This is a genomic window from Variovorax sp. GW821-FHT06D12, from assembly GCF_059419205.1.
In genome coordinates, this window is record NZ_JBWKRI010000012.1 from 53,981 (window position 1) to 145,898 (window position 91,918).

The window sequence follows — 91,918 nt, forward strand, 5'->3', positions numbered from 1 at the left end:
AGTTGTTCACCTGGAACGCGTTGGGCGCCTTGAAGCCCGAGGCGTAGTTGCCGTACACGCTGAACTGCGGCGTGGCGCGGAACAGCACGCCCAGCTTGGGCGACACGGCCGAGCCCGACAGCGACACGGCCTGCGCGTTGAAGCCCGCCTGCTTCGCGTCGAGCGAGAAGCGGTCGAAACGGATGCCGGGCGTGATGCTCCAGCGGTCGTGAATGAACTCGTCCTGCACATAAAAGGCGGTCGAGGTTTCGCGCGTGTCGGGAAAGCGCTTGAGCGGGTAGCTCTCGCCGGCCGGCGGCACAAGGCCGGTCTGCAGGTTCTCGACGTTGGTGCGCGTGTAGTCCAGGCCGTAGGTGATCTTCTGGGCCCAGCTGCCCATGCGGATCGTCTTGTCGGCCTGCAGGCCGAACTGCCAGGTGTTCTCGTCGTAGGTGACGTCGCGCGTGCGGTCGGCCGCGGTGAAGCGGTCTTCGTAGATGTATTCGCGCGAGCCGGCCTTCTGGTAGCTCACGACAGCGAGCAGGTTGTCGGCCACGACGCTGTTCAGGCGCAGCCGGCCTTCGTAGGTCAGGCGATCGCGGTCGAGGTCGGTCTTGGCGTTGAGGCCGATCACCGAGGTGGACGCATACGGCGGCTTGGCGACGCCCGACAGCAGGTTGTAGCGGCTGCTCTTCTCGACGTGCTCGAAAGTGAAGGCATGGCGCTGGTCGGCGTTGGGCGTGAGGATGGCCTTGGCCAGCAGCGAACGGGTCTGGTCGCGCTGCGGGTTGGGCGTGGTGCGGTCGAGGTTGGGCACATTGAGCGAGCCCCGGTTCTCGAGTTCGCTGGCGTGCCCGAGGTTGGCGGACACGAGCCACTCGAGCACGTCGTTCGCCTTGCCCGCGAGCGTGACGCCGCCGCGCACGCCGTTGTCTTCACCGCTGTAGCCGATGTTCGCGCTGCCGCCGAAGGTCTTGCCCTCGCGCAGGAAGGACGAGGGCTCGCGGGTGATGAAGTTGACCAGCCCGGCCAGGCCGTCCGAACCGTAGAGCGCCGAGGCCGGGCCCTTGATGATCTCGATGCGCTCGATGAGGCTGATGTCGAAGTAGTCACGCCCGAACGCATTGGCGCTGAACACGTAGCTGCGCGGCGTGCGGATGCCGTCGGTCAGCAGCAGCACGCGGTTGCCGTCCAGGCCGCGGATGTTGAAGCCCGCGTTGCTGTCGCGGCCGGTATTGCCCTGCGCCAACCCGAAGCGCGCAGGCGAACGCTTGACCGACACGTTGGGCAGGTCGCGCACGGCATCGCGGATGTCGTGGATCTGCTTGCTCTCGATGTCCTGGCGGTTGATGACCTCGATGCTCAGCGGCAGGTCGTCCCTGGCCTGCTCCGAGCGCGATCCGCTCACCACCACTTCGCCGAGCGCCGCGAGCTGCTGGGACCACGCAGGCGCGGCGGCCATGCCGAAGGCAGAGGCGATCAGCCAGGGCAGCAGCGCGGGTCGATGGGAAGACGGTCGAGGGAAATGAGCGGCCACGAAAAAGGTCCAGAAAACAGTTGAAGAACTGCTTGCTGGACCTTGAGGCGCAAAGGCTTGCGCGAGTGACCTGGCTGGCAATGAGGGGCAGCGGTGTGCCCGTGTTTTTATTGTATGAGAATAATTCTCATCTTCACAACTTCAGGCACTTAAGACTTACTCACGCAGGGGCCGTCGTGCGGATCAGGTGGTCGAACGCACCGAGCGCCGCCTTCGCGCCGTCGCCGGCCGCGATGATGATCTGCTTGAACGGCACCGTGGTGACGTCACCCGCCGCGAACACGCCGGGCACCGAGGTCTGGCCGCGCGCGTCGACAACAATCTCGCCGTGCTTCGTCAGCTCGACCGTGCCCTTGAGCCAGTCGGTGTTGGGCACCAGGCCGATCTGGATGAACACGCCTTCGAGCTCGACCTTCTTCAGCTCGCCCGATGCGCGGTCCTTGTAGACCAGCCCGTTGACCTTCTGGTCGCCGGTGATCTCGGTGGTCTGCGCGTTGGTGAAGATGTCGACGTTCTTCAGGCTCTTGAGCTTGCGCTGCAGCACGGCATCGGCGCGCAGTTGCGTGTCGAATTCGATCAGCGTCACGTGGCCGACGATGCCGGCCAGATCGATGGCCGCCTCGACGCCCGAGTTGCCGCCGCCGATCACCGCCACGCGCTTGCCCTTGAACAGCGGGCCGTCGCAGTGCGGGCAGTAGGCCACGCCCTTGTTCTTGAACTCGTGCTCGCCGGGCACGTTGATGTTGCGCCAGCGGGCACCGGTCGAGATGATGACGGTCTTGCTCTTGAGCGACGCACCGCTTTCGAGCTGCACCTCGATGAGGTCCTTGCCCGGCACCAGTGCCTTGGCGCGCTGCAGGTTCATGATGTCGACGTCGTAGTCGCGCACGTGCTCTTCGAGCGCATGGGCGAACTTCGGTCCTTCGGTTTCCTTGATCGAGATGAAGTTCTCGATGCCCAGCGTGTCGAGCACCTGGCCGCCGAAGCGCTCCGAAGCGACGCCCGTACGAATGCCCTTGCGCGCGGCGTACACGGCGGCTGCGGCACCGGCGGGGCCACCGCCGACGATCAGCACGTCGAACGCGTCCTTGGCGGCGATATTGGCGGCTTCGCGCTCCACGCCGCTGGTGTCGATCTTGGCGAGGATTTCTTCCAGGCTCATGCGGCCCTGGCCGAACTCGGTGCCGTTCAGGAACACGGTCGGCACGGCCATGATCTGGCGTTCCTTCACTTCGTCCTGGAAGGTGCCGCCCTCGATCATCGTGGTGCGGATGCGCGGGTTCTGGATGGCCATCAGGTTCAGCGCCTGGACCACGTCGGGGCAGTTGTGGCAGGTGAGCGAGACGTAGATCTCGAACTCGAAATCACCGTCGAGCGCCTTGATCTGGTCGAGCACGGCCTGCTCGACCTTCGGGGGGTAGCCGCCGATCTGCAGCAGCGCAAGGATCAGCGACGTGAATTCATGGCCCATCGGCAGGCCGGCAAAGCGCGGCCCGTGGTTTTCGCTCGGGCGGTTGACCGAGAACGAGGGCTTGCGGTGGCTGTCGTCGCGGCTTTCGGTCAGCGTGACCAGCGGCGAGACTTCGGCAACGTCCTTCAGCAGCGACAGCATTTCGCCCGAAGCCTTGCTGTCGTCGAGCGAGGCAACGATCTCGATCGGCTGCGTGGCGCGTTCGAGGTAACTCTTCAATTGGGCTTTGGTGCTGGCGTCAAGCATGGCGGACTCTCTTTCGATAACTGGAAACTATCAACTGGGGACAAAAAAGCCCGGGGCCTCATGAGCGCCCGGGCTTTGCGCGGGGCGCTTAGATCTTGCCGACGAGGTCGAACGACGGAGCGATGGTCTTGTCGCCGTCATTCCACTTGGCCGGGCAGACTTCGTTCGGGTGCTCGGCGGTGTAGACCGCTGCCTTGAGCTTGCGCAGGGTTTCCTTGACGTCGCGGGCGATTTCGTTGGAGTGCACTTCGGCGGTCTTGATGATGCCGTCGGGGTTGATCACGAAGGTGCCGCGCAGTGCCAGGCCTTCTTCGGGGATGTGCACGCCGAACGCGTTGGTCAGCGTGTGGGTCGGGTCGCCCACCAGGGGGAACTTGGCCTTGCCGACGGCCGGCGACGTGTCGTGCCAGACCTTGTGCGAGAAGTGCGTGTCGGTGGTCACGATGTAGACCTCAGCACCCAGCTTCTGGAACTCGGGGTAGTGGTCGGCCGCGTCTTCGACTTCGGTCGGGCAGTTGAAGGTGAAGGCCGCCGGCATGAAGATCAGCACAGACCACTTGCCCTTGAGCGTCTCGTCGGACACATCGATGAACTTGCCGTTGAGGTAAGCCTGGGTCTTGAAAGGTTGGACTGCGGTGTTGATCAGGGACATGTGATTCCTTGGATGCTGCGGTTGGAAAAATAAGCGTGAGCCATGAGTATAACTACCAATATATCATTTTTGATAGATATCAACTATTGAAAGTATTGGAACCCGCTATGTTTGCCATCGCCTCGCGCATCGCCTTGCGTCAGGTCAATACGAACGTGTATCACCATCACACGCATGCAGACCGGCGCAGCATGGGTTTGCTTGCAAGCGTGTGTTCGCCCCTCCGACAATCACCGCTTTCAGAACAAGGAAAATAATCATGAAGGGCGACCCCAAAGTCATCGAACACCTGCAGGCGCAGCTCAAGAACGAGCTGACTGCCATCAACCAGTACTTCCTCCACTACCGCATGCTCAAGCACTGGGGCCTGGACAAGCTGGCAAAGAAGGAATACGAGGAATCCATCGGCGAGATGAAGCACGCCGACAAGCTCATGGACCGCATCTTCATGCTCGACGGCCTGCCCAACCTGCAGGACCTGGGCAAGCTGAACATCGGCGAAGACGTGCCCGAGCTGCTGCGCTGCGACCTCGGCGCCGAAACCGGCGCGCAAGCCACCATCAAGGACGGCATCGCGCATTGCGAATCGGTGCGCGACTATGTCTCGCGCGACCTGCTGCAAGAGATCCTGGACGACACCGAGGAGCACATCGACTTCCTGGAGACGCAGATCGACCTGATCGACCGCGTCGGCCTGCAGAACTACCTGCAGTTGCAAGTGGGCGAGCTCGAGTAAGCACAACGCAACGCTGTCACGGCATTGCAAACAAACGGGGCTTCGGCCCCGTTTTTTATTGCTCTTTACTTAACTTCATAACCACTGAATAGCAGTCATTCTCATTCGCGCGACTACAATTCGCGCTTTCGATGACTGCCCCCGCCCGTTCCGACAACCGCCGCCGCGCCTATTGGCTCAAGACCCTCCACGAGTGGCATTGGGTCAGTTCCGCCATCTGTCTCGTCGGGATGATCCTGTTCAGCGTCACGGGCTTCACGCTCAACCACGCGGGCCAGATCGAGGCCAAGCCGGTCGTCACCACGCACAACGGCACCGTCGACGACGCGCTGCGCGCCCGCCTCGAACAGCAGCTGCCGGCCGCCAAGGCCCAGCAGGGCAAGGCGCCGCTGCCCGCCGAACTGCAAGCCTGGCTGCGCAAGCAATGGGACATCGACACCGCCGGCCGCGAGGCCGAGTGGTCCGACGACGAAATCTACCTCTCGCTCCCCCGCCCCGGCGGCGACGCCTGGCTGCGCCTGAGCCTGCCCGAGGGCGAGGTCGAATACGAGCGCACCGACCGCGGCTGGCTCTCCTACTTCAACGACCTGCACAAGGGCCGCAACACCGGCACGGCCTGGAGCTGGTTCATCGACATCTTCGCGGCCGCCACGCTGGTCTTCTCGGTCACCGGGCTGTTCATTCTCAAGATGCATGCGGGCAACCGCCCCTTCACCTGGCCCATGGTGGGCATGGGGCTGGTGGTGCCGGTGCTGCTCGCGTTGCTGTTCATTCACTGACCGATCCGATCGACGGATCGGCCGGTGCGTTGTCTTTGCTGATTCAGGAAGAAAGAGGTTTTCCCGTGCACCTTCGCTACTCGCTCGCACCGATCGCCATGTCGGCGCTGTTCGCGGCCCCGGCCATCGCTGCCGGCCTGTCGGTCAACATCGAGATTCCCCGGCTCAACGTGTCGGAGTACCACCGCCCCTACGTGGCGACATGGATCGAGCGCGCCGACAGCACGATGGCCGGCACGCTGGCCGTCTGGTACGACGTGCGCACCAAGACCAACAACCCCGAGGGCGAAGGCACCAAGTGGCTCAAGGACATGCGCCAGTGGTGGCGCCGCGGCGGCCGTGAACTGGCGGTACCGGTCGATGGCGTCACCGGCGCCTCCAAGCCCGCGGGCAAGCACCAGCTGAGCTTCACCGAAGGCTCGGGCGCGATGCCCAAGCTCGCGCCCGGCGCCTACAAGCTGGTGGTGGAAGCCGCCCGTGAAGTCGGCGGCCGCGAGGTCGTGACCATCCCGTTCCAGTGGCCGCCTACCGCCGCTGCGCAACCGGTCGCTACCGGCAAGGAAGAGCTCGGCGAGATCAAGCTCGAGCTCAAGCCCTGAACGCCGCCGCCACCCACTCCGCCCACCCGCTCATTCCAAGGACCACCATGACCCGCTTCACCCTGCGCGCCGCCGGCCTCGCCCTCGCCCTTTCGGCCGTTGCCTCCGTGACCCAGGCGCACAACGCCTGGCTGCTGCCCTCGACCACCGTGCTGTCGAAGGCCGACACCGTGAGCGTCGATGCCGCCGTGTCGAACGACCTGTTCGTTGCCAACCACGCGCCGCTGCGCCTGGACGGCCTGCAGATCACCGCGCCCGACGGCAGCACGGTCAAACCGGAATCCGAAGCCAAGCTCAAGCTGCGCAACGTGTTCGACGTGAACGTCGCGCAGCCGGGCACCTACCGCATCGCGGTGGTCAACAACGGCGCGTTCGCGGCCTGGAAGGACAAGGCCACGGGCCAGAACAAGCGCGCCCGCGGCACGGCCGAAACCATCGCCAAGGAAATCCCGGCCGATGCGCAGGAAGTGACCATCACCCAATCGGCCGGCCGCATCGAGACCTTCGTGACCGTCGGCAAGCCCTCTGCGCTCAAGCCCATCGGCCAGGGCCTGGAACTGATCTCGGCCGGCAGCCCGACCGACCTCGCCAAGGGCGAGAAGGCCACCTTCACGCTGCACCTGGACGGCAAGCCCGCCAAGGACCTCGAAGTGACCGTGACCGCCGGCAACACCCAGTACCGCGACAAGCTCGACGAGCTCAAGCTCAAGACCGACGACAAGGGCCAGTTCAGCGTGACCTGGCCGGCCGCCGGCATGTACTGGCTCGACGCCAGCACCAAGGACAGCAAGACCACCGTGCCGCAAGCCAAGGAACGCCGCCTGAGCTACGCGGCCACCCTGGAAGTGATGCCCTGACCCTGCGTTTTTCCTTGGGCCTTTCCTTCAGCACCTGGCGCGCGGGCGGCTACGCCAACGCGGCCGTTCCCCGTCCCGCCGATCCCGCCAGCCTTCAGCAGCTCGGCGGGCAGACGATGGGCACGACCTGGTCGCTGCGCTTCGACAACCCGCGGATGCTGCCGCTCGCGCAAGTGCGCGAGGCGGTCGAGGCGGCGCTCGCGCGTGTGATCGCGCAAATGAGCCACTGGGAGCCAGGCTCCCTCATCAGCCGCTTCAACACCGCACCCGCCGGTTCGCGCCATGCGCTGCCGGCGGAGTTCGCACAGGTGATGCAGTGCGCCCTCGCGTGGGCGCAGGCCAGCGGCGGCGCGATCGATCCGACGGTCGGTGCGCTGGTGGCGCGCTGGGGCTTCGGCCCCGCAGCGTCACAGGACAACGCCCTGCCCTCACGCGACGCGCTGGCCGCGATCCACTCGAACGTCGGCTGGCAACGGCTGACCTTCGGTGAGGTCAACCACACGCTGATGCAACCCGGCGGCGTGCAGCTCGACCTGTCGGGCATCGCCAAGGGCTTCGCGGTGGACCACGGCGTCGACGCGCTGCGCGCGCTCGGCCTCACCGACCTGCTGTTCGAGGTCGGCGGCGAGCTGCGCGGCATCGGCCGGCGACCCGGCGGCGCGCCGTGGCAGGTGCAGGTCGACACCGAGATGCCGACCCCGCAACGCATCGCCCTGGCCGACATGGCCGTGGCCACCTCGGGCGACCGCTGGCACCGGCGTGCGGTCGAAGGCCGCAGCTGGTCGCACACCATCGATCCGCGTGACGGCGAGCCGGTGGCGCATGCGCTGGCCAGCGTCACCGTGCTGCACCCGCAGTGCATGCAGGCGGACGCGCTCGCCACCGTGCTGACCGTGCTCGGCCCCGACGAGGGCCTGGCCTTCGCGCAGCAGCGCGACATCGCGGCCCTGTTCATCGCCCGCGCCGACGACGGGTCGCTCACCGAGCGAGCCACGCGCGCGTGGCTCGCCCAGGCGGGCGCATGACCGAGACCCTGTGGCGCGCGCTGGCCGCCAGCGCGACGGTCGCGGCCTATGCCGCGCTGTGCCTGCGCATCTACGCACGCCAGCGGCAGCTGCACGCCACGGCCGCCCGCGAAGCCGCGGCGCTGTCGGCCGGTGACGGCGCGCAGGCGTCGCCCACCCTCGTGCTGTTCGCCAGCCAGACCGGCCAGGCGGAAACCATCGCGTGGCAGACCGCGCGGCGGCTGCGCGCAGCGGGCACCGCCGTGCGCGTGATGGCCCTCAACGCCCTCGACAGCGCCACGCTGGCCTCGGCCCGACGCGCCCTCTTCGTGGCCAGCACCTACGGTGAAGGCGATGCGCCCGACGGCGCCAGCGTGTTCGCCGAGCGCGTGATGGGCGCGCCGCTCGCACTGCCATCGCTGCGCTACGCCGTGCTGGCGCTGGGCGATCGCCAGTACGCCCACTTCTGCGGCTTCGGCCGCGCGCTCGACGCGTGGCTCCACACGGCCGGCGCCGTGCGCGACTTCGCTCCCATCGAGGTCGACAACAGCGACCCCGCCGCGCTCGCCGATTGGCACGCCCGCTGGGGCGATGCGCCGGAGGGCGGCGACGACGCCCCGGCAAGCTTCGCGCCCTGGCGGCTCACGCGGCGCGAACTGCTCAACGCCGGCAGCACGGGCGGCCCCGTCTTTCATCTCGGCCTCACGCCGCAAGCCGGCGCCCTGCCGCACTGGGCGTCGGGCGACCTGGTGCAGGTCGCCATCGCAAGCGACCCGGCGCGGCCACGCGACTACTCGATCGCCTCCCTGCCCGCCGACGGCGAACTGCAGCTGCTCGTGCGGCAGGAACAGCATCCCGACGGCTCGATGGGCGCCGCATCGGGCCTGCTCACCTCGACGCTCTCGGTCGGCGACTCCGTGGCGCTGCGCCTGCGGCCGCACCGCGGCTTCCGGCTGGAGGGCAACGAGAACCGTCCGCTGATCCTGATCGGCAACGGCACCGGTCTGGCCGGCCTGCGCGCCCACCTGCGCGCACGCGCCGCTGCCGGCCGCAAGGACAACTGGCTGGTGTTCGGCGAGCGCCAGTCCGCCCACGACTTCCTCTGCCGCGAGGAAATCGAAAGCTGGCAGGCCGACGGCACGCTCGCCCGGCTCGATATGGTCTTCTCGCGCGACCAGGCCGAGCGCTTCTACGTGCAGCACCGCCTGCTGCAGGTGGCCGACACGCTGCAAGCCTGGCTGCGCGATGGCGCCGCCGTCTATGTCTGCGGCAGCCTCCAGGGCATGGCATCGGGCGTCGACGCGGCGCTGCGCCAGATCGCCGGCGACGACCTCTGGGCCGAGCTGTCGGCCGACGGGCGCTACCGCCGCGACGTCTACTGAACGGCCCGCGCGGCCTCGTCAGTTGCGCGCCGGCAACGGAGCGAGCGAAACTTTCTGGTTAAAAGCGGCCAGTTGAGCACCTTGGTATTGAGAAGCAATATCATTTGCATCGATTTGCAAAAACCCTTCGCAAATCAGCTCACCCAGCCAGTCTTGCCGCCCTTTTTCTCCCCGAGAGTGCGTCGCCCGGACCCAGCCAGTCGAGCTCTGCCCGCCCGCCCTTTCTGGAGAAAACAACATGGCCTATATCAAGAGCCGCAAACACGCCGTCGCACGCGCCGTTCCTCACCTTTCGGGTGCCGCCGCAGCCACGCTGCTGGCCATCGCAGCCCCCGCCGCCTTTGCCCAGACCGGGCGGGCCCTGCCTGAAGTCCGCGTGCAGGATTCGAGCGCCGCCGACTACAAGACCGACACCTCGGCCAACCCGAAGTTCACGGCCCCGCTGGTGAACACGCCGCAGACGATCCAGGTGATCAAGGAACAGATCATTCGCGAACAAGGCGCGACCACGCTCACCGAAGCGCTGCGCAACACCGCCGGCGTCGGCACCTTCTTCCTGGGCGAGAACGGCAACACGAACACCGGCGACGCCGTGTTCATGCGCGGCTTCGACAGCTCCAGCAGCATCTTCGTGGACGGCATCCGCGACCTGGGCTCGGTCTCGCGCGACATGTTCAACATCGAGCAGGTCGAAGTCGTGAAGGGCCCGTCGGGCACCGACGTGGGCCGCACCTCGCCCACCGGCTACATCAACCTCGTCACCAAGAAGCCGAAGCTCGAAGACAGCTTCCTGGGCTCGCTCGGTTTCGGCAGCGCCGACTACAAGCGCGGCAGCATCGACTGGAACAAGTCGCTCAGCAGCGCCAATGGCATCGGCGCCGCCTTCCGCCTGAATGCGGCAATGGAAGACTCGGGCGTGCCCGGCCGCGACTTCGTCAAGAACAAGCGCACGGCCATCGCACCGTCGATCGCGCTCGGCCTGAATTCACCCACGCGCTTCTACTTCGACTATCTGCACGTCGACCAAGACAACGTGCCCGATGGCGGCGTGCCGACCATCGGCCTGCCCAGCTATTCGAACCCCGATCCGGTCGCTCTCGGCGCACGTCGCCGCAGCTTCCTGAACTACGCAGCACCGGTCGATCCGAAGAACTTCTACGGCACCGCCTACGACTTCAACAAGGTGACGGCCGACATGTTCACCGCACGCGTGGAGCACGACTTCACGCCCGACATCACGCTGCGCAACACGACCCGCTACGGCAAGACGAAGCAGGACTACATGCTGACGGCGTTCATGCTCGGCGGCCTGGGCACCAACGGCAACCCGCCGCCCTCGGGCAACACCGCGTTCCTCAGCACGCCGATCCCGGGCCTGCCGTCAACCTGGACAACCACGCGCAACCTGCCGACCAACAAGAACCAGGAAAACACGATCTTCGTCAACCAGACGAACGTGACCGCCAAGTTCAACACCGGCAGCCTGAGCCACTCGCTCAGCGCCGGCGTCGAGCTGATCCGTGAAGAGCAGTCGAGCCTGGGCTACTTCAGCCCCGGCGCCACGTTCAACGGCAAGGTCGTGCAGAACGGCGCTTGGCCGGTGGCCAACCTGTACGCGCCGAACCCGTACGTGAACGGCTACAACCGCATGCTCAGCGGCGCCGACAGCAAGGGCGTGACCAACACGGTCGGCCTCTACGCCTTCGACACCATCAAGCTGAACGAGCAATGGCAGATCACCGGCGGCCTGCGCTTCGACCACTACAGCACCTCGTTCCAGAGCGCGGCGCTGTCGACCGCAACGACCAACCCCGGCCTGCCGGTCGGCACGCTGGTACCCTCGTCGCTCAAGCTCTCCGACAACCTGTTCACCGGCAAGATCGGCGTGGTCTACAAGCCCGCGAAGAACGGCAGCATCTATGCGGCCTACGGCACCTCGGCCCAGCCCCCGGGCGGCGCGAACTTCTCGCTGTCGGCCGCCGGCACGGGCAGCAGCGCGGCGCGCACCGACTTCCTGCCGCAGAAGGCCAAGACCTTCGAAGTGGGCACGAAGTGGGATGTGCTGGACGACAAGCTGTCTCTGACCGGCGCGGTCTATCGCACCGACGTGACCAACGAAGTCGTGCAGGACCCGACCAACACCGCGCTGTACTACCAGAGCGGCAAGAAGCGCGTGCAGGGCATCGAGCTGGGCGTGGCGGGCACCATCACCGAACGCTGGGGCATGAGCGCCGGCTTCACGACGATGGACACCAAGGTGCAAAGCGGCCCCAACGTCACGGCCGACGGCACCAACGTGCTGACCTACACGCCGAAGAACTCGTTCACGGCCTGGACCACCTACCAGTTCCCGTTCGGCCTGACGGTCGGCGGTGGCGCGCGCTACAACGGCAAGCTGCACCGCGGCACCGACGGCGCGGTGGGCACGCCGGCGTACATCGACTCCTACTGGGTGTTCGATGCCATGGCGTCGTACCGCATCAACAAGAACGTCGACATCCAGCTGAACATCGCCAATGTGTTCGACAAGCAGTACGCGGCTGCCATCAACAAGAGCGGCTACCGCTACACGCCGGGCATCCCTCGCTCGGCCAAGATCACCGCGAACTTCGCGTTCTGATCCCGACGACCGCGTCGCCTCCGTGCCGGCCCCCGCGGCAGGCGCGGTGCGACACTCGAGCCCCGGCCTGCGCCGGGGCTTTTTTCTTGTGGAGTTCACCGAAATGATGCTGCATGTGCCCGACGTGCTGAGCCCGGACCAGGTGCGCGAGATGCGCGCCGCACTCGATGCCACCCACTGGGTCGACGGCCGCGAAACCGTGGGAGACCAAGGCGCGCAGGTGAAGCGCAATCGCCAGTTGCCGGAGTCTTCGCCCGTCTCGCGCGAACTCGGCGCGACCATCCTGGCGGCGCTCTCGCGCCACGCGCTGTTCTTCTCGGCGGCGCTGCCCGCGCGTTTCGTGCCGCCGCTGTTCAACCGCTACGAGGGCGGCGAGCACTACGGCGTGCATGTCGACGGCTCGGTGCGTGCGGTGCCGGGCAGCAGCCAGCAGCTGCGCACCGACCTGTCGTGCACCCTTTTCCTGAGCGATCCAGAGGATTACGACGGCGGCGAGCTGGAAGTGATCGACACCTACGGCTCGCACGAGGTCAAGCTGCCGGCCGGCGACCTCATTCTTTATCCGGCGAGCAGCCTGCATCGCGTGCACCCGGTCACGCGCGGGGCGCGGGTGTGCTCCTTCTTCTGGCTGCAGAGCATGGTGCGCAGCGACGCCCAGCGCGGCATGCTGTTCGAACTCGACCAGACGGTCCAGAAACTGCGCGCCCGCCTGGGCGAATGCGAGGAAACCGTGGCGCTCACCGGCCACTATCACAACCTCTTGCGGCTCTGGGCCGAGGTGTAACACCGGCTTGCAAAGTCCGGTGGCATGTCAGTCATAGTGATTGCAAATGCGATGGATTCTTATTTATAATGAGTCACATCCAACAGCCAGCCAACTGCCGCTTTCACCGCCATGATCGTTTGCGTCTGCCGCCGAGTCTCTGACCGTGAAATCGCACGTCATGTGCGCGCGGGCATGACTTTCGACGAAGTCCAGTTCGAACTCGGCGTGGCCACCCAGTGTGGCCAGTGTGAAGGTTGTGCCCGCGACATCGTGGCGCAGTGCAGTGTCTCTCACCCGGTCGCCGCCCTGAACTGCGAATCGGCGCCGAGAGCGATCCAGCTTGCCAACTCCATCAAGGAAAGCAAAGCATGGAACTCGTCTCGGCTCTCGGCGGCAGCCTGATCCTCGTCGCCGGCTCTGTCTGGTGGATTTTTCGCAAGTAGCGTCTCTGTAGCGGTTTTGCTGCAATCGGGGCACGATTTGTAGTGCCCGCATTCGAATGGTTGATCGTGTCTGACCGCTTTGCCCCCCCTCCCTCCTTTCTTGGCCTGTCGCGCACTGTCGTCATTGCCGGCGGCGTGATCCTGTTTCACGGCGCCGCGCTGTGGGCGCTGCAAAGCGGCCTGCTGCGTCGGGCCGCCGAAGTGGTGATTCCCGTCGAGATCCTGAGCCAGTTCGTCGAACCGCCGAAACCCAAGGCCGATCCGCCGCCCCCGCCTCCTCCGCCGCCGCAACCCAAGGTGAGCAAGGCGCCGCCGCCGCCGCGTCCGCAGGCCATCCGCGAACCCAAGCCGACGCCCGCGCCGAACGCGACCTCGGGCACCACCGAGCCGCCGCCTCCACCCGCGCCCCCGGCACCGCCCGCGCCGCCGGCCCCTCCCGCACCGCCGCCGTCGCCCCCAGCGCCGCCCGCTGTGCAACTGCCGTCGAGCAATGCCGACTACCTGCAGAACCCGAAGGCGGTCTATCCCGCCATGAGCAAGCGGCTCGGCGAGCAGGGCAAGGTGATCGTGCGCGTGCTCGTGGGCGCCGACGGCCTGCCCAAGAGCGCCGAGGTCAAGAAGTCCAGCGGCTTCGACCGCCTCGACGAGGCCGCCGTCGAATACATCATGAAATGCCGGTTCGTGCCCGGCAAGGTCAACGGCGTGGTGCAGGCCATGTCTTACGACGCCCCCGTCAACTACGTCCTGAACTAATTTTTCTCTGGAGCAACTTCGTATGGATTCCCAATTTGGCTTGATGAACGTCTGGAATCAGGGCGACTTCGTCACCAAGGCTGTCGCGGTTCTGTTGATCGGCATGTCCCTCGCATCGTGGATCGTGATCATCGTGAAGGCGCTCGACGTCATCAAATACAAGCGCCTGGCCAAGCACTCACAGGACTTCTGGCACAGCGAAGACTTCGCCACCGCCCTGAACAAGCTGGGCACCGACGACAGCAACCCCTTCCGCGCCCTGGCACTCGAAGGCCGCGAAGCCGCCGCCCACCACCGCAACACCAAGGCGCACCTGCATGACGCGCTCGACGTGAGCGACTGGATCACGCGCGCCCTGCGCAACGGCATCGACGCCTTCACGGCGCGCCTGCAGACCGGCCTGGCCATCCTCGCTTCGGTGGGTTCGACGGCACCCTTCATCGGCCTGTTCGGCACCGTCTGGGGCATCTACCACGCGCTGATGAGCATCGGCTCGGCCGGCCAGGCAACCATCGACAAGGTGGCCGGCCCGATCGGCGAAGCGCTGATCATGACGGCCCTGGGCCTGGCGGTCGCCATCCCCGCCGTGCTGGGCTACAACGCCCTGGTGCGCGGCAACAAGTTCGTGCTGACCAAGCTCAACAGCTTCGCCCACGACCTGCACGCCTACTTCGTGACCGGCGCCCGCGTGCAAAGCGGCAGCGGTGAAGCCGTCGTGGTTCCGCTCAAGAAGGGCTGAGCAGCATCATGGCCTTCGGAACGCAAGACGAACCCGATGAGGTGATGAACGAGATCAACATGACGCCGCTGGTCGACGTCATGCTGGTGCTCCTGATCATCTTCATCATCACCGTGCCGGTCATGAAGCACGCGGTCAACATCGACCTGCCCCGCGCCAGCAGCGAACCCGAGCAGCCCAAGCCGCAGAACATCCTGTTCAGCGTCACGGCCGACGGCGCCTACTACTGGAACGAACAGAAGATCGACGACAGCGAGCTGCCGAACCGCTTGGCCGCCGAAGCCGCCAAGGAACCGCAGCCCGAGCTGCACATCCGCGGCGACAAGGCCGTGCGCTACGAGCGCGTGGCCAAGGCCATGGCCGAGGCGCGCGAAGCCGGCGTGCGCAAGATCGGCTTCATCACCGAGCCCGACACGAAGTGATCTGAACGGGTGAATGACGGATCGAAAAAAAGTTGATCGCGACGATTGACTTTATATTGAGAATCATTATCATTCACTCATCGCTTCCATAAAAGGGAACTCCAGATGCCAGCCACCCCGAATGCCTTTTCTGTCCTGAACCACCCTTCGCTCGACCAATCGGGTGGCGGTCATGCATCGATCCAGGCAGCGCGTCCGGCGCCGATGGTCGAAAGCACGGAGCTTCTGAAGGGAAGCAAGACCGTGGGCATCATGCACAACGGCTCGCTCTACCGGCTTCAGGCCACCAAACTCGGCAAGCTGATCCTGACCAAGTAGGTCGTTCAGCCCGCCCCTCGCGCAAGTTTCATCGTGGGGCGACTCGAGGAGATTCATCTCCGAAGGGTCGTTTTTTGCTAGCCAACGGTTCGCCGACTAGCCAAGCTTTTTTTCACGCTGAAGCCCCGAAAAAGAAAACGCCGACCATCAGGTCGGCGTTTTGCTTTGGGGAAGCGAAAAAGCTTACAGGCCGAGCGCGGCGATGCCGGCCTTGGCGATCTGCGCATCTTCGTTCGACTTCACGCCACTCACGCCCACGGCGCCGATGACGTGGCCGTCCTTCACGATCGGCACGCCGCCTTCGAGCAGGCCTTCCACCAGGGGCGCCGTCAGGAACGCGGTGCGGCCGCCGTTGATGATGTCTTCATAGACCTTGCTCTCGCGACGGCCCATGGCGGCGGTGTGCGCCTTGGCGGGAGCGATGTGCGAGGACAGCGCGGCGGCACCGTCCAGGCGCTGCAGCCAGAGCAGGTTGCCGGCGTCGTCGGAGATGGCGATGGTCACGGCCCAGTTGTTCTTCAGGGCCTCGGCTTCCGCTGCAGCGGCGATGGCCTTGACGTCGGCGAGTTCGAGGAATGATTTGGTCTTCATGGATAGGCTCAGGTTGCGTCGAAACCCGACAGCATAACGGCGGGGCGCCGCAGCGTCCCACCGGGGCTTAAGAACAACGGGCATACGGTCTTTGCAAGGCCCCCTCTTGCAGCCCCCTAGAATGCGCCCAACTGCGTGTCATTGCATGCAGCAACCTCAGGAGCTTCGGCCATGAACGACCGTGTGACCACCCTCGACACTTCCACCGGCTACGGCCAGACACTGCCGCAGGCCGAACGCCAGCGCGTGCTGCGCAATACCTACTGGCTGCTGGCGCTGAGCCTGCTGCCCACCGTGCTGGGCGCCTGGATCGGCGTGAGCACCGGCATCACCCGCTCGCTCACCGGCGGACTCGGCCTGATCGTCTTCTTGGGCGGCGCCTTCGGCTTCATGTTCGCGATCGAGAAGACCAAGAACTCCGCCGCCGGCGTGCCGGTGCTGCTGGGCTTCACCTTCTTCATGGGCCTGATGCTGTCGCGCCTGCTCGCGATGGTGCTGGGCTTCAAGAACGGCCCCGAACTGATCATGACGGCCTTCGGCGGCACCGCCGGCGTGTTCTTCGTGATGGCCTCGCTGGCCACGGTCATCAAGCGCGACCTGTCGGGCATGGGCAAGTTCCTGTTCGTCGGCGCGCTGGTGCTGATGCTCGGCGCCGTCATCAACGTCTTCGTGGGCTCGAGCACCGGCATGCTGGTGATCTCGGTGGCAGCCATCGGCATCTTCTCGGCCTACATGCTCTATGACCTGAAACAGATCATGGACGGCGGCGAAACCAACTACATCAGCGCCACGCTGGCCCTGTACCTGGACATGTTCAACGTGTTCCAGAGCCTGCTGGCCCTGCTGGGCATCTTCGGCGGCGAGCGCGACTGAGCGGCTTCCTCCACCCCCAAGAAAAAAGGCCCCGAGGGGCCTTTTTTCATTCCAGCTCGAAGACCGCGATCGACTCGACGTGCGCCGTGTGCGGGAACATGTTCACCACCCCCGCGAAGGTGCAGCGGTAGCCCGCCTGGTGCACCAGCAGGCCGGCATCGCGCGCCAGCGTCGACGGGTTGCAGCTCACGTAGACGATGCGCTTGGGCGGCGTCCAGCCACCGGTGCGCAATTCAGGCTGCTGATGCAGGTCGGCCATGGCCTTGGCCAGCGCGAAGGCACCTTCGCGCGGCGGATCGACCAGCCACTTGTCGGCGCTGCCGTCGGCCACCAGCATCTCGGGCGTCATGTCGAACAGGTTGCGCGCCACGAACCGGGTGGCCGACAGCGCGCGCCGCTCGGGCGTTGCAGGCTGGTTTCTCTGGAAGTTGTCGGTGGCGCGTGCCACCAGCGTGTCGCTGCCCTCGATGCCGAGCACCTCGCGCGCCTGGCTCGCCAGCGGCAGCGTGAAGTTGCCCAGGCCGCAGAACCAGTCGATCACGCGCTCCTCGGGCTGCACGTCGAGCAGGCGCAGCGCCTTGCCGACCAGCGCACGGTTGATGTGCGGGTTGACCTGGGTGAAATCGGTGGGCTTGAACGGCATCGTCACACCGAACGCGGGCAGGCGGTAGGCCAGCGGCGTGCCGCCCTCTTCCAGCAGCTTCACGGTGTCCGGGCCCTTGGCCTGCAGCCACCATTGAACGCCCTCGTTCTCGGCCGCGAACGCCTTGAGCCGCCCGATGTCGGCGCCCGACAGCGGCTCCAGGTGCCGCAGCACCAGGGCGATGGTGCCCAGCGCGGTCGAATCCGGCGCGTCGCCGCAGGCCAGCTCGATCTGCGGGCAGGTGTCACGCGCGTCCATGGAACCGATCAGCGCGCGCAGCGGCATCAGCATGGCGCTGACCTGCTTGGGCAGCACGGGGCAGACCTGCATGTCGGCCAGGTAGCGGCTCTTGCGCTCGTGGAAGCCGATCAGCACCGTGCCCTTCTTGACCACGTGGCGCACCGACAGGCGCGCGCGGTAGCGGTAGTGCCAGGCCGGGCCTTCGAGCGGGCGCAGCAGGTTCTCGGGCTTGACCTTGCCCAGGTGCCAGAGGTTGTCTTCCAGCGCACGCTGCTTCACCGCCACCTGGGCGGCGGCGTCCAGATGCTGCATCTTGCAGCCGCCACACGCGCCCGTGTGCAGGCCGAAGTGCGGGCAACCCGGGCGCACGCGCTGCGAGGATTCGCGGCGGATCTGCGTGACCGTGCCCTGCTCCCAGTTGTTCTTGCGGCGGTGGACGTTGAACTGCACCTCCTCGAAGGGCAATGCGCCTTCGATGAACACGACCATGCCGTCGGACTTGTGGGAGACGCCTTGCGCGTCCAGGTCGAGCGACTCGACCTGGAGCCATTCATCGGCGGGGCTCGCGGGGACTTTCTTTTCTTCGATGGATTCCGTCATCCCCCGATTGTCTCAGCGTGGCCGGGGTGGTCCCGGCGCGACGGGTTACCTTCTTTTCTTCACACCGCTAGAACAGCGCGTCGCGGCCGACGCCGGAGCGCGCCAGCTGCTTGCGCATCTTGGCCAGGGCCTCGTTCTGGATCTGCCGCACGCGCTCACGTGTCAGGCCCAGCCGCACGCTCAGCACCTCGAGCGTCTCGGGCTCCCGGTCGTGCAGGCCGTAGCGGCCTTCGAGCACCTCGCGCTCCCGCGCGTTGAGGGCCTGCACCCACTGGTCGAGCAGGCGTTCCACCTCGTGCGTGTGCGTCACGCCAGCAGGGTTGCCCTGCTCGTCGTCGGAGGCCACGGTGTCGGCCAGCGTGAAGCCTTCTTCGCCGCGCGCGTCGCCCGCATCGAGCGAACGTGGCGCCTCGGCCAGCGCCAGCAGGTCGGCCACCGCCTGCACCTCGCGACCGAGCAGCGCGGCCACGTCCTCGACGCGCACGCCATCCGGCCGGCTCGCGAGGAACTCCGCATCGCCCTCGAGCGTGCGGCGTGCCCGCAGAACCTGCTGCAGTTCGCGCACGACATGCACCGGCAGGCGGATCGCCCGCGACTGCGTGATGACGGCGCGCTCGACCGACTGGCGGATCCACCAGGTCGCATACGTGGAGAAGCGAAACCCGCGCTCAGGCTCGAACTTGGTGATGGCATGCATCAGCCCGAGGTTGCCTTCCTCGATGAGGTCGGACAGCGGCATGCCGCGCCCCAGGTAGTTCTTGGCGATGTTGACCACGAGCCGCAGGTTGTGCTCGATCATCGATTGCCGCGCCGCGAAGTCGCCGGCACGTGCGGCGCAGGCGGTGGTGTATTCCTCGGCGGGAGTGAAGAGCCCGGTGCGCCGGACTTGGCGCAGGTAGATGGTCAGCGCATCGGCGCCCTCGCCGCCCATGACCTCGGCGGCGGTGCCGTGGGGCGGCGCCGATGCTGCTGAGGGAGTCGACGGGTCCGCTGCGGAGTCGTCGGGAAGAGAGTCCGTGCTCAGCGGCTCGTCGCCGCCGTCCTGATGGCCATTGCGGCCACCGTTGCTTCGAGGTGAAGGGCTGCCCTGCCCCGCCAGCCCACGCACGGGCAGTGTGCGAAGAGGGCGGGAGGCAGCCATGGCATCACCGGTTGGGCAGGTAGCGCGACGGGTCGACGGGCTTGCCCTGGCGGCGGATCTCGAAATGCAGCTTCACGCGATCGGCGTCGCTGTTGCCCATTTCGGCGATCTTCTGGCCCTTCTGAACCGACTGGTCTTCCTTCACGAGCAGCGTCTGGTTGTGCGCATACGCCGTGAGGTAGGTGTTGTTGTGCTTCAGGATGATCAGGTTGCCGTAGCCGCGCAGGCCTGCACCGGCGTAGACCACACGGCCGTCGGCCGCGGCCAGCACGGGGTCGCCGGCCTTGCCGCTGATGTCATAGCCCTTGTTCTTGGCTTCGTCGAAACCGGCGATCAGCGAACCGCTGGCGGGCCAGATCCAGCCCAGGTCGTCGTCACCCGAGCTGCTCGGGCCCGAAGGCGAGGCCGTGACCGGCGGCTTGGTGGTGCCGCTCGCGCCGCTGGCCGGCACCGCCGGCGTGACAGACGCCTGCGGGGCCACAGGTTTGGTCGTCGCCTCGGTGGGCGCAGCAGGCGCAGAGGTGGACGGTGCCGTGGCGACCGCGGTGCTGCCACCGGTCGGCGGAATCACGCGCAACACCTGGCCGACTTCGATCAGGTCGGGGTTGTCGAGGTTGTTCCAGCGCACGATGTCCTGCCAGCGCTGGCCCGTTTCGCTGCCGATGCGGCGGATGGAGTCACCGGGGCGCACGGCGTAGTAGCCGGGCTTGCCGTAGTTCTCGATACCGGGGAGCGGTTTGCCGGACGCGTCGGTCGTGATGGGAGGACCGCCGGGCGTCGTTGCCCCGGGAGCGCGCGTCATGGTGCCCCGGTCTTCGACCGGTGCGGGACCGCGCGGTGCGGAGCAGCCCGCGATCACGAGCACAACAGCCAACGTGATGCCTGCGAACAAACTCCGATTGCCAAAACCCTGCATTTGTTATTCCTTCAAGCGATGCCCGATTTTAGGGGGACAAAGTGAACCGCCTCAAGAATGCGCCGCTCGAGCCCACGGGGGGTCTTGTCGATCACGACGAGGGCCTGTCCACCCGTGGCGGAATGGGTCGGCGCGACGATGCGCCCGCCCACCGCGAGCTGCGCGATCCAGGGCTCGGGCACAGCCTCGCCGCCGGCCGCGGCGATGATGCCCGCGTACGGCGCGCCCTTCGCGTAGCCGATCATGCCGTCGCCCAACATCAGGTGGACGGTGGCCAGGCGGAAGTGCCGCAGATTGGTGCGCGCGCGCTCGTGCAGTCCGCGCAGGCGTTCGATGCTGTAGACCTCGGTGGCCACTTCGTTCAGCACCGCGGCCTGGTAGCCGCAGCCGGTGCCGATCTCGAGCACGCGACCCAGCCGCTCCTGCGGCTTGCCGGCCAGCGCCGGCGCGCCCAGCAGCAGCTCGATCATGCGGGCCACCACATTGGGCTTGGAAATGGTCTGCCCCAGCCCGATCGGCAGGCTGGTGTCTTCATAGGCCTGGTTGACCAGCGCACTATCGACGAAGCGATGCCGCTCGACAGTGCCCATGGCGCGCAGCACGCGCGCATCGGTGATGCCCTGCGCCGCGAGCTTTTGCACCATGCGCGTCCGCACGGCATCGGACGCCATCGAAGGCGTGGACGGGACCATCGGCTTGACCGGCACGGCGGGCATGCGCCCGCGCGTGGCGGCCGAAGCGGTGGGGGTCAGTCGAACCGGGAAACTGGGCCGCGGAGGGGTCGCCATGTCGTCAATTGCCGAGACGGGCAACCGTCTCGCGCCATTGGCCCAGGTTGGCATGGTCGGTCAGGTCGATCTGCAAGGGCGTCAGCGCGATGTGGCCGGCCGCGGTCGCGTGGAAATCGGTGCCCTCCCCGCTGTCCTTGGCGCTGCCTGCACCGGCGATCCAGTACATGGTTTCGCCGCGCGGGCTGTCCTGCGTGATCACCTTTTCGGCCGCATGGCGGCGGCCGAGCCGGCACACCTTGACCGGCTTCAGTTCGTCGAACGGGCGGTTCGGCACGTTCACGTTGAGCAGGAAGGCGGGGCCGCCGAGCATCTTCTCGCGCTCGATCTGCTGCACCAGCCGGCGCGCCACCTGGGCCGCCGCATCCACGTGCGCCCAGCCTTTTTCAATCTGCGAGAAGGCGATGGCCGGGATGCCGAACAGGTAGGCCTCCATCGCCGCGCCCACGGTGCCTGAATAGATGGTGTCGTCGCCCATGTTGGCGCCGTTATTGATACCCGAGACCACCAGGTCGGGCCGGTAGTCGAGCAGGCCCTTGAGCGCGATGTGCACGCAATCGGCCGGCGTGCCTGTCACGTAGCGGAAACCGTTGTGCGCCTTGTGCACATACAGCGGTGCGGCCAGCGTGAGGGCGTTCGACTTGGCGCTGTTGTTGTGCTCGGGTGCCACCACCTCGACGTCGGCGATGTCCTTGAGTGCGTCGTGCAACGCGACGATGCCCGGCGCCTGAAAGCCATCGTCATTGGAAATAAGTATCTTCATGGTGCTTCTGGGTGCAGCGGATTGTAGGTGCGGGGTGCGTCGCAGCAGGGACAACGCCGCACCACAGCGCCGCCTATCATCGCCCCGAATTCATTGCCCACACGACTCATTCGAAGGAGACCCCGAGCATGCACGCATGGCTTTGCGAAAACCCCACCGGCGTCGACGCGCTGACCTGGAAAGAACTGCCCACCCCCACGCCGGGCACGGGCCAGGTGCTGATCGAGATCAAGGCCGCCAGCCTGAATTTCCCCGATCTGCTGATCGTGCAGAACAAGTACCAGATGAAGCCGCCGCTGCCCTTCGTTCCCGGATCGGAATATGCGGGCGTGATCCAGGCGGTGGGCGAAGGCGTGACGCACCTCAAGGTCGGCCAGAACGTGGCGTGCCTGTCGGGCACGGGCGGCTTCGGCACCCACACGCTGGCACCCGCTGCGCTGTGCATGCCGCTGCCCGAAGGTTTCGGCCATGTGGATGCGGCCGCTTTCATCATGATCTACGCCACCTCGTGGCACGCACTGATGGACCGCGCGCAGCTCAAGGCCGGAGAAACCGTGCTGGTGCTCGGCGCGGCCGGCGGCGTGGGCACCGCAGCCATCCAGATCGCCAAGGCGGCGGGCGCCAAGGTGATCGCCGCGGCATCGACCGACGAAAAGTGCGAACTGTGCCGCTCGATCGGCGCCGACGCGACGATCAATTACACGACGCACGCACTGCCCAATGGTTTCCGCGATGCCATCAAAGCCGCAACCGACGGCAAAGGCCCGGATGTGATTTACGACCCCGTGGGCGGCGATTTCGCAGAACCCGCATTCCGCTCGATTGGCTGGCGCGGTCGCTATTTGGTGGTCGGTTTTGCATCGGGCCCGATCCCGTCGCTGCCATTGAATCTGACGCTGCTCAAAGGCGCGTCGCTGGTAGGCGTGTTCTGGGGTGATTTCGCCAAGCGCGAACCCAAGGCCAATGCGCAGATGATGGCCGAATTGGCCCAGTGGTACGGCCAGGGAAAAATCAAGCCGGTGATCGACAGCACGATGCCGATGGCCGAATTGAAGGCCGCCTATGCGCACATGGGATCGCGCGGCGTCAAGGGAAAACTGGTGATGGTGAACTGATCGGACGAGCGCGCATCACCCTGTGCGCTTCCCAATAAAAAAGCCCGCCGAAGCGGGCTTTTTTATTGGGCGAATGTCCAACTGATTCTGCAGGCAATCACTTGATCTCGTAATCGGAGAGCGACTTGCCGGCTGCCAGGGCTTCCGTGACCCAGCGCGGCTTGCGGCCACGGCCACCGGACCAGGTTTCGCCCGTCGGGCCGCGGTATTTGGCGGCGGCCTTGGCGGCTGCAGGACCTGCGCTGCGCTTGGTTGCGGCGGCACGGCCACCACCCAGCTTCAGATCGGAAGCGGTCAAACCGTATTCCGCAATCTTCCTGCGCACTTCTTCGATCACGCCGGCCCGTTCCTGGTTACGCAGGTCTTCGGCCTGCTTGCGCAATTGCGCAATCTGCTCGTCGTGCTTCTGGATCTGGGAATTGATATCGGCGAGTGACGAAGCCATTGTTGGACTCCTGTTGTGAATTGAAAACGGCTGAATTCTAATTCAAACCACTTTTGCCACAAGCGCCTTTTCAGCAGAAAAATGCAGGCGCATTGGCGGAATGCAACAACCCGCAACACACGCGCACCATTTTGGGTACTTTCAAAATCGGGGGCGGTGGGGGAAAGAATGCGGCGTGCAACCAGGCGCTTGAAGCGACGGCGACGCCAGAAATGACAACGCCGGGCAAGCCCGGCGTTGGAATCCCTTGGGTGCTATTGAGAAATAGCGCTGGGACTGAATTTTTTGGGGTGGCTGATGGGACTCGAACCCACGACGACCAGAATCACAATCTGGGACTCTACCAACTGAGCTACAGCCACCGTAGAGCCTCTGATTGTAGCGTTAAAAATCGCGGCTTTCGCTTCCGCGATCATCAAAGACGCTGAAATGCCACATCGACATGCGGCCCAACGCCTTCAGAGGCCGTCCGCGATGGCCTGCCGCCACACATGCGTCCTGCCCCATGGGCATAACTTCGCAGTCGCCCGTTGGATGTGCCTGGACGACGCTGAGCCGCGAATGGCTCCGCTATCATGAATGCGAGCGGCCCGACCGGGCCCGGCTTTCGCCACTTCACTTCATCAAAGGAACTTCTTCATGAGCATCGTCTGGACTATCCTGATCGGGTTCGTCGTGGGTCTCGTGGCGCGGGCCGTCAAGCCGGGCAACGATTCCGCCGGCTTCATCGTGACCACGCTGATCGGCATCGCAGGTTCGCTGGGCGTGACCTACCTCGGCCAGGCAATGGGCTGGTACACCGCCGGCCAGGGCGCCGGCTTCATCGCCTCCGTGCTGGGCGCGATCGTGCTGCTGATTCTCTACGGCCTCATCAAGCGCAAGAGCTGATGCCCCTGGCGCCGTGCCGCGCAACGCGGCCGGCGGTTCTTCCGGCTGCCTGGCCCCACACTTCTTCAGCCAGCCTCGCGTGGCCTTCCCGCCAATGCCCCGCAAACCACGCGCCCGTCACCACGTCTATGTGGTCGAACTCGACGACCGCGTCTGGAACAACGGCCGCTTCCGGCGCGCCAACCCCGACTACCAGCTCGGCAAGCCCTTCGTCTATGTCGGCATGACCGGCTTGGACCCCGACATCCGTTTCGACAAGCACAAGGCCGGCATCCAGGCCAACCGCTTCGTGCAGGAATTCGGCCTGCGGCTGTTGCCCGCGCTCTACGAACGCTACAACCCGATGCCGTACGACGATGCGCGGCTGATGGAGGTCGACCTGGGCATCGCCCTGCGCAGCGCCGGCTACGGCGTCTGGCAGGCCTGACACTGTTCAGGAGTAGGTGACCCAGTCCGCATACGCCGGGCCGTCGAGGTGCGGCAAGGTGTTGTAGGTCACGAGCATGTGCCGCTTCGGCGTGAAGGCGAACTCGGTCACCGAGCTGTTGCGGATGCGCAGGTTGAGTTCGATGGTCGTCTCGGCGCTCGTGCCCAGCACATGGCCGACCGCGGTGCTGATCGGCCCGCCACTCGACACCACCAGCACCTTTGCGCCGTGGTGTCGTTCGCGCACATGGTCGAGCGCCGTGGTCACACCGGCCAGGAAGTCGACATAGCTCGGCATGCCGACTGGCGCGGTGCGCCCCTGCATCCATGCGCCGAGCCCGTCGCGCAGCAGACGGAAGTGATGGCGGTACATCTCGGGCGAGTCGGGCTTTTCGAGCTTGCCCTCGTGCACCGTGGCAATGACGGCTTCGCTGTCGTACTCGTTGAGTCCCGGCCATGGGAGCACGTCGTCACGCGACAGCCCGAGCCCCTGCGCGATGCCCTCCCAGGTCTGCTTGTGGCGCTTCAGCGTGCCGGTGATGACCGCATCGAAACGCATGCCGCGCTCGCGCCAGTATTCACCCAGGCGCACGGACTGCCGGTGTCCGAGTTCGCTCAGGTTGTCATAGTCGGCAGCACCGAAACTGGCCTGCCCGTGGCGCACGAGGTAAAGGGTTCCCATGCGCCGGATTCTGGCAAGAAGCGCGACACGCGCTTGTCCCTCGTGCGACCAAAAAAAAGCCCGGGTCGTCGAACCCGGGCTTGTTGCGAGCAGCGGTTGCCCGTCTGTCTCAGCGCGCCGCGGCAGCGGTCGGCAGCGTGTCGGCCGGCTTCGGCACAAGGATCTCCACCTTGAAGCGTTGCTTCAGCAGCTCGTAGTAGGCAGCGGCTTCGGCGGCGGTCACCGACTGGGCGATCTGCATGCTTTCCTGCTGCGCCTGCTCGGCCGTCGGCGGCGTGCGCGGCACGACCTTGGTCACGCGGACCACGTCATAGCCTTGCGTGCCGAGGTCCACGCCGAGCAGCGCGGGCAGCTTGGCGCCGTCGGCACGCAGTGCGGCGTCGATCACCGGTGCGGGCTGCGACTGCGCATCGATGCGCGACACCGTGACCGGCGCGCCGAAGCTGGCGCCGTCGGCCTTCACCATCCAGGCGGCGAGCTTGGCTTCACCCTCGGTCTTGGCCAGTGCTGCGGCGCGCTCGGTGATGAGCTGTGCGCGGATCTTGTCCTTCACCTCGGCCAGCGGAATCGGATGCGCGGCCGTGTACTGCGTCACGCGGCCCGATGCGAGCTGGTTCGGACCGACTTCGATGGCTTCAGTATTCTGCTTGCGGTCCAGCGAGTCGGAGGCATACAGCGCCTGCAGGAAGTTGCGGCTGGCGAGCGGGCCGGTGGCGCCCGGTGCGGGCGTGCGCGGCACGTTGGTGGCGGTCTGGATCGTGAGCTTCAGCTTCTCGGCGGCCGGCTTCAGGCTTTCGGGTTGCTGATACACGGTGTCCGTGAAAATTTCCGCAGCCTTCGCGAATTCCTGCGTGGCCTGTTGGGCGCGCACGTCGTTCTCGATGGTCGCGCGCACCTTCTCGAACGGCGGCACCACGGCCGGCTTGATGTCGGTCAGCTGGATGATGTGATAGCCGAACTCGGTCTCGACGAGGTCGCTGATGTCGCCCTTCTTGAGCGCGAACATCGCGTCTTCGAAAGGCTTGACCATCGCGCCGCGCGTGACGAAGTCGAGGTCGCCGCCCTTCTCGGCCGAGCCGGGGTCCTGCGAGTTCTTGCGTGCCACGTCGGCGAAGGTGTTCGGCGCCTTCTTCACGTCGGCCAGCAACTGCTCAGCCTTGGCCTTCGCCTTGGCGCGGTCGCCGCTGGACATGCTGGCCGGCGCCGTGATCAGGATGTGGCTCGCACGGCGTTCTTCCTTGGTGCCGAAGCGCGCGGTGTTCTGCTCGTAGTAGGTCTTGAGGTCGGCTTCGTTCGCGACGATGTTCTTCTTCGCGGCTTCGAGATCGAGCACGAGGTACTCGATGCTGGCCTGCTCCGGCGCCTGGAACTGCGACGTGTGGTCCTTGTAGTAGGCCTCGATGTCGGCGTCGCTCACCGTGACCTTCGACGCGAAGCTCTCGGGCGCGAAACGCGCCACCTGGATTTCACGGCGGTCGTAGAACGCATTGACGGTGGCCGCGGTCAGCGCCGCCGGTGCGAAGCTCGTGCCCGTCACGCCCAGCAGCACCTGCTGCGAGGCCATGTCGGCGCGCACCGAAGCTTCGTACTGCTCGGGCGTGCGGCCGGTGGCGCGCAGGAAGGCTTCGCGGTCGAACTTGCCGTCGGCTGTGCGGAACGCAGCCAGGCCGGCGTCCTGCGCGAACATGCGCGTAAGGCGGTCTTCGGACACCGACATGTTGGTCTTGACCGCCGCAGCCGCCAGCACGCGATCGCGCACCATGCGTTCCAGCGTGGCGTAGCGCAGCGCGTCGGAGTCGAGCAGTGTCGGATCGACGTTGGGCGACTGCTGGCGGATGCGGTCGGTCTCGACGCGGTGCTGCTGGTCCCACTCGGGCTTGGTGATGTCATGGCCCTGGATGCGGGCCACCTTCTCGTCGCCGCCCATGCCCTGGTAGCGCTCGACACCAAAGAAGACGAACGAGGGAATGATCAGCAAGAACAAGAAAATCATCACGACTTTGTTGTACTTGCGGAAGGTATCAAACATGCTTGAACACTCTTTTTCGACGGGCGCCGGACGGCAATAAAAAAGGCGAACCGGTGTTCGCCTTTGCATCGGGTGGTGGTGGGTGCTGAGGGGCTCGAACCCCCGACCTACGCCTTGTAAGGGCGCCGCTCTACCAACTGAGCTAAGCACCCCACCTGGAATACTCTCCGAGTCTACAGCCTCAGTTCAGCGCGTCTTTGAGCGCCTTGCCGGGACGGAACTTCGGGATCTTGGCTGCCTTGATTTTAATCGCGTCGCCGGTGCGGGGATTCCGGCCGGTGCGGGCTGCGCGTTTGCCGACTGCGAAAGTGCCGAAACCGACGAGCGACACGGAACCGCCCTTCTTGAGCGTGGTACGAATGGCGCCAATGGTGGATTCGAGCGCACGGGTCGCTGCGGCTTTGGAAATATCGGCGTTCTTTGCGATGTGCTCAATCAGTTCGGTCTTGTTCACAAGGGCCCCTTGTCGAAAAAAAGTTGGTCGGCTTTCGTCAGCTGCGACCTGGCCGCGACGGGAGCGACTCAAGAACATGGCAGGCCTGACGCCTCGGCAGCGCACTGCCAGCGAGGATTACAACCACTGGTCTGCGGGGTGTCAATAAGACACAACGCACTGCAGCCCAGCGGAGCGCGCGATTTTAGGGGCGTTTCGCGACGTACTTTTCAAAGGGCCTCGGCAATTGCCTTTCCGAGGTCGGCCGTGCCCGCCCGACCGCCGATGTCCGGCGTGCGCGGTGCGCCGCTTTGGGGCGCGAGCACCTTCTCGATGGTCGCCAGGATCGCGTCGTGCGCGTCCTTGTGGCCGAGAAACTCCAGCATCATCGCGCCGCACCAGATCTGGCCGATCGGGTTGGCGATGCCCTGGCCGGCGATGTCCGGCGCCGAGCCGTGCACCGGCTCGAACAGCGAGGGCGTGGTGCGCTCGGGGTTGAGGTTGGCGCTGGGCGCGATGCCGATGGTGCCGGTGCAGGCAGGGCCGAGGTCGGACAGGATGTCGCCGAACAGGTTGCTCGCCACCACCACGTCGAAGAAGTCGGGCCGCTGCACGAAGTGCGCCGTGAGGATGTCGATGTGGAACTTGTCCAGCGTGATGCCCGGGTAGCCCTTGGCCATTTCCACCACGCGCTCGTCCCAGTACGGCATGGTGATCGAGATGCCGTTCGACTTGGTCGCGCTGGTCAGGTGCTTCTTCGGCCGCGATTGTGCGAGTTCGAAGGCGAACTTCAGCACGCGGTCGACGCCCACGCGCGACATCACAGTTTCCTGCACCACGATCTCGCGCGGCGTGCCCTGGTACATGCGCCCACCGATGCTCGAGTATTCGCCCTCGGTGTTCTCGCGCACGATGTACATGTCGATCTCGCCGGGTTCGCGCGGCGTGCCGTCGCGGCGCACCACGGGCGCGACGATGCCGGGCATCAGGCGCGCGGGACGCAGGTTGATGTACTGGTCGAACTCACGGCGGAACATGAGCAGCGAGCCCCACAGCGACACGTGGTCGGGAATCTTCTCGGGCCAGCCGACCGCGCCGAAGAAGATGGCGTCGTGGCCGCCGATCTGGTCCTTCCAGTTGTCGGGCAGCATCTGGCCGTGCTTCTCGTAATAGTCCCAACTCGAGAAGTCGAAGTGGTCGAACTTCAGGTCGATGCCGAATTTGCGCGCCGCCGCATCGAGCACGCGCAGCCCCTCGGGCATGACTTCCTTGCCGATGCCGTCGCCGGCGATGACTGCGATTCTGTGGGTGCTCATGGATGGGCTCCTGGGTGTTCGGGGGAAACGAAAAAATTCAGCGCCTCGGCCAGCAAGGCATCGGGCGCCTCTTCGGGGATGTAGTGGCCGCAGGGCAGCGCGCGGCCCGACACGTCGTCGGCGCGCTCGCGCCACAGCGAGAGCACATCGAACGCGCGCCCTACCGCCCCGTGCTCGCCCCACAGCACGCGCAGCGGCTGCGCGAGGCGGCGGCCGGCGGCGATGTCGGCGCGATCGTGCACGAGGTCGATGGTGGCGGAGGCGCGGTAGTCCTCGCAGATGGATTCGGCCGTGCCCGGGATGGCGATGCAGCGTTCGTACTCGGCCAGCACCTCGGGTGCGAACGGCGCGAGCCCCGCGTGCCGCCCGCCCATCACGCTGCGCACGTAGCGCACCGGGTCGGACGCAATCAGCGCCTCGGGCAGCGGCGGCGGCTGGATCAGGAAGAACCAGTGCCAATAAGCTTTGGCAAAAGCTTCGGAGGTGCCTTCGTACATGGCCAGCGTCGGCGCGATATCGAGCAGCAGCATGCGCTCGACCGCGCCGGGATGGTCGGCCGCGAGCCGGTGGGCCACGCGCGCGCCGCGGTCGTGCGCGAGGACGGCGAAGCGTTCAAAGCCATGGTGATGCATGGCGGCCAGCGCGTCGCGCGCCATCTCCCGCTTGCTGTAGGCCGCGTGTTCGTCGTCGCCCGCCGGTCGGCCCGAGTCGCCGTAGCCGCGCAGGTCCACGGCCACCACCGTGAAGCGCTCGGCCAGTGCGGGGGCCACGCGGTGCCAGATCGCATGCGTCTGCGGATGGCCGTGCAACAGCAGCAAGGGAGCGCCCTGCCCGCCGATGCGACCGTGGATGCGCACGCCATCGCGGGCGATGTCGAAGCGGGGAAAGTCGAGGAAGGAAGCCGTCACGCCGCGATTGTGCGTTGCACCCCGGCGGCCATCAAGCAACAATCAGCCAATTCATACTTTCCACTTTGGCATGAATCCTCACGCGATGGAACGCGGCGATCTCGAACTGGTGCTGGCCATCCGCGACCAGGGCAGCCTGGCCGGCGCGGCCGCCACGCTCGACGTGGTGCCCTCGGTCATCACCAAGCGGCTCGGCGCGCTGGAGGCCCGGCTCGGGCAGCGGCTGTTCGACCGCACGACGCGGCGGCTCAGCGTCACGGCCGAAGGCGAGGCCGTGTGCCTGCATGCGCGCACGCTGCTCGAAGGCTTCGCGGCGCTCGAAAGCGAACTCGGCGAGCGGCAGAACGCGCTGATCGGCACGGTCCGCCTCGCGGCCACCTTCGGCTTTGGCCGGCACTGGCTCGGCCCGGCACTCGCGGACTTCCAGGCGCAGCACCCCGGCCTGCAGGTCGAGCTGCTGCTGACCGAGCAACTGCCCGACCTCGGCGCCGAAGGCTACGACGGTGCGGTCTGGCTGTGGGCGGTGCAGCAGCACCGCGCCGCCGACTGGACCACGCGCCGCATCGCGCGCAACCAGCGCGTGCTGGCCGCATCGCCCGATTACCTGGCACGCCGCGGCACGCCGGCCACGGTGGAAGCGCTGGCCACCCACGACTGCCTGATCGCGCGCGAGAACGGCGACGCCGCGCAGTCGCGCCAGTTCGCGCCCTGGACGCTGCGCCACGCGCGCGACGGCAGCACGGCGCGCGTGCGAGTGCAAGGTCCGCTCACGAGCAATTCAGGAGAGATGGTGCGCGACTGGTGCCTCGCGGGCCACGGCGTCATGCTGCGCAGCCTCTGGGACATCGCACCGCAGCTCGCGAGTGGCGAGCTGGTGCGCGTGCTGCCGCTGTACAGCATGCCCGACGCCGATATCCACTGGGTCGCGCCGTGGCGGCCGAAGACGCCGCGCCGTGTGCGCCTGCTGGTCGATCACCTCGTCGAGCAGTTCCGCTCGGAGCCCTGGAAGCCGGCCAAGCCGGCCGGGCGCTGAAGGCAGAGTCGGTCAGCGCTCCGCGCGCACCACGAGGCTCACGCCGACGGCCGTCAGCCCGATGCCCAGCACCGTGGTCCAGGTGATCGGTTCGGCGAACAGCAGCCAGGCCATCAGCGCCGTGCACGGCGGCACGAGGTACAGCAGGCTGGTGACGGCGGTGGCCGTGCCACGCTGGATCAATAGATAGAGCAGCGAACTGCCGCCCAGCGACAGTGCCAGCACCGACCACGCCATGGCGCCGATCGAATGCGTGTTCCATTCGATGGCCTGCGCCTCGAGCGCGGCGAAAGGCAGGGTCACGAGCAGCGCGGCGGCCATCTGCACCGCGCTGGCGCTGCGCACGTCGCAAGGCGCGACGAAGCGCTTCTGGTACAGCGTGCCCGCCGTGATCGACAGCAGCGCCATCACGGCCAGCCCCATCGTCAGCGCGTTGACCTCGGTGCCCTGCCCCAGCTTGCGCGACACCACCAAGACCAGCCCGGCGAAACCCAGGGCCAGCCCGGTCCACTGCCGTCCCGAGATGCGACCACCATTGAAAGACAGCCACACCGCCGTGAGCACCGGCTGGATGCCGACCAGCAGCGCCACCAGCCCCGCGCCCATGCCCGCATGCACCGCCGCCCAGACGCCACCGAGGTAGCCGGCCTGCATCAGCACGCCAGTAACCGCCAGGTGCCCCCATTGCGCGCGCTTCGCCGGCCACGCGACGCGTGCGAGCATGACCCACACGCCGAAGCAGGCGAGCGACAGCGCATAGCGCACGGCGAGGAACTTGAGGGGCGGCGCATAGGGCATGCCATAGCGCGCAACGATGAAACCCGTGCTCCAGATCAGCACGAAGACCGCCGGCATCGCCCGCAGCCAGCCTGCGTTGCGGACCGAGACGGCCGCGGTCATTTGGAGTGGGCCCGGATCTCGGGAATGGCCTTTTGCAGGTAATAGACCATCGACCAGACGGTGAGCACCGCCGAGATCCAGATCAGCCACTGGCCCCACAGGCCGGTGTCGATCACCTTGAAGAGGTGCCCGTCATAGAGCAGGAAAGGAATCGCGACCATCTGCACGGTCGTCTTGACCTTGCCGATCATGTGGACCGCCACACTCTTGCCGGCGCCGATGCGCGCCATCCATTCACGCAGCGCCGAGATGGCGATCTCGCGGCCGATGATGATGAGCGCCACGAACACGTCGGCGCGCTGCAGATGCACCAGCACCAGCAGCGCGGCGCAGACGAGAAACTTGTCGGCCACCGGATCGAGAAAGGCGCCGAAGGAAGAGGTCTGGTTGAGCTTGCGCGCCAGGTAGCCGTCGAGCCAGTCGGTGGCGGCGAACACGATGAACATGACCGTGGCGATCAGGTTGCGCGTCGGTTCGCTGATCGGCAGGTAGAAAACGCCGACGATCAACGGAATCGCGACGATGCGCGTCCAGGTCATGATGGTCGGTAGGGTCCAGAACATGCGGGCGATTGTGTCATGCACGCGTGAAGCGCCGGAAGGACGGGGGCAATCCCGGCTTCAACGCAGCGCGCGATAGATTTCCTCGGCCAGTTCGGTGGCGATGCCTTCGACCGAGGCGAGGTCTTCGACGCTCGCCGCCGCCACGCCGCGGATGCCACCGAAACGCTGCAGCAGACGCGCCCGGCGCTTCGGGCCGATGCCCGGAATGTCTTCGAGCTGGCTGCCGCCCACGCGAACCTTGGCGCGCTTGGCCCGCATGCCGGTGATGGCGAAGCGGTGCGCCTCGTCGCGGATCTGGGCCACGAGCATCAGGGCGGCCGAATCCTTGCCGAGGTAGACCTTCTCGCGGCCGTCGGCGAACACCAGTTCTTCGAGCCCGACCTTGCGGCCCTCGCCCTTCTCGACGCCGACGATCAGCGACAGCGGCAGGCCCAGCTCGCTGAACACCTCGCGCGCCATCGACACCTGGCCCTTGCCGCCGTCGACCAGCACCAGGTCGGGCATGCGCGCGGCCGGCGTCCTGGGCGGCGGCGCCTCGACGCCCTCGGCCCCTTCGCTCTCGGCATCGCCCGGCGCCAGCGCCTGCGTCTCGGCCGCCATCGCCTCGGCCAGCTTGCCGTAGCGGCGGTGCAGCACCTGGCGCATGGCCGCGTAGTCGTCGCCGGGCGTGATGCCCTCGATGTTGTAGCGGCGGTACTCGCGGTTCTGCATCGTGTGGTGCGCGAACACCACGCACGAGGCCTGCGTGGCCTCGCCCGCCGTGTGCGAGATGTCGAAGCATTCGACGCGGAAGTTGTCCAGGTCGTCCGACGCCAGCTCGAGCGCGTCGGCCAGCGCGCGGGTGCGCGCCTGCTGCGAGCCCTCTTCGGCCAGCAGCCGCGCCAGCTGCAGGCCGGCATTCGTCTCGGCCATTTCGAGCCAGTGGCGGCGCTGTTCGTGCGGCTGGAACACGGCCGTGACGCGCGCGCCGGCCTGCTGCGAAATGGCCTCGATGAGCGCGCGGCTCACCTGCCGGCCCAGCACCAGCGTGGCGGGCACCGGCACGTCGATGTAGTGCTGGGCGATGAAAGCCTCGAGCACCTGCACTTCGATCGGGTCGGCGACCACCGGGTCGGCGCCCTCTTCGGCATCGAGCTCGCCGTGGTGGATCTGCGCCGCGTCGTCCACGTGCACCGGAAAGTACGCGCGGTCGCCCAGGTGGCGCCCGCCGCGCACCATCGCGAGGTTGACACAGGCCTTGCCACCCTGCACCTTGACCGCGAGGATGTCCACATCCTTGTCGGACACCACCTCGATCGACTGCTGATGCAGCACGCGCGAGATCGCCGACATCTGGTTGCGCAGCTCGGCCGCCTGCTCGAACTCGAGCTTCTCGGCGTGCGCCGTCATGCGTTGCTCCAGCGTGGAGAGCACGCCCTGCGTGTCGCCGAGCAGGAAGGCCTCGGCGCTGGCCACGTCCTGCGCGTAGGCCTCGGGCGAGATGAGGCCCACGCAGGGGCCGCTGCAGCGCTTGATCTGGTACAGCAGGCAGGGCCGCGTGCGGTTGGCGTACACCGTGTCCTCGCAGGTGCGCAGGCGGAACACCTTCTGCAGCAGCTGGATCGATTCCTTCACCGCCCACGCGCTCGGGTACGGCCCGAAGTAGCGGTGCTTCTTGTCGACCGCGCCACGGTAGTAGGCCAGCCGCGGAAACCCGTGCGAGGCGATCTTCAGGTAGGGGTAGCTCTTGTCGTCGCGAAACAAGATGTTGTAGCGCGGCTTGAGCGTCTTGATCAGGTTGTTCTCGAGCAGCAGCGCCTCGGCCTCGGAGCGCACCACGGTGGTCTCCATGCGCACGATCTTCGAGATCATGTGGCCGATGCGGGTGCCCCCGTGGCTCTTCTGGAAGTAGTTGGCGACCCGCTTCTTGAGGTTGCGCGCCTTGCCCACATACAGCACGGCGCCGGCCGCGTCGAAATAGCGGTAGACACCCGGCAACTGCGGCAGGGCCGCGACTTCGCTGAGCAATTGATCGGAATGCACGTCGGACATGGCGGCTATTGTGGCGCGCGGCGTGAGGGCCGGCTGGGCCCGACGCAAAGGCGACACGGACAGGAACGGAATGTGCTCAAGATCGCAGCGGGCGCCGGGGGGCGCCCATTGTCTTTTTTGGCATTCAAATTAACAGCAAAGGGAAATATTCATGAAGAAGAACTCCGTGCGCGCATGGTGGGCGTTGACGCCCCTCGCGCTCTCGCTGGCCGTGGCCGGCTGCGGCGGCAACAGCAACAACAACGCGCAGAACAACGCCGCACTGGTCGCGGCCATCGCCGCGATCAACGCAGCCAACCAGCCCGCGCCCACGGCCCCGCCCGCCGCCGACAACGGCTGCCAGATCCCGAGCAGCGGCACCTCCGTGGTCGTCGGCTCGGGCGACCCGGGCGATCCGGCCGCGCCGGAGCCGGCGTCGGGCTACGTGCCCGGCCACAAGCTGGTGTACGCCAAGAACTACATGGTGGTCGCGAACCACCCGCTGGCCACGCGCGCTGGCTGCGACGTGCTCAAGGCCGGCGGCAGCGCGGTCGATGCGGCGGTGGCGGTGCAGGCGGTGCTCGGCCTGGTCGAGCCGCAGTCGAGCGGGCTGGGCGGCGGTGCCTTCATGCTCCACTACGACGCGGCGACGAAGAAGGTGCAGGCCTATGACGGTCGCGAGACGGCGCCTGCGGCTGCCACCGAGAACTACCTGCGCTATGTGGACGATGCCACCGATACCAGCGCGCCCGTGCCCAGCGCCCGCTGGAGCGGCCGTTCCATCGGTACGCCCGGTGCCGTACGCATGCTCGACATGGCTTATCAAGACCACGGCAAACTGCCCTGGAAAGACCTGTTCGGCTACGGCATCACGCTCGCGTCCGACGGCTTCCTGATCGGCGGACGCATGGCGACCGCCATCGCGGGCTCCGCGACACACCTGAAGCGCGACGCCGACGCCACGGCCTACTTCTTCAACGCCGACGGCACGCCGAAGGCGCTGGGCACCAAGCTCACGAACCCGGCCTACGCCAAGACGCTGAACGCCATCGCCACGCAAGGCGCCAACGCCTTCTACGCGGGCGACATCGCCAAGGGCATCGTCGACAAGATCGGGGTCAGCGCCGCCGTCGATGGCTCGGCCATCACGCCCGGCAAGACCACGCTGGCCGACCTGGCCAGCTACAAGGCCAAGCGCCGCGACCCGGTCTGCGGCACCTACCGCGATTACTACGTGTGCGGCATGTCGCCACCGTCCTCGGGCGGCATTGCGGTGATGCAGACGCTCGGCATCCTTGAGACCTTCAATCTCGGCCTGCATAAGCCGACCGCCATCGACCTCGAAGGCGGCAAGCCGAGCGTGATGGGCGTGCACCTGGTGAGTGAGGCCGAACGCCTGGCGTACGCCGACCGCGAAAAGTACGTGGCCGACACCGACTTCGTCCCGCTGCCGTACGGCTCGATCGATTCCCTGATCAATAAGCCCTACCTGCAGGGCCGTGCCAGCCTCATCAGTCTGGCGAAGAGCATGGGCACCGCCCAGCCCGGCGATCTTGGCGACGTTCCGCTCGGCATCGACAAGACCGAAGAGCACGGCACCACGCATTTCACCATCGTCGACAAGCAGGGCAACGTGGTCGTGATGACCACCACGGTGGAAGGCGGCATGGGGTCGGCCCACATGACGCAGGGCTTCCTGCTGAACAATCAGCTGACCGATTTCTCGGACGAGCCGTACGGCAAGCCCACACAGACCTACAAGGTTGCCAACCGCGTCGCTCCGGGCAAGCGTCCGCGCAGCTCGATGGCGCCAACGCTGGTGTTCAAAAAGAACGCCGACGGCAGCATGGGTGAGTTCGTGATGGGCACCGGCTCGCCCGGCGGCAGCAACATCATCCAGTACGTGGTGAAGACGCTGGTCGGCGCGCTCGACTGGGGGCTGGATGCGCAACAAGCCACGTCGCTGGTCGACTTCGGGGCGCCCAACTCCGTGACCACCAACGTCGGCGGCGAGCACCCGAATGTCGACGAGACCAACTCGGGCCTCAACGACCCGCTGGTCGCCGGATTGATCGGGCTGGGTCACAAGGTGTCGGTGACACCGCAGTCCAGCGGCGTGAGCACCATCATCCGCACGAACGTCGGCGGCAAGCCCGCGCTGACCGGCGGCGCAGACCCGCGCCGCGAAGGCATCGTGCTGGGCGACACCTTCACGCCCTGAACGACAAAGGGGCTGGCGCCGCCTTCGCTGCGCCAGCCCCCTTGCCTGATCACCCGCCTGTTTACTTCGCGACTTCCGACACCAGCCGATACAGGAACTCGCGCCCGTCGTACAGGCGCTGGATCTCGATGCGCTCGTCCAGCCCGTGCGCACGCGCATCGGCCGGCTCCAGGAACATGCCGGTCACGCCGTACATCGGGATGCCGGCGTTGCGCAGGAAGCGGCTGTCGGTGGCGCCGGTGCTCATGGCGGGCACCACGGGCACGCCGGGCCACATCTGCTGCGTGAGCGTCTCGACCGTCTTCACGAGATCGCCGTTCAGCGGCGAGGCCGGGCTGCGCAGCGGCTTGGCCATGTTGCGCACCACGATCTTGTCGTTGCCCACGGCCTGGGTCAGCAGGCGCTCGACCTCCTCCGGATCGTCGTGCGGCAGGATGCGGCAGTTGACCGTGGCCTTGGCCGATTGCGGCAGCGCGTTCTCGGCATGGCCGGCCTGCACCATCGTCGCCACGCAGGTGGTGCGCAGCTGCGCGTTGTAGGCCGGGTTGGCCGTCATGCGCTCGAGCACGCCGGCGTCGGGGTTGCCGCTGCCGATGGCGCGCATGTCGTCGGCCAGCTGGCCGGTGGCAAACGGGGCGCTGCGCGCGAAGTAGGTCTTGGTGACGTCCGCGAGCTTGATCGGGAAGGCGTAGTTGCCCAGGCGCTCCAGGCCGGCCGAGAGCGCGTAGATCGGGTTGGTCTTGGTCGGCACCGAGCTGTGCCCGCCGACGTCGCGGGCCTCGAGCATGTAGGTGGTGTACATCTTCTCGGCCACCTGCATGCGGTGCAGGTTCGGCTTGCCGCCGCGCAGCTCGCCGCCGCCGCCCTCGTTGATGCCGAACTCGGCCTGCAGCAGCTCGGGCTTGTTGTTGATGAGCCAGAAGGCGCCGTTGCTCAGCGCGTCGCCGCGCTCCTCGTCAGCGGTGAGCGCCAGGATGATGTCGCGTTTGGGCTTGAAGCCTTCCTGCTTGAGCTGCCCCAGCACGGAGACCAGCGCCGCGGCCATGGCCTTGTCGTCGATGGCGCCGCGCGCCGTGAAGTAGCCGCCGGTTTCCTGCAGCTTGAAGGGGTCGGTCTTCCAGTCTTCGCGGCGGGCCTCGACCACGTCGATGTGGGCCAGCAGCAGCAGCGGCTTCTTGCTGCCGTCGCCCTTGAAACGCAGCACCAGGTTCCCCTTCTTCGGGAAGGGCTCGAAGATCTGGATGTCGCCGGGCGCGAAGCCCGCGTCGACCAGCCGTTTTTCCATGGCCCGCGCCGCGACCGTGTTGTCGCCCACCGAGTGGGTGGTGTTGATCTCGATCAGTTCCTTGTAGATCTCGCGAAAGCGCTGCTGCTGCGCGGTGAGCGGCGCGGTCTGGGCCTGGGCGCCGGCGATGCCGGCCAGGGCCAGCGAGAGCGCGAGCACGCCGCGTTTGGCACTGCTCAAGGGCGAAGAAGAAAACGACGAACGGCGACGGGTCTGCATCCTCATGGTCTGGCTCTCTCCGATGGTTGTTGTGGCGAGGGCAGCATAGCAAGCGGGCCGCGTTTTCGCCCGCGCCTGAGCGACCGCGAAGACAGGCACACTCGCGACCATGGGCACGCGCATGCAATGGGACATCTTCTGCAAGGTCATCGACAACCACGGCGACCTGGGCGTCTGCTGGCGCCTGGCCTGCCAGTTGGCGGCGGCGGGCGAGCGCGCGCGGCTGTGGGTCGACGACCCGACGGCACTGAACTGGATGGCGCCGGCCGGCTGCGACGGCGTGCAGGTGATCGACTGGTCCGACGCCGAAGCCGTGCGCCGCGCCGTCGCCGACCCAGCGCCTGAGGTGCTGGTCGAGGCCTTCGGTTGCGACCCGGAGCCGGAACTCATCGCGCTCTTCGCGCAGGCCCCGGGCCACGCACAGGCCTGGATCAACCTCGAGTACCTGTCGGCCGAGCCCTATGTCGAGAAACTGCACCGGCTACCCTCACCCGTGTTCAAGGGCCCAGGCGCCGGGCTGACGAAACGTTTCTTCTACCCGGGCTTCACGCCCGCGACCGGCGGCCTGCTGCGCGAGCCCGACCTGATGGCGCGCCAGGCGCGCTTCGACCGCGCCCGCTGGCTGCAGGCGCAGCAGATTCCCTGGCAGGAAGGCGAGCGCCTGGTGTCGCTCTTCTGTTATGAGCCGCCCGCGCTGGCCGCACTGCTCGCCCAGCTGGCCGCCGACCCCGTGCCCACGCGCTTGCTGGTCACCGCAGGCCGGGCCGCGCATGCGGTGCAGGCCTACCTTGCGAACACCGACGCGCCCGATCGCCCACCGGGCGGCCGGAGTTCGCTATCAATTTCATATCTCCCCTACCTCAGCCAGGCGGATTTCGACCACTTGCTGTGGGCCTGCGACCTCAATTTCGTGCGCGGCGAAGACTCGCTGGTGCGCGCCCTCTGGGCCGGCGCGCCACTGGTCTGGCAGATCTACCCGCAGGACGACGACGCGCACCACGTCAAGCTCAACGCCTGGCTCGACTGGCTCGACGCCCCGCCCGCGCTGCGGCTTTTTCACCACGCCTGGAACGGCTTCGGCGACGCGCCCCTGCCCGCGCCCGGCCCGCTGGACGCCTGGCGCGAAACCGCCCATGCGGCGCGCGGCAGGCTGCTCGCGCAGGACGATCTGCTGGCCCAGTTGCGGCAGCTGGTCGCCGGAAAAAGCTAAAATAGCGGGCTTTGCGGAATTCAGCCCTGGCCGCCACGGTCGGGGAGGCCTTTCGCCAAACCTGCCGCGGGACATGTACGGCGGGGCCAGATACGACGGCATGCAGCGCCGAGGGCCCCGCGCACCGAGCGGCCAACATCCAGAGAACCTGATATGAAAATCGCTCAAGAAATCCGCGCCGGCAACGTCATCATGCACGGCAAGGACCCGATGGTCGTCCTCAAGACCGAATACAGCCGCGGCGGCCGCAACAGCGCCACCGTGCGCATGAAGATGAAGAGCCTGATCGCCAACTTCAACACCGAAGTGGTCTTCAAGGCCGACGACAAGATCGACCAGATCGTGCTGGACAAGAAGGAGTGCACCTACTCCTACTTCGCCGACCCGATGTACGTCTGTATGGACGCCGAGTACAACCAGTACGAAGTCGAAGCCGAGAACATGGGCGACGCCCTGAACTACCTCGAAGACGGCATGGCCGTCGAAGTGGTGTTCTACGACGGCAAGGCCATCTCGGTCGAACTGCCCACCAGCGTCGAGCGCGAAATCACCTGGACCGAGCCGGCCGTCAAGGGCGACACCTCGGGCAAGGTCATGAAGCCCGCCAAGATCGCCACCGGCTTCGAAGTCGGCGTGCCGCTGTTCGTGTCGCAAGGCGACAAGATCGAAATCGACACCCGCACCGGCGAATACCGCAAGCGCGTCTGAGCGCGTCTGCACCCGGCTGACCACCACCACGACGAAGGCTCCGCAAGGAGCCTTTTTCGTTGGCGGGCACGCGGGTTGCATCGGCGCACAATGCCAAGCCAATTCCGTTCGACGACCGTTTCATGAACAACACGCACAACATTCACGACAAGCGCCTGGCCGATGCCTGGGCCACGCTGCAGTCCCATTCCGACCGGGGCCTGCCCCTCGATCCCGATCCCTCGCGCCTGGCCTTTGCCGACCCCGAATTCCTGCTGCGCCGCGAAACGCGCGGCATCCGCATGCAGCTCGAGCTGATGAAGCCCGACCTCGAGCAGCGCGCCCACGGCATCGAGAACACGGTGGTGGTCTTCGGCAGCGCGCGTTTCCGCAGCGAAGACGAAGCCGCCGCGCTGGTCGCGCAGGCCGAGGCGGCCGGCGACACGGCCCTGGCCGAGCGCTGGCGCCGGCTCTCGCGCAACTCGCACTACTACGAGAAGGCGCGCACCTTCGGCAAGCTGGTCGCGCAGTACAGCGAGAAGAAGGAACCGCAGGACAAGCTCTTCGTGTGCACTGGCGGCGGCCCCGGCATCATGCAGGCGGCCAACCGCGGCGCGCACGAAGCCGGCGGCCTCTCGGTCGGCCTGGCCATCGCGCTGCCGATGGAAGAAGAAGCCAACCCCTACGTCACGCCGGCGCTGAGCTTCAAGTTCCACTACTTCGCGATCCGCAAGATGCATTTCATGATGCGTGCGAAGGCGCTGGTGGCGTTCCCGGGCGGCTTCGGCACGCTCGACGAGCTGTTCGAGGTGATCACGCTGGTGCAGACCAAGAAGTCGAAGCCGGTGCCGATCGTGCTCTTCGGCTCGGACTACTGGAAGAAGCTGATCGACTTCGACTTCCTGGTCGACGAAGGCGTGATCTCGCCCGGCGACGTGAAGCTCTTCGAATACGTCGACGCGCCCGAAGACGCCTGGGAAGCGATCAAGCGTTTCTACAAGCTCTGACCACCCCAGTCAGGCGTCGTCGCTGTCGTCGGGCCGCAGGGCCTGCTCGAAGAAGCGCGTGAGCGCGCGGGCGCGGCGGCGGCGGTCGGCCACGGGGTTCGCGTGCGGCCCCATGGCCACGGCATCGTCGGCCACGCCGTGCAGCGCATTGAAGAGGATCACGGCCGTCAGCGTCGCGTCCTCGACCTCCCACACGCCCGCGGCGTCGCCCTGCTTCAGCAGGGTGACCAGCTGCGTGATGACGACGTTGTCGTTGCGCATGCGCCGGTCCTCGGGCCGGTACTCGTGGAACACCACGTCGTGCAGCGCGACGTTGTCCAGGTAGGTCTCCAGCCCCGCTTCCACCCAGGCCTTGAGCCGCGCCCGGTACTTGCCCGGCGCGTGGCGGTCCATCGCCTCCTGCAGGCGGGCGCAGAAGGTGTCGACGAAGCGCTGCTGCAGCGCGCCGAGCAGCGCCTCCTTCGACGGAAAGTACAGGTAGAAAGTGCCCTTGGCCACCTGCGCGCCGGCGGCGATGTCGTCGATGCTGGTGGCGGGGATGCCCTTGGCGATGAACAGCTGCTCGGCGGCGTCCATCAGTGCGACGGCGCGGGTCTGCGGCGCCTTGGTGCGGCGGCGTGCGGCGGTGGCGGGAACGTCGTCGGGGCTGCTGCTTGTCATGCTCAAGAACCGGCCATGGCACCGGCGCGTGCCGTGTCGATGGCGGCGTGCACCGCCGCGGCATCGAGACGCAGGCCGCGCGGGGCCAGCACGCGCTCGCGCAGCCAGGCCAGGGCCTCGTCGGTGCGGGCGAAGGTGCTGGCGGGAATGCCGAAGAGTTTTTCGACGTTCATCTTGCTGATCTTCTCGAACTGGTCGGCGGGCACCACGCTCGCCATGCCCATCATATGGCGGCGGATGTCGGCGCCGCGCGCCTGCAGCCACTGCTTCGCACTCTGGGCGCTGCCCTCGGGATGCACCAGCGCGTCGGCGTCCGCGAACACGCGCAGCGAGACAAAGGGCTCGCCGCGGTCGAGCCAGCGGTTCCAGTCCTCGGTGAAGGCCTGCAGGCTTTCCAGCGTCTGCAGGCCTGCGGACACGCTGATGACCAGCGGCCATTGACTGAGTTCGTGACGGATCATGAAAGACTCCTTGTAGATAACCGGAAGGCGCCGGGCACTGCGGCGCAGGAAGGGAATGCGGACTGCGGGCATGGTGAACGGCTCAGGCGCGCGTGGCGGCTGCAAGCGCGGCGGCCCGCGGCCTGACGCGCAGCAGCAGCCCCGCCGCCACCAGGCCGGCCACGCCGGCACAAGCCATCGCGGCATGGAAGCCGCCCGCGAGCGCATCGCTCAGGAGCCGCTGCGCCATGCCGGGGTCGAGCGCGGCCAGCGCGCCGAGGTCGTGGCGGGACACCGCCGCCACGGCCGCCTGCGGTGCGTCGGGCACGCCGGCACGCGCGAGCGATTCGGCCATCAGCGCGGTGGCGCGCGTGCGCATCAGCGTGCCGAGCAGCGCGATGCCGATCAGCATGCCTCCCTGGCGCAGCGCGTTCATAGTGGCCGAGGCCATGCCCGAGCGCTGCGCGGGCACCGAGGCCATCACCGCCGTGCTCGTGGCCGGTACGGCCAGGCCCGCGCCCGCCCCCAGCGCCACGAAGAGCAGCGCCAGCGGCAGGTAGGGCGTGTCGGCCGAGAAGAACGTCAGCAGCAGCATCGCCACGCCGATCAGCCCGTAACCCGCGACCATCAGCGTGTGCACCTCGAAGCGGCGCGCCAGCCGGCCGAACTGCGAGGCCACGAGGCCGGTCGCCACGAACTGCGGCACCAGCCGCCAGCCGGTCTCGCTGGCCGACCAGCCCTGCACCTGCTGCAGGAACAGCGAGAAGAAAAACAGGCTGGCGTAGGTCGAGAAGCCCAGCACGAACGAAGCGAAGTTGGTGACCGAAAAGCGCGCGTCGCGGAACAGCGCGAGCGGGAGCAGCGGCCGTTCCACGCGCGCCTCCACCGCCAGGAACAGCGCCAGCCCGACACCCGCCGCGACGAGCGCGACCACCGCGTGGCGCGAGCCCCAGCCGTGTTCGCCCGCGGCAATGAGCCCGTAGGTCAGCGCGCCCAACCAGAGCACGCTGAGCACCTGCCCGGCCGGATCGAGCGCCGCGTGCTCGGGGTGCGAGGACTCGCGCAGGCCCCACATGCCCAGCGCCACGGTCAGTACGCCGATCGGCAGGTTGATGAGGAAGATGCTCTGCCAGCCCGCGTGGTCCACCAGCAACCCGCCGAGCATCGGCCCGAGGATCAACGACAGCGCCGTGAACGACGACCAGCCGCCGATCACCCGCGCGCGGCTCGCCGGCTCGGGGAAGGCATGCGCCAGCAGCGACAGCGCGCCCGGAATCATCAGCGCGCCAGCCACGCCCTGCACCGCGCGACCCGCGAGCAGCATCGGCAGCCCCGACGCCATCGCGCACATCGCCGAGCCCACGGTGAAGACCACCACGCCGGCCAGCCAGGCGCGCTTGCGGCCGTAGCGGTCGCCGATCGGGCCGGCCGACAGCATGAAGGCCGACAGGCACAGCGCATAGATGTCGATCACCCACTGCAGCCCGGCCAGGTCGGTGGCGAGCGCGCGCTGCAGCGTGGGCAGCGCCACGTTGACGATGCTCACATCGAGCGTGGCAATGAAGCTGCCGAGGTAGACCGCCGCCACCAGGGCTAGGCGGCGGCGCGGATCGGCAGCCGCCGACGGGGAATGGGAGTCCATGGACGCCTTCGGGTCAGGAACGAAGAAGGCGTCGATACTGACTTTGAGTCAGTATTTTGTCAATCAAATGAGAATTACTGTTATTTGCAACGTGGGATTCAAACCGCTGTCTGAAGCGACCGCGATAAATGCGGTCGGGATACTGCGATAAATCAGGCCCCAGGCAGTTGCGGTATGAGCAAAAGAATTACGAAGCGGGAGGCCTCTCTTCAGCTTAGGCCGTCTTCGCGCGACGGCCATCGCGAAGCGCCCTTAACTCTTCTCGTCTCTTCAACGCGCTGGGGACATTGGTGCTCAAGCTCTCCATGTATAGGCAGTCCGTTTCCTCCCAGAACGAAGCGACCGCGGTCACCAGCCTCCGAAGTAGAGCGCGGTCGATTGCCGGGCTGCCGCGCACCGGATTGGATTGCTGATCGCCCGGCAGCCTAGGCAGCAACTCCGATGGATGAGGAGGCTCCCAAAGCTCAGGGTGCGACTTCCACAGCCGCTCCAATGAGGGCCCCTCGCCGTGGCGGCACACGTTGCCCAGCAGATGAAGCATTGAGAGATCCGAGTACTCTGCGAAAGCAGTAAGCGGAACGCCGCGAAGTTCTTCAAACAACGCCTCCACATTGCCCCATGTCGGCACTTTCGCTCGCTCGGCTGCGCCGCGCACTCTCAACACGGTCGCACACTCCTTCAAGTAGGTCCGGAGTTGCCTTTCCCATAGAGACTGGATCGCAAGGCAGTAGCCCTGCGATGTGGCGTGATACAGCAGATCATGATCCTGCATGGCAAACACGGCGAGAAACTGATCCTCAGATTCGTTCAATGCTGCAACCCGAGCCTCCAGGACGTCGAACCCGGGCTCAATGACCTCGTCGAGCAAGCACTGCGCAGTCGCGCCGAACTTGGCGGCGATGATGTCGCCGTAGCAGTTTTTCCAGCGGATCGACTGTGTCATTGAACTTCCTTGATGAGCCGTCACAGCTTCAATCCCCAGGTCGCCTTGGCGCCCAGCGCCAGCACGCCGCCCACCACCCAGAACACGCCGGCAATGCCGATCAGCGCGCCGAGCGAGCCGAACAGCATCGGCATCGCGACGCTCGATGCGTTGATGGTCATGAGCCGCAATCCGAGTGCTTCACCGTGCCGCGCATGCGGCGTGATCTGGTGCAGCATGCTCATCACCATCGGTTGCACTGCGCCGAGCGCGAAGCCGAGGATCACGGAGCAGATGCCCATGGTCCACGGCGAATTCAGCAGCGGGTAGATGGCGAACACGGCCGCAGTGACGACGGTCGAGCTCAGGATCACGCTGCGCTCCGACGCACGCGACGCGATCAGCGGCAACACGATGCGGATGACTGCCGCGGCGATCGCGAAGGCGCCGAGGATGGAGCCGATCACCGAGGCGCTGATGCCCCTGTCGTGGCCCAGCACCGGCAGCACGAAGGCGTGCACGTCCCAGCTCGACGACTGCAGCCAGTTCACGAACAGCAGGCGGCGGAACATCGGCTCGCGCAGCAGGTCCCAGGCGCGCGTGGGCGCGGCGCCCGGCACCGGCGCCACCCGCGGCGGCTCGTGCGCGCCGCGCGCCAGCAGCCAGCACAGCAGCGGCAGGAAGGCCATCACGGCGAAGCAAATGCGAAAGGCCAGCAGGTCGGCCGGCGCACGGCCGGCGTGGTCGATCAGCATCCCGGCCAGGAAGGGCCCGACGAAATTCGCCGCCGCCGGCGCGATGGCCAGCCAGCTGAACACGCGCTTGAGTTGCGTCGGGTCGGTGGCCGAGCGACCCACGTGCCGCTGCAGCGCGATGACGGTCGCGCCGGTGGCACCGCCAGTCAGCAGCGCGGCGATGCACATGACGGGGAACACCGGAAAAATCAGCGCCAGCCCTGCCCCGCCCGAGGCCGCAATCACCGACAGCCACAGCGGCCGCTTGAGCCCGTGCCGGTCGGCGAAGCGCCCGGCCGGCAATGCAAGAAACACCTGGGTCAGCGCGAACAGCGCGATCAGCAGGCCGACGGCCGCTGCGCTGTAGCCTTGCTGCAGCGCGAGCAGCGGGGTGGCGAGCCGCATGCCCGCCATCGTGGCGTGCAAACAGACCTGCGCCACGATGACGCGCAGCAGTTCAGAACCTTTCACGGGGTGTCGTCGCCCTCGCTGTCAGTGTCGGCCGTGGGCGGCAGCAGCGCCTGCGACTGCGCCTCGGGCAAGGCCTCGACCTTGCGCAGCGCCAGGCGCATCTGCTTGGCACGCGTGTCGGCCTTGTCGATGGTGTCGGAAGCCTTGGCCACCTGTTCCTTGATGCGCGCCACCCATTCGCCGTAGCGCTCGAACTCGGTCTTGACCGCGCCCAGCACCTTCCAGACCTCGGAGGCCTGGCGCTCCAGCGCCAGCGTGCGAAAGCCCATGTGCAGGCTGTTGAGCATGGCGAGCAAGGTGGTCGGGCCGGCCAGCGTCACGCGGTGCTGGCGCTGGATCGCATCCATCAGTCCGGGGCGGCGCAGCACCTCGGCGTAGAGGCTTTCGACCGGCAGGAACAGGATCGCGAAATCGGTGGTGTGCGGCGCCGCGAGGTAGTTCTCGGCGATCGACTTGGCCTCGACGCGGATGCGTGTCTCGAGCGCCTTGGCCGCGGCCTCGGCGCCGGCGGCATCGGCGCGCTCGTGGGCGTCGATGAGGCGTTCGTAGTCGTCGCGCGGGAACTTGGCGTCGATCGGCAGCCACACCGGCGCGCCGTCGTCGCCGCGCCCCGGAAAGCGGATCGCGAAGTCGACGCGCTGGCCGCTGCGCGGCTTGGTCTCGACCTGGCGCGCGTACTGCTCGGGCGTGAGCACCTGCTCGAGCAGCGCCTCGAGCTGCACCTCGCCGAACACGCCGCGCGTCTTCACGTTGGTCAGCACGCGCTGCAGGCTGCCCACGCCGACGGCCAGCGTCTGCATCTCGCCCAGGCCCTTGTGCACCTGCTCGAGCCGGTCGGCCACCTGCTTGAAGCTTTCGCCCAGGCGCGCTTCGAGCGTGCTCTGCAGTTTTTCGTCGACGGTCTTGCGCATCTCGTCGAGCTTGGCGGTGTTGCTCTGCTGCAGCTGGGCGAGCTGGGTTTCCATGGTCGTGCGCACCTCGGAAAGGCGCCGCGCGTTCGATTCGCTCAGGCCCTGCAGCTGGGTGTTCAGCGTGTCGGCCAGGGTCTTCTGCAGCGACGCGAGCTGCAGCGCGAAGGCGTCGAGCTGCGCGTTCTGCGTGCGCGTGGCCTCGGCGCCCTGCTGCACCAGCGACTGCTGGAAGGTGGCGAAGGCCTGCGCGGTTTCCTGGCGTGCACCGCGCGAGCCCTCGCCGATCTCGTGGCGCAGCTCGCGCTCGGTGCGTTCGTTGGCGCGGCCCATGGCGGCGAGCACGCCCAGCATTTCGCTGTGGTCAGGTGGGGGTGGCCGGCGGGCCAGCAGCCAGATGACCAGCACCAGCTGCACCACGGCGAATGCGGTCAGTGCGAGAAGAATCAGATCCGTCAGTTCCAAGGTGGGGGCGTGTCGCGCTCGCGGTCAGGTTTCGGGTTACTTCGTGGCCGCCGGCACCGGCGTGACAGGGGTCAAGGGCCCCTTGCCGCTGCCCCAGGCGATGAGGTTGTCGGCCGCCAGGTCGGCCATGGCGCGGCGCGTGGGCACGGTGGCGCTGGCGATGTGCGGCGTGAGCACCACGTTGGGCACGGTGAGCAGGTCGGGATGGACCTTGGGCTCGCCCTCGAACACGTCGAGGCCGGCGGCGGCGATGCGCTTCTCGCGCAGCGCCACGGCCAGTGCCGCGTCGTCGACGATGCCGCCGCGCGCGATGTTGACCAGCGTGGCGGTCGGCTTCATGAGCGCGATCTCGGCCGCGCCGATGGTGTGGTGCGAGGCTGGCGAGTACGGCACGACCAGCACGACGTGGTCGGCGGTCTTGAGCAGCTCTTCCTTGCCGACATAGCGGGCCTTGCATTCGGCTTCGAGCGCGGCGTCGAGGCGCGAGCGGTTGTGATAAATCACGTTCATGCCGAAGCCGTGCGCGCCGCGCCTGGCGATGCCCTGCCCGATGCGGCCCATGCCGATGATGCCGAGCGTCGAGCCGTGGATGTCGGAGCCGGCGAACATGTCGTAGCTCCACTTTTCCCATTTGCCCGCGCGCAGGAAGTGTTCGCTCTCGGTGATGCGGCGCGCGGTGGCCATGAGCAGCGCGAAGCCGAAGTCGGCCGTGGTCTCGGTCAGCACGTCGGGCGCGTTGGTGCCCAGCACGCCGCGCGCGGCCATGGCGTCGACGTCGAAGTTGTTGTAGCCCACGGCCATGTTGGCGCAGATCTTCAGCTCGGGGCAGGCGTCGAGCACGGCGGCATCGATGCGCTCGCTGCCGGTGGTGAAGGCGCCCTGCTTGCCTTGCAGCTTCGCGATCAGCTGGTCCTTGCCCCAGGTCTCGTCGGCCTGGTTCGACTCGACCTCGAAATGCTGCGCGAGGCGCGCGAGGGTTTCGGGGAACACCGCGCGCGCGACCAGGATCTTGGGCTTGCTGCTGCTCATGGAACGTGTCTCTTTCTTTGAAGGGCTGGAAGGATCAACGGAAGAAGATGAAGGTGCACAGGACGAACAGCGGGACCAGGATCGCCCCCGACCACGCCATGTAGCCGAAGAAGCTGGGCATGCGCACGCCGCGGCTTTCGGCGATGGCCTTGACCATCAGGTTCGGCGCGTTGCCGATGTAGGTGTTGGCGCCCATGAACACGGCGCCCGCCGAGATGGCGGCCAGCGTGCTGGCATAGGTGGTCATGAGCGCCGCCGGGTCGCCGCCCGCCGTGTTGAAGAACACGAGGTAGGTCGGCGCGTTGTCCAGGAACGAGCTCAGGATGCCGGTGGCCCAGAAGTACATGGCCGGGTCGGGCTGGCCGTCGGCGCGCGTCACGGCCGCCACGATGGCGCCGAACGGGCCCTGCGTGCCGGCCTTGAGCATGGCGATCACCGGGATGATGGTCAGGAAGATGCCGGCGAAGAGCTTGGCCACCTCGGCCATCGGGCCCCACTCGAACTGGTTGTCGGCGTGCACCTTGGGCGCCGTGAGCTTGTACGAGACGACGGCGATCAGCGCCAGTCCTACGTCGCGCACCAGGCCCGGCAGGCCGACCTCGGTGCCGAACACGTCGAACACCACGGGCGATTTCCAGAAGCCGCTCAGCAGCACCAGCGCGACGATGCCGCCCAAGAGCCAGAAATTGGCCGCACCGTCGAAGCCCAGGCGCGGGGTGTCGGGCGTCGGGTCGACGGGCAGCACGCCGTCCTTGCGGTAGAAGTGGCGGTCGATGGCATAGAACAGCGCCAGCAGCACGGCCAGGATGAAGATGGTCTCGGGCAGGATGTGCTGCGCGGTCCAGAAGAAGCCCACGCCCTTGAGGAAGCCGAGGAACAGCGGCGGATCGCCCAGCGGCGTGAGCGAGCCGCCCGCGTTCGACACGATGAAGATGAAGAACACGATCACGTGCACCTTGCGCTGCCGGTTGTCGTTGGCCCGGATCAGCGGCCGGATCAGCAGCATCGAGGCGCCCGTCGTCCCCATGAAGCTCGCGAGCACCGCGCCGATGGCCAGGATCGCCGTGTTGAGCCCGGGCGTGCCGTGCAGGTTGCCGCGGATGTGGATGCCCCCCGCCACGGTGAACAGCGCCGTGAGCAGGATGATGAACGGGATGTACTCGGCCACCAGCGCATGCACCAGCTGCACGCCCGCCAGCCCCGCGCCGTAGGTCGCGGCAAAAGGCAGCAGGAAGGCCAGCGCCCAGGCGGCGGAAATCTTGCCGTAGTGGTGGTGCCAGAACGCGGGCGTGGCCAGCGGCAGCAACGCGATGGACAGCAGGATGCCGGCGAACGGCACGCCCCACAACGGCGAGAGCGCCGCACCGTCGAAATCGGCGGCGAAGGCCAGGGCGGGAAAGAGCATCGGCAGCGCCGCGGCTGCCGTCAGTCGGATCGTTTTCTTCATGGGGGCTGTACCGTACCAGACAGGTCAGTACAGCCTTCAAACGGGGGGTTGTTCGATCTCGAACACCTGGCGCAGGTAGGCCAGGTATTTCTCGTCCTCGCACATGTTCTTGGACGGCGTGTCCGACAGCTTGGCCACCGGCTGGTCGTTGCACTGGATCATCTTGATGACGATCTGCAGCGGCTCGTAGCCCAGGTCGTTGGTGAGGTTGGTGCCAATGCCGAAGGCCAGCAGGCAGCGGCCGCGGAACTGCTGGTACAGCTCGATGGTGCGCGGCACCGTGAGGCCGTCGCTGAAGATCAGCGTCTTGGTGAGCGGATCGACCCGGTTCGCGTGGTAGTGCGCCAGCATGCGCTCGCCCCACTGGAACGGGTCGCCGCTGTCGTGGCGGGCGCCGTCGAAGAGCTTGCAGAAGTACAGGTCGAAGTCGCGCAGGAACGCGCTCATGCCGTAGACGTCGGACAGCGCAATGCCCAGGTCGCCGCGGTATTCACGGGCCCAGCTCTCGAAACCGAAGATCTGGCTGTCGCGCAGCCGCGGGCCCAGCGCCTGGCAGGCCTGCAGGTACTCGTGCGCCATGGTGCCCAGAGGGATGAGCCCGAGCTTCATGGCGTACAGCACGTTGCTGGTGCCCGCCAGCTGCGGCAGCCGCTCGCCCGCGGGCGACTTGGCCGGCGGCGAGGCCACGGCGCCGAGCCGCTGGGTCAGGGTGCGCAGCACTTCCTCGTGCCAGTCCTTCGAGAAGCGGCGGCGCGTGCCGTAGTCGGCGATCTTGAGGTCGCCCAGGCCGGCTTCCTGCAGCTGGCTGATCTTGAGGTCGAGGCGGCGGCGGCCTTCCTCGAAGTCGGGGTTCTTCTGCGTGTTGCGAAAGTAGACCTCGTTCACGATGGCCAGCACCGGGATCTCGAACAGGATGGTGTGCAGCCACGGCCCCTTGATGCGGATCTCGAGCTCGCCCGAGGGCTGGGGGATGACGTTGATGTACTTCTCGTTGAGCCTGAACAGGCCCAGGAAGTCGACGAAGTCGCTCTTGATGAAGCGCATCGAGCGCAGGTAGGCGAGTTCGGCGTCGCGGAACTGCAGCGAGCACAGGCTGCGGATCTCGTCGCGGATCTGTCCCGCGAACTGCGCGAGGTTGACGCCCGGGTTGCGGCACTTGAAGCGGTACTCGACCCGCGCCCCCGGAAAGTGGTGCAGGACCACCTGCATCATCGTGAACTTGTAGAGGTCGGTGTCGAGCAGGCTGTGAATGATCATGGTGCGGTGCGCGGTGTCTCGGGTCTCTGTCGTCGGCGTCCGTTCCATTATCACGGCCTGCGTCGGCCTGTGCCTACGAGTGCCGGCCTGCACGTCCTACCGGCAGGGTGAATCACCCACGCGACATTGATTTCACGGCGGCGGCATGTTCCGCCGGGTCATCACTCTTTCTCAAGGAGATTCGCATGAACAAGGACACCATCGAAGGCAACTGGAAGCAGCTCAAGGGCAAGATCAAGGAGCAGTGGGGCAAGCTGACCGACGACGACTTCGACGTCATCGCCGGCAAGCGCGACCAGTTGCTGGGCCGCATCCAGGAGCGCCACGGCATCAGCCGCGACGAGGCCGAAAAGCAGGTGAAGGACTGGGAATCGCGCGACGGCCGCTCGCCGGACGCACTCTGGTTCGAGAAGAACTGAGAAAGAAGCAGGCGCCCTGCGCCCTTCCCTTCTCTTTCCCTGTCATTCACCGCAAAGGACACACACCATGAAAAAACAACACCTCGTCATGCTCGCCCTCGCCTCCACCTTCTTCGTCGCCGGCCAGGCCGGTGCAATGACCAAGGACGAGTACAAGGTCGCCAAGGAAAAGGTCGAGGCCGACTACAAGGTCGCCAAGGCCCAGTGCGACACGATGAAGGACAACGCCAAGGACGTCTGCCAGAAGGAAGCCAAGGGCAAGGAAGAAGTGGCCAAGGCCGAGCTGGAACAGCAGTACCAGCCGAGCGACAGCCATGCCCGCAAGGTGGCCGAAGAAAAGGTGAAGGCGGCCTATGAAGTCGCGAAGGAAAAGTGCGACGACCAGAATGGCGCGGCCAAGGACGCTTGCGTGAAGCAGGCCAAGGCTGATGAAGCCCAGGGCAAGGCCGACATCAAGGCCATGAAGAAGACGATGTAAGCGGGGTCACACCCCACTCACCCACGAACGGCGCCTGCGGGCGCCGTTTTTCATGCGCGGGCGCTCAGGCGCGCAGCGAATCGACCACCTGCTGCAGCGCCTCGGGCAACGGCACCGGCCGCTGCGTCGCGCGGTCGACGTACACATGCACGAAGTGCCCCTGCGCGGCCGCGGTGTCGGAACCCTCGGCGAACAGCGCGATCTCGTAGCGCACGCTCGAGCGGCCCGCCTGCGCCACGCGGATGCCCGCCTCCACCGTCTGCGGGAAGGCCACCGGCGCGAAGTAGTTGCACTGCGTCTCGACCACGAAGCCGATGGTCTGGCCGCCGTAGATATCGAGCGCGCCGCGCTCGATGAGCAGCGCGTTCACCGCGGTGTCGAACCAGCTGTAGTAGACGACGTTGTTGACGTGGCCGTACATGTCGTTGTCGGCCCACCGCGTCGGGATGCTGCGAAACGCCCGGTAGGCGCTGCGGGTGTGGGGCGTGGGCTTGGGGGTGGAGGTCGGGGCGCTCATCGCGCGGCATTTTGCCAGCGGCGCCAGTAATCGAGCGCCACCCGGAAGGTGCCCAGCTGCACCTGCACCGTCTCGGCGATGTCGCTGGCGTAGCCGCCGGCCATCGCGAAGGCCGTGGGGATGCGGCGCTGCCAGGTCCAGTCGAACACGCGGCGGTCGCGCGCCTCCAGGCCGTCGAAGCTCAGCTTGAGGCGGCCGAGCCGGTCGCGCTCGAAGGGGTCGGCGCCGGCCAGGTAGATCACGAGGCCGGGCGAGAAGCGGCGGTCGAGCTCGTCGAGCGCGTGCTCCAGCGCCGCCAGGTAGTCGGTGTCGCCGCAGCCGTCGGGCAGCTCCACGTCGAGGTCGCTCGCCTCCTTGCGGAACGGAAAGTTCTTCTGGCCGTGCACCGACAGCGTGAACACGCTCGGGTCGCCCTGGAAGATGCGGGCGGTGCCGTTGCCCTGGTGCACGTCGAGGTCGATCATGGCCACCCTGAGCAGCCGGCCGGAGCGGGCCTGCTCGACCTGCATCAGCCGCGCGGCCACCGCCGCATCGTTGAAGACGCAGAAGCCGCTGCCCTTGTCGGCGTAGGCGTGGTGCGTGCCGCCCGCCATGTTGGCCGCTACGCCACCCGCGAAGGCGGCCCGGCAGGCGGCGATGGTGGCGCCGGTGGAGCGGCGCGAGCGCTCGACCATCGCCTCGCTCCACGGAAAGCCGATCTCGCGCATGGCCTGCGGGCTCACGCGGCCTTCGCTGACGGCGGCGATCCATTCGGGGGTGTGGGCCAGCGCCAGCTCGTCGTCGGTGGCGCGCGGGGCCGGGTCCATCTCGACGGCCGGCAACTGCTCCTGCAGGCGATCGCGCAGCATCGCGTAGCGCGACATGGGAAAGCGGTGGCCCGGCGGCAGGGGCAGGACGAACTGCCCGGAATAGAAAGCACGCATGGCCGCATTCTGGCCGCGCAGGCCGGATTTAGAAGGCCGCTTCTAAATTGCTGCAGAGCAGCAAAAACCACTTGATCGCCTCGTTCAGCTGCCTATACTTGAGGCCATGCTGCACCGCAACATAGACGACGAGGCGCAGCGCAACGTGAATCGACCACCCCATCATCCTTTCTGGAGATCTCAAATGGCCCTGACCGCTGACCAAATCCTCGCCGCCCAAAAAGCCAACCTCGAAACCCTGTTCGGCCTGACCACCAAGGCCTTCGAAGGCGTCGAAAAGCTGGTCGAACTGAACGTGACCGCTTCCAAGGCCGCCCTGACCGAAGCCCAGAGCACCGCCCAGGCTGCCCTGAGCGTCAAGGACGCCCAAGAGCTGCTGACGCTGCAAGCCAGCCTGCTCCAGCCCCTGGCCGAAAAGACCGCTGCCTACAGCCGTCACCTGTACGACATCGCCCAAGGCACCAGCGCCGAATTCTCGAAGGCTTTCGAAGCCAAGGCCGCTGAAGCCCAGCAAGCCTTCGTCGGCCTCGTCGACAGCGCTTCCAAGAACGCCCCCGCCGGTTCGGAAACCGCCGTTGCCGTGCTGAAGAGCGCCGTGGCTGCCGCCAACAACGCTTTCGAGTCGGTCCAGAAGGCCGTCAAGCAAGCGTCGGACGTCGCCGAAGCCAACTTCAACGCCGTGTCGACGCAAGCCGTCGCCGCCGCCAAGACGGCCACCGCTTCGCGCAAGCGCTAAGCACCGACCACCACCAGTTGTCTCCTTGGGTCCTCACGGATCCAATTCAGGGCCTCATCTTCGGATGAGGCCTTTTTTTTGGGGTATTTGTTGCTCGCCCCCAGGCTGCGCGCACTTCGTGTCGCTTCGCCAACCCCCTACCGGGGGCAACACCTGAGGCACGGCAAAGCCGGTTCCTCGGTGTTCCTGGCACTTGCGGGCTCATTCGATAATGCCGGTCTCATTTCAGGAGACTCTCAATGCAGATCGACGGCAAAGTTTTTATCGTGACCGGTGGCGCTTCGGGCCTCGGCGAAGGCACGGCGCGCATGCTGGCCGCCAACGGCGCCAAGGTGGTGATCGCCGACATGCAGGCTGACAAGGGCGAAGCCGTCGCCCGCGAGATCGGTGGCGTGTTCGTCAAGTGCGACGTGAGCCAGGAAGCCGACGGCCAGGCCGCCGTGGCCGCCGCGCTCAAGCTCGGCAAGCTGGTCGGCCTCGTGAACTGCGCCGGCATCGCACCGGCCGAGAAGACCGTGGGCAAGAACGGCCCGCACGCGCTGGCCGTGTTCAGCAAGACCGTCACGGTCAACCTGATCGGCAGCTTCAACATGATCCGCCTGGCGGCCGACGCCATGGGCAAGAACGAGCCCGAAGCCACCGGCGAGCGCGGCGTACTGATCTCGACCGCCTCGGTCGCGGCCTACGACGGCCAGATCGGTCAGGCCGCCTACAGCGCCTCGAAGGGCGGCGTGGTCGGCATGACCCTGCCCATCGCCCGCGACCTCGCGCGCAGCGGCATCCGCAACATGACCATCGCCCCCGGCATCTTCGGCACGCCCATGCTGTTCGGCATGCCGCAGGAAGTGCAGGACGCGCTGGCCGCCAGCGTGCCCTTCCCCTCGCGCCTGGGCACGCCCGAGGACTACGCCAAGCTGGCCAAGCACATCATCGAGAACGACATGCTCAACGGCGAGGTGATTCGTCTGGACGGAGCGATTCGATTGGCCCCTCGCTGATCTCGGACGCCGGCGGCTTCGTGCTGCCGGTGCGGTCCAGGCGTTCGTAATTCGCGATCACCTGGGCCCCGAGCAGCACCAGCATGGCGGCGATTTCCAGGCTCAGCAGCACCACGATCGCCGTGGTGAGCGAGCCGTAGACGATGTTCACCTGCGACAGCGTCGAGAAGTACCAGATCAGCACGCGCCGCGTGGCCTCCCACAGCAGCGCGGCGGTCACGCCGCCCAGCAGCGCATGGCGCAGCGACATGCGCCCCGCCGGCATCACGAGGTAGAGCGAGGTCAGCATGAAGATCTCGCCGCCCAGCCCCAGCAGGTACAGCAGCAGGCCCGAAATGCCCGACAGCGACCAGCTGCGCCCCAGCAGGTCGACGCTTTCCTGCCCCACCAGCTGCAGCGCCCCCGACACCAGCGTGACCAGCAGCAGCCCCGCGCACAGGCTCAGGATGTAGAGGTACGGCATCGCCACCGACACGAGGAAGTGGCGCTTGTGATCGTCCTTGCGGTGGTGAAAGATCACCGCCATCGCGCTCTCGAGCACGCTGAACGCCAGCGAACTGAAGAAGATCATCGTCACCAGCAGCACCGGCCCGAGCACCGAGCGGTGGTCCAGGAAGCTCGACAGCTCGGCCACGATCGCTTTCGACTGCCCCGGCAGCAGCCATTCGAGGTAGCGCCCGATGGTGCGCAGCAGCTCGGCCTGGTCGATCACGTGCGACAGCGCCATCACGCTCACGATCAGCAGCGGCACGATGGACAGCAGCGCGTAGTACGCCACCGCCCCCGCCAGCAGCAGGCCCTGGTTGGCGCGAAAGTCCTTGAGCGCGCCCCAGACGAAGCGCAGCGGATGGCGCAGCAGCGGCGCGGCGTGTTGCAAAGGCAGTGGCGTCTTCATGCGTGATGTGGATTTGCGGCGGGGTTCAGTATGCCGCCCGTGCGCTTGCGTATGATTTGCCGCTCCCCGCAGCCATGACCATCCCCGCTTCATTCATCCAGGAACTCATCGCGCGCGCCGATGTGGTCGAAATCGTCGGCCGCTACGTCCAGCTCAAGAAGGCCGGCGCCAATTTCATGGGGCTGTGCCCCTTCCACGGCGAGAAGTCGCCCTCGTTCTCGGTCAGCCCGGCCAAGCAGTTCTATCACTGCTTCGGTTGCGGCGTGCACGGCAACGCCATCGGCTTCCTCATGGAACATGCGGGCATGGGCTTCGTCGAGGCGGTGCACGACCTCGCCGGCCAGTACGGCCTGCAGGTGCCCGAGGACGACGTCTCGCCCGCCGAACGCGCCCGCGCCGCCAGCCAGCGCCAGAAGCAGGCCACGCTGACCGACGTGCTAGAGAAAGCCGGCGACGCCTACCGCAAGGCGCTGCGCCAGGCGCCCGGCGCCATCGACTACCTCAAGGGCCGCGGCGTGTCGGGCGAGATCGCCAAGCAGTTCGGCATCGGCTACGCGCCGGCCGGCTGGCGCGCGCTGGCCAGCGTGTTTCCCGACTACGACGACCCGCTGCTCGCCGAGAGCGGGCTGGTGATCGTCAACAACGAGGAAGGCAAGCTCAGCGACGAGGAGGCCAAGCGCTACGACCGTTTCCGCGACCGCGTGATGTTCCCGATCCGCAACGTCAAGGGCGAGTGCATCGGCTTCGGCGGGCGCGTGCTCGGCGACGAAAAGCCCAAGTACCTGAACTCGCCCGAGACGCCCGTCTTCAGCAAGGGCCGCGAGCTCTACGGCCTGTACGAGGCGCGCGCCGCCTTCCGCGACCGCGGCTACGCGCTCGTCACCGAGGGCTACATGGACGTGGTGGCGCTGGCCCAGCTCGGTTTTCCGAACGCGGTGGCCACGCTGGGCACGGCCTGCACCACCGAGCATGTGCAAAAGCTCTTCCGCTTCACCGAATCGGTGGTGTTCAGCTTCGACGGCGACGCCGCCGGCCGCCGTGCCGCGCGCAAGGCGCTCGACGGCGCCCTGCCCTACGCCACCGACACGCGCAGCATCAAGTTCCTGTTCCTGCCGGCCGAGCACGACCCCGACAGCTACATCCGCGCGCACGGCGCCGAGGCCTTCGCGGGCTTCGTGGCCGAGGCCACGCCGCTGTCGCGCTTCATGCTCGAGGCCGCCCGCGAAGGCTGCGACCTGAGTTCCGCCGAGGGCCGCGCCCACATGACGAGCAACGTGCGCCCGCTCTGGAGTGCCATGCCCGATGGCGCGCTCAAGCGGCAGCTGCTCAGCGAGATCGCCACGCTGGTCCAGCTCGACGCCGCCGCGCTGTCCGACCTGTGGGCCACCGCCTCGCCCGGCCCACGCAAGGGCGCCGGTGCGCCATCCCAGGCGCCGCAGCGCCACAGCGAGCCCGACAGCTACGGCAACGACCCGGGCGACTACTACCCGGACCTGCCGCCGACGCAGGACTACGAGCCCCCGCGCTACGAAAGCGAGAGCAAACCCAAGTTCCAGCCGCGCAAGTTCACCAAGGGCAAGCGCTGGGGCGGCAAGTTCGAGGAACCCATCGAGCCGCTGCGCGGACGCGGCAAGCCGCCGAGCCGGCCCGACGTGGCGGTGCGGCTGGTGCTGTCGAACATGGCGCAGTGGGAGGCGCTGTCCCACGAGCTGCACGTGATGCTGTGCGACCTGCCGGGCGAGCACGGCGCCCTCTTCACCTGGCTGGACAGCCAGCTGCACGAGCATGGCGTTCAGCCCTGGGCAGCGCTGCGCGAAGGCCTGCGCGGGCTCGATTTCGCGCCGCTGGCCGAGCGCCTCATGAGCGTCTCCGAGGCCGGGCCGGTGCCCGAGGGCGAGGAAGAACAGCACCTGGCCGAGGCCGCCAAGGAGCTGGGGAGCGTGCTCGACTTCATGCTCGACGACCGGCTCAAGGCCCAGCAGAGCGAGGCCATCGCTTCGGTTGGAAAAGACCCGAAAGCCCTGGAGCGCTACAAGGCGCTGGAAGCCCGCCGGCTCGAATTGCGAGACCGCATTCGCGCCTCGGGGACAGATACTGCTTGAAATTTGCGCAACAGGCTATAATGTAGGGCTTCGCAACTGGCGAAATTAGGCAAGAGCGACAGCAGCACCTCCGGGCCGACCCCTAGCGCAACGCACTCCAACGGTAAATTCCGGCGGAAAGGGTCAATAACCGCAAGGACTGCACACCAAATGTTCGCCCGACATCTTGCCTGGTGAGGAATTAATTCCTCGTTTCCCAATTGTTTTGTCCGTGCCTGTGCACGGGCATGGTGGTGCTGTCCGCGTGGCAGCGCGCCTGTGATCCCGCTTGTCTTTTCTTGTCGTAACGAGGTCGTATGCCCAGTTCAAAGAAGCCTGCTCCTTCACTTGCCAAAAGCGCCAAGAGCGCTGCCACCAAGCCCGCAGCAGAGAAACCGCTGAAAGCCGGTGCCAAACCGGCAACCAAGACGGCTGCCGCCGCGTCCAAAACGGCAGCCGCAACGAAAGTGAAAACCGTGCCCACGAAATCGACCTCTCTCGACGATCCAAAAAAAGCCGCGGCCACTGCCACGGCTGCCCCCGCCGCCAAGAAAGTTGGCCGTCCGCCCAAGGCCGCCGGCGCTGCCGCCGCGCCCGCCACCGGCGCCAAGCGCGGGCGCAAGCCCAAGGCCGCCAAGGAAGCCGGCGAGAGCGACATCGACCTGTCGGACATCGAGGAAGACCTGGCCGGTGACGAGCCCGCGGCCGTCGCGACCACTGAAGAGAAGGTCAAGCCGCTGCGCATGAAGATCAGCAAGGCGAAGGAACGCGCCTTGATGAAGGAGTTCGGCCTCGACGAGACCGTGCTCTCCGAAGAAGACCTGGCCAAGCGCCGCTCGCGCCTGAAGACCCTGATCACGCTGGGCAAGACCCGCGGCTACCTCACGCACGGCGAAATCTCCGACCACCTGCCCGACAAGCTGGTCGACGCCGAGACCATGGAAGTCGTGGTCACCATGCTCAACGACATGGGCGTGGCGGTGTACGAGCAGACGCCCGACGCCGAAACCCTGCTGCTGAACAACACCGCGCCCACCGCCACCACGGTGGAAGAAGCCGAGGAAGAAGCCGAAGCAGCTCTCTCCACGGTGGACAGCGAATTCGGCCGCACCACCGACCCGGTCCGCATGTACATGCGCGAAATGGGCACGGTCGAGCTGCTGACGCGCGAAGGCGAAATCGAAATCGCCAAGCGCATCGAAGGCGGCCTGATGGCCATGATGGAAGCCATTTCGGCCTCCCCCGCCACCATCGCCGCGATCCTCGAAATGGCCGCGACCATCCGTGAAGGCAAGGTCGTCATCTCGACCATCGTGGACGGCTTCTCGAACCCGAACGAGGCCGACGACTACGTGGCCGAAGAAGACTTCGACGAATTCGACGAAGAAGACGACGACGACGGCAAGGGCGGCTCCAAGGCCCTGACCAAGAAGCTCGAAGAACTCAAGAACGAAGCCCTCTCGCGCTTCGACCGCATCGCCGAGATGTTCGAGAAGATCCACAAGATCTACGAGAAGGAAGGCTACGGCACGCCCGCGTACACCAAGGCCCAGCAGGCCGTGTCCGACGAGCTGATGACCATCCGCTTCACGGCCAAGACCATCGAGAAGCTGTGCGACCTGGTGCGCACGCAGGTGGACGACGTGCGCAAGAAGGAACGCGAACTGCGCCGCATCATCGTGGACAAGTGCGGCTTCCCGCAGGACGAGTTCATCCGCGACTTCAGCGGCTTCGACAAGAACGGCAACCGCATCGCCTCCAACCTGCTGAACCTCAAGTGGGTCGAGAAGCAGGCCGCGGCCGGCAAGCCCTGGAGCGCCGTGCTCGCGCGCAACATCCCGCCGGTGCAGGAACTGCAGCAGAAGCTCACCGACATCCAGTCGCGCGTGGTGGTGCCGCTGACCGAGCTCAAGGACATCAACAAGCGCATGAACGAGGGCGAATCGTCCTCGCGCGATGCCAAGAAGGAAATGATCGAGGCCAACCTGCGCCTCGTGATCTCCATCGCCAAGAAGTACACCAACCGCGGCCTGCAGTTCCTGGACCTGATCCAGGAAGGCAACATCGGCTTGATGAAGGCTGTCGACAAGTTCGAATACCGCCGCGGCTACAAGTTCTCGACCTACGCCACGTGGTGGATCCGCCAGGCCATCACCCGCTCGATCGCCGACCAGGCGCGCACCATCCGCATCCCGGTGCACATGATCGAGACGATCAACAAGATGAACCGCATCTCGCGCCAGCACTTGCAGGAGTTCGGCTTCGAGCCCGACGCCGGCATCCTGGCCGCCAAGATGGAGATCCCGGAAGACAAGATCCGCAAGATCATGAAGATCGCGAAGGAGCCGATCTCGATGGAAACCCCCATCGGCGACGACGACGATTCGCACCTGGGCGACTTCATCGAGGACAGCAGCAACACGGCCCCCATCGAGGCCGCCATGCAAGCTGGCCTGCGCGACGTGGTCAAGGACATCCTCGACTCCCTCACGCCGCGCGAAGCCAAGGTGCTGCGCATGCGCTTCGGCATCGAGATGTCCACGGACCACACGCTGGAAGAAGTCGGCAAGCAATTCGACGTGACCCGCGAACGCATCCGCCAGATCGAAGCCAAGGCGCTGCGCAAGCTGAAGCACCCGTCGCGTTCCGACAAGCTGCGCAGCTTCATCGACACCCTGTAATCCAGGTTCGCTGAAGCCCAAGCGCCCGCCTTGCCCCTCACCCGGGCGGCGGGCGTTCTCGTTTTTCCATCGACACACGACAAGTACAACGGAGCCGCCTTTCCATGAATCCCGACGCAGACAAACTCTGGCAGGCCCCGCGCTGGGCGCTTGCCGTGCTGCTCGCCGTGCTGGGCATGCTCGGGCCCTTCTCCATCGACACCTACATCCCGGCCTTCTCGGGCATCGCGAAATCGATCGGCGCCACGCCGGCCGAGATGCAGCAGACGCTGTCGGCCTACCTGTTCGGCTTCGCTTTCATGAACCTGTTCCACGGCGCGCTGTCGGACAGCTTCGGCCGCCGGCCCGTGGTGCTGTGGGGCCTGGCCGTGTTCACGCTGGCCTCGCTGGGCTGCGCGCTGTCGCAGAACATCACGCAGCTGGTGCTGTTCCGCGGCCTGCAGGGCCTGTCGACCGGCGCCGGCATCGTGGTGTCGCGCGCCGTCATCCGCGACATGTTCCCGCCGGCCGAGGCGCAGCGGGTCATGAGCCAGGTCACGATCTACTTCGGCGTGGCGCCGGCCATCGCGCCCATCGTGGGCGGCTTCCTGTTCGTGCACGCGGGCTGGCACTCGATCTTCTGGTTCCTCGTGGCCGTGGGCGTGGTGCTGTTCGTCGCCAACTACAAGCTGCTGCCCGAGACGCTGCACAAGGACCACCGCCAGCCCTTCCAGGTGCGCCACCTGATGCGCGGCTACCGCGACCTGTGCTCCGACCCGCGCTTCCTGCTGCTGGCCTTCGCGAGCGGCGTGCCCTTCAACGGCATGTTCCTCTACGTGCTGGCCGCGCCAGCGTTCCTGGGCGACCACCTCGCGCTGCAGCCACAGCAGTTCTTCTGGTTCTTCCTGCTGACCATCGGCGGCATCATGCTCGGCGCGCGCGCCAGCGGCCGCATGGCCGGCAAGGTGGCGCCCAAGCGGCAGATCCGCGACGGCTTCCTGATCATGATGGTCACCTCGGTGGTCAACGTGGTGGCCAACATCTTTTTCCAGGCGCATGTGGCCTGGGCCGTGTGGCCGCTGGCGGTGTTCGCCTTCGGCTGGGCGCTGATGGTGCCGGTGGTCACGCTGCTGGTGCTCGACCTGCACCCCGAGCGCCGCGGCATGGCCTCGTCATTGCAGGCCGTGATCGGCTCCACCGCCAACGGCGTCGTGGCCGGCGCGGTGGCGCCGCTGGTGATGCACTCCACGCTGGCACTGGCCCTCACCTCCGCGCTGATGCTCTCGATCGGGCTGGTCGCCTGGGTCTGGCTGCACCACCGTTGGCCCGACATCGGGCGTCGGGTGGCACACGAAGAAGCCTGAGGGGGACGGGGGATGCGATTCGCCGCACTGTGGACTTATCTGCGCGCCTGGCTCCCGGGCCCTTCCAACGTCAATGCGCGCGAGCGCCTGCGCGCCGTGGGCGGCGCAGGCATCGGGCTGCTGATCACCGGCCTGCTGTGCCGCTGGCTGGCCGTGCCGCTGGAACATGCGGTGTGGTTGGTCGCGCCGATGGGCGCCACCGCCGTGCTGGTGTTCGCCGTGCCCGCCAGCCCGCTGGCGCAGCCCTGGTCGGTGATCGGCGGCAACACGCTGTCGACGCTGGTGGGCATCGCCTGCGCCAGCTGGATTCCCGACACCGCCGTGGCCGCCGCCCTGGCCGTGGCGCTGGCCATCGGCCTGATGTTCTTCACGCGCTGCCTGCACCCGCCCGGCGGCGCGGCGGCGCTGCTGGCGGTGCTCACGCACACCACCGATTTCTCGGCGGCGCTGTTCCCGGTGCTCGTGAACTCGCTGCTGCTGGTGATGGCGGGCGTGGCCTACAACACGCTCACGGGGCGGCGCTATCCGCACGTGCAGGTGGCACGCCCGCCCTCGCCCGATGCACGCTTCAGCCAGGCCGACATCGACGCCGTGCTGGCGCGCTACAACCAGGTGCTCGACATCAGCCGCGACGACCTCGAGTCGCTCATCCAGCAGACCGAACTCGAGTCGTACAAGCGCCGCCTGGGCACGCTGCACTGCGCCGACATCATGTCGCGCACGCCGATCTCGGTGGAGTTCGGCACGCCGCTGCAGGAAGCCTGGACGCTGATGCACCAGCACCGCATCAAGGCATTGCCGGTGACCGACCGCACGCGCCGCGTGGTCGGCATCGTCACGCAGGCCGACTTCTTCCGCCAGCTCGACCTGCAGCACCACGACGGCATCGCCGGCCGGCTGCGCGACCTGATCCGCGCCACGCGCACGGTGATGTCGAACAAGCCCGAGGTGGTCGGCCAGATCATGACGCGCCAGGTGCGCGTGGCCAGCGCCGACCGGCCGGTGGTCGAGCTGGTGCCGCTGTTCTCCGAAGGCGGGCATCACCACATTCCGATCATCGATGAAGAGAAGCGGCTGACGGGGATGATCACGCAGTCGGATTTCGTGCGGGCGCTGTACCGCGCAGTGAGCCCGGCGTAGGGCCCGCACGTCGCCTCCCCCTTCTCGCGAAGGGGAAGGCGCAAGGCGTCACTCCAGCACCACGTTCGCCTTCTTCACCAGCGCCGCGTAGCGCGCGGCCTCGCTGCGGAAATAGCTCGCCGCCTGCTCGGGCGACGTGGGCTTGACGATGTTGCCCTGCTTGTCCATCGCCTCGCGCACCTCGGGCGCGGCGAAGGCGGCCACGATGGCCTCGTGCACGCGCTTCACGTCGGCCGGCTGCATCTTCGGCGGGCCGATCACCGCGAACCAGCCTTCGATCGCGTAGTTCGGCAGCCCCTGCTCCGCGATCGTCGCAATCTCGGGCGCGGCTGGTGAGCGCGCCGGGCCGCACAGGCCGATGGCGCGCAGTGCGCCGCTCTTGAGATGTGGCTGCACCGCCGGCAGCGCGACCACGCCCATCTCGACTTGGCCCGCGATCATGTCGGTCACCATCGGCCCGGTGCCCTTGTACGGAATGTGCCGCGCCTTCACGCCGGCCTCGTCCATGAACATCTCGCCCGCGAGGTGGATGATGGTGCCGTTGCCCGACGAGGCGTAGTTGTAGCCCTCGGGTTTCGTGCGCAGCAGCGCCACCAGCTCCTTCACGTTCTTCGCCGGCAGCTTCGGGTTCACGGCCAGCACCAGTGGCGTCGCGCCCACCACGCTGATGGGCGTGATGTCGGCGATGGCGTCGAAAGGCATCTTCTTGAACACGCTCGGGTTGATCACGTGGTTGTTCGACACCATGCCGAGCGTGAACCCGTCGGGCGGCGCCTTGATCACGGCCGAGGTGCCGGTGATGCCGCCGGCGCCCGGCAGGTTCTCGATCACCACCGGCTGGCCCAGCGCCTTGCCGAGCGCGACCGAGGCGGCGCGCGCGATGGCGTCCACGCCCGAGCCCGCGCTGATCGGCAGGATGAAGCGCACGGGCTTGTCGCCGCCCTGCGCGAACACCGGGCGGGCGACCGACAGCACGACCGCCGACGCCCCCAGGCCGAGCAGCGCGCGGCGGTTGAATGATGAAGAAGAAGCAAAAGAAATCGGGCTCATGGGTCTTGTCTCTCTTTGTCTTTGTCGGTGCTTGAAGGATCAGGCCACGGCCGCTTCGGCGTGCAGCGCCTCGACCTGTTCGTGCGCATAGCCCAACTCGGCCAGCAGCGCACGCGTGTGCTCGCCCAGCGTCGGCGGATGCAGGCGCACGCCCAGCCGCTCGCCACCGAGCGTGATCGGGAACAGCGTGGTCTGCGCCATCTCGCCGGCCCGCTCGCCGTCGGGCAGGCGGATGTCGGCAAGGCCGCCGGTGGCCTGCAGGTGCGGATCGGCATACAGGTCTTCGGGCCGCGTGATCGGCGCGAACGGCAGGCCGCGTGCCTCGAAGATCGCCGACAGCTCGGCGGCCGAACGGTCGGCCAGGCGCGTGCGCAACGCGGCCAGCAAGGTCGGGCGCAGGCGCACGCGGTCGTTGTTGGTCTGCAGCGTGGCGTCGGCCTTCAGGTCGTCGAAGCCCAGCGCGTCGCAGAAGGTCTTCCACTGCGCGTCGCTCACGGCCGCCAGGAAGATCTGCTCGCCGTCCTTCACGGTGAACACGTCGTACAGCGCCCAGGCCGAGATGCGCTCGGGCATCGGCGCCGCCGCCTGCCCCGTGATGGCGTACTGCAGCATGTGCTGGCCGACCAGGAACACGTTGTTCTCGAACAGCGCCGACTGCACCTCCTGCCCCCGGCCGGTTTCGGCGCGCTGCATCAGCGCGGCGATGGCGCCGATGGCGCCGAACATGCCGCCCATGATGTCGTTCACGCTCGTTCCCGCGCGCAGCGGATCGCCGGGGCGCCCCGTCATGTACGCGAGCCCGCCCATCATCTGCACCACCTCGTCCAGCGCGGTGCGGTGCTCGTAGGGACCGGGCAGGAAGCCCGTGTGGTTCACGTACACGAGGCGCGGATTGAGCTTGCCCAGCGCGGCGTAGCCCAGGCCGTACTTGTCCATCGTGCCGGGGCGGAAGTTCTGCGCCACCACGTCGGCCGTGGCGCACAGGCGCAGCGCGGCCTCGAGCCCCTGCGGATGGCGCAGGTCGAGCGCGATGCTCTTCTTGTTGCGGTTGAACATCGGGAAGAAGCCCGCGCCCGCGCCCAGCAGGTGCCGCGTGCGGTCGCCGTCGATGGGCTCGACCTTGATGACCTCGGCGCCCAGGTCGGCCAGCACCATGCCGCAGGTCGGCCCCATGACCATGTGCGTGAACTCGACCACGCGGATGCCCGCGAGCGGCAGGCGTTTGGCTTCGGTACTCATGCGGCGACGCCTTCCGCCGGTGCAAAGGTCTTCGGAAAGCCCGCGCGCCACACCGTGCCCTGCAGCGTCTCGCCGTCGAGCCAGCCGGCCACGCGCTTCCTCAGATCGAGCAGCTTCGGCAGATCGACCCCCGTCTGCACGCCCATGCTCTCGAGCATGAAGACGAGGTCTTCGGTGTCGACATTGCCGCTCGCGCCCGGCGCATGCGGGCAGCCGCCGATGCCGGCCAGGCAGGCGTCGAAGCGCGTGATGCCGACCTCCAGCGCGGCGTAGACATTGGCCAGGCCCAGCCCGCGCGTGTCGTGGAAATGCCCGCACCACAGGCGGTCGCCCGCGATGCGCAATGCGCGCTCGAACAGGCTGCGCACCATGGCCGGATCGGCGTAGCCCACCGTGTCGGCCAGGCTCACGCGGTCGGCGCCGGCGTCGAGCAGCGCCTGCATCAGGCGCAGCACCTCGTCGGGGTCGACATGGCCCTGCAGCGTGCAGCCGAAGGCCGTGCCCACGCCGCCGTCGATCAGCGTCTTCGAGCCCGCCGCGTCGCGCGCCGCACGGATGCGGCCGACCTCGGCCACCACCTCGTCGGGCGTCTTGCGCAGGTTGGCCAGGCTGTGCGCGTGGCTGGCCGACAGCGGCACCATCATCAGGTCGGCCTCGCCCGCGATGGCGCGCTCGGCGCCCTTCAGGTTGGGCACCAGCACCGAGGCGAAGAGCCCCGGCAGCGTCTTCGCATACGCCAGCAGCTCGGCCGTGTCGGCCAGCTGCGGCAGCAGGTGCGCCGGCACGAACGAGCCGACCTCGATCTCGCGCTGGCCGGCCGCGTGCGCGTCGCGAATCCATTCGAGCTTGTGCGCCGTGGGCAGCACGCGGGCAATGCTTTGCAGGCCGTCGCGCAGGCCCACTTCGCGGACGACCGCGCGCGGCGGCAGGAAGGCGTGAATCAAGAGCGTGTCTCCGTCGTGAGGGAATGACGTTGATCGTAGAAGTTCCGATTCAGTCCTGAAGGTATATTTTGGAAGCCGTTTGCTTCCAGATTGGAACTTCATGAGAGACCTCGACCTGACCACCCTGCGCCTGTTCGTCGCCGTCTGCGACAGCCGCAGCATCGCGCGCGCGGGCGAGCAGGCCAACATCGTCGGCTCGGCCATCAGCAAGCGACTGGCCCAGCTCGAAGACACGGTCGGCACGCCGCTGCTGCTGCGCAAGCGCCGCGGCGTGGTGCCCACGCCGGCCGGCGAAACGCTGCTCGAACACGCGCGCGCCATGCTCGGCAGCGCCACCCGCATCGAGCGCGACATGGCCGCCTATGCGGGCGGCGCGCGCGGGCATGTGCGCATCCTGGCGTCGGCCTCGGTCATGGCCGAGTCGCTGGCCGAGGACGTGGCCGGCTTCCTGCAAGACCCGGCGCACCGCAACATCCGCGTCGACATGGAAGAGCGCGTGAGCCCCGAGATCGTGCGCGGCATCCGCGAGGGCATCGCGTCCCTCGGTCTGTGCTGGGACGCGGCCGACCTGGACGGGCTGGAGCGGCGCGACTACCGCTCCGACCACCTGGCCATCGTGGCCCACCCGTCGCACCCCGTGGCCCGCCACGACGCTGTGCGCTTCGAGCAGGTGCTCGACCACGAATTCGTCGGCATGCCCGCGCTCAGCGCCGTGCAGCTGATGCTCGCGCGCGAGGCGGCCGTGGCCGGCAAGCCGCTCGTGTACCGCGTGCTGGTGTCCAACTTCGATGCGGCGCTGCGCGTGGTGCGCGCCGGGCTGGCCATCAGCGTGGTGCCGGCGGAGGTCGCCCGGCCCTTCACCGAGGCCTTCGGGCTGCGGCTGATGCCGCTCACCGACGACTGGGCGCGCCGGCGTTTCGCGATCTGCTTTCGCAGCGAGGCGGCGCTGTCGCCCTCGGCCCAGTTACTGGTCGCGCACCTCGAGCGCTGTGCCACGGACCGCTCGGAAGCCACCTGATTCGTCCGATATCAGAAACGATTCATTGTGCTGGCGGTGGTTTTTGTTTCGTTTCGCGCAACCTAACATCCGGTCTGTTCACGCTGTCACCCTCAACCCATCGACCGAAAGACACCGCCATGTTCCGCAGAACCCTCGTTGCCGCCGCCGCCCTGTCCGCCGCCTTCGCCCTCGCGCCGCTCGCCGCCCAGGCCGCCCAGCCGCTGAAGATCGACGTCTACAACCCCGGCACGAAGTCGATGTTCCCCGTGTCGTCGGTGCTGGTCGCCGGCGCCACCGACGCCGTGCTGGTCGACGCCCAGTTCCAGCGCAACGACGCGCAGGCGCTGGTGCAGAAGATCAAGGACAGCGGCAAGAAGCTGACCACGGTCTACATCAGCCACAGCGACCCCGACTACTACTTCGGCCTGGACGTGATCCGCGCCGCCTTCCCCGACGCCAAGATCGTCGCCACGCCGCAGACCGTGGCCGCCATCCAGGCCTCCAAGGACGGCAAGCTCGCGCACTGGGGCCCGATCCTCAAGGACAACGCGCCCCAGGCGCTGGTCGTGCCCGAGCCGCTGGCCGGCAACAGCCTCGTGCTCGAAGGCAAGAAGATCCAGGTCGTCGGCCTGGACGGCCCCTCGCCCGCGCGCACGTTCGCGTGGATTCCCTCGCTGAAGGCGGTGGTCGGCGGCATTCCGGTGTCGGCCAACATCCACGTCTGGGTGGCCGACACGCAGACGGTGCAGTCGCGCCGCGACTGGCTCAAGACCCTCGACCGCATCGCCGCACTGCACCCCAAGACCGTGGTGCCCGGCCACTACCTGCCGAACGCCGACGGCTCGGCGCCCTACACCGTGGCCTCGGTGAAGTTCACGCGCGACTACCTGAAGGCCTTCGAGACCGAAGCAACGAAAGCCAAGGACTCGGCCGCGCTGATCGCCGCCATGAAGCAGCGCTACCCGAAGCTCGAGGACGCCTCGTCGCTCGAACTCGGCGCCAAGGTCATCAAGGGAGAAATGAAGTGGCCGCAGTAACCAGCAACAACAGCGACTCCGCCACGCTGCACTGCATCTTCGATCCGCTGTGCGGCTGGTGCTATGCCGCCGCGCCGCTGGTCGAGGCCGCGCGCACCGTGCCGGGCCTGCGCGTCGAACTCCACGCCGGCGGCATGATGACCGGCGCCAACCGCCGCCCCATCACGCCGCAGTGGCGCGACTACGTGATCCCGCACGACAAGCGCATCGCCGAACTCACAGGCCAGCCCTTCGGCGAGGCCTACTTCGAAGGCCTGCTGCGCGACACCGGCGCGGTGATGGACTCCGAACCGCCGATCACCGCCATCCTCGCCGCCGAATCGCTGCGCGCAGGCGGCGGGCTGGACATGGCGCACCGCGTGCAGCAGGCCCACTATGTCGAAGGCCGGCGCATCGCGGAGGCTGGCGTGCTCGCCGAACTGGCGGTCGAACTCGGCTTCGATACCGAAGCTTTCGTCACGGCTTTCCAGCAGCACACGGGCGACGCCACCGCGCGGCACATCGCCGCGAGCCGTGACCTGCTGCAGCGCGCGGGCGGCCAGGGCTTCCCGACTTTCGTGCTGGCGCAGGCCGACGGCAGCGCGGGGCGCATCGACATCGGGCCGTGGCTGGGACGTGCGGACGACTGGAAGGCGCAGCTCGCCACCTTCGTCGTGCCGGCGCCATCTGCAGCCGCAGCGCCGCAAGCCTGCGGCCCTGACGGCTGCGCGATCTAGCCGCATCGCCGGTCTGGGCCGGCGATGGCCCCGTTCACCACAGAACGGGGCCGATTCGGGTATGCCGCCATCAAATGAGAACTATTCTCGACAATAATTCTCCTGCGATTCGCGCGCCACACCCCAGCCCATGTCCGCCCAACTCTCCTCCAGCCCGCTGCTGAAAGCCTTCCAGGACAGCTACCAGGAACTGGTGCGCTTCATCGCGCGCCGCACCGGCAGCCCGCACGAAGCGCGGGAGCTGGCGCATGACACCTGGGTCCGGCTGGCCGAACGTGCGCAAGCGCGGGACGACACCACCGCCGACCCCGCCCCGCCCGAGGCCGCCGTGCGCGCCTACGTCTACACCGTGGCCGAGAACCTCGCCATCGACCACCTGCGCCGCCGCCAGCGCAGCGCGGAGCGCTTCAGCCCCGCCCCCGTCGACCCCGACACCGGGCTGACGACGGGACACGACCACCACAGCACACGGGACGTGGCCGACGGCGTCGCCCACCGGCAGGCACTCGACGCAGTGGATGCCGCGTTGCGGGCCCTGCCGCCGCGCAGCCGCGACATCTTCCTGGCCGACCGGCTCGACGGCGCCTGCCATGCCGAACTGGCGCGCCGCCACGGCGTGTCGATCAAGACCGTGGAGCGCGAGGTGATGCGGGCGCTCGACAGCGTCGAGGCCGCGCTGTACCGCTGGCGCGGCGACGTGGCGCCGGCGCGCACCGGGCGGCGCCGCGCGCTGTCGGCCCTGCTCGGCGTGGGCGGCCTCAGCGTCGGCAGCGCCGCGCTCTGGCAGGCCTGGCGCCAGTGGATGCCCGGCTACAGCGCCACCCTGGCGACCGCCATCGGACGCATCCAGGCACAGGCGCTGCCCGACGGCAGCCGCCTCACGCTCGACGCCGCGAGCCGCGCCGAGGTCCAGTACTTCGCCACGCGCCGTACCGTGCGGCTGCTGGCTGGCAGCGCCTTCTTCGACGTGGCGCGCGACGAAGCGCGCCCCTTCATCGTCAGCGCCCTGGGCCACGAGATCACGGTGCTGGGCACGCGCTTCGAGGTCGCGCTGCAGGACGGCGGCGTGCGCGTCGCGGTGGAATCGGGCCAGGTGCGGGTGCGCAGCGCAAGCGGCGACGCGCGCGTGCTCGGCGCGGGCGACCGTGCCTTCATCGACACGGCGCTGCAGCTGTCTGCCGCCCAACCGGCCGCGAACGCCGTGAACAGCGCCGTGGCCCCGTGGCGCGACGGCTGGCTCGACTTTCATCACCAGCCGCTCGGCGAGGTGGTGGAGCGCCTGGCGCGCTACAGCCCGCGCCCCCTGCGCGTGGCGCCCGAGGCCGCGCAACTCCCGGTGTTCGGGCGCGTGCGCATCGCCGAGGCGAGCACCTGGCTGCGCCTGCTGCCCAACAGCCTGCCGGTGCGGGTGCGCGAAGACGACGGGGCAGAACGCGCCCTGGTCATCGAACGCCGCCCGATCTCCTGACGCCGGCATCCGCCTGCTGGCCTTGTCTTGTCTTTCTTGCGATCTGCATGAGGGATTGCGCTCGCTCGGTCGTATCAGTCCATGGAGCCCGGAACAACCGCCCTGCGGACGTCCCGGAATTTTCATGACCCCGACCTGAACCGAGAGAACCGCATGCCCTCCCGCCACCTTCTTCTCCCCGCCGGCCGGCGCCACCTGATCGCGGCGGCCGTGCTGTGCCTGGTCGCTCAAGCCAGCCAGACCACCTGGGCCCAGAGCGCGACACCGCCCGCCGCCGGCGCAGCCATCGCCTTCTCGATCCCCGCCCAGCCGCTGGACCAGGCGCTGAACCAACTTGCGCGCCAGGCCGGCGTGCAGCTGCTGGCGGCGCCGGGCCTGCTGCAGGGCCTGCAGGGCCGCCCGGTGCAGGCCAGCCTCAGCGTGCAGGCCGCCGCCGCGCAACTGCTCCAGGGCAGCGGGCTGGCCGGCCGCATAGCGGGCAGCACACTGGTGATCGAGAAAGCGCCAAGCGCCGCCGGCGCCACCCTGCCGGCCGTGACCGTGAGCGCCACCGCCGAACTCGAAACCAGCCTGGGCCCGGTGCCGGGCTATGTCGCCCGGCGCAGCCAGAGCGCCACCAAGACCGACACGCCGATCCTCGAAGTGCCGCAGTCGATCTCCGTCATCGGCCGCGAAGAACTCGAAGCGCGCGGCGTGCAGACCGTGATGGAAGCCGTGCGCTACGCACCGGGCGTGGTCGCCGGCAACTGGGGCTACGACGCACGCGGCATCGACTGGCTGCTGCTGCGCGGTTTCGACGCCACCGCAGGCAACGCCATGTACCGCGACGGCCTGCTGCTGCCGGCCTACTCGCTGACCGAGCCCTACGGCGTCGAGCGCGTCGAGGTGCTGCGCGGCCCGTCGTCGGTGATGTTCGGGCTGGGCGATGCGGGCGGCATCGTCAACCGCGTCAGCAAGATGCCGAGCAGCACGCCCACGCGCGAGATCGAAGTGCAGTACGGCAGCTTCCAGCGCAAGCAGCTGGCCGTGGACCTGGGCGGCGCCCTGAGCGACACACTGAGCTACCGCCTCGTGGGCGTCGAGCTGGACAGCAACAGCCAGCAGCGCTACCCCAACGGCGCGCCCGCCGAAGTGAAGCGCAGCTACCTCGCGCCTTCGCTGCGCTGGCAACCGTCGGCCGCCACCTCGTTCACCCTGCTCGGCGAATTCCTGAAAAGCGATGCCAGCGACGACACCTTCAACGTGACCGACGCGAAGGGGCGCGACACCGGGCTCATCCAGGGCGAACCGAACTACAGCCGGATCAAGCAGCAGCAATCGTCGCTCGGCTACCTGTTCGAACACCACATCAACGACGACTGGGCGGTGCGCCAGAACACGCGCTACTTCAGCTTCGACACCGACAAGCACCACGTGGTCGTCAACCTCGCGCCCGACGGCTACACGCTGCGGCGAACCGCGCGCTTCGCCCCCGAGTGGGTCAACCAGTGGACCGCCGACACGCAGCTGCAGGGCCGCGTGCGCACCGGCGACGTCGAGCACACGCTGCTGTTCGGCGTCGACTGGTCGCGCGTCCGGTACACGGCCAAGCAGTTCTCCGGGCCGGCGCCGAGCCTGGACCTGCGCTTTCCCGTCAACGGCCTGCCGGTGGCGGAACCGTTCCGGCCCGACAGCAACTTCACGCAGACCACCGAGCAGCTCGGCGTGTACGCACAGGACCAGATCAAGTTCGGCCCCCACTGGCTGCTCACGCTCGGTGGACGGCAGGACCACGTCAAGTCCGCCACCTACGATCGGCTGAAAGGCGAACGCACGACACAGACCGACGACAAGTTCAGCGGCCGTGCGGCCCTGAGCTACCTCATCGGCAACGGCTGGGCACCGTACCTCAGCTACGCCGAATCCTTCATGCCGACCAGCGGCGTCGACCTGAACAGCACGCCGTTCCGGCCGAGCCGCGGCAAGCAGGTGGAGGCCGGCGTCAAGTTCCAGCCCGAGGGCACGCGCGCGCTGTTCACCGCGGCCGTGTTCGACCTGCGCAAATCCAACGTGGTGACCTACGACCAGAACACCTTCGAGGCGCGCCAGATCGGCCGCATCCGCTCGCGCGGGCTCGAACTCGAAGCCAAGGCCGAGCTGGCGCGCGACCTGAACCTCACGGCCTCCTACACCTGGCTCGACACCAAGGTGCGCGAGAGCGCCAACGAGACCGAGCGCGGCAAGACACCGATCCAGGTGCCCCGCAACACGGCCTCGCTCTGGCTCGACTACACGATGGGCAACGGCTTCGGCTTCGGCGGCGGCGTGCGCTACATCGGCAAGCGCTGGAACGACGTGGGCAACACCTCGTCCGAAGGCGGCGTCGCGCTGCTCGACGCCACGGTGCACTACAAGCGCGGGCCCTGGCGCTTCGCCTTGAGCGCCACGAACCTGGCCAACCGCCAGTACGCCGCATCGCGCGCGTACAGCAAGTACTACCCCGGCAGCGATCGCGCGGTGGTCGCGAGCGCGAAGTACCAGTTCTGAGGCGCAACGCCTAGACGACCTTCTCCAGGAACACCAGCCGGATCGGCGCGTCCAGCAGCGCGTCGAACCGCTTTTCGAAGGCCTGGAAATACGGCGTGGCGAAGTGCGCGTCCAGCGCGGCCTGATCCTGGAACGACTCGCGCATGTAGAAGCTGCCGGGCTCGTCGCGCAGTTCGAACAAGGTGTAGTCGAGGCAGCCGGGCTCCTGCCGCGTGGGCGCCACCAGCGCGCTCAGAGCGTCGCGCAGCGCCTCGCGCTGGCCGGTCTTGGCCTTCAGGACGGCGATGCTGATGAGGGGCGTGGTGCTCATGGGTCGGTGCGTTGTGGAGTTCGGATGCCTGCAGTCTGCGGCGACCCTCGCACATGAAAAAGCCCCCTCGCCCCGAAACTCCTTCAATCGCACCTTGAAGATCGCGGCCGCTTCAAGCGCGCGCTACCGGCTGCACTGGAAGCTCGCTGCCTGCGACGCATCGCCAGTCACGTAGCGCGGCCACAGCGGCCACTCGCACAGCGGACGCGCGCGGGTCGTCTTGAATGGCGGCTGCACGTCCTGTTCGAGCAGTTGAAGCCCCGCCGGCGCACGCCCACGCTCGACCCAGTCGGCCAGCGCGCCGAGCATGTCGACGTTGGCCGGTGCGCCGCTGCCCACATGGTCGACACCGGGCGCGGTGTACAGGCGCATGAAACGGTCCACGTTCTCGCGGCCCATGCGTGCCACCACCGACTCGTAGTAGCGGATGCCCGCGAACGGGCTCTGCGCGTAGTCGGCCATGTGCTCCAGCACCAGCAGCTTGCCGCCGCGCGCATGGAAGGCGCTCAGGTCGGGGTTGGTCGAGTCCATCAGCTGCGACACGGTGGCGATGCGCGCGGCGAAGTCTTCGGCGCGGTAGTTGCGCACGTCGAGCGACGGATTGCGCGCGTAGAAATACTGCAGCGCCCCGCTGCCGTAGAACCACGCGATGCCGTTGCTCGGCTGCGGCGGCACGGTCGGTGCGGCGGTGCCTGTCCACCACGCGTTCCAGCCGCCCATCGACGCAAAGGCGGGTGTGCCTTCACCGCCGATGCCCCAGCCCGGGTACTCGGTGACGCCATGCGCCAGCGGCACGGGCGAGCGCCACGGCGAGCGCAGCGTGCGCACCGCCTGCACCTGCGCGTCGTTGAGGCAGTTGTCGCCGCTCGTGCCCGCTGCGCAGCGCAAGGTGGCCGGGTCGAAGCGCTGCAGGCAGGCCACCGGGTTCGACACGATGCGGTCGGCCACGCCGTCCGTCGCGTCGCACGACGCGAGCACCGCGTTGTGCACCAGCTGCACCTGCGCGGGCCGCAGCCAGCCTTCGCCGAAGGTGGCGATGCCGTTGCGCGTGCCCGCATGCTGCAGCCCGGTCCAGTTGATCACCGGCACGCGGCTGAAGATGCCGTCGAAGTCCTGCGGATAGCGCTGCGCCATCGTGAGCGCCTCGCGCCCGCCTTCGGAACTGCCCATGAAGTAGAGCTTCTGCGGCGCGTGGCCGTAGGCGCGCTGCGTCAGCGCCACCGCCACGTCGCGCACCTTCTTGTACGAGGCATGCGCGAAATTCACGAGCGCCTCGTCGTTGAGCGCAAAGGCCTGCGGCGGCTGGCCCTGCACGTTCTGGTGGCCCGAGTCGGTGCCGTAGGTCACGTAGCCCTGCGCCAGCGGCGTGGGCAGGTCGAAGCGCGCGGCGGGCACCAGCGCCAGGCCGGTGATCAGCGTGCCGTTGAAGCCTCCGCCGCCGTACTGCACGCTGCGCCCGTTCCATGCGAGCGGCAGGTTGACCTGGAACAAGATCGGCGGCGCGCTCGCGTCGACCGGTGCGATGCGTCCGAGCACCTTGCAGTACGCGGGCATCGCCGGCGTGATGCGCGACGCGGGGCTGGGGCCGCGCTCGGCCACGGCCAGTGCAGACGCCGGCACGAGCGCTGCCGAGTCGATCGTCGCCGCGCCGCTGGGCAGGCCGATGGCGGTGGCCGCCACTGGCGCGGTGAGCGCCGCGCAGGCCTGGGCCGGATCGGCGCCGAGGCCCAGGCGCGTGGGGCCGGTCGAGGCCGTGCCGCATGCGGCGAGCAAGGCGGCGGTCGCCAGCATGGCGCCCCCGCTGAACACTGTCTGGGGGATCACCATCTGTCTGTCTCCTGGTTGTTTTGTGTGATCTGCCGCCGCTACCGCGCCACGCCCAGCAGCCGATCGAGCACCTCCGGCTGCGCGCGCAGCGCCGCCGCAGTGTCGGCATGCACGATGGTCCCGTGGTCGAGCACCACGGCCTGGTCGGAAATCGCGAGGATCGCCTGCGGGTGCTGCTCCACGATGATCGCGGCCAGCCCCTCGTCACGCGTGATGCGGCGGATGGCGCGCAGCAGCTCCTCCACGATGATCGGCGCCAGGCCTTCGAGCGGCTCGTCGAGCAGCAGCAGCTTCGGGTTGAGCGCCAGCGCGCGGCCCACGGCCAGCATCTGCTGCTCGCCGCCCGAGAGCTGCGTGCCCAGGTTGGTCTTGCGCTCGGCCAGGCGCGGGAACATCTCGTACACGCGCTGCGGGTTCCACTGGCCGGGGCGCTCCACGGCCGTCAGGTTCTCGTGCACCGTGAGCGACTTGAAGATGTTGCGCTCCTGCGGCACCCAGCCGATGCCGGCCGCCGCGCGCTGGTGCGGCTGCAGCTTGTGCAGCGCCGCGTGCCCGCCGAGCGCGATGGTGCCGCCGTGCTGGCGCGTGGCGCCGGCCAGCGTGTTGATGAGCGTGGTCTTGCCGGTGCCGTTGCGGCCCAGCAGCGCGAGCGTCTGGCCCTCGCCGAGCGTGAACGCCACGTCGTGCAGCACCACGGCCTCGCCGTAGCCGGCGCTCAGGTTCTCGATGCGCAGCAGTTCAGACATGGGCATGTTCTCCGTGGCCCAGGTAGACCTCTTTGACCTTCGGGTCGTTGGCGATCGTCTCGGGGTCGCCTTCGGTCAGCAGCGCGCCGTTGACCAGCACGGTCATGCGGTCGGCGAAGCTGAACACCAGGTCCATGTCGTGCTCGATGAGCAGCACCGACACGTCGGCCGGCAGCGCGGCCACGGTCTGCAGCAGCTCTTCGCGCTCGCCGGCGGGCACGCCCGCCACGGGCTCGTCGAGCAGCAGCACGCGCGGCTCGCAGGCCAACGCAATGGCGATCTCCAGCAGGCGACGCTTGCCGTAGGCCATGAATTTCGTCTGCTGCTGCGCGACGTCGGCAAGGTGGAACTGCTCCAGCAGTTGCCCGGCCCGCTCGGCGATGCGCTTGTCCGCACCCAGCGGGCGCCACCACTGCGCGCCGATGCCCTTGTGCTGCGACACCACGAGCGCCAGCGTTTCCAGCGGCGTCATCGAGTCGAAGAGCTGGTTGATCTGGAAGGTGCGCACCAGCCCGCGCGCCACGCGCTTGTGCGGCGCGAGCGTGGTGATGTCTTCGCCGAGCAGCGAGATGCGGCCTTCGGTGGGCGTGAGCACGCCCGTCAGCAGGTTGATCAGCGTGGTCTTGCCGGCGCCGTTCGGGCCGATGAGCGCATGGCGGGCGCCGCGCTTCAGTTCCATCGTGACGTTGTTCGTGGCCGTAATGCCGCCGAAGCGCATCACGAGGCCTTGGGTCGAGAGCACGGTGTCGGTCATGCCGCACCGCCCTTCTTCTTCGCGGTGCCGAACCAGGTCCACGGCTTGAGCAGGCGGTCGCGTCCCACGAGCACCAGCAGCACGAGGATGAGGCCGATCCAGAACATCCAGTACTGCGGCGTCACCGACGACAGCCAGGTCTGCAGCAGCTTGAAGACGATGGCACCCGCCACGCCGCCGTACAGCCAGCCCACGCCGCCGATGACCAGCATCAGCAGCACGTCGGCCGAGCGGTCGAAGGCCAGCACGTCGAGCGAGGCGAAGCCGGTGGTCTGCGCCAGCAGCGCGCCCGCGGCGCCCGCGATGCCGGCGGCCACGGTGTAGACCACGGCGAGCCGCGACACCACCGGGATGCCGATGGCCATGGCGCGCAGCCGGTTGTCGCGGATGGCCTTGAGCGTGGCGCCGAAGGGCGAATGCACGATGCGGCGCATCACGAGGAACAGCACGAGCATCACGGCCAGCGAGTACCAGGCGGCCGTGCGGCCATACAGGTCGAATTCGAAGAGGCCAAGCACCGGCCCCATCACCACGCCCTGCAGGCCGTCGGCGCCGCCCGTGAGCCAGTCGAGCTTGTTGGCGAGTTCGAGCAGCAGCAGCGCGGTGCCCAGCGTGACCATGAGCCGCGTGAGGTCGCTGCCGCGCAGGATGGTCACGCTGGCCACGAGGCCCAGCACGGCCGACAGCACGGTGGCGAACACGAGGCCGACGGTCGGGTCGGGCATGACGAGCTTGGCGAACAGCGCGGCGGCGTACGCACCGAAGCCGAAGAAGGCCGCATGGCCGAGCGACACGATGCCGGTGTAGCCGAGGATCAGGTCAAGCGACATCGCGAACAGCGCGACGATGGCGATCTCGTTGACCAGCAACGAGTGCGAGGGCATGGCCAGCGGCAGCGCGAAGGCCACGGCCCAGACCACGAACTCCCAGGGCCGCCAGCGCGCGGTGCGCAGCAGGGCCGATTCATAGGCAGGCGCGCTCATCTCAGCGGCCTCCCTTGCGCGTGAACAGGCCCTGGGGCCGCCACATGAGGATCAGGATCATGAGCAGGTAGACGGTGAACGCGCCCATCTTCGGAATGAAGTACTTGCCGGCCACGTCGGCAATGCCGAGCAGCAGCGCGGCGGCGAGCGGCCCGGTGATCGACGAGGTGCCGCCGACCGAGACCACGATGAGGAAATAGATCATGTACTTGAGCGGAAACGTCGGGTCGAGCCCGAGGATTTCCGCGCCCAGCGCGCCACCCAGCCCGGCCAGGCCCGAGCCCACGGCGAAGGTCAGCAGGAACACGATGTTGACGTTGATGCCCAGCCCGGCCGCCACGCGCGGGTCGTCGACGGCGGCGCGCAGGCGGCTGCCGAAGCGCGTCTTCGAGAGGATGAGCTGCAGCACCACGGTGAGCACGGCGCACACCGCGATGATGAAGATGCGGTAGTGGCCCATGCCCAGCAGGAACGCGCCGTCGCCGAATTCGCTGCGCCCGCGCAGCCACTCGGGCAGTTGCAGGTTCTGCTGCGACGAGCCGACGAAGTAGTCGACGGCCGCGACGGCCATGAACGCCAGCCCGATGGAGAACAGCACCTGGTCCAGGTGCGGCTTGCCGTACATCGGCCGGTAGAGCGTGCGCTCCAGCAGCGCGCCGGCCAGCGCGACGACGATGAACGCGAGCGGCAGGCAGGCCAGGAACGGCACGCCGAACTTCTGCATCGCGAACACGGTGAGGTAGCCGCCCGCCATGGCGAAGGCGCCGTGCGCGAGGTTGATGAAGTTCATCAGCCCGAGCGTCACGGCCAGCCCCACGGCGAGGACGAAGAGCAGCATGCCGTAGGCGATGCCGTCGAAAAGAATGGTCAACATATCAGCGATTCAACAGCTTGCGCGCACTGCGCTTTCTTCGGGGAATGCCGAGGACCCGGCTGCGCCGGGCCTCAGGTGTCGCCCCCGGCAGGGGAAGGCGCGCGACACGAAGTGCGCGCAGCCTGGGGGCGAGCTCTGTTACTTCGCCTTGCCCGGGTCCTTCACGCCCTTCAGAACGTCGAACTCGATGTTGTAGAGCTGCCCGTCCTTCTTTTCAACCTTGCGCAGGTACACGTCCTGCACGATGTCGCGCGTCTGCGCGTCGATCAGCACCTGGCCGCGCGGGCTTTCGAAGACCTGGCCCTTCATGGCCGCCAGCAGGGCTTCGCCGCCGCCCTGGCCCTTGGTGGTCTTGAGGGCTTCGTAGATCACGCGCATGCCGTCATAGCCGCCCACGGCCATGAAGTTGGGGCGCATCTTGGGGTTGGCTTTCTGGAAGGCTTCGACGAACTTCTTGTTCAGCGCCGAGGGGTGCGCGGCCGAGTAGTGGTGCGAGGTGACCACGCCCAGCGCGCCGTCGCCCATGTCGTTCAGTTGATCGTCATCGGTCACGTCGCCGGTGGCGATCATCTTGATGCCGGCCTTGTCCATGCCGCGCTCCAGGAACTGCTTCATCACCGCCGCGCCCGCGCCCGAGGGCACGAAGACGAACAGCGCGTCGGGCTTGGCGTCGCGCACCTTCTGCAGGAACGGCGCGAAGTCGGGGTTGCGCAGCGGCACGCGCAGCTTCTCGAGCACCTTGCCGCCGTTGAGCTGGAAGCGCTCGCTGAAGAACTTCTCGGCGTCGTTGCCGGGGCCGTAGTCGGTGACCAGCGTGACCACCGACTTCACGCCGTTCTTGGGCGCCCAGTCGCCCATCACCACCGACACCTGCGGCAGCGTGAAGCTGCTGCGCACGATGTAGGGCGAGGCCTCGGTGATGCTCGAGGTGGCGGCGGCCATCACGACCTGCGGCGTCTTCGACTGGGTGGCCAGCGGCGCGGCGGCCAGCGCGGCCGGGGTGATGCCGAAGCCGGCGATCACGTTGACCTTGTCGTTGACGATGAGCTCCTGCGCCAGGCGCTTGGTCACGTCGGGCAGGCCGGTGTCGTCCTTCACGATCAGCTCGACCTTCTTGCCGGCCACGGTGTCGCCGTTCTGTGCCATGTACAGGCGCGCGGCGGCCTCGATCTGGCGGCCGGTGGAGGCCGACTGCCCCGTCATCGGCAGGATCAGGCCGATCTTGAACTTGTTGTCCTGGGCGCTGGCCACAGGCAGCGACAGCGCGGTGGCGAGCGCAATCGCCGAAAGGCCGGCGGTCTGGATGAGATGGCGTCTTTGCATGGAATTTTTCCTTTGAGGGACGGAACGCGAAACCGGGCGTATTTTGAACAATTCGCAACAATTGACGGAGCAGGCAACCACCTACCCACCCGCCGCACGGGTCTTTGTTGCGCGATCAGTCGAATGGTTGCGCGATGATCGCGCAACCGATGTTTTCAACGGTCCGGGCGGTACGCGGAATCGAGCGTGAGCGTACCCACGGCGCGTGACACGCAGGCGCAGATGCGCGTGGTCGCCTGCTTCTCGTGCGGGCTCAGGAACACGTCGCGGTGATCGACTTCGCCGTCCACGGCCAGCACGTCCATGGCGCACAGGCCGCACTCGCCGCGCTTGCAGTCCGACAGGGTCTGCACGCCGGCCGCATCGAGCGCGTCGAGCAGGGAGCAGTCGGCCGGCACGGTGATCGACAGGTCGTGGCGCGGAATGCGCACGGTGAAGGCCTGCGTGGCAAGGCGGCCGCTGCTGCCGAAGGTTTCAAAGCGCAGGTCGGCGAGCGGCCGGCCCGCCGCGGCCCAGGCGCGCTTGACGGCTTCGAGCATCGGCACCGGGCCGCAGGTGTAGAGCTGGCCGCCGGGCGGCAGCGCGGCGATGGCGGCGTCGAAGTCGATGGGCGCGGCGCCTTCGTGCGCCTGCACGCCGGCCTCGCCCAGCGCGTCGCGCAGGGTGTCGAGATAGCCGAACTCGCCTGCGTGGCGTGCGCCGTACAGCATGGCCACCGGCACGCCGCGGCGTCGGGCCAGCGCGCCCAGGCGCTGCGCCATCAGCACCAGCGGCGTGATGCCGATGCCGCCCGCCACCAGCAGGTAGCCGGGCGCCGCGAGGTCGAGCGGAAAGTGGTTTTGCGGCGCGCTCACCTGCAGCCGGTCGCCCTCGGCCAGCCGCCACATCGCGCGCGAGCCGCCACGGCCGTCGTCCAGCCGCTTGACGGCGATGCGCCAGCAGCTGCCGTCGCCCTCGCCCACCAGCGAGTACGAGCGCGTCTGCACGCGGCCCTGCTCGGTCATCACCTGCACCTGCAGGTGGGCGCCGGGCTCATGCGCGGCAACGAAGTCGGTGTCGGGGCGCAGCGTGAACTCGCGCACGGTGGGCGTGACGTCGCGCAGCGCCACCACCTGCGCCTGCATCCATTGAAGATCGCTTTTCATCGGGGAACACCAGCGGGGAAAGAGAAGAAAAAGAAGTCGTCGATCAGCCGCGACGGCGGATCAGTTGCACGCCCGGGAGCGGACGCTGTTCGGCGCTCGGCGTGCCGTGCAGCGCCTCGCGCAGGTTGCGCCGCGCGATGCGGCTGTGCTCGCGCATCAGCGCCTCGGCGCGCGAGCCCTCGCCGGACTCGATGGCGTCGAGCACCTGCAGGTGCTGATCCTGCGCGATCACGAGCATGTCGCGCGCGGCCGGCGAATTGGCCTGCACGATGACGAAACCCGAGGGCGAGGCGAACGGCAGGTTGACCACGCGCTCGAGTTGCTGCGCGATGACGGGGCTGCCCGCCATCTCGCACAGCAGCGCGTGGAATTTCTCGTTGTGCGTCACGTAGCGCGAGAAGGCCGCGTCGTCGAGCGCGGGCTCGCGCAGCAGTTCGTCGATGCGCGTGAGGCAGGCGCGCGCTTCGCGCAGCACCACGGGCGCCGCGCCGCGCTCGGCCGCCAGCCGCGCCACCAGCCCTTCGAGCGTGCCGCGCAGCTCGATGGCGTCGGCCACGTCGCGTTCGGAAAACGTGCGCACCGCATAGCCGCCGTTGGGCAGCGCTTCGAGCAGGCCTTCCTGTTCGAGGCGCATGAGCGCGCTGCGCACCGGCGTGCGCGACACGCCGAGCTGCTCGGAAATGGCGACCTCGGCAATGCGCGCGCCGCCGGGCAGCTCGCCCGCCAGGATCATCTCGCGCAGCCGCAGCTGCGCCTTCACGGCCTGCGAGCTGCCGCTGTCGCCGGGCTCGGCGGGAGAGACGGTGGCGACCTTCATCACGCGGCCTGGCTCTCTGGGGCGGGACGGATCGGGATCGCGGCGCGCGCGGGCCGCTCCTTCTCGATCATGCGGTCGATGAGGCGGCGTGCCCACATCGAGCCGGCGTCGATGTTGAGGTTGTAGAACTGGTGGTCGGGGTGCTCGTCGATGGCTTTCTGCTGCGCCTCGAGCACGATCTCGTCCTCGCGGAAGATGCCCGAGACGCCCTCGCGCAGCTCGTGCGTGAGGCGCTGCTCGCCCAGGCAGTAGTTGCGCGCGAAGGCCCAGAAGTACAGGCAGGTCTTGTCGGTCTCGGGCGTGATGGTGTTGAGCACGTAGCCGTTGACGCCCTTGCTGCGGTCGCCGGGGTTGTCATTCGACGGCACCGCGCCGCTGCCCGCCTCGGCCACGCCGACGTCGATGTTCACGGTGCACGGGCCTTCGAATCGGATGATCTGCCAGCGGTCGACCTTGCCCATGTAGCCGCGCGCATGGCGGATCTGGTTGCCCCAGAACGGCGGCGCGTCGATGTTCTCCATCCAGCGCGTGACGGTGGCCGAGCGGTCGCCGTGCGTGGCCACGAAGGGCGCCTCGGCCACCTCGCGGTTGCCGATCGACGAGCCGTGCACGAAGGTCTCGTGCGTGAGGTCCATGAGGTTGTCGACCACGAGGCGGTAGTCGCAATTGACGCGGATCATCTTGCCGTCGCCGGCCCAGGCCGGGTCGTCGTTCCAGTGCATGTCGGGCACCAGCGCCGGGTCTGCCTTGGCCGGGTCGCCGGGCCAGATCCACACGAAGCGGTGCTTCTCGACCACCGGAAAGCTGCGCACGCAGGCCGAGGGATTGAGCGTTTCCTGGCTCGGCATGTGGGTGCAGCGGCCCTGGCTGTTGTAGACCAGGCCGTGGTAGCCGCAGACCAGCTCGTCGCCCTCGAGGCGGCCCAGCGACAGCGGCATCAGCCGGTGCCAGCAGGCGTCTTCGAGCGCGGCCACCTGGCCATCGGTGCGACGGAACAGCACCACTTTCTGGTTGCAGATGGTGCGTGGCAGCAGCGCGTGACGCACTTCGACGTCGTAGGCAGCGGCATACCAAGCGTTGAGCGGAAAGGCGGTCGTGGGCGTCTTCATGAATACGCAATGTATACAGAACAGAGAGAAATTCCAGAGTTGAACCCCTTATTCGAGGGTAAACACTGACGTCTACGTATACAAACAGGCTTTTCACGAAGGCGCTAGGATTTCGCTCGTTCACAGTCACGACGGAGTTCATTCCATGTCCCAGCATGCCGCCCTGCCCGCCCGCTACGACCACGTGGGCAGCTTCCTGCGCCCGCAATACCTGCTCGAAGCCCGCGAGCAGAAAGCCAAGGGCCAGATCACGCCCGAGCAACTGCGCGAGGTCGAAGACAAGGCCATCACCGAGATCGTCCGCTTCCAGGAAGACATCGGCCTCAAGAGCATCACCGACGGCGAGTTCCGCCGCACCTACTTCCACATCGACTTCCTCGACCAGCTCGGCGGCGTGAAGACCGACATCCCGGTCACCATCCGCCGCCCCGACGGCACCGAGGAACTGGCGCCGCCCGCGATGCGCGTGCTCGACAAGGTGCGCCACGTGAAGGACATCCAGCTCGCCGACTTCCAGTACCTCAAGAGCCAGGTCTCGGCCGGCCGCACGCCGAAGGTGACCATCCCCTCGCCGACGATGCTGCACTTCCGCGGCGGGCGCGCGGGCATCAGCAAGGACGCGTACCCCGAGCTCGACCCGGTGTTCTACGACGACGTGGCCAAGGCCTATGGCGACGAGCTGCGCTCGCTGGCCGCCGCCGGCTGCACCTACGTGCAGATGGACGACACCAACCTCGCCTACCTGTGCGACGAGCACATGCGCGAAGCCGCCCGCAAGCGCGGCGACGACCCGAACGAGCTGCCGCACCGCTACGCCGCCTTCATCAACAAGGTGGTGGCGCAGAAGCCGCCGGGCATGCTGCTGGCCATGCACCTGTGCCGCGGCAACTTCAAGAGCACGCACGCCGCGGCCGGCAACTACGAGCCGGTGGCCGAGGCACTGCTCAAGGAGATGGACCTCGACGCCTACTTCATGGAGTACGACGACGCCCGCTCGGGCGACTTCAAGCCGCTGCGCTACCTGCCCAAGGGCAAGACGGTGGTGCTCGGCCTCGTGACCACCAAGTTCGGCGAGATGGAAGACAAGGACGAGCTCAAGCGCCGCATCGAGGACGCGAGCAAGTACGCCTCGCTCGACCAGCTCGCGCTGTCGCCGCAGTGCGGCTTCTCCAGCACGGTGCATGGCAACAACATCGCCGTCGAAGCGCAGCGCAACAAGCTGCGCCTTGTCGTCGAAACCGCGCAGGAAGTCTGGGGCTCGACCTGACGCGCGGTTTCTGTTGAAGTCGGGGGCATGACGACGACGCAGATTTACTCCGGCCCCCTCAGCATGTTCGGCGCGAAGGTGCAGATCGCCGCGTACGAAAAAGGCATCACTTTCGAGCTCACCATGGTGCCGTTCACCACCGACGACGCCTACAAGCCCAAGCACCCCGAGGTGCTGCGCGTGAACCCGGTGAAGCAGCAGGTGCCGGTGCTGGTCGACGACGAGGTGGCGCTGTTCGACTCGACGCAGATCTTCGAGTACCTCGAAGACCGCTACCCGCAGCCCGCGCTGTGGCCCGAAGGCATTGCCGACCGGGCCCGCGCGCGGCAGCTGGAACAGAAGTCGGACGAGGTGTTTTTTCCGAACGTCATCAAGCTCTTCGGCTTGCAGGACGCCATGCAGAGCGCCCCGGCGGTCGCGGCTTGCGCCGCCTGCGCGCGCTTCTACGAAGAGATGGAAGGCTTGCTCGCCACGCGCGAGTATCTGGCCGGCCCTTACTCCTTCGCCGACATCGCCTTCTACATGGCGCATGTGTTCGCCGACCGCAAGGGCGCCGGCATGACCGACGCCACACCGCGCCTCGTGGCCTGGCGCGATCGCATGGGCGCGCGGCCCGCCGTGCGCGCGGTGGTCGATCCGATGATGCGGTTCCTGGCTTCGCAAGGGCGCGGCGTGCCGGCCTTCCTGCAGCGCTGAGCGGGCACCGAGGCATCACCCGCCCATGCCGGACACCCTCTTCGACTGGCTGCCCTCCCCTTCGCAGCATTTTCTTGTCGTCACTTTCGCGTTGCTGGTCTATGTGCTGACCACGCGCACGCGCCGCGAGCAGCGCGCCCCCACCACCGCCATCGCGTGGGTCATGGGGCTGGTGCTCATGCCCTACGTGATCCTTCCGATGTACCTGCTGTTCGGCCAGCGCAAGCTGCGCCCGGCCGGCGCGCCCCGGCCGCCGCGTTCGCTGCCGCCGGGCCACTGGGCGGCCGACCTGATCGAGAGCTTCGGCCTGGCGCCGCCCGGGCGCTGCGCGATCCGCATGCACGCCGACGGCGAGGCCGCGCGCGAGGCGCTGTTCGAGGTGATCGACGGCGCGCGCCAGCGCCTGGACGTGTGCACCTTCATCATCGGCGACGACGCGCTCGGCCACGCCGTGCTGGCGCGGCTCGCGCAGCGCGCGCGCGAGGGCGTCAAGGTGCGCGTGCTGCTCGACGGCTTCGGCGCGCTCTCACTGCCGCGCCATCACTTCGACCGGCTGCGCGCGGCCGGCGGCGAGGTGGCGGTGTTCCGCCCCTTCTTCAGCCTGCGCCGCATCGGGCCGCGCAACCTGCGCAACCACCGCAAGCTCACCATCGCCGACGACCGCTGGTTGTGGTCGGGCGGGCGCAACCTCGCGGGCGAGTACTTCTCCGGCAACGACAAGCACCCCGAAGCCTGGCACGACCTGTCCTTCGACCTGCAGGGCAGCGTGGCCGCCGCCGCCGCACGCCAGTTCGACCACGACTGGAGCTCGGTGCGCGGGCGCAAGGCGCGCGCCATCACCGCCGCCGACGTGCCCGCGGGCCCCGGCTGCGCGATGGCCCAGTTCCTGCCGAGCGGCCCCGACCAGACCGAGGACACGGCGCATGCGCTGCTCATCGACGCCTGCTTTCGCGCCGAGCACCGCATCCTCGCGATCACGCCCTACTTCGTGCCCGGCGACGGCCTGCGCGATGCGCTGCGCCTCGCCGCGCGGCGCGGCGTGCAGGTGACCATCGCGATGCCCGCGCAGTCGAACCACCGGCTGGCCGACTTCGTGCGCGCACGCGCCATGCGCGACCTCGCGCGCGCCGGCGTGAGCTTTCGCATGCTGCCCTTCATGGCCCATGCCAAGGCCGTGGTGGTCGACGACGAACTGGCGATGTGCGGCTCGATCAACCTCGACCTGCGCAGCCTGCTGCTGAACCACGAGGCGGCGGTGGTGTTCTACGGCCACGACGACATCGAATGGCTGGCCGAATGGATCGAGACCACCGCCTCGGCTGGCGAGCCCTACCGCGCGCGGCGCCCGGGTCTGCTGCGCGACGTGGCCGAAGGGCTGCTGCTGACCGTCGCCTTCCAGCTGTAGCTGGGCGGTGCATCGCCCGAGATGCACGAATGCAACACAATTGCAACCAATTGAACATTCACACTAGAATCGCCACCGGTTCCGGTGGATGAGCGTTCTTCCGGAGCCCCCTGCATCGCGGGGCAGCCCGCTCCGGCCCGGCCTCATGGGGCCCACCGAAGCGCCATTCGTACCGCCGTTGTCGTGAGAAAGTGCCCAAATAACAGGCACCACTACAGCGAGGCCAGTTCCCTTCCTACGAGCCCAGAAATTAAGATAAAGGTTCACTGATTGTTGCCACATCGTGTGGAGGAATGAGCGGTCCGCCCGCCCTCTGCACTGAATGAGCAACCAGTAGTCCCCCGCACTTCAGAAGCATCGGCGCCCGTCAGGGCGTATCGCCTTCGGCGACCTCGATGCGATGCAGGAGCGTGACCGGCAAAGGCGGTCGCCGCGGGGTTTGAGCGCTGGGCGCCGGGCGACACCTTCGCGCGGCCCGAAGCGGTCCCCTTTGTTGTCGATCACTGCCGGATTCCCCTGAGCACGGGGAGAAAAATCGATGCCTTTCATTGATTCGCTGCTGGCGCTCGCGCGCCGGCTGGGCGCAGCCTTGCCTGTCGTTTGGGCCCTGCTGCTGCCGTTGTCCGCCGCTCCCGCCTGGGCGGCCATGAACGAAGTCGGCCGCGCCACGCCGAGCGTGCACCGCCTGCGCTTCTTCATCGACCCGCAACTGGCGGCCGACATCGGCGCGCCCGAGGCCGGCCGCCGGCTCGCGCAGTACGTGGCCGACCTCAACACCGTGTTCCAGCGCGAGACCGTGCGCAGCTTCACCTTCGACCCCGCGAAAGACCTGCAGATCGTCGCGCCCGGCGCGGCACCGCCCTGCGGCTTCAGCGGTGTGGCCGGCGGCGAGATCGTGCTGTGCGTCGGCCCCTCGAAGCGCGGCTACAGCCACGGCGGCCTGACCACCAGCACCACCTTCCCACCCACCGGCGTGACCTGGAACCTGAACTGGACCGCCATCCACGACCCGCTGCGCCTGTCGCGCGCCATCACGCCGGCCGCGCCCGAGTCCACCGAAAAGGACTACCTCGGCCGCCAGCTCAAGACCCTGCTGCACGAGCTGGAGCACGTGTTCGGCGCCGGCTCCGGCGAGTACTACAACGCCATCGCCGTCGCCGACACCACCGAGACCGCGCCCGCCAGCGACCTGGCCCTCGTGAAGCACACCGACCGCTACTGGTGGCCGCGCCAGCACTGGCGCCTCGACCCGCTGCTGGGCACCGTGTTCGAGCAGCGCTACGACCCGGCCGCCAACCGCGTCGCCACGCTCGGCCTGATCCGCTTCACCGAAGGCACCAAGGCGCAGATCAACACCGACTGGCGCGACTGGCCCAAGCTCGGCAGCTCGAAGTTCATGGCCGCGACCACCTCCACCCAGGTGCGCGTGACCGAGCGCGAGAGCGGCGCCGCGCTGGCCGGCGCGCCCGTCTCGGTGTGGCGCGACCCGGGCGCCGGCAAGCCGCTGGAGCCGATCGCGCAGGGCACGACGAACGCCGAAGGCCGCTTCGTCTTCGACTGGCGCTGCGGCTTCAGCTGCTTCGCCGTCGGCAAGACCACGCTGCTCGTGAAGGCCCAGGCCCCGGGCCGCGCGCCGGGCGCCACCTGGTTCACCATCTTCGATGCCTTCGAGCAGAAGGCGGTGCAGGGGCAGGCGGCCTTCACCATCGACCTGCCGCTGGGTGTGCCCGACAGCCAGAAGCCGGCCGTGTCGCTGGCCGCGCCCGCGATGGCGACCGTGGGCCAGCCGGTGGCGCTGGCGCCCGTGGCGGTCGACAACGTCGGCGTCTTCGGCGTGAAGGTGATCGGCACCGACAGCCTGCCGATCTGCACCTTCACCGCCCCGCCCTACACCTGCCACTGGACGCCGACCGCGCCGGGCGTGCAGATCGTCCGCGTGATCGCCATCGACGCGGCGGGCAATGCCGAGGTTGCGTCGGCGCAGGTGATCGTGCGCGCGCCCGCCGACACCACGGCGCCGACCGTGACGCTGAACGTGCCGTCCATGGCATCGTCGGCGGCCGGCCTGCCGGTGCGGCTGTCGGCCAGCGCGACCGACGATGTCGGCGTGGCCGAGCTGGCCTTCATCGTCGACGGCAAGACCGTTTGCGCGCTGCGCACCGCGCCCTACGCCTGCAGCTGGACGCCCGCGCGCGCCGGCCTGGCGAACATCGAGCTGCGCGCCACCGACGCGGCGGGCAACGTCGCCACCACCTCGGCCACCGCGCGCGTCGGCGCGGAGCTGCGGCCCGAAGACCTGTAAGAGGTAGCGCTCAACGCCGGTTCGTGAAGCTGGCGTTGCCCAGCCCGGTGCCGATGGTCAGCACGCCCCAGTGGCGCACGTCGCGCATGAAGGGCAGCTCGCTCAGGCCCTGCACCACCGCGTCGTTGTGCATGAGCACCAGCGTCGCGCCCGAGCCGATGATCGGCAGCCGCCGCCACAGCGCGGCCGGCAGGTGGAAGGCCCGGCTCTCCCAGTCGCCCGGCAGGTTCTGCGCGCCACGCGCGATCGAGCCATCGGAGCGGATCAACCCCGGGCAGCCGATGCCGATGAAGGGCGCGAGCCGGATCTTGCGGCGCTCGGCGTAGACGACCATGTCCTCCAGCATGTCGGCGATGCGCTCGACCATGTGGCTGCGGTTCGGGCCGTCGTCGGCGTGGCGCCACTTCTCGCGCTTGACCACTTTCGCGCGCGAGAAGTCGGGTGCCTTGCGGTGGCGCGTCTTCACGATGCCGCAGCGCACGTTGGTGCCGCCGATGTCCACGGCCAGGATGGCGTCGTGCCCCTTCAGCAGCGGCGGCGGCGTCAGGTGCGCCCAGCCGATCAGCCCGCCGTCGTCCACGTTGTGCGACAGCCGGCCCAGCTGCACGTGCACGCCCAGGTCTTCAAGCATCGCGCCCGCCTCCAGGATCGCGCGCTCGCCCACGTCGCTCTCGGGAAAGCCGCCGCCAACCACGATGCGCTGCACCTTGCGCCACGAGGGCTGGCGCACGAAGCGCTGGACCACGAAGGCCAGCTCTTGCGCGAATTCCTCGATGGCGCCGTGCATCACGTCGCCGGCGGCCGTGGCGATCTTTCCCTGCAGCGCGCGGTCGAGCTGCTTCTTGCTCAGGTCGCGCGAATGGGCTGTGCCCAGCGGGTCGCGGCCGGTCTTGCGGCGCCGCTTGCGCCAGCGCTCGAGCAGTTCGCGAAACGCCGTCTGGCTGGCCTGGTCGCCAACGAAGCCGTCCTTGTCGCGCAGCTGCAGGCTGTAGCCGTCCACGCGCAGGCCGGGCAGCTCGCGCAGGCCGTGGATGTCGGGACCGGGGGGCGCGTGCCTGGTTTTTTTCATGACGGCCACTATGGGCCGCTGCGCGCCCGTGGCGCATCGGCTTCGCGCACCACGGCGTGTAGGAGACGGACGGGTACGGCGGGCGCGGCGATGCCGATACACTGATCCGGATGCACCTGCCTCGCAGCTTCTGGCACCCCGCCCTGTGGCTTTTCGCGATGCTCTGGCTGGCCGCCGCCGCGCCCCGCGCGCAGGCCGCCGACGAGACGCTGCGCGTCGGCTCCAAGCGCTTCACCGAGTCGTACATCCTGGCCGAGGTGCTGGCGCAGACCGCCGCGCCGCACACCGCATCGCCGCCCGTCGTGCGGCAGGGGCTGGGCAACACGGCCATCGTGTACGAGGCGCTGCGCTCGGGCGCCATCGACCTGTACGCCGAATACACCGGCACCATCGCGCTCGAAATCCTCAAGGGCTCGCCCGCCGACACGCGCGAGGCCATGAACGCCGCGCTCGCGCCGCTCGGTCTGGGCGTGGCGATTCCGCTGGGCTTCAACGACGGCTACGCGCTGGCCGTGCGCGCCGCCGACGCCGACAAGCTCGGGCTGCGCACGCTGAGCGACCTGGCCAAACACCCCGAACTGCGCATCGGGCTGTCGAACGAATTCATCGGCCGCGCCGACGGCTGGAAGGGCCTGGCCGCGCGCTACGGCTTCACGCAGACACCGACCGGGCTCGACCACGGCCTGGCCTACGAGGCGATGACGGCCAAGCAGATCGACGCCATCGACATCTACACCACCGACGCCAAGATCGACCACCTCGGCCTGCGCGTGCTCGTGGACGACAAGCAGTACTTTCCGCGCTACGACGCGGTGGTGCTCTACAAGCTCGACCTGCCCGCGCGGCTGCCGAAGGCCTGGGCCGCGTTGCAGGCGCTTGAAGGCAAGATCGACGAGCACGCGATGATCGCGATGAACGCGCGCGCCGAACTGCAGGGCGTGCGCTTCGACACCATCGCGCGCGACTTCCTCGCCGGCGCCACCAAAGACGGCAAGACCCCGCCGAGCGCCGCGCGCGGCTTCACGGCCAAGCTCTTCGGCCCCGACCTGTGGCCGCTCGCGCGCCAGCACCTGCTGCTGGTGGCGGTGTCGGTCGGCGTGGCCATCCTCATCGGCGTGCCGCTCGCGATCCTCGTGTTTCCGCACCTGCGGCTGCGCGCCGTGGTGCTGGGCTTCGCGAGCGTGATGCAGACCGTGCCCTCGCTGGCGCTGCTCGCGGTGCTGATCTCTTTGCTCGGTGCCATCGGCGCCCTGCCCGCGCTCATCGCGCTCACGCTGTACTCGCTGCTGCCGATCATGCGCAACACCGTGACCGGACTGGCCGAAGTGCCGAATGGACTTCGACTGGCCGGCACCGCGCTGGGCATGACACCGCCGCAGAGCCTTCAGCTGGTGCTGCTGCCTCTCGCGTTGCCCACGTTGTTGGCGGGCGTTCGCACCGCGACAGCCATCGCCATCGGCACGGCCACCATCGCGGCTTTCATCGGCGCGGGTGGTTTTGGTGAGCGCATCGTGACGGGGCTGGCGCTGAACGATCGCGAGCTGTTGATGGCCGGCGCGCTGCCGGCTGCTGCGATGGCGCTGATCAGCGAAGGCATCTTCGAGCTGATCGAATTTCTGATGCGTCGCAGCCGCAGGGCGCCATTGGCCTGAGCTGTTCAGGGCTACGCTCCCGCCGACGCGGTACCTTGCTCCGCGAATGTCCCCCGGGCTTCGCCCTCCTCCTTGATTTCGCTGCGCAAGGCACCGCATCGACGTGATGCGTGTTCAGTGCGGTCGTTGATGGGCTGCGCACCACCGCCGCTTCCCGTGCGCAGGACACTGGGTGCTTCCCGCAGCGAAATCAAGGAGGAGGGGCGAAGCCCCGGGGGACATTCGCGGAGGGAAGTAC

General features: G+C 67.6%; 86 protein-coding genes and 2 tRNA genes (1 of these 88 only partly in view). 40 read left to right on the top strand and 48 right to left on the bottom strand.

What is annotated here, in order from left to right:
* From AC07SQ_RS29475 to ahpC, 3 genes are all read right to left on the bottom strand, one after another.
* Nucleotides 1-1,516, bottom strand: partial view of a TonB-dependent hemoglobin/transferrin/lactoferrin family receptor gene (locus AC07SQ_RS29475; RefSeq protein ID WP_495273399.1) — the 5' portion only. It extends 701 nt beyond the left edge of the window; the window shows 1,516 of its 2,217 coding nt (coding positions 1-1,516); the start codon lies at nt 1,514-1,516; its stop codon lies beyond the left edge, outside the window.
* Between the two features lie 160 nt (nt 1,517-1,676).
* Nucleotides 1,677-3,233 (bottom strand): alkyl hydroperoxide reductase subunit F, encoded by a 1,557-nt coding sequence (ahpF, locus tag AC07SQ_RS29480; RefSeq protein WP_495273398.1) that lies wholly within the window; start codon nt 3,231-3,233, stop codon nt 1,677-1,679.
* 88 nt (nt 3,234-3,321) lie between these two features.
* On the bottom strand, nt 3,322-3,885 hold the full coding sequence (gene ahpC / locus AC07SQ_RS29485) for an alkyl hydroperoxide reductase subunit C (protein WP_062473036.1): 564 nt from the start codon (nt 3,883-3,885) through the stop codon (nt 3,322-3,324).
* A 259-nt stretch (nt 3,886-4,144) separates the two neighbouring features.
* Between ahpC and bfr the strand changes: the two genes are divergently transcribed.
* The 6 genes from bfr (at nt 4,145) to AC07SQ_RS29515 (ending at nt 9,242) form a co-directional block, all read left to right on the top strand.
* A complete protein-coding gene (bfr, locus tag AC07SQ_RS29490; protein ID WP_062473038.1) occupies nt 4,145-4,621 on the top strand; it encodes a bacterioferritin in 477 nt (158 codons plus the stop codon).
* Nucleotides 4,622-4,752: 131 nt separating this feature from the next.
* Nucleotides 4,753-5,400, top strand: coding sequence for a PepSY-associated TM helix domain-containing protein (locus AC07SQ_RS29495; protein WP_062473039.1), 648 nt, complete (start codon nt 4,753-4,755; stop codon nt 5,398-5,400).
* A gap of 98 nt (nt 5,401-5,498) precedes the next feature.
* Nucleotides 5,499-5,999 (top strand): DUF2271 domain-containing protein, encoded by a 501-nt coding sequence (locus AC07SQ_RS29500; protein WP_495273427.1) that lies wholly within the window; start codon nt 5,499-5,501, stop codon nt 5,997-5,999.
* A 47-nt stretch (nt 6,000-6,046) separates the two neighbouring features.
* Nucleotides 6,047-6,856: a DUF4198 domain-containing protein gene (locus tag AC07SQ_RS29505; protein WP_495273397.1), complete on the top strand. Its 810-nt coding sequence runs from the start codon at nt 6,047-6,049 to the stop codon at nt 6,854-6,856.
* A gap of 14 nt (nt 6,857-6,870) precedes the next feature.
* The gene (locus tag AC07SQ_RS29510) at nt 6,871-7,881 is read left to right on the top strand and encodes an FAD:protein FMN transferase (protein WP_495273396.1); all 1,011 of its coding nucleotides are present in this window, start codon (nt 6,871-6,873) and stop codon (nt 7,879-7,881) included.
* Nucleotides 7,878-9,242: a sulfite reductase subunit alpha gene (locus AC07SQ_RS29515; protein WP_495273395.1), complete on the top strand. Its 1,365-nt coding sequence runs from the start codon at nt 7,878-7,880 to the stop codon at nt 9,240-9,242. Before AC07SQ_RS29510 ends, AC07SQ_RS29515 begins: the two co-directional genes overlap by 4 nt.
* Before the next feature lie 18 nt (nt 9,243-9,260).
* Here AC07SQ_RS29515 and AC07SQ_RS29520 read toward each other — a convergent pair whose 3' ends face one another.
* Nucleotides 9,261-9,482, bottom strand: a complete 222-nt coding sequence (locus tag AC07SQ_RS29520) for a hypothetical protein (RefSeq protein ID WP_495268000.1) — start codon at nt 9,480-9,482, stop codon at nt 9,261-9,263.
* Here AC07SQ_RS29520 and AC07SQ_RS29525 point away from each other — a divergent pair.
* From AC07SQ_RS29525 to hemP, 7 genes are all read left to right on the top strand, one after another.
* Nucleotides 9,481-11,862: a catecholate siderophore receptor Fiu gene (locus AC07SQ_RS29525; protein WP_495273394.1), complete on the top strand. Its 2,382-nt coding sequence runs from the start codon at nt 9,481-9,483 to the stop codon at nt 11,860-11,862. The genes AC07SQ_RS29520 and AC07SQ_RS29525 overlap by 2 nt on opposite strands.
* A gap of 103 nt (nt 11,863-11,965) precedes the next feature.
* Nucleotides 11,966-12,646, top strand: a complete 681-nt coding sequence (locus AC07SQ_RS29530; protein ID WP_390345148.1) for a Fe2+-dependent dioxygenase — start codon at nt 11,966-11,968, stop codon at nt 12,644-12,646.
* 111 nt (nt 12,647-12,757) lie between these two features.
* Nucleotides 12,758-13,030 (top strand): (2Fe-2S)-binding protein, encoded by a 273-nt coding sequence (locus tag AC07SQ_RS29535; RefSeq protein ID WP_062473051.1) that lies wholly within the window; start codon nt 12,758-12,760, stop codon nt 13,028-13,030.
* A gap of 104 nt (nt 13,031-13,134) precedes the next feature.
* A complete protein-coding gene (locus AC07SQ_RS29540; protein ID WP_070059744.1) occupies nt 13,135-13,824 on the top strand; it encodes an energy transducer TonB in 690 nt (229 codons plus the stop codon).
* A 22-nt stretch (nt 13,825-13,846) separates the two neighbouring features.
* The gene (locus tag AC07SQ_RS29545) at nt 13,847-14,563 is read left to right on the top strand and encodes a MotA/TolQ/ExbB proton channel family protein (protein WP_062479023.1); all 717 of its coding nucleotides are present in this window, start codon (nt 13,847-13,849) and stop codon (nt 14,561-14,563) included.
* An 8-nt stretch (nt 14,564-14,571) separates the two neighbouring features.
* Nucleotides 14,572-14,985 (top strand): ExbD/TolR family protein, encoded by a 414-nt coding sequence (locus AC07SQ_RS29550; protein ID WP_062479026.1) that lies wholly within the window; start codon nt 14,572-14,574, stop codon nt 14,983-14,985.
* 105 nt (nt 14,986-15,090) lie between these two features.
* A complete protein-coding gene (gene hemP, locus AC07SQ_RS29555; RefSeq protein ID WP_062479029.1) occupies nt 15,091-15,303 on the top strand; it encodes a hemin uptake protein HemP in 213 nt (70 codons plus the stop codon).
* A 183-nt stretch (nt 15,304-15,486) separates the two neighbouring features.
* Here the strand turns inward: hemP and AC07SQ_RS29560 are convergent, their stop codons facing one another.
* A complete protein-coding gene (locus AC07SQ_RS29560; RefSeq protein WP_056583078.1) occupies nt 15,487-15,894 on the bottom strand; it encodes a GlcG/HbpS family heme-binding protein in 408 nt (135 codons plus the stop codon).
* Nucleotides 15,895-16,065: 171 nt separating this feature from the next.
* On the opposite strand from AC07SQ_RS29560, the gene AC07SQ_RS29565 reads away from it, so the two are divergent.
* The gene (locus AC07SQ_RS29565; protein ID WP_062479032.1) at nt 16,066-16,767 is read left to right on the top strand and encodes a Bax inhibitor-1/YccA family protein; all 702 of its coding nucleotides are present in this window, start codon (nt 16,066-16,068) and stop codon (nt 16,765-16,767) included.
* A gap of 46 nt (nt 16,768-16,813) precedes the next feature.
* Here the strand turns inward: AC07SQ_RS29565 and rlmD are convergent, their stop codons facing one another.
* The 5 genes from rlmD to surE all read right to left on the bottom strand — a co-directional run bounded on the left by rlmD (nt 16,814) and on the right by surE (nt 21,858).
* The gene (gene rlmD / locus AC07SQ_RS29570; RefSeq protein WP_139706094.1) at nt 16,814-18,250 is read right to left on the bottom strand and encodes a 23S rRNA (uracil(1939)-C(5))-methyltransferase RlmD; all 1,437 of its coding nucleotides are present in this window, start codon (nt 18,248-18,250) and stop codon (nt 16,814-16,816) included.
* A gap of 67 nt (nt 18,251-18,317) precedes the next feature.
* Nucleotides 18,318-19,391: a sigma-70 family RNA polymerase sigma factor gene (locus AC07SQ_RS29575; RefSeq protein ID WP_495273393.1), complete on the bottom strand. Its 1,074-nt coding sequence runs from the start codon at nt 19,389-19,391 to the stop codon at nt 18,318-18,320.
* Between the two features lie 4 nt (nt 19,392-19,395).
* The gene (locus AC07SQ_RS29580; RefSeq protein ID WP_070059619.1) at nt 19,396-20,307 is read right to left on the bottom strand and encodes a peptidoglycan DD-metalloendopeptidase family protein; all 912 of its coding nucleotides are present in this window, start codon (nt 20,305-20,307) and stop codon (nt 19,396-19,398) included.
* 11 nt (nt 20,308-20,318) lie between these two features.
* Nucleotides 20,319-21,095, bottom strand: a complete 777-nt coding sequence (locus tag AC07SQ_RS29585; RefSeq protein WP_495273392.1) for a protein-L-isoaspartate(D-aspartate) O-methyltransferase — start codon at nt 21,093-21,095, stop codon at nt 20,319-20,321.
* Between the two features lie 4 nt (nt 21,096-21,099).
* Complete coding sequence (surE, locus tag AC07SQ_RS29590; protein WP_062479041.1) at nt 21,100-21,858, bottom strand: 5'/3'-nucleotidase SurE; 759 nt, start codon at nt 21,856-21,858, stop codon at nt 21,100-21,102.
* A 128-nt stretch (nt 21,859-21,986) separates the two neighbouring features.
* Here surE and AC07SQ_RS29595 point away from each other — a divergent pair, with 128 nt between their 5' ends.
* Nucleotides 21,987-22,973: an NADPH:quinone oxidoreductase family protein gene (locus AC07SQ_RS29595; protein WP_495273391.1), complete on the top strand. Its 987-nt coding sequence runs from the start codon at nt 21,987-21,989 to the stop codon at nt 22,971-22,973.
* 97 nt (nt 22,974-23,070) lie between these two features.
* Here the strand turns inward: AC07SQ_RS29595 and AC07SQ_RS29600 are convergent, their stop codons facing one another.
* Both AC07SQ_RS29600 and AC07SQ_RS29605 read right to left on the bottom strand, forming a co-directional pair.
* Nucleotides 23,071-23,418: an H-NS histone family protein gene (locus AC07SQ_RS29600; RefSeq protein WP_056583066.1), complete on the bottom strand. Its 348-nt coding sequence runs from the start codon at nt 23,416-23,418 to the stop codon at nt 23,071-23,073.
* A 286-nt stretch (nt 23,419-23,704) separates the two neighbouring features.
* Nucleotides 23,705-23,780: transfer RNA gene (locus tag AC07SQ_RS29605), tRNA-His, on the bottom strand.
* Between the two features lie 277 nt (nt 23,781-24,057).
* Between AC07SQ_RS29605 and AC07SQ_RS29610 the strand changes: the two genes are divergently transcribed.
* Nucleotides 24,058-24,306 carry a GlsB/YeaQ/YmgE family stress response membrane protein gene (locus AC07SQ_RS29610; protein ID WP_062479046.1) on the top strand — a complete coding sequence of 83 codons (249 nt, stop codon included), beginning with the start codon at nt 24,058-24,060 and terminating at the stop codon, nt 24,304-24,306.
* 94 nt (nt 24,307-24,400) lie between these two features.
* Nucleotides 24,401-24,733 carry a hypothetical protein gene (locus AC07SQ_RS29615; protein ID WP_495273390.1) on the top strand — a complete coding sequence of 111 codons (333 nt, stop codon included), beginning with the start codon at nt 24,401-24,403 and terminating at the stop codon, nt 24,731-24,733.
* Nucleotides 24,734-24,739: 6 nt separating this feature from the next.
* On the opposite strand, the gene AC07SQ_RS29620 is transcribed toward AC07SQ_RS29615, so the two are convergent.
* The 6 genes from AC07SQ_RS29620 to AC07SQ_RS29645 form a co-directional block, all read right to left on the bottom strand.
* Nucleotides 24,740-25,414 (bottom strand): histidine phosphatase family protein, encoded by a 675-nt coding sequence (locus tag AC07SQ_RS29620; RefSeq protein WP_492695208.1) that lies wholly within the window; start codon nt 25,412-25,414, stop codon nt 24,740-24,742.
* Nucleotides 25,415-25,523: 109 nt separating this feature from the next.
* A complete protein-coding gene (locus AC07SQ_RS29625; RefSeq protein ID WP_495273389.1) occupies nt 25,524-27,443 on the bottom strand; it encodes a SurA N-terminal domain-containing protein in 1,920 nt (639 codons plus the stop codon).
* 76 nt (nt 27,444-27,519) lie between these two features.
* Nucleotides 27,520-27,595: transfer RNA gene (locus AC07SQ_RS29630), tRNA-Val, on the bottom strand.
* Between the two features lie 29 nt (nt 27,596-27,624).
* Nucleotides 27,625-27,897: an HU family DNA-binding protein gene (locus tag AC07SQ_RS29635; RefSeq protein WP_007830705.1), complete on the bottom strand. Its 273-nt coding sequence runs from the start codon at nt 27,895-27,897 to the stop codon at nt 27,625-27,627.
* A gap of 209 nt (nt 27,898-28,106) precedes the next feature.
* Nucleotides 28,107-29,192, bottom strand: coding sequence for a tartrate dehydrogenase (locus AC07SQ_RS29640; protein WP_492695205.1), 1,086 nt, complete (start codon nt 29,190-29,192; stop codon nt 28,107-28,109).
* Nucleotides 29,189-30,100 carry an alpha/beta fold hydrolase gene (locus tag AC07SQ_RS29645; protein ID WP_495273388.1) on the bottom strand — a complete coding sequence of 304 codons (912 nt, stop codon included), beginning with the start codon at nt 30,098-30,100 and terminating at the stop codon, nt 29,189-29,191. The genes AC07SQ_RS29640 and AC07SQ_RS29645 overlap by 4 nt, the downstream gene beginning before the upstream one ends.
* A gap of 70 nt (nt 30,101-30,170) precedes the next feature.
* Here AC07SQ_RS29645 and AC07SQ_RS29650 point away from each other — a divergent pair, with 70 nt between their 5' ends.
* Nucleotides 30,171-31,133, top strand: a complete 963-nt coding sequence (locus AC07SQ_RS29650) for a LysR family transcriptional regulator (RefSeq protein WP_495273387.1) — start codon at nt 30,171-30,173, stop codon at nt 31,131-31,133.
* A gap of 12 nt (nt 31,134-31,145) precedes the next feature.
* Here AC07SQ_RS29650 and AC07SQ_RS29655 read toward each other — a convergent pair whose 3' ends face one another.
* The 3 genes from AC07SQ_RS29655 to uvrC are packed head-to-tail and all read right to left on the bottom strand — an operon-like array spanning nt 31,146 to nt 34,627.
* Nucleotides 31,146-32,033, bottom strand: a complete 888-nt coding sequence (locus tag AC07SQ_RS29655; protein ID WP_492695201.1) for a DMT family transporter — start codon at nt 32,031-32,033, stop codon at nt 31,146-31,148.
* Nucleotides 32,030-32,596: a CDP-diacylglycerol--glycerol-3-phosphate 3-phosphatidyltransferase gene (gene pgsA, locus AC07SQ_RS29660; RefSeq protein WP_062479069.1), complete on the bottom strand. Its 567-nt coding sequence runs from the start codon at nt 32,594-32,596 to the stop codon at nt 32,030-32,032. Before pgsA ends, AC07SQ_RS29655 begins: the two co-directional genes overlap by 4 nt.
* A 57-nt stretch (nt 32,597-32,653) precedes the next feature.
* A complete protein-coding gene (uvrC, locus tag AC07SQ_RS29665) occupies nt 32,654-34,627 on the bottom strand; it encodes an excinuclease ABC subunit UvrC (RefSeq protein WP_492695199.1) in 1,974 nt (657 codons plus the stop codon).
* 151 nt (nt 34,628-34,778) lie between these two features.
* On the opposite strand from uvrC, the gene ggt reads away from it, so the two are divergent.
* Complete coding sequence (ggt, locus tag AC07SQ_RS29670) at nt 34,779-36,827, top strand: gamma-glutamyltransferase (RefSeq protein WP_495273386.1); 2,049 nt, start codon at nt 34,779-34,781, stop codon at nt 36,825-36,827.
* A 61-nt stretch (nt 36,828-36,888) separates the two neighbouring features.
* Here ggt and AC07SQ_RS29675 read toward each other — a convergent pair whose 3' ends face one another.
* On the bottom strand, nt 36,889-38,337 hold the full coding sequence (locus AC07SQ_RS29675; protein WP_495273385.1) for a M20/M25/M40 family metallo-hydrolase: 1,449 nt from the start codon (nt 38,335-38,337) through the stop codon (nt 36,889-36,891).
* Between the two features lie 103 nt (nt 38,338-38,440).
* On the opposite strand from AC07SQ_RS29675, the gene earP reads away from it, so the two are divergent.
* From earP to AC07SQ_RS29690, 3 genes are all read left to right on the top strand, one after another.
* Entirely contained in the window at nt 38,441-39,541 is a 1,101-nt protein-coding gene (earP, locus tag AC07SQ_RS29680; protein WP_495273384.1) for an elongation factor P maturation arginine rhamnosyltransferase EarP, read from the top strand.
* A gap of 153 nt (nt 39,542-39,694) precedes the next feature.
* Nucleotides 39,695-40,249, top strand: coding sequence for an elongation factor P (gene efp / locus AC07SQ_RS29685; RefSeq protein ID WP_062479082.1), 555 nt, complete (start codon nt 39,695-39,697; stop codon nt 40,247-40,249).
* 122 nt (nt 40,250-40,371) lie between these two features.
* On the top strand, nt 40,372-41,235 hold the full coding sequence (locus AC07SQ_RS29690) for an LOG family protein (protein ID WP_062479095.1): 864 nt from the start codon (nt 40,372-40,374) through the stop codon (nt 41,233-41,235).
* 9 nt (nt 41,236-41,244) lie between these two features.
* On the opposite strand, the gene AC07SQ_RS29695 is transcribed toward AC07SQ_RS29690, so the two are convergent.
* The 9 genes from AC07SQ_RS29695 to pncB form a co-directional block, all read right to left on the bottom strand.
* Entirely contained in the window at nt 41,245-41,895 is a 651-nt protein-coding gene (locus AC07SQ_RS29695; protein ID WP_095744618.1) for a TetR/AcrR family transcriptional regulator, read from the bottom strand.
* A 2-nt stretch (nt 41,896-41,897) separates the two neighbouring features.
* Nucleotides 41,898-42,356, bottom strand: a complete 459-nt coding sequence (locus tag AC07SQ_RS29700; RefSeq protein WP_095950973.1) for a hypothetical protein — start codon at nt 42,354-42,356, stop codon at nt 41,898-41,900.
* Between the two features lie 82 nt (nt 42,357-42,438).
* Nucleotides 42,439-43,977 (bottom strand): MFS transporter, encoded by a 1,539-nt coding sequence (locus tag AC07SQ_RS29705; protein WP_495273383.1) that lies wholly within the window; start codon nt 43,975-43,977, stop codon nt 42,439-42,441.
* Between the two features lie 214 nt (nt 43,978-44,191).
* Nucleotides 44,192-44,920: a hypothetical protein gene (locus tag AC07SQ_RS29710; RefSeq protein WP_495273382.1), complete on the bottom strand. Its 729-nt coding sequence runs from the start codon at nt 44,918-44,920 to the stop codon at nt 44,192-44,194.
* Nucleotides 44,921-44,940: 20 nt separating this feature from the next.
* Complete coding sequence (locus AC07SQ_RS29715; protein WP_495273381.1) at nt 44,941-46,104, bottom strand: MFS transporter; 1,164 nt, start codon at nt 46,102-46,104, stop codon at nt 44,941-44,943.
* The gene (locus tag AC07SQ_RS29720) at nt 46,101-47,471 is read right to left on the bottom strand and encodes a DNA recombination protein RmuC (protein ID WP_495273426.1); all 1,371 of its coding nucleotides are present in this window, start codon (nt 47,469-47,471) and stop codon (nt 46,101-46,103) included. The genes AC07SQ_RS29715 and AC07SQ_RS29720 overlap by 4 nt, the downstream gene beginning before the upstream one ends.
* Nucleotides 47,472-47,513: 42 nt before the next feature.
* Nucleotides 47,514-48,506, bottom strand: coding sequence for a 2-hydroxyacid dehydrogenase (locus AC07SQ_RS29725; RefSeq protein ID WP_495273380.1), 993 nt, complete (start codon nt 48,504-48,506; stop codon nt 47,514-47,516).
* 34 nt (nt 48,507-48,540) lie between these two features.
* Nucleotides 48,541-49,953 carry a sodium:proton antiporter gene (locus AC07SQ_RS29730; protein WP_159272588.1) on the bottom strand — a complete coding sequence of 471 codons (1,413 nt, stop codon included), beginning with the start codon at nt 49,951-49,953 and terminating at the stop codon, nt 48,541-48,543.
* Between the two features lie 36 nt (nt 49,954-49,989).
* Nucleotides 49,990-51,210, bottom strand: coding sequence for a nicotinate phosphoribosyltransferase (gene pncB / locus AC07SQ_RS29735; RefSeq protein ID WP_070059637.1), 1,221 nt, complete (start codon nt 51,208-51,210; stop codon nt 49,990-49,992).
* Nucleotides 51,211-51,395: 185 nt separating this feature from the next.
* Between pncB and AC07SQ_RS29740 the strand changes: the two genes are divergently transcribed.
* Both AC07SQ_RS29740 and AC07SQ_RS29745 read left to right on the top strand, forming a co-directional pair.
* Entirely contained in the window at nt 51,396-51,629 is a 234-nt protein-coding gene (locus AC07SQ_RS29740) for a CsbD family protein (RefSeq protein ID WP_095950977.1), read from the top strand.
* Nucleotides 51,630-51,696: 67 nt separating this feature from the next.
* Nucleotides 51,697-52,107, top strand: a complete 411-nt coding sequence (locus AC07SQ_RS29745; RefSeq protein WP_095950978.1) for a hypothetical protein — start codon at nt 51,697-51,699, stop codon at nt 52,105-52,107.
* A gap of 64 nt (nt 52,108-52,171) precedes the next feature.
* On the opposite strand, the gene AC07SQ_RS29750 is transcribed toward AC07SQ_RS29745, so the two are convergent.
* Complete coding sequence (locus AC07SQ_RS29750) at nt 52,172-52,624, bottom strand: acyl-CoA thioesterase (protein WP_495273379.1); 453 nt, start codon at nt 52,622-52,624, stop codon at nt 52,172-52,174.
* Nucleotides 52,621-53,547 carry a histone deacetylase family protein gene (locus AC07SQ_RS29755; RefSeq protein WP_495273378.1) on the bottom strand — a complete coding sequence of 309 codons (927 nt, stop codon included), beginning with the start codon at nt 53,545-53,547 and terminating at the stop codon, nt 52,621-52,623. The genes AC07SQ_RS29750 and AC07SQ_RS29755 overlap by 4 nt, the downstream gene beginning before the upstream one ends.
* Nucleotides 53,548-53,731: 184 nt before the next feature.
* Here AC07SQ_RS29755 and AC07SQ_RS29760 point away from each other — a divergent pair, with 184 nt between their 5' ends.
* Together AC07SQ_RS29760 and AC07SQ_RS29765 are read left to right on the top strand one after the other, a co-directional pair.
* Entirely contained in the window at nt 53,732-54,283 is a 552-nt protein-coding gene (locus AC07SQ_RS29760) for a phasin family protein (protein ID WP_495273425.1), read from the top strand.
* 239 nt (nt 54,284-54,522) lie between these two features.
* A complete protein-coding gene (locus AC07SQ_RS29765) occupies nt 54,523-55,281 on the top strand; it encodes a 3-hydroxyacyl-CoA dehydrogenase (RefSeq protein ID WP_056590186.1) in 759 nt (252 codons plus the stop codon).
* Here AC07SQ_RS29765 and AC07SQ_RS29770 read toward each other — a convergent pair.
* Nucleotides 55,229-56,176, bottom strand: a complete 948-nt coding sequence (locus tag AC07SQ_RS29770) for a YihY/virulence factor BrkB family protein (protein ID WP_062470568.1) — start codon at nt 56,174-56,176, stop codon at nt 55,229-55,231. The two genes, AC07SQ_RS29765 and AC07SQ_RS29770, sit on opposite strands and share 53 nt — an antisense overlap.
* Before the next feature lie 74 nt (nt 56,177-56,250).
* Here AC07SQ_RS29770 and dnaG point away from each other — a divergent pair, with 74 nt between their 5' ends.
* From dnaG to AC07SQ_RS29790, 4 genes are all read left to right on the top strand, one after another.
* Nucleotides 56,251-58,278 (top strand): DNA primase, encoded by a 2,028-nt coding sequence (dnaG, locus tag AC07SQ_RS29775; RefSeq protein ID WP_495273377.1) that lies wholly within the window; start codon nt 56,251-56,253, stop codon nt 58,276-58,278.
* 296 nt (nt 58,279-58,574) lie between these two features.
* Nucleotides 58,575-60,938, top strand: a complete 2,364-nt coding sequence (gene rpoD / locus AC07SQ_RS29780) for an RNA polymerase sigma factor RpoD (RefSeq protein ID WP_095950669.1) — start codon at nt 58,575-58,577, stop codon at nt 60,936-60,938.
* Between the two features lie 104 nt (nt 60,939-61,042).
* Entirely contained in the window at nt 61,043-62,281 is a 1,239-nt protein-coding gene (locus AC07SQ_RS29785; RefSeq protein ID WP_495273376.1) for a multidrug effflux MFS transporter, read from the top strand.
* A gap of 12 nt (nt 62,282-62,293) precedes the next feature.
* The gene (locus tag AC07SQ_RS29790) at nt 62,294-63,421 is read left to right on the top strand and encodes an HPP family protein (RefSeq protein WP_495273375.1); all 1,128 of its coding nucleotides are present in this window, start codon (nt 62,294-62,296) and stop codon (nt 63,419-63,421) included.
* Nucleotides 63,422-63,469: 48 nt separating this feature from the next.
* Here the strand turns inward: AC07SQ_RS29790 and AC07SQ_RS29795 are convergent, their stop codons facing one another.
* From AC07SQ_RS29795 to AC07SQ_RS29805, 3 genes are read right to left on the bottom strand one after another with little or no spacing between them, the layout of a single operon-like run.
* Complete coding sequence (locus tag AC07SQ_RS29795; RefSeq protein WP_495273374.1) at nt 63,470-64,471, bottom strand: tripartite tricarboxylate transporter substrate binding protein; 1,002 nt, start codon at nt 64,469-64,471, stop codon at nt 63,470-63,472.
* Nucleotides 64,472-64,510: 39 nt separating this feature from the next.
* Complete coding sequence (locus AC07SQ_RS29800; RefSeq protein WP_159272594.1) at nt 64,511-65,710, bottom strand: CaiB/BaiF CoA transferase family protein; 1,200 nt, start codon at nt 65,708-65,710, stop codon at nt 64,511-64,513.
* The gene (locus tag AC07SQ_RS29805) at nt 65,707-66,654 is read right to left on the bottom strand and encodes a hydroxymethylglutaryl-CoA lyase (RefSeq protein WP_495273373.1); all 948 of its coding nucleotides are present in this window, start codon (nt 66,652-66,654) and stop codon (nt 65,707-65,709) included. The genes AC07SQ_RS29800 and AC07SQ_RS29805 overlap by 4 nt, the downstream gene beginning before the upstream one ends.
* Before the next feature lie 100 nt (nt 66,655-66,754).
* Here AC07SQ_RS29805 and AC07SQ_RS29810 point away from each other — a divergent pair, with 100 nt between their 5' ends.
* The 5 genes from AC07SQ_RS29810 to AC07SQ_RS29830 all read left to right on the top strand — a co-directional run bounded on the left by AC07SQ_RS29810 (nt 66,755) and on the right by AC07SQ_RS29830 (nt 73,401).
* Nucleotides 66,755-67,672 (top strand): LysR family transcriptional regulator, encoded by a 918-nt coding sequence (locus tag AC07SQ_RS29810; protein WP_495273372.1) that lies wholly within the window; start codon nt 66,755-66,757, stop codon nt 67,670-67,672.
* Between the two features lie 119 nt (nt 67,673-67,791).
* Nucleotides 67,792-68,691: an MBL fold metallo-hydrolase gene (locus tag AC07SQ_RS29815; RefSeq protein ID WP_495273371.1), complete on the top strand. Its 900-nt coding sequence runs from the start codon at nt 67,792-67,794 to the stop codon at nt 68,689-68,691.
* Nucleotides 68,679-69,407, top strand: a complete 729-nt coding sequence (locus tag AC07SQ_RS29820; protein WP_495273370.1) for a DsbA family protein — start codon at nt 68,679-68,681, stop codon at nt 69,405-69,407. The genes AC07SQ_RS29815 and AC07SQ_RS29820 overlap by 13 nt, the downstream gene beginning before the upstream one ends.
* A 130-nt stretch (nt 69,408-69,537) precedes the next feature.
* The gene (locus tag AC07SQ_RS29825) at nt 69,538-70,875 is read left to right on the top strand and encodes a sigma-70 family RNA polymerase sigma factor (protein WP_495273369.1); all 1,338 of its coding nucleotides are present in this window, start codon (nt 69,538-69,540) and stop codon (nt 70,873-70,875) included.
* Between the two features lie 153 nt (nt 70,876-71,028).
* Nucleotides 71,029-73,401, top strand: a complete 2,373-nt coding sequence (locus AC07SQ_RS29830; RefSeq protein WP_495273368.1) for a TonB-dependent siderophore receptor — start codon at nt 71,029-71,031, stop codon at nt 73,399-73,401.
* A 10-nt stretch (nt 73,402-73,411) separates the two neighbouring features.
* Here AC07SQ_RS29830 and AC07SQ_RS29835 read toward each other — a convergent pair whose 3' ends face one another.
* From AC07SQ_RS29835 to AC07SQ_RS29880, 10 genes are all read right to left on the bottom strand, one after another.
* Nucleotides 73,412-73,711, bottom strand: coding sequence for a putative quinol monooxygenase (locus AC07SQ_RS29835; RefSeq protein ID WP_495273367.1), 300 nt, complete (start codon nt 73,709-73,711; stop codon nt 73,412-73,414).
* A gap of 123 nt (nt 73,712-73,834) precedes the next feature.
* Nucleotides 73,835-75,538, bottom strand: a complete 1,704-nt coding sequence (locus tag AC07SQ_RS29840; RefSeq protein WP_495273366.1) for a tannase/feruloyl esterase family alpha/beta hydrolase — start codon at nt 75,536-75,538, stop codon at nt 73,835-73,837.
* 38 nt (nt 75,539-75,576) lie between these two features.
* Complete coding sequence (locus tag AC07SQ_RS29845) at nt 75,577-76,284, bottom strand: ABC transporter ATP-binding protein (protein ID WP_495273365.1); 708 nt, start codon at nt 76,282-76,284, stop codon at nt 75,577-75,579.
* Nucleotides 76,277-77,038 (bottom strand): ABC transporter ATP-binding protein, encoded by a 762-nt coding sequence (locus tag AC07SQ_RS29850; protein ID WP_492732525.1) that lies wholly within the window; start codon nt 77,036-77,038, stop codon nt 76,277-76,279. Before AC07SQ_RS29850 ends, AC07SQ_RS29845 begins: the two co-directional genes overlap by 8 nt.
* Nucleotides 77,035-78,021, bottom strand: coding sequence for a branched-chain amino acid ABC transporter permease (locus tag AC07SQ_RS29855; protein ID WP_369644033.1), 987 nt, complete (start codon nt 78,019-78,021; stop codon nt 77,035-77,037). The genes AC07SQ_RS29850 and AC07SQ_RS29855 overlap by 4 nt, the downstream gene beginning before the upstream one ends.
* 1 nt (nt 78,022) lies before the next feature.
* Entirely contained in the window at nt 78,023-78,895 is an 873-nt protein-coding gene (locus AC07SQ_RS29860; RefSeq protein ID WP_056582994.1) for a branched-chain amino acid ABC transporter permease, read from the bottom strand.
* A 138-nt stretch (nt 78,896-79,033) separates the two neighbouring features.
* Entirely contained in the window at nt 79,034-80,218 is a 1,185-nt protein-coding gene (locus AC07SQ_RS29865) for an ABC transporter substrate-binding protein (RefSeq protein WP_487849273.1), read from the bottom strand.
* A 155-nt stretch (nt 80,219-80,373) separates the two neighbouring features.
* A complete protein-coding gene (locus AC07SQ_RS29870) occupies nt 80,374-81,363 on the bottom strand; it encodes a PDR/VanB family oxidoreductase (protein WP_495273364.1) in 990 nt (329 codons plus the stop codon).
* Between the two features lie 43 nt (nt 81,364-81,406).
* Nucleotides 81,407-82,180 (bottom strand): GntR family transcriptional regulator, encoded by a 774-nt coding sequence (locus AC07SQ_RS29875; RefSeq protein WP_062470623.1) that lies wholly within the window; start codon nt 82,178-82,180, stop codon nt 81,407-81,409.
* Nucleotides 82,180-83,289, bottom strand: a complete 1,110-nt coding sequence (locus AC07SQ_RS29880) for an aromatic ring-hydroxylating dioxygenase subunit alpha (RefSeq protein WP_495273363.1) — start codon at nt 83,287-83,289, stop codon at nt 82,180-82,182. Before AC07SQ_RS29880 ends, AC07SQ_RS29875 begins: the two co-directional genes overlap by 1 nt.
* Before the next feature lie 145 nt (nt 83,290-83,434).
* Here AC07SQ_RS29880 and AC07SQ_RS29885 point away from each other — a divergent pair, with 145 nt between their 5' ends.
* The 4 genes from AC07SQ_RS29885 to AC07SQ_RS29900 all read left to right on the top strand — a co-directional run bounded on the left by AC07SQ_RS29885 (nt 83,435) and on the right by AC07SQ_RS29900 (nt 88,959).
* Entirely contained in the window at nt 83,435-84,556 is a 1,122-nt protein-coding gene (locus AC07SQ_RS29885) for a 5-methyltetrahydropteroyltriglutamate--homocysteine S-methyltransferase (RefSeq protein WP_495273362.1), read from the top strand.
* Nucleotides 84,557-84,583: 27 nt separating this feature from the next.
* A complete protein-coding gene (locus AC07SQ_RS29890; protein WP_495273361.1) occupies nt 84,584-85,252 on the top strand; it encodes a glutathione S-transferase family protein in 669 nt (222 codons plus the stop codon).
* A 25-nt stretch (nt 85,253-85,277) separates the two neighbouring features.
* Complete coding sequence (locus AC07SQ_RS29895) at nt 85,278-86,657, top strand: phospholipase D-like domain-containing protein (protein ID WP_095744593.1); 1,380 nt, start codon at nt 85,278-85,280, stop codon at nt 86,655-86,657.
* Nucleotides 86,658-87,195: 538 nt separating this feature from the next.
* Nucleotides 87,196-88,959 (top strand): Ig-like domain-containing protein, encoded by a 1,764-nt coding sequence (locus AC07SQ_RS29900; protein ID WP_495273360.1) that lies wholly within the window; start codon nt 87,196-87,198, stop codon nt 88,957-88,959.
* A gap of 10 nt (nt 88,960-88,969) precedes the next feature.
* On the opposite strand, the gene AC07SQ_RS29905 is transcribed toward AC07SQ_RS29900, so the two are convergent.
* Nucleotides 88,970-90,028 carry an ROK family protein gene (locus tag AC07SQ_RS29905; protein WP_495273359.1) on the bottom strand — a complete coding sequence of 353 codons (1,059 nt, stop codon included), beginning with the start codon at nt 90,026-90,028 and terminating at the stop codon, nt 88,970-88,972.
* 110 nt (nt 90,029-90,138) lie between these two features.
* Here AC07SQ_RS29905 and AC07SQ_RS29910 point away from each other — a divergent pair, with 110 nt between their 5' ends.
* Entirely contained in the window at nt 90,139-91,680 is a 1,542-nt protein-coding gene (locus tag AC07SQ_RS29910; RefSeq protein WP_495266439.1) for a glycine betaine ABC transporter substrate-binding protein, read from the top strand.
* Nucleotides 91,681-91,918: the final 238 nt, after the last annotated feature.

What these genes read in the sequence shown, in the direction of transcription:
- AC07SQ_RS29830 (WP_495273368.1), top strand. Translation starts at nt 71,029, where the DNA reads ATGCCCTCCCGCCACCTTCTTCTCCCCGCCGGCCGGCGCCACCTGATC.
- AC07SQ_RS29800 (WP_159272594.1), bottom strand. Translation starts at nt 65,710, where the DNA reads ATGAGTACCGAAGCCAAACGCCTGCCGCTCGCGGGCATCCGCGTGGTC.
- AC07SQ_RS29700 (WP_095950973.1), bottom strand. Translation starts at nt 42,356, where the DNA reads ATGATCCGTCACGAACTCAGTCAATGGCCGCTGGTCATCAGCGTGTCC.
- AC07SQ_RS29505 (WP_495273397.1), top strand. Translation starts at nt 6,047, where the DNA reads ATGACCCGCTTCACCCTGCGCGCCGCCGGCCTCGCCCTCGCCCTTTCG.
- AC07SQ_RS29500 (WP_495273427.1), top strand. Translation starts at nt 5,499, where the DNA reads ATGTCGGCGCTGTTCGCGGCCCCGGCCATCGCTGCCGGCCTGTCGGTC.
- AC07SQ_RS29595 (WP_495273391.1), top strand. Translation starts at nt 21,987, where the DNA reads ATGCACGCATGGCTTTGCGAAAACCCCACCGGCGTCGACGCGCTGACC.
- pgsA (WP_062479069.1), bottom strand. Translation starts at nt 32,596, where the DNA reads ATGTTCTGGACCCTACCGACCATCATGACCTGGACGCGCATCGTCGCG.
- AC07SQ_RS29840 (WP_495273366.1), bottom strand. Translation starts at nt 75,538, where the DNA reads ATGGTGATCCCCCAGACAGTGTTCAGCGGGGGCGCCATGCTGGCGACC.
- surE (WP_062479041.1), bottom strand. Translation starts at nt 21,858, where the DNA reads ATGAAGATACTTATTTCCAATGACGATGGCTTTCAGGCGCCGGGCATC.
- AC07SQ_RS29695 (WP_095744618.1), bottom strand. Translation starts at nt 41,895, where the DNA reads ATGACAAGCAGCAGCCCCGACGACGTTCCCGCCACCGCCGCACGCCGC.
- pncB (WP_070059637.1), bottom strand. Translation starts at nt 51,210, where the DNA reads ATGATCATTCACAGCCTGCTCGACACCGACCTCTACAAGTTCACGATG.
- AC07SQ_RS29795 (WP_495273374.1), bottom strand. Translation starts at nt 64,471, where the DNA reads ATGAGCCCGATTTCTTTTGCTTCTTCTTCATCATTCAACCGCCGCGCG.
- AC07SQ_RS29855 (WP_369644033.1), bottom strand. Translation starts at nt 78,021, where the DNA reads ATGAGCGCGCCTGCCTATGAATCGGCCCTGCTGCGCACCGCGCGCTGG.
- AC07SQ_RS29615 (WP_495273390.1), top strand. Translation starts at nt 24,401, where the DNA reads ATGCCCCGCAAACCACGCGCCCGTCACCACGTCTATGTGGTCGAACTC.
- AC07SQ_RS29905 (WP_495273359.1), bottom strand. Translation starts at nt 90,028, where the DNA reads ATGAAAAAAACCAGGCACGCGCCCCCCGGTCCCGACATCCACGGCCTG.
- ahpF (WP_495273398.1), bottom strand. Translation starts at nt 3,233, where the DNA reads ATGCTTGACGCCAGCACCAAAGCCCAATTGAAGAGTTACCTCGAACGC.
- AC07SQ_RS29495 (WP_062473039.1), top strand. Translation starts at nt 4,753, where the DNA reads ATGACTGCCCCCGCCCGTTCCGACAACCGCCGCCGCGCCTATTGGCTC.
- hemP (WP_062479029.1), top strand. Translation starts at nt 15,091, where the DNA reads ATGCCAGCCACCCCGAATGCCTTTTCTGTCCTGAACCACCCTTCGCTC.
- AC07SQ_RS29620 (WP_492695208.1), bottom strand. Translation starts at nt 25,414, where the DNA reads ATGGGAACCCTTTACCTCGTGCGCCACGGGCAGGCCAGTTTCGGTGCT.
- AC07SQ_RS29575 (WP_495273393.1), bottom strand. Translation starts at nt 19,391, where the DNA reads ATGGCTGCCTCCCGCCCTCTTCGCACACTGCCCGTGCGTGGGCTGGCG.
- AC07SQ_RS29825 (WP_495273369.1), top strand. Translation starts at nt 69,538, where the DNA reads ATGTCCGCCCAACTCTCCTCCAGCCCGCTGCTGAAAGCCTTCCAGGAC.
- AC07SQ_RS29625 (WP_495273389.1), bottom strand. Translation starts at nt 27,443, where the DNA reads ATGTTTGATACCTTCCGCAAGTACAACAAAGTCGTGATGATTTTCTTG.
- AC07SQ_RS29755 (WP_495273378.1), bottom strand. Translation starts at nt 53,547, where the DNA reads ATGCGTGCTTTCTATTCCGGGCAGTTCGTCCTGCCCCTGCCGCCGGGC.
- AC07SQ_RS29690 (WP_062479095.1), top strand. Translation starts at nt 40,372, where the DNA reads ATGAACAACACGCACAACATTCACGACAAGCGCCTGGCCGATGCCTGG.
- AC07SQ_RS29880 (WP_495273363.1), bottom strand. Translation starts at nt 83,289, where the DNA reads ATGAAGACGCCCACGACCGCCTTTCCGCTCAACGCTTGGTATGCCGCT.
- AC07SQ_RS29865 (WP_487849273.1), bottom strand. Translation starts at nt 80,218, where the DNA reads ATGCAAAGACGCCATCTCATCCAGACCGCCGGCCTTTCGGCGATTGCG.
- AC07SQ_RS29790 (WP_495273375.1), top strand. Translation starts at nt 62,294, where the DNA reads ATGCGATTCGCCGCACTGTGGACTTATCTGCGCGCCTGGCTCCCGGGC.
- earP (WP_495273384.1), top strand. Translation starts at nt 38,441, where the DNA reads ATGGGCACGCGCATGCAATGGGACATCTTCTGCAAGGTCATCGACAAC.
- AC07SQ_RS29875 (WP_062470623.1), bottom strand. Translation starts at nt 82,180, where the DNA reads ATGAAGGTCGCCACCGTCTCTCCCGCCGAGCCCGGCGACAGCGGCAGC.
- efp (WP_062479082.1), top strand. Translation starts at nt 39,695, where the DNA reads ATGAAAATCGCTCAAGAAATCCGCGCCGGCAACGTCATCATGCACGGC.
- AC07SQ_RS29705 (WP_495273383.1), bottom strand. Translation starts at nt 43,977, where the DNA reads ATGGACTCCCATTCCCCGTCGGCGGCTGCCGATCCGCGCCGCCGCCTA.
- AC07SQ_RS29565 (WP_062479032.1), top strand. Translation starts at nt 16,066, where the DNA reads ATGAACGACCGTGTGACCACCCTCGACACTTCCACCGGCTACGGCCAG.
- uvrC (WP_492695199.1), bottom strand. Translation starts at nt 34,627, where the DNA reads ATGTCCGACGTGCATTCCGATCAATTGCTCAGCGAAGTCGCGGCCCTG.
- AC07SQ_RS29530 (WP_390345148.1), top strand. Translation starts at nt 11,966, where the DNA reads ATGATGCTGCATGTGCCCGACGTGCTGAGCCCGGACCAGGTGCGCGAG.
- rlmD (WP_139706094.1), bottom strand. Translation starts at nt 18,250, where the DNA reads ATGACGGAATCCATCGAAGAAAAGAAAGTCCCCGCGAGCCCCGCCGAT.
- AC07SQ_RS29650 (WP_495273387.1), top strand. Translation starts at nt 30,171, where the DNA reads ATGAATCCTCACGCGATGGAACGCGGCGATCTCGAACTGGTGCTGGCC.
- bfr (WP_062473038.1), top strand. Translation starts at nt 4,145, where the DNA reads ATGAAGGGCGACCCCAAAGTCATCGAACACCTGCAGGCGCAGCTCAAG.
- AC07SQ_RS29835 (WP_495273367.1), bottom strand. Translation starts at nt 73,711, where the DNA reads ATGAGCACCACGCCCCTCATCAGCATCGCCGTCCTGAAGGCCAAGACC.
- AC07SQ_RS29845 (WP_495273365.1), bottom strand. Translation starts at nt 76,284, where the DNA reads ATGTCTGAACTGCTGCGCATCGAGAACCTGAGCGCCGGCTACGGCGAG.
- AC07SQ_RS29815 (WP_495273371.1), top strand. Translation starts at nt 67,792, where the DNA reads ATGTTCCGCAGAACCCTCGTTGCCGCCGCCGCCCTGTCCGCCGCCTTC.
- AC07SQ_RS29760 (WP_495273425.1), top strand. Translation starts at nt 53,732, where the DNA reads ATGGCCCTGACCGCTGACCAAATCCTCGCCGCCCAAAAAGCCAACCTC.
- dnaG (WP_495273377.1), top strand. Translation starts at nt 56,251, where the DNA reads ATGACCATCCCCGCTTCATTCATCCAGGAACTCATCGCGCGCGCCGAT.
- AC07SQ_RS29520 (WP_495268000.1), bottom strand. Translation starts at nt 9,482, where the DNA reads ATGTTGTTTTCTCCAGAAAGGGCGGGCGGGCAGAGCTCGACTGGCTGG.
- AC07SQ_RS29560 (WP_056583078.1), bottom strand. Translation starts at nt 15,894, where the DNA reads ATGAAGACCAAATCATTCCTCGAACTCGCCGACGTCAAGGCCATCGCC.
- AC07SQ_RS29610 (WP_062479046.1), top strand. Translation starts at nt 24,058, where the DNA reads ATGAGCATCGTCTGGACTATCCTGATCGGGTTCGTCGTGGGTCTCGTG.
- AC07SQ_RS29515 (WP_495273395.1), top strand. Translation starts at nt 7,878, where the DNA reads ATGACCGAGACCCTGTGGCGCGCGCTGGCCGCCAGCGCGACGGTCGCG.
- AC07SQ_RS29585 (WP_495273392.1), bottom strand. Translation starts at nt 21,095, where the DNA reads ATGGCGACCCCTCCGCGGCCCAGTTTCCCGGTTCGACTGACCCCCACC.
- ggt (WP_495273386.1), top strand. Translation starts at nt 34,779, where the DNA reads ATGAAGAAGAACTCCGTGCGCGCATGGTGGGCGTTGACGCCCCTCGCG.
- AC07SQ_RS29745 (WP_095950978.1), top strand. Translation starts at nt 51,697, where the DNA reads ATGAAAAAACAACACCTCGTCATGCTCGCCCTCGCCTCCACCTTCTTC.
- AC07SQ_RS29750 (WP_495273379.1), bottom strand. Translation starts at nt 52,624, where the DNA reads ATGAGCGCCCCGACCTCCACCCCCAAGCCCACGCCCCACACCCGCAGC.
- AC07SQ_RS29900 (WP_495273360.1), top strand. Translation starts at nt 87,196, where the DNA reads ATGCCTTTCATTGATTCGCTGCTGGCGCTCGCGCGCCGGCTGGGCGCA.
- ahpC (WP_062473036.1), bottom strand. Translation starts at nt 3,885, where the DNA reads ATGTCCCTGATCAACACCGCAGTCCAACCTTTCAAGACCCAGGCTTAC.
- AC07SQ_RS29870 (WP_495273364.1), bottom strand. Translation starts at nt 81,363, where the DNA reads ATGAAAAGCGATCTTCAATGGATGCAGGCGCAGGTGGTGGCGCTGCGC.
- AC07SQ_RS29810 (WP_495273372.1), top strand. Translation starts at nt 66,755, where the DNA reads ATGAGAGACCTCGACCTGACCACCCTGCGCCTGTTCGTCGCCGTCTGC.
- AC07SQ_RS29730 (WP_159272588.1), bottom strand. Translation starts at nt 49,953, where the DNA reads ATGAAGAAAACGATCCGACTGACGGCAGCCGCGGCGCTGCCGATGCTC.
- AC07SQ_RS29885 (WP_495273362.1), top strand. Translation starts at nt 83,435, where the DNA reads ATGTCCCAGCATGCCGCCCTGCCCGCCCGCTACGACCACGTGGGCAGC.
- AC07SQ_RS29640 (WP_492695205.1), bottom strand. Translation starts at nt 29,192, where the DNA reads ATGAGCACCCACAGAATCGCAGTCATCGCCGGCGACGGCATCGGCAAG.
- AC07SQ_RS29860 (WP_056582994.1), bottom strand. Translation starts at nt 78,895, where the DNA reads ATGTTGACCATTCTTTTCGACGGCATCGCCTACGGCATGCTGCTCTTC.
- AC07SQ_RS29535 (WP_062473051.1), top strand. Translation starts at nt 12,758, where the DNA reads ATGATCGTTTGCGTCTGCCGCCGAGTCTCTGACCGTGAAATCGCACGT.
- AC07SQ_RS29770 (WP_062470568.1), bottom strand. Translation starts at nt 56,176, where the DNA reads ATGAAGACGCCACTGCCTTTGCAACACGCCGCGCCGCTGCTGCGCCAT.
- AC07SQ_RS29710 (WP_495273382.1), bottom strand. Translation starts at nt 44,920, where the DNA reads ATGACACAGTCGATCCGCTGGAAAAACTGCTACGGCGACATCATCGCC.
- AC07SQ_RS29550 (WP_062479026.1), top strand. Translation starts at nt 14,572, where the DNA reads ATGGCCTTCGGAACGCAAGACGAACCCGATGAGGTGATGAACGAGATC.
- AC07SQ_RS29850 (WP_492732525.1), bottom strand. Translation starts at nt 77,038, where the DNA reads ATGACCGACACCGTGCTCTCGACCCAAGGCCTCGTGATGCGCTTCGGC.
- AC07SQ_RS29580 (WP_070059619.1), bottom strand. Translation starts at nt 20,307, where the DNA reads ATGCAGGGTTTTGGCAATCGGAGTTTGTTCGCAGGCATCACGTTGGCT.
- AC07SQ_RS29740 (WP_095950977.1), top strand. Translation starts at nt 51,396, where the DNA reads ATGAACAAGGACACCATCGAAGGCAACTGGAAGCAGCTCAAGGGCAAG.
- AC07SQ_RS29895 (WP_095744593.1), top strand. Translation starts at nt 85,278, where the DNA reads ATGCCGGACACCCTCTTCGACTGGCTGCCCTCCCCTTCGCAGCATTTT.
- AC07SQ_RS29725 (WP_495273380.1), bottom strand. Translation starts at nt 48,506, where the DNA reads ATGAGCAGCAGCAAGCCCAAGATCCTGGTCGCGCGCGCGGTGTTCCCC.
- AC07SQ_RS29675 (WP_495273385.1), bottom strand. Translation starts at nt 38,337, where the DNA reads ATGAGGATGCAGACCCGTCGCCGTTCGTCGTTTTCTTCTTCGCCCTTG.
- AC07SQ_RS29545 (WP_062479023.1), top strand. Translation starts at nt 13,847, where the DNA reads ATGGATTCCCAATTTGGCTTGATGAACGTCTGGAATCAGGGCGACTTC.
- rpoD (WP_095950669.1), top strand. Translation starts at nt 58,575, where the DNA reads ATGCCCAGTTCAAAGAAGCCTGCTCCTTCACTTGCCAAAAGCGCCAAG.
- AC07SQ_RS29600 (WP_056583066.1), bottom strand. Translation starts at nt 23,418, where the DNA reads ATGGCTTCGTCACTCGCCGATATCAATTCCCAGATCCAGAAGCACGAC.
- AC07SQ_RS29890 (WP_495273361.1), top strand. Translation starts at nt 84,584, where the DNA reads ATGACGACGACGCAGATTTACTCCGGCCCCCTCAGCATGTTCGGCGCG.
- AC07SQ_RS29765 (WP_056590186.1), top strand. Translation starts at nt 54,523, where the DNA reads ATGCAGATCGACGGCAAAGTTTTTATCGTGACCGGTGGCGCTTCGGGC.
- AC07SQ_RS29910 (WP_495266439.1), top strand. Translation starts at nt 90,139, where the DNA reads ATGCACCTGCCTCGCAGCTTCTGGCACCCCGCCCTGTGGCTTTTCGCG.
- AC07SQ_RS29525 (WP_495273394.1), top strand. Translation starts at nt 9,481, where the DNA reads ATGGCCTATATCAAGAGCCGCAAACACGCCGTCGCACGCGCCGTTCCT.
- AC07SQ_RS29655 (WP_492695201.1), bottom strand. Translation starts at nt 32,033, where the DNA reads ATGACCGCGGCCGTCTCGGTCCGCAACGCAGGCTGGCTGCGGGCGATG.
- AC07SQ_RS29785 (WP_495273376.1), top strand. Translation starts at nt 61,043, where the DNA reads ATGAATCCCGACGCAGACAAACTCTGGCAGGCCCCGCGCTGGGCGCTT.